Source organism: Streptomyces sp. ICC4 (assembly GCF_003287915.1).
In the GTDB taxonomy this organism is placed as follows: Bacteria; Actinomycetota; Actinomycetes; order Streptomycetales; family Streptomycetaceae; genus Streptomyces; species Streptomyces tritrimontium.
In genome coordinates this window covers 2,862,490-2,974,323 of sequence record NZ_CP030286.1, presented here as the reverse complement: position 1 = coordinate 2,974,323, position 111,834 = coordinate 2,862,490, and the positions used below count along the sequence as shown (strand labels likewise).

The 111,834-nt window shown below is 72.8% G+C and carries 105 protein-coding genes and 4 pseudogenes (2 of these 109 cut by a window edge); 42 read left to right on the top strand and 67 right to left on the bottom strand.

The window, feature by feature from the left end:
• Positions 1–3, bottom strand: the 5' end (the start) of a protein-coding gene (locus DRB89_RS13845; protein WP_112447672.1) for a TetR/AcrR family transcriptional regulator. The gene continues 558 nt to the left of window position 1, outside the view; 3 of the gene's 561 nt are visible here — the first part of the coding sequence; it begins with the start codon at positions 1–3; the stop codon falls past the left edge of the window.
• A 295-nt stretch (positions 4–298) separates the two neighbouring features.
• Positions 299–565, bottom strand: a complete 267-nt coding sequence (locus tag DRB89_RS13840; protein WP_112453266.1) for a DUF6158 family protein — start codon at positions 563–565, stop codon at positions 299–301.
• 192 nt (positions 566–757) lie between these two features.
• Between DRB89_RS13840 and DRB89_RS13835 the strand changes: the two are divergent.
• Positions 758–1,534, top strand: a pseudogene (locus DRB89_RS13835) (MFS transporter); the annotation flags it as partial.
• Positions 1,535–1,717: 183 nt separating this feature from the next.
• Here DRB89_RS13835 and DRB89_RS13830 read toward each other — a convergent pair.
• The 6 genes from DRB89_RS13830 to DRB89_RS42875 all read right to left on the bottom strand — a co-directional run bounded on the left by DRB89_RS13830 (position 1,718) and on the right by DRB89_RS42875 (position 10,107).
• Complete coding sequence (locus tag DRB89_RS13830) at positions 1,718–2,107, bottom strand: hypothetical protein (protein ID WP_112447670.1); 390 nt, start codon at positions 2,105–2,107, stop codon at positions 1,718–1,720.
• A 55-nt stretch (positions 2,108–2,162) separates the two neighbouring features.
• Positions 2,163–3,053 (bottom strand): aminoglycoside phosphotransferase family protein, encoded by an 891-nt coding sequence (locus DRB89_RS13825; RefSeq protein WP_112447669.1) that lies wholly within the window; start codon positions 3,051–3,053, stop codon positions 2,163–2,165.
• Between the two features lie 216 nt (positions 3,054–3,269).
• Positions 3,270–6,497 (bottom strand): TIM-barrel domain-containing protein, encoded by a 3,228-nt coding sequence (locus DRB89_RS13820; RefSeq protein ID WP_112447668.1) that lies wholly within the window; start codon positions 6,495–6,497, stop codon positions 3,270–3,272.
• A gap of 144 nt (positions 6,498–6,641) precedes the next feature.
• A complete protein-coding gene (locus DRB89_RS13815; RefSeq protein ID WP_112447667.1) occupies positions 6,642–8,123 on the bottom strand; it encodes a hypothetical protein in 1,482 nt (493 codons plus the stop codon).
• 71 nt (positions 8,124–8,194) lie between these two features.
• Positions 8,195–9,412, bottom strand: a complete 1,218-nt coding sequence (locus tag DRB89_RS13810) for a cytochrome P450 (protein ID WP_204357665.1) — start codon at positions 9,410–9,412, stop codon at positions 8,195–8,197.
• Between the two features lie 29 nt (positions 9,413–9,441).
• Positions 9,442–10,107 carry a TetR/AcrR family transcriptional regulator gene (locus DRB89_RS42875; RefSeq protein WP_162688570.1) on the bottom strand — a complete coding sequence of 222 codons (666 nt, stop codon included), beginning with the start codon at positions 10,105–10,107 and terminating at the stop codon, positions 9,442–9,444.
• A 431-nt stretch (positions 10,108–10,538) separates the two neighbouring features.
• Between DRB89_RS42875 and DRB89_RS13800 the strand changes: the two genes are divergently transcribed.
• The gene (locus DRB89_RS13800) at positions 10,539–10,913 is read left to right on the top strand and encodes a hypothetical protein (RefSeq protein ID WP_112447665.1); all 375 of its coding nucleotides are present in this window, start codon (positions 10,539–10,541) and stop codon (positions 10,911–10,913) included.
• Here DRB89_RS13800 and DRB89_RS13795 read toward each other — a convergent pair.
• The 5 genes and pseudogenes from DRB89_RS13795 to DRB89_RS44470 form a co-directional block, all read right to left on the bottom strand.
• A complete protein-coding gene (locus tag DRB89_RS13795; protein ID WP_112447664.1) occupies positions 10,885–11,190 on the bottom strand; it encodes a hypothetical protein in 306 nt (101 codons plus the stop codon). The two genes, DRB89_RS13800 and DRB89_RS13795, sit on opposite strands and share 29 nt — an antisense overlap.
• A gap of 228 nt (positions 11,191–11,418) precedes the next feature.
• Positions 11,419–13,224, bottom strand: a complete 1,806-nt coding sequence (locus DRB89_RS13790) for a glycine betaine ABC transporter substrate-binding protein (protein WP_112447663.1) — start codon at positions 13,222–13,224, stop codon at positions 11,419–11,421.
• On the bottom strand, positions 13,224–14,297 hold the full coding sequence (locus DRB89_RS13785) for a betaine/proline/choline family ABC transporter ATP-binding protein (RefSeq protein WP_112447662.1): 1,074 nt from the start codon (positions 14,295–14,297) through the stop codon (positions 13,224–13,226). Before DRB89_RS13785 ends, DRB89_RS13790 begins: the two co-directional genes overlap by 1 nt.
• Positions 14,298–14,479: 182 nt before the next feature.
• Positions 14,480–15,442 (bottom strand): SigB/SigF/SigG family RNA polymerase sigma factor, encoded by a 963-nt coding sequence (locus tag DRB89_RS13780; protein ID WP_239516781.1) that lies wholly within the window; start codon positions 15,440–15,442, stop codon positions 14,480–14,482.
• 189 nt (positions 15,443–15,631) lie between these two features.
• A pseudogene (locus DRB89_RS44470) lies at positions 15,632–16,040 on the bottom strand (hypothetical protein); the annotation flags it as partial.
• A 171-nt stretch (positions 16,041–16,211) separates the two neighbouring features.
• Between DRB89_RS44470 and DRB89_RS13770 the strand changes: the two are divergent.
• Positions 16,212–17,768 (top strand): S8 family peptidase, encoded by a 1,557-nt coding sequence (locus DRB89_RS13770; RefSeq protein ID WP_112453263.1) that lies wholly within the window; start codon positions 16,212–16,214, stop codon positions 17,766–17,768.
• An 87-nt stretch (positions 17,769–17,855) separates the two neighbouring features.
• On the opposite strand, the gene DRB89_RS13765 is transcribed toward DRB89_RS13770, so the two are convergent.
• The gene (locus tag DRB89_RS13765; RefSeq protein WP_162688989.1) at positions 17,856–19,286 is read right to left on the bottom strand and encodes a cellulose binding domain-containing protein; all 1,431 of its coding nucleotides are present in this window, start codon (positions 19,284–19,286) and stop codon (positions 17,856–17,858) included.
• Between the two features lie 16 nt (positions 19,287–19,302).
• Between DRB89_RS13765 and DRB89_RS44460 the strand changes: the two are divergent.
• The 4 genes and pseudogenes from DRB89_RS44460 to DRB89_RS45955 all read left to right on the top strand — a co-directional run.
• Positions 19,303–19,497 (top strand): annotated as a pseudogene (locus DRB89_RS44460) (coenzyme F420-0:L-glutamate ligase); the annotation flags it as partial.
• A 202-nt stretch (positions 19,498–19,699) separates the two neighbouring features.
• Entirely contained in the window at positions 19,700–20,572 is an 873-nt protein-coding gene (locus DRB89_RS13755) for an ABC transporter ATP-binding protein (protein ID WP_112452715.1), read from the top strand.
• A complete protein-coding gene (locus tag DRB89_RS13750; protein ID WP_112452716.1) occupies positions 20,569–22,878 on the top strand; it encodes an FtsX-like permease family protein in 2,310 nt (769 codons plus the stop codon). The genes DRB89_RS13755 and DRB89_RS13750 overlap by 4 nt, the downstream gene beginning before the upstream one ends.
• Before the next feature lie 111 nt (positions 22,879–22,989).
• A complete protein-coding gene (locus DRB89_RS45955) occupies positions 22,990–26,691 on the top strand; it encodes a hypothetical protein (RefSeq protein ID WP_112463292.1) in 3,702 nt (1,233 codons plus the stop codon).
• A 9-nt stretch (positions 26,692–26,700) separates the two neighbouring features.
• Here DRB89_RS45955 and DRB89_RS13740 read toward each other — a convergent pair whose 3' ends face one another.
• Positions 26,701–27,489 carry an ABC transporter ATP-binding protein gene (locus tag DRB89_RS13740; protein ID WP_112449260.1) on the bottom strand — a complete coding sequence of 263 codons (789 nt, stop codon included), beginning with the start codon at positions 27,487–27,489 and terminating at the stop codon, positions 26,701–26,703.
• A 200-nt stretch (positions 27,490–27,689) separates the two neighbouring features.
• On the opposite strand from DRB89_RS13740, the gene DRB89_RS13735 reads away from it, so the two are divergent.
• From DRB89_RS13735 to DRB89_RS13725, 3 genes are all read left to right on the top strand, one after another.
• Positions 27,690–31,103 carry an FtsX-like permease family protein gene (locus DRB89_RS13735; protein WP_112463291.1) on the top strand — a complete coding sequence of 1,138 codons (3,414 nt, stop codon included), beginning with the start codon at positions 27,690–27,692 and terminating at the stop codon, positions 31,101–31,103.
• On the top strand, positions 31,100–33,913 hold the full coding sequence (locus DRB89_RS13730) for a hypothetical protein (protein ID WP_112463290.1): 2,814 nt from the start codon (positions 31,100–31,102) through the stop codon (positions 33,911–33,913). Before DRB89_RS13735 ends, DRB89_RS13730 begins: the two co-directional genes overlap by 4 nt.
• Before the next feature lie 68 nt (positions 33,914–33,981).
• Positions 33,982–34,974: an ABC transporter ATP-binding protein gene (locus tag DRB89_RS13725; RefSeq protein ID WP_239516779.1), complete on the top strand. Its 993-nt coding sequence runs from the start codon at positions 33,982–33,984 to the stop codon at positions 34,972–34,974.
• Between the two features lie 32 nt (positions 34,975–35,006).
• Here DRB89_RS13725 and DRB89_RS13720 read toward each other — a convergent pair whose 3' ends face one another.
• The gene (locus DRB89_RS13720) at positions 35,007–35,759 is read right to left on the bottom strand and encodes a hypothetical protein (RefSeq protein ID WP_112463289.1); all 753 of its coding nucleotides are present in this window, start codon (positions 35,757–35,759) and stop codon (positions 35,007–35,009) included.
• 50 nt (positions 35,760–35,809) lie between these two features.
• On the opposite strand from DRB89_RS13720, the gene DRB89_RS13715 reads away from it, so the two are divergent.
• Both DRB89_RS13715 and DRB89_RS13710 read left to right on the top strand, forming a co-directional pair.
• Positions 35,810–36,223: a hypothetical protein gene (locus DRB89_RS13715; RefSeq protein ID WP_112449256.1), complete on the top strand. Its 414-nt coding sequence runs from the start codon at positions 35,810–35,812 to the stop codon at positions 36,221–36,223.
• A 167-nt stretch (positions 36,224–36,390) separates the two neighbouring features.
• Complete coding sequence (locus tag DRB89_RS13710) at positions 36,391–37,878, top strand: condensation domain-containing protein (protein ID WP_112449255.1); 1,488 nt, start codon at positions 36,391–36,393, stop codon at positions 37,876–37,878.
• 93 nt (positions 37,879–37,971) lie between these two features.
• Here DRB89_RS13710 and DRB89_RS13705 read toward each other — a convergent pair whose 3' ends face one another.
• From DRB89_RS13705 to DRB89_RS13695, 3 genes are all read right to left on the bottom strand, one after another.
• On the bottom strand, positions 37,972–38,481 hold the full coding sequence (locus tag DRB89_RS13705; RefSeq protein ID WP_275432075.1) for a TetR family transcriptional regulator: 510 nt from the start codon (positions 38,479–38,481) through the stop codon (positions 37,972–37,974).
• A gap of 99 nt (positions 38,482–38,580) precedes the next feature.
• Positions 38,581–39,810, bottom strand: coding sequence for an RNA polymerase sigma factor (locus DRB89_RS13700; RefSeq protein WP_112449253.1), 1,230 nt, complete (start codon positions 39,808–39,810; stop codon positions 38,581–38,583).
• 69 nt (positions 39,811–39,879) lie between these two features.
• Positions 39,880–40,239, bottom strand: coding sequence for a YciI family protein (locus DRB89_RS13695; protein ID WP_112449252.1), 360 nt, complete (start codon positions 40,237–40,239; stop codon positions 39,880–39,882).
• Between the two features lie 244 nt (positions 40,240–40,483).
• Between DRB89_RS13695 and DRB89_RS13690 the strand changes: the two genes are divergently transcribed.
• The gene (locus DRB89_RS13690; RefSeq protein ID WP_112449251.1) at positions 40,484–40,858 is read left to right on the top strand and encodes a hypothetical protein; all 375 of its coding nucleotides are present in this window, start codon (positions 40,484–40,486) and stop codon (positions 40,856–40,858) included.
• 141 nt (positions 40,859–40,999) lie between these two features.
• Here the strand turns inward: DRB89_RS13690 and DRB89_RS13685 are convergent, their stop codons facing one another.
• A complete protein-coding gene (locus tag DRB89_RS13685) occupies positions 41,000–41,269 on the bottom strand; it encodes a hypothetical protein (RefSeq protein ID WP_112449250.1) in 270 nt (89 codons plus the stop codon).
• 99 nt (positions 41,270–41,368) lie between these two features.
• Here DRB89_RS13685 and DRB89_RS13680 point away from each other — a divergent pair, with 99 nt between their 5' ends.
• The 3 genes from DRB89_RS13680 to DRB89_RS13670 all read left to right on the top strand — a co-directional run bounded on the left by DRB89_RS13680 (position 41,369) and on the right by DRB89_RS13670 (position 43,242).
• Entirely contained in the window at positions 41,369–41,707 is a 339-nt protein-coding gene (locus DRB89_RS13680; protein ID WP_112449249.1) for a thioredoxin family protein, read from the top strand.
• Between the two features lie 129 nt (positions 41,708–41,836).
• Positions 41,837–43,027: a cytochrome P450 gene (locus DRB89_RS13675; RefSeq protein WP_112449248.1), complete on the top strand. Its 1,191-nt coding sequence runs from the start codon at positions 41,837–41,839 to the stop codon at positions 43,025–43,027.
• Entirely contained in the window at positions 43,021–43,242 is a 222-nt protein-coding gene (locus tag DRB89_RS13670; RefSeq protein ID WP_239516121.1) for a ferredoxin, read from the top strand. The genes DRB89_RS13675 and DRB89_RS13670 overlap by 7 nt, the downstream gene beginning before the upstream one ends.
• A 120-nt stretch (positions 43,243–43,362) precedes the next feature.
• Here DRB89_RS13670 and DRB89_RS13665 read toward each other — a convergent pair whose 3' ends face one another.
• Complete coding sequence (locus DRB89_RS13665) at positions 43,363–45,108, bottom strand: cation:proton antiporter (protein ID WP_112449247.1); 1,746 nt, start codon at positions 45,106–45,108, stop codon at positions 43,363–43,365.
• Positions 45,109–45,239: 131 nt separating this feature from the next.
• Complete coding sequence (locus DRB89_RS13660) at positions 45,240–46,283, bottom strand: BtrH N-terminal domain-containing protein (RefSeq protein WP_162688569.1); 1,044 nt, start codon at positions 46,281–46,283, stop codon at positions 45,240–45,242.
• Positions 46,284–46,393: 110 nt separating this feature from the next.
• On the opposite strand from DRB89_RS13660, the gene DRB89_RS13655 reads away from it, so the two are divergent.
• Together DRB89_RS13655 and DRB89_RS13650 are read left to right on the top strand one after the other, a co-directional pair.
• The gene (locus tag DRB89_RS13655; RefSeq protein WP_112449245.1) at positions 46,394–46,747 is read left to right on the top strand and encodes a DUF1304 domain-containing protein; all 354 of its coding nucleotides are present in this window, start codon (positions 46,394–46,396) and stop codon (positions 46,745–46,747) included.
• A 143-nt stretch (positions 46,748–46,890) separates the two neighbouring features.
• Complete coding sequence (locus tag DRB89_RS13650) at positions 46,891–47,421, top strand: TetR family transcriptional regulator (RefSeq protein WP_239516778.1); 531 nt, start codon at positions 46,891–46,893, stop codon at positions 47,419–47,421.
• Between the two features lie 102 nt (positions 47,422–47,523).
• Here the strand turns inward: DRB89_RS13650 and DRB89_RS13645 are convergent, their stop codons facing one another.
• From DRB89_RS13645 to DRB89_RS13635, 3 genes are all read right to left on the bottom strand, one after another.
• Positions 47,524–48,060 (bottom strand): kinase, encoded by a 537-nt coding sequence (locus DRB89_RS13645; RefSeq protein WP_112453487.1) that lies wholly within the window; start codon positions 48,058–48,060, stop codon positions 47,524–47,526.
• A gap of 134 nt (positions 48,061–48,194) precedes the next feature.
• On the bottom strand, positions 48,195–48,401 hold the full coding sequence (locus tag DRB89_RS13640; protein WP_112449244.1) for a cold-shock protein: 207 nt from the start codon (positions 48,399–48,401) through the stop codon (positions 48,195–48,197).
• 169 nt (positions 48,402–48,570) lie between these two features.
• The gene (locus DRB89_RS13635) at positions 48,571–48,939 is read right to left on the bottom strand and encodes an HGxxPAAW family protein (RefSeq protein WP_112449243.1); all 369 of its coding nucleotides are present in this window, start codon (positions 48,937–48,939) and stop codon (positions 48,571–48,573) included.
• A gap of 98 nt (positions 48,940–49,037) precedes the next feature.
• Here DRB89_RS13635 and DRB89_RS13630 point away from each other — a divergent pair, with 98 nt between their 5' ends.
• The gene (locus tag DRB89_RS13630) at positions 49,038–49,532 is read left to right on the top strand and encodes a MarR family transcriptional regulator (protein WP_112449242.1); all 495 of its coding nucleotides are present in this window, start codon (positions 49,038–49,040) and stop codon (positions 49,530–49,532) included.
• 229 nt (positions 49,533–49,761) lie between these two features.
• Positions 49,762–51,141: a DEAD/DEAH box helicase gene (locus DRB89_RS13625; RefSeq protein ID WP_239516777.1), complete on the top strand. Its 1,380-nt coding sequence runs from the start codon at positions 49,762–49,764 to the stop codon at positions 51,139–51,141.
• Between the two features lie 78 nt (positions 51,142–51,219).
• Here DRB89_RS13625 and DRB89_RS13620 read toward each other — a convergent pair whose 3' ends face one another.
• The 3 genes from DRB89_RS13620 to DRB89_RS13610 form a co-directional block, all read right to left on the bottom strand.
• Positions 51,220–51,705, bottom strand: a complete 486-nt coding sequence (locus tag DRB89_RS13620; protein WP_112449240.1) for a hypothetical protein — start codon at positions 51,703–51,705, stop codon at positions 51,220–51,222.
• Positions 51,706–51,835: 130 nt separating this feature from the next.
• Positions 51,836–52,372, bottom strand: coding sequence for an SRPBCC family protein (locus tag DRB89_RS13615; RefSeq protein ID WP_204357752.1), 537 nt, complete (start codon positions 52,370–52,372; stop codon positions 51,836–51,838).
• A gap of 288 nt (positions 52,373–52,660) precedes the next feature.
• Positions 52,661–53,467, bottom strand: coding sequence for an HAD family hydrolase (locus tag DRB89_RS13610; protein WP_112449182.1), 807 nt, complete (start codon positions 53,465–53,467; stop codon positions 52,661–52,663).
• 141 nt (positions 53,468–53,608) lie between these two features.
• Here DRB89_RS13610 and fahA point away from each other — a divergent pair, with 141 nt between their 5' ends.
• From fahA to DRB89_RS13590, 3 genes are all read left to right on the top strand, one after another.
• On the top strand, positions 53,609–54,835 hold the full coding sequence (gene fahA / locus DRB89_RS13605) for a fumarylacetoacetase (protein ID WP_112449181.1): 1,227 nt from the start codon (positions 53,609–53,611) through the stop codon (positions 54,833–54,835).
• Positions 54,836–55,226: 391 nt separating this feature from the next.
• Positions 55,227–55,760 (top strand): hypothetical protein, encoded by a 534-nt coding sequence (locus DRB89_RS13595; protein WP_112463288.1) that lies wholly within the window; start codon positions 55,227–55,229, stop codon positions 55,758–55,760.
• A 98-nt stretch (positions 55,761–55,858) separates the two neighbouring features.
• Positions 55,859–56,473, top strand: coding sequence for a hypothetical protein (locus DRB89_RS13590; protein WP_112449179.1), 615 nt, complete (start codon positions 55,859–55,861; stop codon positions 56,471–56,473).
• 75 nt (positions 56,474–56,548) lie between these two features.
• Here DRB89_RS13590 and nuoN read toward each other — a convergent pair whose 3' ends face one another.
• The 14 genes from nuoN to DRB89_RS13520 are packed head-to-tail and all read right to left on the bottom strand — an operon-like array spanning position 56,549 to position 72,470.
• Positions 56,549–58,168, bottom strand: a complete 1,620-nt coding sequence (gene nuoN, locus DRB89_RS13585; protein ID WP_112453478.1) for an NADH-quinone oxidoreductase subunit NuoN — start codon at positions 58,166–58,168, stop codon at positions 56,549–56,551.
• 35 nt (positions 58,169–58,203) lie between these two features.
• Positions 58,204–59,841, bottom strand: coding sequence for an NADH-quinone oxidoreductase subunit M (locus DRB89_RS13580; protein WP_112449178.1), 1,638 nt, complete (start codon positions 59,839–59,841; stop codon positions 58,204–58,206).
• A 1-nt stretch (position 59,842) separates the two neighbouring features.
• Positions 59,843–61,738, bottom strand: a complete 1,896-nt coding sequence (gene nuoL, locus DRB89_RS13575) for an NADH-quinone oxidoreductase subunit L (RefSeq protein WP_112449177.1) — start codon at positions 61,736–61,738, stop codon at positions 59,843–59,845.
• A gap of 9 nt (positions 61,739–61,747) precedes the next feature.
• Positions 61,748–62,047 (bottom strand): NADH-quinone oxidoreductase subunit NuoK, encoded by a 300-nt coding sequence (gene nuoK / locus DRB89_RS13570; protein WP_112449176.1) that lies wholly within the window; start codon positions 62,045–62,047, stop codon positions 61,748–61,750.
• Positions 62,044–62,856: an NADH-quinone oxidoreductase subunit J gene (locus tag DRB89_RS13565; RefSeq protein WP_112449175.1), complete on the bottom strand. Its 813-nt coding sequence runs from the start codon at positions 62,854–62,856 to the stop codon at positions 62,044–62,046. Before DRB89_RS13565 ends, nuoK begins: the two co-directional genes overlap by 4 nt.
• Positions 62,853–63,482: an NADH-quinone oxidoreductase subunit NuoI gene (nuoI, locus tag DRB89_RS13560; RefSeq protein ID WP_112449174.1), complete on the bottom strand. Its 630-nt coding sequence runs from the start codon at positions 63,480–63,482 to the stop codon at positions 62,853–62,855. Before nuoI ends, DRB89_RS13565 begins: the two co-directional genes overlap by 4 nt.
• A complete protein-coding gene (gene nuoH / locus DRB89_RS13555; protein ID WP_112449173.1) occupies positions 63,475–64,845 on the bottom strand; it encodes an NADH-quinone oxidoreductase subunit NuoH in 1,371 nt (456 codons plus the stop codon). The genes nuoI and nuoH overlap by 8 nt, the downstream gene beginning before the upstream one ends.
• Positions 64,842–67,355, bottom strand: a complete 2,514-nt coding sequence (locus tag DRB89_RS13550; RefSeq protein WP_112449172.1) for an NADH-quinone oxidoreductase subunit G — start codon at positions 67,353–67,355, stop codon at positions 64,842–64,844. The genes nuoH and DRB89_RS13550 overlap by 4 nt, the downstream gene beginning before the upstream one ends.
• On the bottom strand, positions 67,352–68,716 hold the full coding sequence (gene nuoF / locus DRB89_RS13545) for an NADH-quinone oxidoreductase subunit NuoF (protein ID WP_112449171.1): 1,365 nt from the start codon (positions 68,714–68,716) through the stop codon (positions 67,352–67,354). The genes DRB89_RS13550 and nuoF overlap by 4 nt, the downstream gene beginning before the upstream one ends.
• Positions 68,716–69,474: an NADH-quinone oxidoreductase subunit NuoE gene (gene nuoE, locus DRB89_RS13540; RefSeq protein ID WP_112449170.1), complete on the bottom strand. Its 759-nt coding sequence runs from the start codon at positions 69,472–69,474 to the stop codon at positions 68,716–68,718. Before nuoE ends, nuoF begins: the two co-directional genes overlap by 1 nt.
• A complete protein-coding gene (locus tag DRB89_RS13535; protein WP_112449169.1) occupies positions 69,471–70,805 on the bottom strand; it encodes an NADH-quinone oxidoreductase subunit D in 1,335 nt (444 codons plus the stop codon). Before DRB89_RS13535 ends, nuoE begins: the two co-directional genes overlap by 4 nt.
• On the bottom strand, positions 70,805–71,527 hold the full coding sequence (locus tag DRB89_RS13530; RefSeq protein WP_204358042.1) for an NADH-quinone oxidoreductase subunit C: 723 nt from the start codon (positions 71,525–71,527) through the stop codon (positions 70,805–70,807). The genes DRB89_RS13535 and DRB89_RS13530 overlap by 1 nt, the downstream gene beginning before the upstream one ends.
• Positions 71,528–71,541: 14 nt before the next feature.
• Complete coding sequence (locus tag DRB89_RS13525; RefSeq protein WP_112449167.1) at positions 71,542–72,096, bottom strand: NADH-quinone oxidoreductase subunit B; 555 nt, start codon at positions 72,094–72,096, stop codon at positions 71,542–71,544.
• 14 nt (positions 72,097–72,110) lie between these two features.
• Complete coding sequence (locus DRB89_RS13520; protein ID WP_030010013.1) at positions 72,111–72,470, bottom strand: NADH-quinone oxidoreductase subunit A; 360 nt, start codon at positions 72,468–72,470, stop codon at positions 72,111–72,113.
• 913 nt (positions 72,471–73,383) lie between these two features.
• Between DRB89_RS13520 and DRB89_RS13515 the strand changes: the two genes are divergently transcribed.
• The gene (locus DRB89_RS13515; protein WP_112449166.1) at positions 73,384–74,229 is read left to right on the top strand and encodes a C40 family peptidase; all 846 of its coding nucleotides are present in this window, start codon (positions 73,384–73,386) and stop codon (positions 74,227–74,229) included.
• Between the two features lie 178 nt (positions 74,230–74,407).
• On the opposite strand, the gene DRB89_RS13510 is transcribed toward DRB89_RS13515, so the two are convergent.
• Positions 74,408–75,370 carry a hypothetical protein gene (locus DRB89_RS13510; RefSeq protein WP_112449165.1) on the bottom strand — a complete coding sequence of 321 codons (963 nt, stop codon included), beginning with the start codon at positions 75,368–75,370 and terminating at the stop codon, positions 74,408–74,410.
• Positions 75,371–75,400: 30 nt separating this feature from the next.
• Positions 75,401–75,814, bottom strand: a complete 414-nt coding sequence (locus tag DRB89_RS13505; protein WP_112449164.1) for a hypothetical protein — start codon at positions 75,812–75,814, stop codon at positions 75,401–75,403.
• 260 nt (positions 75,815–76,074) lie between these two features.
• Between DRB89_RS13505 and DRB89_RS13500 the strand changes: the two genes are divergently transcribed.
• The 4 genes from DRB89_RS13500 to DRB89_RS13485 all read left to right on the top strand — a co-directional run bounded on the left by DRB89_RS13500 (position 76,075) and on the right by DRB89_RS13485 (position 77,842).
• Complete coding sequence (locus DRB89_RS13500) at positions 76,075–76,527, top strand: hypothetical protein (RefSeq protein WP_162688568.1); 453 nt, start codon at positions 76,075–76,077, stop codon at positions 76,525–76,527.
• Positions 76,528–76,697: 170 nt separating this feature from the next.
• A complete protein-coding gene (locus DRB89_RS42870; RefSeq protein WP_162688567.1) occupies positions 76,698–77,060 on the top strand; it encodes a hypothetical protein in 363 nt (120 codons plus the stop codon).
• Between the two features lie 96 nt (positions 77,061–77,156).
• Positions 77,157–77,399: a hypothetical protein gene (locus DRB89_RS13490; protein ID WP_112449162.1), complete on the top strand. Its 243-nt coding sequence runs from the start codon at positions 77,157–77,159 to the stop codon at positions 77,397–77,399.
• Positions 77,396–77,842 (top strand): DNA-binding protein, encoded by a 447-nt coding sequence (locus DRB89_RS13485; protein ID WP_204357748.1) that lies wholly within the window; start codon positions 77,396–77,398, stop codon positions 77,840–77,842. The genes DRB89_RS13490 and DRB89_RS13485 overlap by 4 nt, the downstream gene beginning before the upstream one ends.
• A gap of 62 nt (positions 77,843–77,904) precedes the next feature.
• Here the strand turns inward: DRB89_RS13485 and DRB89_RS13480 are convergent, their stop codons facing one another.
• The gene (locus DRB89_RS13480; protein WP_112449161.1) at positions 77,905–79,188 is read right to left on the bottom strand and encodes a geranylgeranyl reductase family protein; all 1,284 of its coding nucleotides are present in this window, start codon (positions 79,186–79,188) and stop codon (positions 77,905–77,907) included.
• 97 nt (positions 79,189–79,285) lie between these two features.
• On the opposite strand from DRB89_RS13480, the gene DRB89_RS13475 reads away from it, so the two are divergent.
• Positions 79,286–79,816, top strand: a complete 531-nt coding sequence (locus DRB89_RS13475) for a GNAT family N-acetyltransferase (RefSeq protein WP_112449160.1) — start codon at positions 79,286–79,288, stop codon at positions 79,814–79,816.
• Between the two features lie 60 nt (positions 79,817–79,876).
• Here DRB89_RS13475 and DRB89_RS13470 read toward each other — a convergent pair whose 3' ends face one another.
• Positions 79,877–80,788, bottom strand: coding sequence for a glutaminase (locus DRB89_RS13470; protein WP_112449159.1), 912 nt, complete (start codon positions 80,786–80,788; stop codon positions 79,877–79,879).
• A 6-nt stretch (positions 80,789–80,794) separates the two neighbouring features.
• Positions 80,795–81,487, bottom strand: coding sequence for a demethylmenaquinone methyltransferase (locus DRB89_RS13465; protein ID WP_112449158.1), 693 nt, complete (start codon positions 81,485–81,487; stop codon positions 80,795–80,797).
• 186 nt (positions 81,488–81,673) lie between these two features.
• On the opposite strand from DRB89_RS13465, the gene DRB89_RS42865 reads away from it, so the two are divergent.
• Together DRB89_RS42865 and DRB89_RS13460 are read left to right on the top strand one after the other, a co-directional pair.
• Positions 81,674–81,898 (top strand): hypothetical protein, encoded by a 225-nt coding sequence (locus DRB89_RS42865; RefSeq protein ID WP_162688566.1) that lies wholly within the window; start codon positions 81,674–81,676, stop codon positions 81,896–81,898.
• Positions 81,895–82,809: a DUF3152 domain-containing protein gene (locus tag DRB89_RS13460; RefSeq protein ID WP_112463287.1), complete on the top strand. Its 915-nt coding sequence runs from the start codon at positions 81,895–81,897 to the stop codon at positions 82,807–82,809. The genes DRB89_RS42865 and DRB89_RS13460 overlap by 4 nt, the downstream gene beginning before the upstream one ends.
• A 2-nt stretch (positions 82,810–82,811) precedes the next feature.
• Here DRB89_RS13460 and DRB89_RS13455 read toward each other — a convergent pair whose 3' ends face one another.
• The 3 genes and pseudogenes from DRB89_RS13455 to DRB89_RS13445 all read right to left on the bottom strand — a co-directional run.
• On the bottom strand, positions 82,812–83,465 hold the full coding sequence (locus DRB89_RS13455; RefSeq protein WP_112452979.1) for a hypothetical protein: 654 nt from the start codon (positions 83,463–83,465) through the stop codon (positions 82,812–82,814).
• A 7-nt stretch (positions 83,466–83,472) separates the two neighbouring features.
• Positions 83,473–84,672: a cyclic dehypoxanthinyl futalosine synthase gene (gene mqnC / locus DRB89_RS13450; protein WP_112452978.1), complete on the bottom strand. Its 1,200-nt coding sequence runs from the start codon at positions 84,670–84,672 to the stop codon at positions 83,473–83,475.
• A 130-nt stretch (positions 84,673–84,802) separates the two neighbouring features.
• Positions 84,803–85,360 (bottom strand): annotated as a pseudogene (locus DRB89_RS13445) (A24 family peptidase); the annotation flags it as partial.
• Between the two features lie 190 nt (positions 85,361–85,550).
• Here DRB89_RS13445 and DRB89_RS13440 point away from each other — a divergent pair.
• On the top strand, positions 85,551–86,672 hold the full coding sequence (locus DRB89_RS13440; RefSeq protein ID WP_162688565.1) for an insulinase family protein: 1,122 nt from the start codon (positions 85,551–85,553) through the stop codon (positions 86,670–86,672).
• Positions 86,673–86,742: 70 nt separating this feature from the next.
• Here the strand turns inward: DRB89_RS13440 and DRB89_RS13435 are convergent, their stop codons facing one another.
• The 4 genes from DRB89_RS13435 to DRB89_RS13420 form a co-directional block, all read right to left on the bottom strand.
• The gene (locus tag DRB89_RS13435) at positions 86,743–87,867 is read right to left on the bottom strand and encodes a GuaB3 family IMP dehydrogenase-related protein (RefSeq protein WP_112447865.1); all 1,125 of its coding nucleotides are present in this window, start codon (positions 87,865–87,867) and stop codon (positions 86,743–86,745) included.
• Positions 87,868–88,049: 182 nt separating this feature from the next.
• Positions 88,050–89,555, bottom strand: coding sequence for an IMP dehydrogenase (gene guaB / locus DRB89_RS13430; protein WP_112447864.1), 1,506 nt, complete (start codon positions 89,553–89,555; stop codon positions 88,050–88,052).
• A gap of 183 nt (positions 89,556–89,738) precedes the next feature.
• The gene (locus tag DRB89_RS13425) at positions 89,739–90,368 is read right to left on the bottom strand and encodes a sigma-70 family RNA polymerase sigma factor (protein ID WP_112447863.1); all 630 of its coding nucleotides are present in this window, start codon (positions 90,366–90,368) and stop codon (positions 89,739–89,741) included.
• A gap of 341 nt (positions 90,369–90,709) precedes the next feature.
• Entirely contained in the window at positions 90,710–91,321 is a 612-nt protein-coding gene (locus DRB89_RS13420) for a response regulator transcription factor (RefSeq protein WP_003948568.1), read from the bottom strand.
• A gap of 379 nt (positions 91,322–91,700) precedes the next feature.
• Between DRB89_RS13420 and DRB89_RS13415 the strand changes: the two genes are divergently transcribed.
• Complete coding sequence (locus DRB89_RS13415; RefSeq protein ID WP_112447862.1) at positions 91,701–92,027, top strand: WhiB family transcriptional regulator; 327 nt, start codon at positions 91,701–91,703, stop codon at positions 92,025–92,027.
• 251 nt (positions 92,028–92,278) lie between these two features.
• Here DRB89_RS13415 and DRB89_RS13410 read toward each other — a convergent pair whose 3' ends face one another.
• Positions 92,279–93,178, bottom strand: a complete 900-nt coding sequence (locus DRB89_RS13410; RefSeq protein WP_112463284.1) for a LysR family transcriptional regulator — start codon at positions 93,176–93,178, stop codon at positions 92,279–92,281.
• A gap of 79 nt (positions 93,179–93,257) precedes the next feature.
• Between DRB89_RS13410 and DRB89_RS13405 the strand changes: the two genes are divergently transcribed.
• The 3 genes from DRB89_RS13405 to DRB89_RS13395 all read left to right on the top strand — a co-directional run bounded on the left by DRB89_RS13405 (position 93,258) and on the right by DRB89_RS13395 (position 95,558).
• A complete protein-coding gene (locus DRB89_RS13405; RefSeq protein WP_112447860.1) occupies positions 93,258–93,947 on the top strand; it encodes an MOSC domain-containing protein in 690 nt (229 codons plus the stop codon).
• Between the two features lie 49 nt (positions 93,948–93,996).
• The gene (locus tag DRB89_RS13400; RefSeq protein ID WP_112447859.1) at positions 93,997–94,770 is read left to right on the top strand and encodes an SDR family NAD(P)-dependent oxidoreductase; all 774 of its coding nucleotides are present in this window, start codon (positions 93,997–93,999) and stop codon (positions 94,768–94,770) included.
• 89 nt (positions 94,771–94,859) lie between these two features.
• Complete coding sequence (locus tag DRB89_RS13395) at positions 94,860–95,558, top strand: ester cyclase (protein ID WP_112447858.1); 699 nt, start codon at positions 94,860–94,862, stop codon at positions 95,556–95,558.
• Positions 95,559–95,634: 76 nt separating this feature from the next.
• On the opposite strand, the gene groL is transcribed toward DRB89_RS13395, so the two are convergent.
• Together groL and groES are read right to left on the bottom strand one after the other, a co-directional pair.
• Positions 95,635–97,263, bottom strand: coding sequence for a chaperonin GroEL (gene groL / locus DRB89_RS13390; RefSeq protein WP_112447857.1), 1,629 nt, complete (start codon positions 97,261–97,263; stop codon positions 95,635–95,637).
• Between the two features lie 138 nt (positions 97,264–97,401).
• Positions 97,402–97,710 carry a co-chaperone GroES gene (groES, locus tag DRB89_RS13385; RefSeq protein WP_008739621.1) on the bottom strand — a complete coding sequence of 103 codons (309 nt, stop codon included), beginning with the start codon at positions 97,708–97,710 and terminating at the stop codon, positions 97,402–97,404.
• A gap of 541 nt (positions 97,711–98,251) precedes the next feature.
• Here groES and DRB89_RS13380 point away from each other — a divergent pair.
• The 4 genes from DRB89_RS13380 to DRB89_RS13365 all read left to right on the top strand — a co-directional run bounded on the left by DRB89_RS13380 (position 98,252) and on the right by DRB89_RS13365 (position 103,413).
• Positions 98,252–98,932 carry a response regulator transcription factor gene (locus tag DRB89_RS13380; RefSeq protein ID WP_112447856.1) on the top strand — a complete coding sequence of 227 codons (681 nt, stop codon included), beginning with the start codon at positions 98,252–98,254 and terminating at the stop codon, positions 98,930–98,932.
• Positions 98,933–99,220: 288 nt separating this feature from the next.
• Entirely contained in the window at positions 99,221–100,654 is a 1,434-nt protein-coding gene (locus tag DRB89_RS13375; protein WP_112447855.1) for a HAMP domain-containing sensor histidine kinase, read from the top strand.
• Positions 100,655–100,711: 57 nt separating this feature from the next.
• Entirely contained in the window at positions 100,712–102,022 is a 1,311-nt protein-coding gene (locus DRB89_RS13370; RefSeq protein WP_112447854.1) for an LCP family protein, read from the top strand.
• Complete coding sequence (locus DRB89_RS13365) at positions 102,010–103,413, top strand: FtsW/RodA/SpoVE family cell cycle protein (protein WP_112447853.1); 1,404 nt, start codon at positions 102,010–102,012, stop codon at positions 103,411–103,413. Before DRB89_RS13370 ends, DRB89_RS13365 begins: the two co-directional genes overlap by 13 nt.
• Positions 103,414–103,493: 80 nt before the next feature.
• On the opposite strand, the gene DRB89_RS13360 is transcribed toward DRB89_RS13365, so the two are convergent.
• Positions 103,494–104,372 carry a polysaccharide deacetylase family protein gene (locus DRB89_RS13360; protein ID WP_112463283.1) on the bottom strand — a complete coding sequence of 293 codons (879 nt, stop codon included), beginning with the start codon at positions 104,370–104,372 and terminating at the stop codon, positions 103,494–103,496.
• Between the two features lie 14 nt (positions 104,373–104,386).
• On the bottom strand, positions 104,387–105,259 hold the full coding sequence (locus DRB89_RS13355) for a polysaccharide deacetylase family protein (RefSeq protein WP_343234509.1): 873 nt from the start codon (positions 105,257–105,259) through the stop codon (positions 104,387–104,389).
• A gap of 179 nt (positions 105,260–105,438) precedes the next feature.
• Between DRB89_RS13355 and DRB89_RS13350 the strand changes: the two genes are divergently transcribed.
• A complete protein-coding gene (locus DRB89_RS13350) occupies positions 105,439–106,680 on the top strand; it encodes a methyltransferase domain-containing protein (protein WP_112447850.1) in 1,242 nt (413 codons plus the stop codon).
• On the opposite strand, the gene DRB89_RS13345 is transcribed toward DRB89_RS13350, so the two are convergent.
• The 5 genes from DRB89_RS13345 to tsaB are packed head-to-tail and all read right to left on the bottom strand — an operon-like array spanning position 106,647 to position 109,995.
• On the bottom strand, positions 106,647–107,291 hold the full coding sequence (locus DRB89_RS13345) for a hypothetical protein (RefSeq protein ID WP_239516119.1): 645 nt from the start codon (positions 107,289–107,291) through the stop codon (positions 106,647–106,649). The two genes, DRB89_RS13350 and DRB89_RS13345, sit on opposite strands and share 34 nt — an antisense overlap.
• Before the next feature lie 53 nt (positions 107,292–107,344).
• Positions 107,345–107,626 (bottom strand): hypothetical protein, encoded by a 282-nt coding sequence (locus DRB89_RS13340; RefSeq protein ID WP_239516118.1) that lies wholly within the window; start codon positions 107,624–107,626, stop codon positions 107,345–107,347.
• Positions 107,623–108,774: a tRNA (adenosine(37)-N6)-threonylcarbamoyltransferase complex transferase subunit TsaD gene (gene tsaD / locus DRB89_RS13335; RefSeq protein WP_112447849.1), complete on the bottom strand. Its 1,152-nt coding sequence runs from the start codon at positions 108,772–108,774 to the stop codon at positions 107,623–107,625. Before tsaD ends, DRB89_RS13340 begins: the two co-directional genes overlap by 4 nt.
• Positions 108,767–109,264, bottom strand: a complete 498-nt coding sequence (gene rimI, locus DRB89_RS13330) for a ribosomal protein S18-alanine N-acetyltransferase (protein ID WP_204358001.1) — start codon at positions 109,262–109,264, stop codon at positions 108,767–108,769. Before rimI ends, tsaD begins: the two co-directional genes overlap by 8 nt.
• A gap of 53 nt (positions 109,265–109,317) precedes the next feature.
• Positions 109,318–109,995 (bottom strand): tRNA (adenosine(37)-N6)-threonylcarbamoyltransferase complex dimerization subunit type 1 TsaB, encoded by a 678-nt coding sequence (gene tsaB, locus DRB89_RS13325; RefSeq protein WP_112447847.1) that lies wholly within the window; start codon positions 109,993–109,995, stop codon positions 109,318–109,320.
• A 179-nt stretch (positions 109,996–110,174) separates the two neighbouring features.
• Here tsaB and DRB89_RS13320 point away from each other — a divergent pair, with 179 nt between their 5' ends.
• The gene (locus DRB89_RS13320) at positions 110,175–110,735 is read left to right on the top strand and encodes a hypothetical protein (protein WP_112447846.1); all 561 of its coding nucleotides are present in this window, start codon (positions 110,175–110,177) and stop codon (positions 110,733–110,735) included.
• A 51-nt stretch (positions 110,736–110,786) separates the two neighbouring features.
• On the opposite strand, the gene DRB89_RS42860 is transcribed toward DRB89_RS13320, so the two are convergent.
• From DRB89_RS42860 to DRB89_RS13310, 3 genes are all read right to left on the bottom strand, one after another.
• Positions 110,787–110,975, bottom strand: coding sequence for a hypothetical protein (locus DRB89_RS42860; protein WP_162688564.1), 189 nt, complete (start codon positions 110,973–110,975; stop codon positions 110,787–110,789).
• A gap of 128 nt (positions 110,976–111,103) precedes the next feature.
• Positions 111,104–111,634, bottom strand: coding sequence for a tRNA (adenosine(37)-N6)-threonylcarbamoyltransferase complex ATPase subunit type 1 TsaE (gene tsaE / locus DRB89_RS13315; RefSeq protein ID WP_112447845.1), 531 nt, complete (start codon positions 111,632–111,634; stop codon positions 111,104–111,106).
• Positions 111,609–111,834 carry the 3' portion of an alpha/beta hydrolase gene (locus DRB89_RS13310; RefSeq protein WP_239516117.1) on the bottom strand. The gene runs 929 nt beyond the window's last position, so only the last 226 of its 1,155 coding nucleotides appear in the window; its start codon lies off the right edge, out of view; it ends in the stop codon at positions 111,609–111,611. The genes tsaE and DRB89_RS13310 overlap by 26 nt, the downstream gene beginning before the upstream one ends.

Below are 111,834 nucleotides of genomic sequence, written 5' to 3'. Positions count from 1 at the left end.
CATGCGATCCTCCTTCGTATCAAACGATACAAATTTGTCTCACATGAAGCAAATCTGCGCCGCGGCGCGCTCGACGCTGAGGCATGATCGGCGACGCTGATCGAACTGATCGACTGGGGGCGCAGCGCCGAGGAGGACGGCGTCCTCGCGTTTCGGCTCGGTGGCAGCCTCGTTCTGCTGGAGTCGGCCGGGCCGCTGCCGGCGGGTGTCGTTCCCGGATGGGTGCGGGTGTGGTTCGAGCGGGAGCGGGTCGAGCTCCATCCGTACGACGTCTGACCGCCGGCCCGAGCCGGGCGGGTCAGTCCTGGGGTTCGGGTTCCGCGCCCGTGCGGGCGCGGGCGCCGGAGCGGGTGCGGCCGGGGGTCTGGGCCCGCTCCGGGTGGCGGCGGACGTACTCGCGCTCCAGCTCGCCCATCCGCTGGGTGTGGGTGACCAGCGCTTCTTCCGACCCGTGCAGCAGGGTTTCGTGGCGCGTGCGGTGAATGGCCTCGAGCTCCTTCATCAGGCGGCCCTCTTCCAGCCCGCTCGCCGACGGGCCGGCCTCGCGCGGCGCGTGCTCCGCCATGGCGGTCACCTCCTCCTCGGCCGGGCCGGGCCCCTCGCCCGGCCGTGCTCACTCCATCATCCCGAAAGGACGGGGAGCGGCCAGTCGGTAGACAGTGTCTACGCCCGGCCGCTAGATGTATTGACCCGCAGGGTTGTTGACTCGGCTGATGGGCGGGTGTCCGCCCAGTGCGGTGTGGCAGCGGTGGTGGTGGCCGTGGCGGCGGCCGTGCACGCGCTGGCCGGCGTACCGGCACACGGCTGGGCAGGGCGGCGGACGCTGGCCTGGCTGGCCGGGGCGGCGGCGCTCACGGCGCTGGCCGTGCGCTCCGAGCGGCGCTCGGCGCACCCGCTGGTGCCGCTGCCGGTGGCCCGCTCCCGTTCGGTGACGGCGTCGATGGCACTGCTGGCCCTGGTCTCCGGCGCGATGTTCGGGGCCCTCTTCTCGGCGAGCTTCGCGCTCCAGGGCGCGGGCGGCCTCGATCCGCTGGCGACCGGGCTGCGGGTGCTGCCCATGACCGCCGCCATGGTCGCCGGGTCGCCGCTGGCGGGGGCGGCGCTGCGCCGGTTCGGGGCGCGGGCGACGGCGGTCGCCGGAACGGGGCTCGTGGCGCTCGGGATCTCGGGCCTCGGTCCGGGGTGGGGTTTCGGCGTGCTCGGAGCGGGCTTCGCCGCGGTGATGGTGACGGCCACCGGGACGGTGGTCGGGGACGCGCCCGCCGGGCATGCCGGGGTGGTGGGCGGGCTCAAGCCGACGGCGATGAACGTGGGGCCGGCCTTCGGCATCGCGGTGGCCGCGGGGACCGCCGGGGCCTCGACCGCGGCGCTGGCCGCGCTGGCCGCGCTGGCCGCCGTGGGGCTGCTGCCGGCGTCGCGGCTGCCGGGCCGCGGCCGCGGGCGGCGTCCCGTCCCCGTCATCGCGGGGACGGGAACGGGTGCCGACCCGTCGGCGCCGCATCCCCACGGACAGGCGGCCCGGTCACAGCACTAGTGCTGTGGCCGGGAAGGTTTGCCGGGTCGCGGTGTTCGGTGCGGTGCCTCTCCCCCAGCTACCGCCGGGAGGGGCCCCCGGGCGGAGGACCACGCCTCGTACTGGACGTACCGGTGTGGTCCGACAACGCGGCGAGGTGCCGTGCCGGGCGCCGCGACCCGGTGAACCCTTCCGGTCACAGCACTAGCGTGCGTCGAGCTTGGCGATCACCTGGTCGCGCAGGATCTCGTACTCGGTGCGCAGGCGGCGCATCTCGCTCTCCGGAGGGCGGGGGACGACGACGCCCTCGGTGATCTTCTCCTCCGGGCCGAACTGATCGCGGGTGAGGTCGATCTCGATGCCCAGGCCCAGGCGGTTCCACCAGTGGTAGTCCACGCGCTCGCCGTCGACGAGGACCTCGCCGCGGACCAGCTCGCCGCCCAGCAGGTCGTGGAGGACGAGGGCGGTCACCCCGCACTGGTCACGGGCCGGGTTCTCCCGGGTCCAGCGGTCGCGGTACTCGGGGGTGCACGTCTGCGCGCTCCAGCTGCTGCGGACGGCCCGGTCTATGTCGGTCAGGAGTAAAGGTGTCATGGCGCCCATCCTCGCAACCGGCACCGACAAAGATCCATCCCCCGGCCGGCCCGGTTCAGCCGGACTCCGGCCCGGCGGCGAGGAGTTCGCCGATGACGTGGCGGGCGTTGCCCGCCATGACCGGGTTGGTCTCGCGGTAGTAGGCCAGTTCGGCGAGCGAGACCGACAGGGCCCAGCCGCGCCCGCGCGTCCAGGTCGCGCCGTCGGCGGCGAGGGCGGTCCGGAAGGCGGGCCGGGCGGTCGCGGGGAGCACGTACCAGGCCGCGAGGAGGTCGACGGCGGGGTCGCCGAGGCCCGCGCAGCCGAAGTCGATCACGGCGGCGAGGCGGTCGTCGGCCAGCAGCATGTTGCCCGGCTGCAGGTCCGCGTGGATCCAGACCGGCGGGCCGGGAGGCAGCGGGGCCCGCAGGGCCTCCTCCCACAGGGCGGTCGCCGCCGCGGCGTCGACGTCTCCGCTCGCGCCCAGGGCCGCGATCGAGGCGCGGGTGTCGGCGTCGCGTTCCGCCAGGGTCTCGCTGCGGTAGGAGGCCGGCGCGTCCACCGGGTCGGCGCGGTGCAGGGCCGTGACGAACTCCGCGAGGTCCGCTGCCAGCAGGTCCGGTGCGGCGATCTTCCCGGCCACCGGGATCTCGCCGGGGAGCCAGCCGTAGACGGACCAGGGCCACGGGTAGCCCTCGGCGGGCCGGCCCGCGCCCAGCGGGACGGGGACGGCGGCCGGAAGCACCGGGGCGAGCCGCCGCAGCCAGATCCGCTCCGCGCGGACATCGGCGGCGGAGCCCGTCGTGCGCGGGAGGCGTACGACCATGTCCTCGCCCAGCCGGTACATGGCGTTCGAGGTGCCGGCCGAGTCGACCCGCTCGACGGGAAGCGACGCCCACCGCGGGAACTGCCCGGCGATCAGGCGGATCACGAGGGACGTGTCGATGTCCGGTTCGTCGGCGTGCATCTTCCGGGGTACGGGCGCCTGCGGTGTCGGCGTCCGGGATGTCGGCGTCCGGGATGTCGGTGTGCCTGCGGGCATGGGCGGGTTCCCTGGGGTCTGAGGGGCGAGGTCTCCAAAGTATCCGCTGGTCACGGGCGTTGGGGAGGGGCGAGCCCGGCCCGGAGGGATGCCGGGCCGGGCTCGGTGGGGGGTGTCGGGCGGTGCGAGGGTGTCGGGGTGTCAGGGGGTGAAGGTCCAGCGCTGGGCCGCGGTGGCGGCGCAGGCGACGCGGGTCAGCTTGGTGCCGTTGGCGGAGGCGGAGCCGGCCGGGGTCAGGCACTGGCCGGCGTTGCGCAGGCTGCCGTCCGGACCGGTCTGCCAGCTCTGGCCGGAGCTGCCGTCGCAGGTCCGGACGGCGACGGCCGAGGCGGTCGCGGCGTCCAGGCAGACTCCGCTCAGCCCGGTCAGGCGGCCGTCGCCCTGCAGGGTCCAGCGCTGGTTCGGGCCGCCGTGGCAGCTGTAGAGGGTGGGCTGGGTGCCCGGGGTGGTGGCGCTTCCCGGGAGGTCCAGGCAGGTGGCCGAGGCCCCGTTGACCAGGGTCGCGGCGGCCGGGAGCGGGGTGGGGCGGCCGGTGAGGGTGATCTCGGCGGCACTGGTCCACGGGCCGCGGCCGCCCGCCTCGGTCAGTGACTTGAGCCGGAGGTAGCGGCCCGTCTTCGCCGCCAGGGAGACGGACTTGAGAGCCGAGCTGTCGGCGAAGGCGCCGGTCGCCACCGGGGACCCCCAGTCGGTGGTGGTGTCCGAGACGTACACCTCGTAGCCGCCGATCCGGCCGTTGGCCCCGCCGTCCTGGCGGGGCAGGTAGCCGAGGCCGTCCACCGTGTAGCGGGCGCCGAGGTCGATCTGGATCTCGTGCGGCAGGGCCGCCGGGGTCCCCGCCGACCAGGCGGTGTGCCAGATGGTTCCCGTGTTGCCGTCGAAGGCGTTGCGGGCGGCGCCGTTCTCCCCGCCGGTCTCCTGGCTGTCGGCGGAGACCACGGTCCAGCCCGACTGCGGGACGGGGCTGGAGGTGGCCGGGACGGGATCGGCCGCCGGGACGGAGGTGCCGGTGGCCGAGACGCTGAACGCGCCCGCCTTCGTACCCGTCTTGGTCCACAGGATGCCGCCGCGGTCGGCCGCGTCGAAGAACCAGCCCGTCGCCGCCGCATCGTAGGCGGCCTTGCTGGTCAGCCGGGTGAGCGCCGTGCCGTCCACCGTGAGCGCGCCGGGGGCGGTGGCCACGTGGAGGGTGAACTCGTAGCCGCGCGAGGCGGGTTTGCCGGCGTAGCTGCCGGTCGGGGCGGAAACGGACACGGTGACGTCGCCGGAGCCGGAGGCGGGCGCGGTGACGTCGACCTGCTGGCGGGCGAAGGCGCCCGACTGGTGGGCGCGGGTGATGCCGTCGTCCTCGTAGAGGCTGAAGGAGGAGTTGGCGCGCGGGTGGATGTCGTAGGTGAGGGTGGAGACGGACTTCTCCCCCGTGTAGTTCATCTGCGGCCACATCGGGACGATCGCGCCGCCCTTGACGAAGAGGGGCAGGGTGTCGAGGGGCGCCTGGTAGCCGTTGAGCCAGCCCGGTCCGGCGTACGTCTTGCCGGTCCAGTAGTCCGTCCAGGTGCCGGCGGGCAGGTAGATGCCGTCCCGTACGGAGGTGTCGGAGACGACGGGCGCGACGAGGAGGGAATCGCCTGCCATGAACTGGCCGCTGGTCAGGTTGGAGCGGGCCACCGGGTCACCGGGGTACTCCAGGACCATCGCGCGGGTGCTCGGGACGCCGGTCTCGTGCGCGGTCCGGCTCATCGTGTACAGGTACGGCATCAGCCGCATCTTCAGCTGGAGGTACTTGCGGTTGATGGAGAGGTACGGCTCCGCGAACCGCCAGGGCTGCTTGTCCTGGTAGCCGGCCGTCGGGCCGGTCGCGCCCCAGCCCGACATGGTCATGAAGGCCGGGGTGAAGGCCTTCCACTGGAGGTCGCGGACGTAGGTCTTCGGACTGCCGGCGAAGATGCCGTCGATGTCGCCGGAGGCGTAGTTGAGGCCGGAGAGGCCGGCCCCCGTGATGGCCGGGACGTGCCAGCGCATGTCGTCCCAGGTGCCGTTGGTGTCGCCGGTCCAGACGACGGCGTTGCGCTGGGTGCCGGCCCAGCCGTCGACGGTCCAGACGTAGCGGCGGGCGTCGGAGTTCTTCTCGATGCCGTCGACGGCCTGCTGCACTCCGTTGAACGCCGTCTTGTAGCCGCCGCCGATCCAGGCCACGTCGGTCTTCACCCCTCGGGACCCGGCGGTGCCCACCTCCTCGTTGATCGAGCCGAGGCCCGTCGAGGTCCACAGTCCGGTCTGGAAGCCCTTGGCCTTGAGCGCGTCGACCGTGGACTTCAGGGGCGCCGTGTAGCCGCAGCCGTAGCCGTCGTTGGGCAGGAACCAGCCCGAGGGCATGTCGGCGGCGCGGGCGTCGGTGGCGTAGCCGACGACGTCCGGGGTGGTCTGGTGGCGGAGCCGGTTGTGGTCGCCCTGGTAGTCCGGGTTGGAGGCGTTGAAGCAGTCGGCGTTGCCCAGCTCGAAGCCCCACGCCGGGGCCATGAAGGGTTTGCCGCTGACGTCGGTGTAGGCGTCGAGGACGGACTTCAGGGAGTCGCCGGTGAAGTACCAGGCGTCGAAGCGGTTCTCGTTGTGGGTGAGGGTGGCCGGCGCGTTGAACCCGTACGAGCCCGGGGCCCAGGTGTTGCGCATCACGCCGTAGCCGTTGGTGGACATGTAGAAGGGCGCGGGGCTGGCGTTGTTGTTCTCGCGCCACTTGTTGTCCACGGCGATCGGGACGGTCTTGCCGCGCAGCGCCCATTCGCCCAGGCGCAGGCCGGTTCCGTAGAACTGCTCGTCGGCGCCGCGCGCGAGGTACTGGGTGGTCTGGCCGCCGGTCCAGGAGGTGGGCTGGGCCTCCTGCCAGACGGGGGTGGAGTTGTCGGCCCGGTAGACGGAGAACTGCAGCGGTGTCTTGTTGACCCGGATGGACAGGGATCCGGTGGTGATCCGGTAGTAGGCGCCCGCGTCGGTCCAACCGGTGCTCACGGAGCCGAAGTCGGTGGTGGTGGCGAGGTCCTTGCCGGCCGGGTCGTTGGTGAAGGCGCCGTCGGGCGAGAGCCAGAGCCGGAAGATGTCGGCGCGGGCGACGACGACGCGGGCCTTGGCGCCGCTGGACGTGGTGGCGGTGAAGGTGTTCCCGGACTGGGTGAAGCCGGTGACGTTGCCCGCGGTGGACGCGGCGGCGGCGCCCGTGCCGGTGGCCGTGCCGGTGGCCGTGCCGGCGGCCGCGGCCGGTGAGGCGATCGGTCCGGCGGCGGCCAGGCCGGCCGCGGCGAGGGCGGCGGCGAGCAGCGCGGCCGCCGGGCCGCGCCGCCGCCGTGGGCTCCTGCGGATGCTGATGAGTCTCATGGGGGCGGCTCCTCGTGCGGTCCGGATCGCGGACACACCTTTTGGCATGCACCGGGCAACATAGCGCCCTGGAGGCCCCGTTTGAAGGAAGTTGCTCGAAATGGCTTGTCAACAAGCATCTTTGAACATCCATCAGCGGGCGGATCAGCAGGCGGAGTCGACGAGCGCCTCCATGACGGACGGGTCCAGCGCCGGGTTCGCCGCCGCGTACCGGGCCAGCTCCGTGTCCTCCAGCAGCTCCGCGATCCGGCGCGCGGGCAGGTTCGGATGCCGCGCCAGAGCGGCGCGGACCGCCGGATCCGGATCGCGGGTGAGCCGCTCGACGAGATCCGGGTCCGCCTCGGGATCCCGCGCCGCCAGGGCCCGTACGGCCGGGTCCTCGTGCCCGGCGTGGGCGGCCAGGCCCGCGGTCGGGAAGCGCGGGCGGGTGAGCAGGTCGGCGCGGTCGGAGCCGGTGTACTCCAGGAAGCAGGCCAGCAGCAGGGCGGCGGGCGCCTCGGGATGGTTCTGCGCGAGGCTCACCCGTACGGCGAGGTCCGGGTCGGCGGCGAGCAGCGCGACGAGGTCCGGCGGCAGGTGGTGCTCGGACGCCGCGCGGCGGCGCAGCACGGGGTGGCCGGAGAGGGCGTTGCGGCGGACGGCGGCGAGGTCCCTCGGCTCGGGCGGCGCGGGCCAGAAGCCGAACGAGTCGCCTTCGGGCACGGTGTAGTCGATCGCCGCGCGCTCGGCCTCGGTGAGCGCGGGGTGGACGGACACGGCGAGGCGGACCTCGGGATCGGGGTCCGCGGCCAGCGCCGCCCGCTCGGCGGGACCGAGGGCGGGGTGGCGGGCGATGCGCTCGCGGACGTGCGGGTCCGGATCGCCGGCCAGCAGGACCACCACGTCGGGCGGCAGGCCGGGGTTGGACGCGATCATGGCCCGGTCGTCCTTGCCCACCGGGGCGGTGAGGACGGAGTCGATGACGGCGCGGCTCAGGGCACGGTTCATGAGCAGGTGGCTGCGGCCGTGGCACGAGCGGTCCGGGAGCTCCCGCTCGACCCAGCCCGGGTCCCTGTGCGACACCTCGAGGAGGGCGCTCTCGCGCACCTGCGGGTCGGGGTCGTCGAGCAGCGCGGCCCGTACCTCGTCCGACAGTACGGACCACGAGCCCACACCGACCCCGCGAAGCACGGCCTCCGGGTGGGTCGGCATGCTGCGGCGGAGCCCTCTGGACGACTGCCGGTAGAGGCCCCCCAGGAGGTCGTTCTCGTACGTGGTGAACATGTGGACGACGGTCTCGTCCGGCAGGGGCCTGGGCCATCGCTCCACATGGGGGGCGGGCCCCTCGGCGAGGTGCGCCCGCACCAGCCACTCGGGGTCGTCCACCAGCCGGGCCCGCTGCGCGGGATCGGCGTGCGGGCTGGAGGCGAAGACGGCGCGCGCCCGTCGGTCGGGGTGGGAGACCAGCGCGTCGACGACCGGTTCCGGCAGGTCCCGGTCGCCGCACAGCGCCATGCGCGCGGCCGGCGGCCCGTCGGCGAGGATCCGCAGCAGCAGGCGGTCCGGCAGGGCCGGGTTCACCGCCAGGCCCGCCAGCCGCAGCTCCGCCGGGGTCGCTTCGTTCCAGATCTTGTCGCGTATCCACATCCGGCCGAGGCTACGCGGTGGGTGGTGGGCAGCGGACGGTGGGCCGCGGGCGGTGGGCCGCGGCCGGTGCCTCAGCCGAAGCGGACCGGGAGGTACTTGACGCCGTTGATGAAGTCCGAGCGCAGCCGCCGGACTTCGCCGGTGAGGGTGACGTCCGGGTGGCGGCGCAGGAGCTCGCGGACGAGGGCCTTGATCTGGGTGCGGGCGAGGCCGGCGCCGAGGCAGAAGTGGGGGCCGCCGCCGCCGAAGGTGACGTGGTCGTTCGGGGTGCGGCGGATGTCGAAGGCGAAGGGGTCGGCGAAGACCTCCTCGTCGCGGTTGGCGGAGGTGTAGTAGGTGACCACCTTCTGGCCCGCGGCGATGGGCTGTCCGCGCAGGACGGTGTCGCGCGTCGCGGTGCGCCGGAAGTTGTGGATCGAGCCGCCCCAGCGCAGGAACTCCTCGGTCGCCGAGGTCCACAGGGCCTCGTCCCCGGGGGCCGCGGCCAGTTCCGCGCGGGCGGCCGGGTGCTCGATCAGGGCGAGCAGGGTGTGGGAGAGCAGGTTGCGGGTGGTCTCGTTGCCCGCGACGCACAGCAGGACGAAGAACATGTTGATCTCGTCCTCCGTCAGCCGTTCCCCGCCGACCTCGGCGTGGACCAGCGCCGAGAGGATGTCCTCGCGGGGGCGGGCCCTCCGCTCGGCGGCCAGCGCGTCGCAGTAGGCGTAGATCTCGGCGGCCGCGAGGTCGCTGTCGTGCTTGCCCGCCGAGAGCTCCGGGTCCTGGCTGCCGGCCATCCGGTTGCTCCACTCGAAGATCAGCCGCTCGTCGCCCTCCGGTACGCCGACCATCTCGCAGATCGTCTGGATCGGCAGCCAGGAGGCGACCTCGTCGACGAAGTCCATGTCCTTGCCCGGGGCGACCGCGCTCTCCACCAGGGCCACCGCCCGCTCCTGGATCCGGGCCGCGAGCCTTCGTACGACCCGGGGCGTGAATCCCGCGCTGACCAGGTTCCGGTACCGGGAGTGCCGCGGTGCGTCCATGCCGAGCAGGACCAGGCGCAGGGTCTCCAGGGATTCGGGGGCCTGGTCGCGGATCATGAACGAGCCCAGTTCGGTGGACCACAGCTCGGGGTCGCGGCTGACGGCCTTGACGTCGGCGTGGCGGGTGACGGCGAAGAAGCCGTCGTGGCGGCCCGGCACCTCGTGCCAGTGCACGGGATCCTCGCGGCGCAGCCGGGTGAACTGCGCGTGCGGGACCTCGCGGGCCCAGGTGTCCTCGAGCAGGTCTGTCTCACCATGGATGGGCACGGAACGGTTCCCTTCGTTCGAGGTTCGAGTCAGCCGAGTCCGAGGAGGGTGGCGAGCGCTTCGACGACGAGGGCGTCGGGTACGCCCCCGGGTTCGAGGCGGTGCTGCATGGACAGCCCGAGCAGGAGGCCGAGGACCAGGGCGCCGGTCTCCTGCGGCGGGCGGGTGAGGGGTGTGCCGGTGGCCTCGGCCCAGTCGGCGAGCCCCTCGCCGAGCTGGGCCCGGATCTCGGCGTAGCGCTGCGCGAGGCGGCCGCCGATGAGCGGGCCGCGGGCGGCGTGCAGCCACAGCTCCGTCTCCAGCAGCAGCCAGGAGTCGCCGTGTTCGGGGTGCGGGCGGGTCAGACTCCCCCACATCGCCGAGAAGTGCACGGCGGGATCGGCGGGGTCGCCCGCCGCGATCTCGGCGGCCAGCTCCCGCGCGGTGCGCTCCTTCCAGACCTCGAGCAGCGCGAGCAGCAGCCCCTCCTTGCCCCCGAAGTGGCTGTACAGGGCGCCCGTGGTGCGGCCGGCCGCCTCGGCGACGGCCTCGGCGGACACCGCGTGGAACCCCTTGCGGGCGAAGAGCGCGGCGGCCGCGTCGATGAGCCGCGAGCGGGTCTCGGACTTGCGCTGCGCCTGGGGGGTGCGGGATGCCTGCGGAGTGCGGGATGCCTGCGGAGTGCCGGGGAGGTGCGGGGTGCGCTCGGGTGTCACCGGGCCTCCGGAGCTCCTGGACGTTATATCGGGGTGCCGATATAACGTGCGCCTCCGCTGACGAACTGTCAATCGTCGTGCACCGGTCCGGTCGGCGGATCCACACGACCTGCCGTTTGCCCTTTTCGTACCCTTTAGTGGTGAACCGCGCCTTTCCGTACGCGCTCTTCCCCGCCGGCGGGCCGAACCGGCCGCCTCGGACCAGAGCTCGGGAGTCTGCACGATGAACCACGGAACGCGCCGCAAGCCGTCCCGGCGGAGGTGGATCGGGGGCGTGGTCGCGCTGGTGGCCGCCGCGGCGGTGGCGGCGGGGGCTCTGACGTACTTCGACGTATTCTCGGACACCGGCGACACCGGCGACACCGTGCACCTCGACGAGCCGCGCGCCCTGCCGCGGGACGGGGGCGGCGGCCGGGGTCGGGCTCAAGTCGGTGCTCCAGAAGCCCGACGCGTTCCGCGCCGTGATCGCCGGCGGGCCGGACATCCGGCCCGACTCACGGCTGTGGAACGGCCACCCGCAGGAGAAGGCGCAGAACAGCCCGCCCGAGCTCGCGCAGAAGCTGATCGACCGGAAGGGTCCCGAGGTCGACCTCGCCTTCCAGGTCGGCACCAAGGGCAGCGACGTCCAGAACCGGCCGCCGATCGAGAAGTTCGTCAAGGACTACACCAAGGGCCCCGTCAAGACGATGCTCCACATCGACGAGGGCGGCGGCCACGACGCCTACACCTACGTCCCGGGCATGTACGACGGCGGGCTCATCCAGTGGATCAGCAAGCTCATGCGCGGACCCGTCCCGAGCCCCTGAGCACCTGGACGCCGGCGGGCACCGCGGAAGCCGCACGGGCTGCGGAAGCCGCACGGGCCGCACGGGCCGGGGGCGCGGTGACCGCCAGGACGGGCGCCGCCGGGGAGGTGTGCCGGTGGCCGCAGGGGTCGAAGACCAGGTCCACCGGCTCCCCCGGGCGCTGACGCCAGGAGATGCGCTCCGGGGCCGCTTCGCACACCGGGCAGCGGGGCAGCGGGCTCGGCTCCGGCAGGTGCTCGGGGGCGGCCGCCAGCTGCGTGGAGTGCGGATCGCGCATGGAGACTCCCTGGTCGTACGGTTGGGCTGATCGCACTGTGCCATGGACAGGCCCCTGTCCGCACGGGTGAATCCTCCAGTGTTCTGGCTGGTCAGAGGTGTATGCCCAAAAACTTCCCCCCTCTCACCCCGGACCTTCGGCCCGACGCGCCGGTGCGCGAAGGCCCATGACGGATCCTTCGCGCACCGGCGCCCGCACACCTGCGGACGCGACGACCGGCTCGGCGGCTCACGCCAGCTTGTCCACCTCGGGGTGGTCCGCCAGCCAGGCCCGCACGGCCTCCTGCTCCTTGCCCTTGCCGGCCTCCTGGATCTTGGCCTCCAGTCCGGTCAGCTGGGCCTCGGTCATCTTGAACGAGCGCAGCCACTGGGCGATCTTCGGCTCGTCGGCGGCGAAGCCCTTGCGGGCGATGCTGTGGATGCCGTCGCCCGTGCCCCACGCGCCCTCGGGGTCCGCCAGCTTCGTCAGCTCGTAGGAGGCGTACGCCCAGTGCGGCGACCAGAGCACGACGGCGACGGGCTCCTTCTTCTCGTAGGCGCGCTTGAGCTCGGCGAGCATGCCCGGGGTCGAGCCGTCGACGACCTTGTACTCGCCGTCGAGCCCGTACTGCGGCAGCACCTTGTCCTTGAGCAGGCCCATCGCGCCCGCGCTGGGCTCGATGCCGATGATTCGGCCCTTGAACTGCGAGCCCTTGCCCTTCAGGTCCGCGAGGGTCTTGACGTCCTTCACGTAGGAGGGGACCGCCAGCTCGATGGAGGTGGGCCCGTACCAGGAGCCGAGGTCGTCGAGCTTGTTCCCGTACTTCTTCCAGTACTCGGCCTGCGTGACGGGCAGCCAGGAGTCGGTCTGGAAGTCGATCTGGCCGCCCGCGAGCCCGGTGAAGAGCGCGCCGAGCTCCAGCTGGCGGGCGTCGACCTTGTAGCCGCGGCGCTCCAGGAGCTCCTTCCACAGGTAGGTCGAGGCGATGCCCTCGTCCCACGGGATGTAGCCGATGCTGACCTGGCGGCCCTTGCCGATGTTCTTGACCCCGGCCCCGCCGGAGGCGTTGACCTCGGACTTCCCCGCGTCGCCGAAGACGCCGAGGCCGCCCGCGACCAGGGAAAGCACGACGGCCGCGGCGACCGCAAAGACGGGCTGCGGCCGGTGGCCCCACACCTTGGCCCTGCCGGTGGCCGCGGAGCGCGCCTTGGCGAGGGCGCGGCGGCCCAGCGGGGAGACCTGGCGGCCGAGCGCCCCGGTCATCCGGTCCAGGTACATGGCGAGGATGACGATGGAGATGCCCGCCTCGAAGCCGAGGCCGATGTCGACGCTGCCGATGGCGCGGTAGACGGCGCCGCCGAGGCCGCCGCCGCCGACCATGCCGGCGATGACGACCATGGACAGGCCGAGCATGATGACCTGGTTGACGCCCGCCATGATGGTGGGCAGGGCCAGCGGGAGCTGGACCCGTACGAGGGTGTCGCGCGGGGTGGTGCCGAAGGCGTCGGCGGCTTCGACGAGTTCGGCGTCGACCTGGCGGATGCCGAGCTCGGTCATCCGCACGCCGGGGGCCAGCGAGAAGATGATGGTGGCGATGATGCCGGGCACCACGCCCACCCCGAAGAAGATGATGCCGGGGATGAGGTAGACCATCGCCGGCATGGTCTGCATGAAGTCCAGGACGGGCTTGAGGACCGCGCTGACCCGGTCGGAGCGCGAGGCCCAGATTCCCAGCGGGATCGCGATGACCAGGGTGACCAGGGTGGCGACCACGACCAGTGCGAGCGTGGACATGGCGTCGGGCCACAGGCCGACGGAGTCGACGAGCGCGAAGCCCGCGAAGGCGAGCAGCGCGGCGAGCAGGCCGCGCAGCCACCACGCGGCGACGGCGAGGACGCCTGCCAGCAGCAGCGGGTTCGGCGCGGACAGGACGGCTTCGATGCCGTCGTACAGCCCGGTGACGACGGAGCTGATGGCGTCGAACAGCCAGGACAGGTGGCTCTGCAGGAAGTCGACACCGCTGTCGACCCAGGCGCCGAGGTGCAGGCGGGGCATCACGCGGCCACCTCCGCGCAGCGCAGCGGTGCGCGTCGCTCGTCGCCGATGAAGGCGACGAGGCGACCCTGATCGACGGAGCCGACGACGGCGCCGGCCGCGTCGGTGACGGCGACGGGGTGCGGGACGCGGGCGCTGACGGCGCACAGGTCGGCGAGCGGGGTGTCGGCGGCGACGGTCGGGCAGTCGCAGGCCGCCAGGTCCGCGGCGGCGTCCGTCATGACGGCGTCGGCGGTGAGCACGCGCGAGCGGTCCACGTCCTGGATGAAGGAGGCGACGTAGTCGTCGGCGGGGCGGGTGAGGATGTCCTCGGCCGTGCCCTGCTGGACGATGCGGCCGTCGCGCATGACGGCGATGGAGTCGCCGAGCCGCATGGCCTCGTTGAGGTCGTGCGTGATGAACACGATGGTCTTGCCGAGGCTCTGCTGGAGTTCGAGCAGCTGGTCCTGCATGTCGCGGCGGATCAGCGGGTCGAGCGCGCTGAACGACTCGTCCATCAGCAGCAGATCGGCGTCGGTGGCCAGCGCGCGGGCGAGGCCCACGCGCTGCTGCATGCCGCCGGAGAGCTCGTCGGGCCAGGAGTTCTCCCAGCCGCCGAGCCCGCACAGGGCGAGCGCCTCGGCGGCCCGCCGTTCGCGCTCGGCCCGGGGGACGCCCTGGACCTCCAGTCCGTATCCGGCGTTCTCCAGGACACTGCGGTGGGGGAACAGCGCGAAGTGCTGGAAGACCATGCTGATCTTGGTGGACCGCACGCGGCGCAGCTCGCGCGCGGAGAGCGCGGTGAGGTCCTCGCCGTCGAAGAGGATGCGTCCGGCGGTGGGCTCCAGGAGCCCGTTGAGCATGCGCAGCAGCGTGGACTTGCCGGAACCCGACAGGCCCATGACGACGAAGATCTGGCCGGGCTCGACGCGGAACGAGGCGTCGATGACCGCGGCCGTCGTCCCTTCCGCGCGCAGGGCCTCGCGGTCGGTGGCGCCGCTCTCCAGCTCGCGGACCGCCTTCGCGACGGCAGTGCCGTTCTCGGGTCCCCTGCCGAAGACCTTGTACACGTGCTCGGCTATGAGCGTGGACACATACACCTCACGGGTCGTACCGGGAACGGCCCACCGGCATGACTGCGACCGGCGGGCCGTGGAGCGCGACGGGATCCACCCGTCTCCCGCGCCCCGGCCGCTGTGGGCCGGCGGACGGGTCCGCTCCAGCAGCGCTACTGCCCCGCCTTAACCGGTGCAAACGGTGAAGTGAGTCATGTCACCTACGGTACGTCGGCGCCCGCGCCCTCGGCTGCGCCCTGCGCGGCGGGTTCCGCTTGCTGCGGGGCCACGGCTTCGCCCAGCTCCGGGTCGGCCAGCATGGAGGCGCGCAAATGCGCGAGCACCCGGGTCAGGAGGCGCGAGACCTGCATCTGCGAGATGCCGAGGGCGGTGCCGATCTGGGCCTGGGTGAGCTCCTCGCCGAAGCGCATCGACAGCATGCGGCGCTCGCGGTCGGTGAGCCGTTCCAGCAGCGGCGCCAGGGTCTGGATGTCCTCGACGTGCTCCAGTGCGGGCTCTTCGGCCCCCATGGTCTCGGCGAGGCTGTGGCCTTCGGTGCGGCCGTCCGCGCGCTCGGCCTGCGGGGCGTCGAGGGAGCCGCTGGTGTGGCCGTTGGCGGCGACGAGGCCCTCGATGACCTCTTCTTCCGTCAGGGAGAGGTGTGCGGCGAGGTCCGCGACCGTCGGCGGGCGGCCGACCAGGGCCGTCAGCTCCTCCTTGGCCTTGGCGAGGTCGATGCGCAGCTCCTGGAGCCGGCGCGGGACGCGGACCGCCCAAGTGGTGTCGCGGAAGTGCCGTTTGATCTCGCCGGTGATGTACGGCATGGCGAGGGAGGAGAACTCGATCTCGCGGGCCGGGTCGAACCGGTCGATGGCCTTGATCAGGCCGATGGTGCCGACCTGGACGAGGTCTTCGAGGTCGCCGCCGTCGCCGCGGCTGCGGAAGGGGCGGACGGCGAACTGGACGAGCGAGGCGTTCATCTCGACGAGCGTGTGACGTACGTAACGGTGTTCGGGGGTGCCTTCCGCGAGCTCGCGGAGCCGGCGGAAGAACAGTCTCGACAGCTCGCGTGCGTCCGCCGGGGCCACCTCGCGCGGTTCGGCGATCCGGGGCAGGGGGACGGCGGCGGCCGGGCAGGGCCGGGCCGAGACGGGGCCGGCGGTATGGGAGAACGGGGCGGGCATCGGCATGGGGTCGCTCCTTGGGCTGGTCGGCTTGCGGTGCGTGACCTTGATGGGCGTACACCTTAGCCGGTTCCGCATCCCCTTCCGCCAGCCCTCCGTCCGCACCCCGGCCGGCCCGGGCCCGGCCGCGCGGTGCGGCCGGGACCCGTTTCGTTTGCACATCGGACCTTCGATCAAAGGCCCGCGGCCGTGGGCGGTGAGCGCGTCGAGCCAGGGCCCGCCCTCCCGGTACGCGGCGATGTGCCCGGCGACGGAGAGCACCGCCGGGGAGGACAGACCGTCCGCGTCCTTGAGCCGCGTCAGATGGCGCGCGCAGGAGTCGGCGTCGCCGAAGATCCCGCAACTGCCGGTCAGCGCAGGGACGTTGAAGGACTTGGAGGCCGAGGTGACGATCGCCCAGCGGCCGGACTCTGTGCTCCAGGCGGCCGCGCAGGGCGGCGAGCACCTCGGAGGCGGTCTCGAAGTCCATGTCGGAGATGGTGAAGGGGAGCAGGCCGGGGACCCCGAAGCGGTCCTCGACGCAGTCCCACTGGGTGCACCAGGTGCCGTGCCGGTCGACGGGGGCGTCGAAGTCGCGGGCGGCGTGGGAGAGGTCCATCGCTCAGCCCACCGGGGTGAGCCCGGCGATGACCAGCTCGGCCTTGGGGGCACTGGTATCGGAGGCGGCGCCGTCCGGGCCGGGTTCCTCCCGTGCGGGCGCCCTTGTGCGGCGCTCCGGGGCGTCGCAGTCTTGGCGGACGACCCAGGGGGGGTACCGATTCCCATGATCATGCGATCACCGTTGTGGCGGCGGTACGGAGCCGCACTCGCACTGGCCTCGGCGCTCGCGCTCGGGGTGGACACCGGGGCCATCGCCGCGGCTCCGCCGGAGGGCCGCGTCCAGTACGCCGACGCACCCGGAGCCGTCGCCGACAGCTACCTCGTCCTGTTGGACCCGGCCCGCGCCGGCTCCCGTACGGACCGCGGCCGGGCCGTGGTCGAACGGTTCGGCGGCACGGTCCGCCGGACGTACGACTCGGCGGTCAACGGCTTCGCCGTCCGGATGACGGAGCGCCAGGCCCGCCGGCTCGCGGCCGATCCGGCCGTCGCACGCGTCGCGCAGAACCGCAGGATGCGGCTCGACGCCACCCAGCCGAACCCGCCCTCGTGGGGCGTGGACCGGATCGACCAGCGCCGACGGCCGCTGAACGAGGCCTACGCGTACCCGAACTCGGGCGGGCAGGGCGTGACCGCGTACGTCATCGACACCGGGATCAACATCACCCACCAGGACTTCGGCGGCCGCGCCTCCTACGGCTACGACGCGATCGAGGACGACTTCGAGGCCGACGACTCCCACGGGCACGGCACGCACGTCGCCGGGACCCTCGTGGGCACCACCTTCGGCACGGCCAAGAAGGCGAAGGTCGTGGCCGTCCGGGTGCTCGACTGGTACGGGGAGGGAACGACCGAGCAGGTGGTCGCCGGGATCGACTGGGTCACCCGCAACGCCGTGAAGCCGGCCGTCGCGAACATGAGCCTGGGCGGGGATCCCGACGACGTGCTGGACGCGGCCGTGCGGGGCTCCATCGCCTCCGGCATCACCTACGCGGTGGCCGCGGGCAACCAGAGCATGGACGCCTCCGGGCACTCGCCCGCCCGGGTCTCCCAGGCGCTGACGGTCGGGGCGGTGAGCGACCACGACGCGCGCTCCTCGTACTCCAACTTCGGGCGGCTGGTCGACCTGTTCGCACCCGGCGACTTCATCACCTCGGCCGTCTCCTGGGGTGACGACTGGAGCACCGTCATGTCCGGCACCTCGATGGCCACCCCGCACGTCGCGGGGGCGGCGGCGCTGTACCTCGCCGACCACCGCACGGCCACCCCGGCCCAGGTGGCCGGCGCCCTGACCGCTTCGGCCACCACCGGCGTGGTGCTCGACGCCGGCCCGGGCTCCCCCGACCGCGCCCTCTACGTGGGCGGCGCGCCGAACAAGGCGCCCGGCAAACGCTTCGCCAGCACCGCCGACCACCCGGTCGGGGACCTGGAGACCATCGAGTCCCCGATCACGGTCAGCGGTGTCCCGGGCCGCGCCCCCGCCCAGTTGGACGTGGAGGTCTACGTCAAACACCCGAACTCCGGGACCCTTCGGATCGACCTGATCGCGCCCGACGGGACGGCGTACCCGGTCAAGGACGAGTACACGGGCTGGGGCGAGGGCGACCTCGTCGCGCTGTACACGGTGGACGCCTCCTCGGAGACGGCCGGCGGGGTGTGGAGACTGCGCGTGTTCGACGCCTTCGCCGGGCACACCGGGTACCTCGACGGGTGGGCGCTGCGGTTCTGAGCGGGCCGCGCGGACGCGCTCCGGGGCGGCGGACCCCGGAGCGCGCCCGCGCGCCCGCGTGTGCGGCGGCGGGTCGGCGGTTCGGGGTCAGCCGTTCGGGACCTCGTCGACGAAGGCCGTGCCCGCGGTGCGGTAGGCGCCCACCTTGGCGGCGACCTGGGCCGGGGTGAGGACCTGGTCCTTGACGTGCAGGACGTAGTCGACCTTCTGGTCGTAGGCGCGGGGCGCGGAGCCCGGCTGGCCGTTCAGGTCGATCAGCCACTGGTTGAAGTTGATCGACATGGGCCGCTCGGGCAGGTACCTGGCGTCGTGGGTGCCGAAGACCTGGCCGTCGACGTAGTAGGTGATGGCGTTGTTGTCGATGGTGAGGACCAGGTCGTGCCAGCCCGCGTAGCTCGTCCGGGACTCGGTGTGCTGGTTGACGGCCTCCCACGGGTCGGGGCGGTAGGTCTCCCAGGACGTGGTGTAGAGGATGTTCGAGGGCTCGCCCCAGCCGCCGTTGGGCAGGTACTCGAAGTCGTACTCGGCGTAGTCGTCGGCCATCGGGGCCTTGAGGTCGTTGATGGGGAAGAAGGTCTGCACGAGGTGGTCGCCGTCCGGGCCGTACTTCGGCGCGTCGGAGAACTTCACCCGCGCCGCGTAGGTGCCGTTCTTGAACTTCATCGCCTTGGTGAGGATCTCGGTCTGCTTGGTGCTCTCGCCCGAGCCGGCCGTGGAGGTCTCCATGTTCATGATGGTGTTCCCGCCCTCGGCCGCGAAGGTCACGTTCTCGGGCGACCAGGCCGCCCCCGGGACGCCGGGGCCGCCGGAGTTGGAGCGCACGCTCCAGCCGTGGGCGGATATCGCCGGGTCCGCGGAGGAGGTGTAGGTGAAATCGTCGAAGAGGGCGGCGCCGGCCGGTCCGGGGTCGGTCGGGGTCGGCGTGGGGTTCGTCGGAGTCGGCGTCGGGTTGGTCGGCGTGGGCGTCGGGTCGGGGACGTTGCCGCCGGGCGCGGTGCCCCAGACGGTGGCGGAGCCCAGCCGGGCGGTCACCTTGTCCCAGTCCCCGTAGGCCGTGCGGGCCGCGTCGAAGGAGAAGTCGTCGGACTGGCGCAGGGTCTGCCAGTCGGCGCGGTGGAAGCGCAGCTGCATGTCGCCCGTGTCGGCGCCGGGGGCCAGGGTGCCCGCGCCCGCGGTGAAGGCGATCTCCAGGTAGCGGTCGGCGGTGGCCGTCGGGTTGGCCGGGGTGCCGAAGGTGCCGGTGATGTTGGCGCAGCCCTTGACCGCCCAGGAACAGGCGAACCGGTACTGGACGTCCGGGCCGTCGGCCTTGAAGTAGTAGCGGAAAGTGACCTGGTTCAGGGAGACGGCGGCGGAGCCGTTGTTGACCACCTTGAACCACGGCTCCGCCTGGTCGGCGGTGGCCCCGGTCGCGCTGGTGCGGTACTGGACCTTGACGGAGTCGGCCGCCGCGGTCGCGGGCAGGGCGGTCAGGGCCGCCGAGCCGAGTCCGGCGGTGAGGGTCAGGGCCAGGGCCAGGGCCGTACGGCGCCTGGCGTCGCGCGGGGTCCGGGCGGGGCGGGGGGGGCTGGTGTCGGGGGACGTGGGGGTGGTCGTGACGGCGACCTTCGGACGGCGGTGGGGCACCGGGCTGACGGCCGTGGCGATCGGCGCGGCGGGCGTCCGGGTCCTGGACGACCTGCGCGGCGGCACCGATGCCCACGGGAACCCGCTGAGCGCCACGATCGTGCGGCGGCACCGATGCCCACGGGAACCCGGCGACCTGCCGCCCCCCTTGTCCAAGATCACCGACACCGCAAGCTTCTCAGCTCCCCCGCGTAGTCCGCATCCCTCCCCCGGTTCTGCCCGCGTACATCCCCAGGATGACCCAACCGCCCTTTTACATCCCGGGGGTGACGCGGCGCCATCCGGCCGCCTCCTATGTTCATGCCATGACGAATCATCACGACACCGCAGGTCAGGCCATTGTCCGCCTGGACCGCGTCCACAAGGAGTACGGCGACGCGAAGGCGCTCGACGGACTCTGCCTGCAGATCCGCAAGGGCGAGGCGGTGGCCGTGATGGGACCTTCCGGCTGCGGCAAGTCCACGCTCCTCAACATGGTGGCCGGCCTGGACCGCCCGACCGCCGGCACGGTCGAAGTGCACGGCCAGGACCTCGGGAAGCTGAACGAGACCGGACTGGCGCTGTACCGGCGCCGCGACGTCGGCATGATCTTCCAGTTCTTCAACCTCATCGACGACCTGCCCGCACTCGACAACGTCGCGCTGGCCGCCCAGCTCACCGGCACCCCGGCCCGCCAGGCCCGCCGCCGCGCCCTCGAACTCCTCGAGGAGCTCGGCGTCGCCGACCGCCGCAACAACTACCCGTCCGCCCTCAGCGGCGGCGAGCGCCAACGCGTCGGCGTGGCACGCGCCCTGATGAACCGTCCGGCCCTGCTGCTGGCCGACGAGCCCACGGGCGCACTCGACAGCCGCTCGGGCGAGCAGGTCATGGACCTGCTGATCGACCTCAACCAGATAGGCCAGACCCTGCTGATCGTCACCCACGACCCGCACCTCGCCACCCGCTGCGCCGGCCGCCTCGTGGAGATGGCGGACGGCCGCGTCGCCGGTGAACGCGCCCTGGACGACGCCGCGCACGCCGCCGCCGCGGCCGAAGCCCCCACCACGCCCCGGGGCGGCATCCAGAACGGCACGACGAGCAGCACCACGAGCACCCTGACGAGCGGCACCACGAGCACCACGACGACCGGCACCACGACCGTCACCACACCCGTCGCCACTCCGGAGCGTTCCGCGTGAGCGCCGTGTGGCGGGCCGCCCGCGCCGCCGTCGCGCGCCGCAAGGTCCAGACGTTCGTCATCGGCCTCGTCGTCCTCCTCTCCACCACGACCGTCCTGCTCGCCCTCGGCCTCCTCGCCGCCGCCTCCGGCCCCTTCGACCGGGCGTACTCCGCGCAACGCGGCGCGCACACCGTGGCCACGTACGACGCCGCCGAGGTCTCCGACGCCCAGCTCGCGCGGACCGCGACCCGCCCCGGCGTGGCGGCCGCCGCCGGGCCGTTCCACCAGGCCGTCGTCGACGTGCCCACGGACTGGCTCTGGATGCCGCCCGGCCCGCTGACCGTGGTCGGCCGCGCGGATCCGGCGGGGGCCCCGGTGGACCGCGTCGACGTCCTGTTGGGCCGCTGGGTCCAGGCGCCCGGCGAGATCGTCGTCGACTGGGCCGTCGACGGCACTCCGTACGAGGACCTGCTCGGCACCACCCTGGAGGTGCCCGGCCAACCGAAGCTCACCGTCGTCGGGTTCGCCACCAGCATGAGCAAGTCGGCGGCCGCCTGGGTGACGCCCGAGCAGGCGGCGGCTCTGCACCCGGCGTCCCGGCAGATGCTCTACCGGTTCGCCGACTCGGCGACGGGCGCGCAGCTGCGCGACTCGCTCGCCGCGGCCAACGCCGAGCTGCCCCCGGACTCGCGCCTGGCCGCGCAGAACCACCTCACCCTCAAGAAGGCCTTCTCCTCCAGGGCCGACGCCTACCTGCCCTTCATGGCCGTCTTCGGCGTCCTCGGTCTGCTCGTCTCCGCCCTCATCGTCGCGAACGTGGTCAGCGGCGCGGTCGTCTCCGGCGGCCGGCACATCGGGGTGCTCAAGGCCATCGGCTTCACGCCGAACCAGGTCGTCGCCGTCTACTTGGCGATGGTCTCCGCGCCCGCCGCGGCCGGCTGCGTGCTCGGCACCCTGCTCGGCAATGCCCTGGCCGGTCCCATCCTGAAGATCGCCTTCTCCGGTGTCGAGACGGGCCTGGCGAGCCTGGGCCCGGTCTCCCCCTGGATCAGCGTGGCCTGCCTGGCCGGCATGCCCGTACTGGTCCTGCTGGCGGCGCTCGTACCGGCCCTGCGGGCGCACCGGCTGTCGGCCGCGCAGGCCATCACCGCCGGCGGCGCGCCGCGCACCGGCCGCGGGCTGCGCGTCCAGCGGGTGCTGGCCTCCACCCGGCTGCCGCGTCCGCTGAGCCTGGGGCTCGGCCAGCCGTTCGCCCGCCCCGGCCGGGCCCTCATGACCATGGCGGCCATCGTCCTCGGTGTCACCACGGCCACCCTGGCGACCGGTCTGACCAGCACCATGGTCGCGTACGCGGACGCCGGCCGCGGTACCGGCGGCCCGGTCGTCGACATCCTGGCGGGCACCGCCGGGAGCAGCCACCCGCAGCCCCGGCTGGACGACGCGCGGCTCGAGGAGTGGATGCGGTCGCTGGGCGCGCGGGAGATCCGGGCCCGCGGGCTGACGCAGGTCGGGCTGGTCGGCTACACGCAGCCCGCCTTCGGCAGCTTCTACCGGGGGAGCCTGTCCCCGGCCGGGGCCGCCTTCGTGGAGGGCCGGCCGCCCCGCGGCCCCGGTGAGATCGCGGCCGGTCCCGCCTTCCTCACCGAACGCGGACTCGCGGTGGGCGACAAGGTCATCCTGGAGGCGGGCGGCAAGCGGGTGCCCGGGACCATCGTCGGCGCGCTCATCGACAGCAACTCCCGCTCCCTGGAGTCCACATGGGAGACGCTGGAGCAACTCACACCGGGCACGCGGGCCGTCGACTACTCGGTGCGCCTCGCCCCGGGCGCGGACGCCCAGGCCTTCGCGGACGCCGTCAACGCGGCGGACCCCGGCCTGCGCGCGAACGTCGCGGGTTCGGTCAACGCCGCCACCACCACGGTCGTCGGGTTCTCCTCGGTGTTCACGATCCTGCTGACCCTGGTCTCCTCCATCGGCGTCTTCAACACCGTGCTCCTGAACACCCGTGAGCGCCGCCGCGACCTCGGCATGCTCAAATCGATCGGCATGACCCCCCGTCAAGTGGTGGCCATGACGGTGACTTCGGTGACCGGGATCGGCCTGGTCGGCGGACTCCTGGGGATCCCCCTCGGGATGGTCGCGCACCGGCTCGTCGTGGACCACGTCGGCATCGTCTCCTTCCCGGAGTCGATGAAGGACGTCTGGCACGCGCCGCAGCTCACCGCGATGCTGTGCGCGGGGGTGGCGATCGCCGTGGTGGGCGCGCTGGTCCCGGCCCGCTCGGCGGCCCGCATGACGATCTCCGCCGCCCTGCACACCGAGTAGGGGTCCCGCGTCCTTCTTCCACCGCCCCGCGGCGGGTCCGGCCTCGCGAGCGGCGTCCGGCTGCCGGGCTCCGTTCGCATCCGCCCCGCCCCGCGGCTACGTTCTTGCCCCATGCGACGACGGCCCCTCGCCCTGGTACTCGACATCCTGCTCATGCTGGTGGGCGCCCTCCTGGGCATCGCGACGAACTACGCGACGAGCGTGGAGGGCGATGTGCCGCTGCCCCTGCGGCTGCTGCGCGAGTGGTCGATACCGCTCGTGGGCCTGGCCCTGATCGCCCTGGTCGGCGGCCAGTTGTGGCTCCGCTGGCTGGAGCGGCGGCCGGCTGCCCCCGCCCCGGTGTGGACGGCCGGGCAGCCTCCGTACCCGGGTCTGGAGGCCTTCGGGGAGGAGGACGCGGCGGTGTTCTTCGGGCGGGAGCGGGAGACGGCGGAGCTGGTGGCCCGGCTGCACCCGGCGCTGCCGGACCGGGCGCAGCGGTTCGTGACCGTGGTCGGCCCGTCCGGTTCGGGGAAGTCCTCGCTGGTACGCGCGGGCGTGCTGCCGGCGCTGGCGGGACGGCGGTCCCGGTGGAACACGGGCGCCGCCCTCACTCCGGGGACCGATCCCGTCGGGACCCTGCGCCGGGCGGTGGCCGCGGCCGGCGACGCCAGGCCCCTGGTGCTGGTGGTGGACCAGCTGGAGGAGCTCCTGACCCTGTCGGGGCCGCGCGAGCGGACGGCCTTCGCGGAGGCGGTACGCGAACTCCTGCGCGCGGAACCCCGGTTGTGGCTGCTGGCGACCCTGAGGTCGGACTTCCTCACCGGGTTCCTGGAGGCGGACCTGGCCGACCTGGTCCGCGAACCGGTGGTGGTCGGCGCGCTCGGCCGCGACGCCCTGCACGAAGTGGTGGCCCGGCCGGCCGCCGCGGCCGGGGTGGAGTTCGAGGCCGGGCTGGTCTCCCGCATCGTGGAGGACTGCGGCGGCGGCGACGCGCTGCCGCTCCTGGCCTACACCTTGCAGGAGTTGTACCGGCGGGCCGGCGGCGCGGGCTCCACCGTGACGCACGCGCTGTACCGCGAGGTCGGCGGGGTCGCGGGCGCCCTGATCGGGCAGGCCGACCGGATCCACGCGGCGCTGTCGGCGCCCGGCGCGCCGCTCGGCGGTGCGGACCCGGTGGTGGCGATGCTGCTCCGGCTGGTCACCGTGGAGCGTGACGAGCCGACCCGCCGCCGGGTGGCCCGCAGCGAACTGAGCGCCGCCGAGGGGGAGATGGCCGACGCCTTCGTCGCGGGACGGCTGCTGACCTCCGACGCGGGGATGCTGGACGTCGCGCACGAGGCCCTGCTGCGCCAGTGGCGGCCGCTGCGCCTGGCCATCGCCGACCGGCTGGAGCAGCTGCGCAGGCGGGCCGAGTTGGAGCGCTGGGCGCAGGAGTGGGAGTTCGCCGGGCGGACCGGGGCCTACCTGCTGACCGGCGAGCGGCTGCGCGCGGTCCGGTCCTGGACGGCGACCGAAGCCTCGGCCCCGCTGTCCTCCCCCTCGCCATCCTCCTCCTCCGAGGCCCCCTCCCCCTCCACCACGGCGGTTCCGGCCGGCCCGCCGGTGTCGGCCGGCCCGCCGGTGTCGGCGCTGGCGGCCGAGTTCACCGAGGCCTCCGCCCGCGACGACGGCGCCGCACGCGCCCGCGCCGCGGACGCGGTGGCCGCGCGGGTCCTGGAGGCCGTCGACCGCGAGCCCGAGACCGCGGTCGCCACCGCCCGGGCCGCGGTGGCCGAGTACGCGGCGACCCCGGCCGCTCTGCAGGCCCTGCGGACCGCGCTCGACGCCTCCCGGCTCCGGGCTGCCCACCGCGGCTTCGAGCGCTCGGTGACCGATGCCGCCTGGTCTCCCGACGGCTCCCGGCTCGCGGCCTGCTCGGGGGACGGCCGGGTGTACGTCTGGCCCGCGCCCGCCGAGGACACCGTCCCACCCGGACCCGGAGCGCCCGGACCCGGAGCGCCCGGAACCTCAGCACCCGTACCCGGAGCGCCCCGAACCTCAGCGCCCGACCCCTCGGCGACCGGCCCCGGAGCACCCGTCACCCTGGACGTCCCCGGCGAGTGGCCCCGCGCGCTGGACTGGTCCCCCGACGGCAGCCGCCTCGTCTGCGCGACCAGGGACGCGCGCCTCACGGTCTGGGACACCGCGGACTGGCGGCGGGTGACCACGCTGCACCAGCCCGGCGCGGAGATCGGGCAGTCCGCCCCCGGACTCGCGGTGGCGGCGTTCTCCCCGGACGGCCGGTTCCTCGTCTCGGGCGGCCGGGACCGGGTCCTCCAGCTGTGGGACGCCCGGGACTTCACACCCGCCGGAACCTTGAGCGGCCATGCGGACATGCTGTGGACAGCGGCCTGGTCCCCGGACTCCACCCTGCTGGCAGCTGCCGGAGCGGCCGGCTGCGTGTACCTCTGGCAGGTGGGCGAGGGCCACGGAGCCACGGCGCCAAGGGTGCTGAGCACTCATCAGGAATCGGTGAACGCGCTCGCCTGGGACCCGGACGGGACCCGGCTGGCCTCCGGCTCCTCGGACCGTACGGTCGCGCTCTGGGACGCGCGCACCGGTGGGCTCGTACACCGGCTGCAAAGCCTGGACGGCATCAACTGCCTGGCCTGGTCCCCGGACGGGAGCCGGCTCGCCGCGGGCGACTTCGACCGCAACGCCCGCGTCTGGGACCTGAACACGACGGACTTCGAGGAGCGGACCCTGTGGCTGACGGGCCACGCGGACACGGTGTACGCCATCGCCTGGTCACCGGACGGGACCCGGCTGGCCACCGCCTCGCGGGACCGCACCCTGGCCGTGTGGGACACCCGCGCGCAGGCCCGGGTGGGGAGCGGGCACACCGAGTCCGTGTGGCAGGTCGCCTGGTCTCCGGACGGCTCGCGGATCGCGAGCGCCTCACAGGACGGCACGGTGGGTCTGTGGCGCGCGGCCGACCTGGCGATGGCGGACCGGATGCCGTTCGGCGAGTGCGGAGACCTTGCCTGGTCACCGGACGGGACGCGGATCGCGGTGGGCCGCCGCGACGGGACGGCGGCCGTCCATCTGCTGGACGGCACCGTGCCGTTGCTCCTCGAAGGGCACGGGGACGAGCTGTCGGCCGTGTGCTGGTCACCGGACGGAGCCAGGATCGCGACCGCCTCGCGCGACCGCACCGTACGGATCTGGGACGCGGACGGCGGGCACACGGTACGGGTGCTGACCGGCCACGCCGACTGGGTGACCGGGGCGGCCTGGTCGCCCGACGGCCGGAGGCTCGCGACCTGCGGCACCGATGAGACGGTGATCGTCTGGGACGCGGTGGACGGCCGCGCGCTGACGACCCTGCGCGGGCACGACGACCACGTCCTGAAGGTCGACTGGTCGCCGGACGGGCGCCGGCTCGCCACCTGTTCGCGCGACCGGACCCTGCGAGTGTGGGACGTGGACGCGTCCGGGTCGGCGGCCTGCCGCGCCGTGCTGACCGGCCACGACGACCGGGTCCAGGGCCTCGCCTGGTCCCCGGACGGGGGGCTGCTCGCGTCGGTGTCCCGGGACCGGACGCTGCGCCTGTGGGATCCCGTGCGCGGCACGGCGCTGGCGGTCGTCGGGATGCACTCCGACTGGGTCAACGGGCTGTGCTGGTCCCCCGACGGGACCCGGATCGCCACGGCCTCGCGCGACCGCACCGTACGCCTGTGGACCCCGGCGGGAACGGATCCCGAGCTGCTGCTGCGGCTGGCGGCGGGCCGGGAGCTGCACCCGCCGACGCCGGAGGAGCGGCGGGCGCACCAGTTGCCGGACCGGCCCTGACCGCGGCCGCTACGCGGGGCCGCCCTTGAGCTGCGGCTCCGCCTCGGCGACGGCCTCCCCGGCCCCCGCCCCGGCCTCCTCCGGGGCCGCCTCCACGATGCGCCCGTCCCGCAGTTCCACCACCCGGTCCGCGAGCTCTATCAGGGCCGGGTCGTGGGTCGCGACCAGCGCCGTGACACCCTCGCTGCGCACCACCGCGCGCAGCAGCCGCATGATCTGCCGGCCGGTGTCCGAGTCGAGCTGGCCGGTCGGTTCGTCCGCGATGATCAGGTCGGGCTCGTTCGCGAGGGCGCGGGCGACGGCGACCCGCTGCTGCTGGCCGCCGGAGAGTTCGCCGGGCCGCTGCTCGGTGTGGTCCGCGAGGCCGACGAGGGCGAGCAGGGTGCGGGCCCGCTCCTCGCGCTGCTTGGCCGGGATCTTGCGCAACCGCATGGGGACGCCGACGTTCTCGGCGGCGGTCAGGGCCGGGATCAGGCCGAAGGACTGGAAGACGAAGCCGATCCGGTCGCGGCGCAGCGCGAGCCTGCCCTCCTCGTCGAGGGCGGCCAGGTCGGTGCCGTCGAGGGCGACGCTGCCGCCGGTCGGGGTGTCGAGTCCGCCGACCAGGTTGAGCAGGGTGGTCTTGCCGGAGCCGGACCGTCCCTTGAGTGCGGTGAGTTCGCCGCGGCGCACCTCGAAGGAGACCCCGCGCAGCGCGTGTACGGCCTGCGGACCGGTGCCGAAGCTGCGTCGCACGTCGTCCACGACCACCATCGGCGCCCCCGCGGCGTCGGTCCCCGGCTCCTGCTGCTGCGTCATGTCTACGACTCCCCCTGGCATCCGATCCGGCCACCGGCGGCCACCGGAAGTTGTCTCGATCGGCGTTCTTGACGTACCCGCACGGTCGATTTGTTCATTCGATGCACCATTCACGCAAGTCCCTTCCGCTATCTGTTCGAATCTGGCAACATCGTCCGCTATCCGGGATCACCAGTCCGGTGCGGGGGAGGAACAGACACATGCTCGGCTTCGTCATGCGCCGGCTGCGCGGGCGATTGCCGCTCGCCGCCGCCGTGTTGCTGACCGTCCTGATCACCACGACGGTGCTCACCGCGCTCTTCGCCTTCACCCGCGGCGTGGGCGAGGCCGGCCTGCGCCAGGCCCTCCAGGGCCCCGGCCATGCGCGCAGCACCGTACTGATCACCGCGGGCCACGCGACGGCCGACCGCGGCAAGGACGACGAAGCGGTACGGGGCTTCGCGCGCGAGCTGTTCGGCCCGCTGCCGGCCGCCGCCGAGGTTGTGGCGCGCAGCCGCTCGTACGGGCTGCCCGGTGCGCCGGCCGTCCCGGGCCAGGACGCCGCCGCCCCGGGCAAGAACGCCGACCTGACGCTGCTGGCCGCCTTCGACCAGCGGCGCGTGAAACTGCTCGCGGGCGCCTGGCCGCGGCCCGTCGCCGGACCGGTGTCCGCGCCGGGTTCCCGGGTCCCCGTGGCCGTGCCGAAGGCGGCGCTGGCCCGGCTGGGGCTGGCCGAGGGCGCGCTGCCCGCCGACGTGCGCCTCGACGACCGGTACGGCGGCTCCCCGCTGACCGTGACGGTGACCGGCGTCTACCAGGCCGCCGACCCGGAGGCCCCGTACTGGCGGCTCGATCCGCTCGGTGCCCGCGGACTGCAGGTCGCCGGCTTCGCCACCTACGGCCCGCTGCTGGTGGACGACTCCGCCTTCACCGCGGGCGGGCTGACCCAGGACAGCCGGGCGGTCCTGCTCACTCCCGACTTCTCCACCGTCGACGCCGCCTCGGCCGAGGCGGTGCGGGCGCGGGCGGCCAAGGCCGCCGAAGCCCTTCAGCGCACCGTCGGCCTCCGGGTCGAGAGCGAGCTCCCGGTGCTGCTCGGCGAGGCGCGCTCCGGTCTGACCGTCGCCCGATCCACCCTGCTGGTCGGCGCCCTGCAGCTCGCGGTCCTGGCCGGGGCCGCGCTGCTGCTCGTCTCCCACCTGCTGACGGAGCGCCAGGAGGCCGAGCGGGCCCTGCTCACCGCGCGCGGCGCCTCCCGCGGCCGGCTCGGCCTGCTCACCGCGGTCCAGTCGCTGCTGCTCGCGCTGCCCGCCGCCGTGCTCGCGCCCCTGCTGACCCCGCCGCTGCTGCGCCTGCTCGGCCGTCACGGCTCGCTGGCGCACGTGCCCTTCGACGTCTCGCCGGGCCTGGCGCTCTGGCCCGTCGCGGCGGGCTGCGCCCTCGGGTGCGTGGCGCTGACCACCCTGCCCGTCGTACTGCGCGGCGCGGCCGCCGCCGCCCTGCACCGCACCGGCCGCCGGCAGGCCCTCGTCGCCGGGGCGGCCCGCTCCGGCGCGGACCTGGCCCTGGTGGCGCTGGCCGTGCTCGCCTACGAGCAGCTCGCCAGGTACGGCGGCGGCAACGGCCCCGATCCGGCCGCGCGGTCCCCGATCAGCCAGTCCGAGGGCCTGTTCGGCGTGGACCCGGTGCTGGTCGCCGCGCCGACGCTCGCGCTGTGCGCGGGCACCCTGCTGGTCCTTCGGCTGCTGCCGTTCGCGGCGCGGCTCGGCGCCCGGATCGCCGCCCGGGGCCGGGGTCTGGGTCCGGCGCTGGTCGGCTGGCAGCTCGCCCGCCGGCCCGGGCGCGCCACCGGGCCGGTGCTGCTGCTCGTCCTCGCCGTCTCCAGCGGGGTCCTCGCCCTCGGCCAGCACACCGCGTGGTCCGAGTCCCAGCGCGACCAGGCCGGCTTCGCCACCGCCGGGGGCCTTCGGATCACCGGCAGCGACCTGCCCCCGATGGGCCGGGGCGGCCGGTTCGCGGCGCTGCCCGGCGGTGAGCGGGTGCTGCCGGTGGTCCGTACGGACCAGGACCTGCCGGGCGGCCGGACCGGTCAGGTGCTGGCCCTGGACGCGGCGGCGGTCGCCGAACGGGTGCCGCTGCGGGCCGACCTGCGCGACGGACGCACGATGCGGGAGCTGTTCGCCCCACTGGCGCTCGCTCCGGGAACCACGGGAACCACGGGAACCACAGGAACCCCGGGAACCCAGGCCGAGGCCGGCATCCCCCTGCCCGGCCGGCTCCAGCGCATCGACCTGACCGTCACCGTCCGCTCCGCCGGCGCAGGCGGCCGCCCCAGCCTGGGCCTGCTCCTGCGCGACCGGTTCGGCCTCACCTACCGCATCCCGATGGTCCAGCTCCCCGAGGACGGCGACGCCACCGTGTCGGTGGACGTCGGCGCCCAGTTCGGGGCGCCGCTCGGGTCGGCCGCGGCGCCGCTGAGCGTGGCCGGGCTGGTGTTCTCGTACGACCGGGAGGGCCCGCTGCCCGGCTCCGGCCCCGAAGCGGGACCCGACGGCGACCCCGGCAGCCCGGACGACCTGGCGAAGGTCCACAACGAGCTGACCCTGCGGGGCCTCGCGGTCTCCGATACCCGGGACGGCGCGGCCGCCCCGGTCGCCACCGCCGCTCCCGCCTGGACGTTGACGGCGCCGCCGCTCAGGACCGGCGCCCCGTCGGCCGAGCTGGCCCCCGGCGACGGCGCGGCGCCGGGCGGCCCGGCCCTGCTCCGGCTGCGCTACCGCGACGGCTCCGCCGAGATCGGCGGCGCGCAGGTCTCCCTGGCGGCGGGCCCCGCCCCGGCCGCCGAGGTCCCCGGGATCGCCACGGGGAACTACCTGTCCGCGGTCGGCGCGAAGGTCGGCGACCTGGTGCCCGTACCGCTGGGCGGCGCCACCGTTCCCGTGCGGATCACCGCTTCGGTCGGCTCGCTGCCCGTCGTGGGCGACACCGCGCTCGCCGTCGACCTGGCCACCGCCGGCCGGGTGCTCGCCGCGGCCGGCGGCCGGGAACTGCCGCTGCCCGCCGAGTGGTGGCTGCCGGCCCGCTCCGACGCGGACCCCGACCCGGCCCGCGCCGCCGCCGAACTGCGCTCCGGCGCCAGCACCCAGCAGGTGCGGCTGCGCGAGGACGTGGCCGCGGCGCTGCTCGACGATCCGCTCAGCGCGGGCCCGCAGGGGGCGCTCGCCGCGCTCGCGGTGGCCTGCGCGGTACTGGCGGCGATCGGCTTCGCGGCCTCCGCCACGGCGGCCGCCCGCGAGCGGGCCCGGGAGTCCTCGGTCCTGCTGGCACTGGGGGCCCGGCGCCGGGACCTGGCGCGCACGGCCACGGCCGAGAGCTGCGTCCTGGTCGGCATCGGCACCGCCGTCGGGCTGGGGCTGGGCGTCGTCATCGTCCATCTGGTGGTGCCGCTGGTGGTGTTGACGCCGGCCGCGGGCCGCCCGGTCCCCGAGGTCCTGGTGGACCTGCCCGCGGCGCGCACGCTGCTGCTGGCCGCCGCCATCGCCGCGGTACCCCTGCTGTCGGCCGTCTTCGGCGGCCGGCGCGGGCGGACCGCATCGAACACAGCCGACCGGCTGCGGAACGTGGAGGAGATATGACCGGGCCGGCCGCGACCGACGCCGACCGGCGGACGCCCGACGGGACGGCCCCGCGGGGGACGGCCCCGGTGGGCGGAACGCCGCACGGGACGACGCCCCGGCCCGCGCCCTGGGTGCGGACCCGGCTGCGCGCGGCCCCGCTCACCACCCTGCTCGGCGCGGTCCTGGCCTTCGTCGCCGTCCTGCTGGCCGCCGCCCTGCCGCGCGCCGCGGACCGGGGCGCGGACCAGGCCCTGCGCTCCTTCCTGGAGTCCCGCGGACCGGGCCCGACCAGCCTGGTGGCCACCGCGCAGCCCCGGTACGGGGAGCAGACCCCCGAGGACCTGGACGCCGTACTGGCCGGCCTGGTGGCGGCCACGGGCCCGGGGTTCACCCTCGATCCGAGCGGCCCCGTCCACGGCAGCACCGCCATGACCGGGCGCGACCTCGCCAACCGCGAGCTGCCCCGCCCCGACGGCGTGGACCCCAAGCTGGGCCTCCTGCACCTGCGCGCAGCGGCCGACCACGTGAAGCTGGTCGCGGGGCACTGGCCGGGCGCGCCCGCGCCCGACGGACCGGTGCCCGTCGCGCTGTCGGAGGGCGCGGCGCAGTCCATGGGGTTCCGGCTCGGGACGGTGCTGGAGACCCGCCCCGGAAAGTACCTGGGCCCGCTCAGGGCGGAGGTCGTCGGCATCTACACGGCCAACGACCAGGACGACCCCTTCTGGGCCGACATGCCCGGCCTGCCCTGCCCCCTCCGCGGCTGCCTCTCGCAGACCACGACCCAGCCGCCCCTGGCGTACTGGCAGACCGCGGGCCTGGTCGGCCCGGAAGCGCTGGAGCGGCTCGGCGAATGGGGTGACGGCGACGGCCAGGACTTCTGGCGGCTCCCGGTCGACACCACGCGCCTGCGTGTCGACCAGCTGCCCGTCACGGCGAAGCAGATCGGGTCCTACGTGGCCGGCCCGACCGCGGCACGCCTGCCGAAGGAGACCCACCGCGACGGTCTGCGCGTCTCCTCCCGCCTTCCCGACCTGTTCAAGCAGGCGGAGGCCCGGCGGCAGGCGGCCGCGCCGCTCGCCGCGATCGGACCGGCCGGGGTGGCCGGCGTGGCCTTCGTCGTGTTCTGCCTGGCGGCCGGGCTCACCGGGGACCGGCGGGAGGCCGAACTGCGGCTGCTGCTGGCCCGCGGCGGTTCGCGCTCCGGGATCGTGCGCAGGCTGCTCGCGGAGAACGCCGTGACGGTGCTGCCCGCCGCCGCGCTCGCCACCTGGCTCGCCGTCGTCCTGCTGCCGACCCCGCGCACGGCGGGCACCGCGCTGGCCGCCGGCGCCGCCACGCTCCTGGCGCTGCTGGCCGTGCCCGTACGGGCGGCCGTGCTGCTGTCGCCGGCGCGCGGGCCGAGCCCCCGGCGGCGCCTCGTCGCCGAACTGCTCGTCCTGGCCGCCACCGCGGCCGCCGTGTTCGAGGTCCGCTCGCGCGGGGTCGCGCCGGCCGGCGCCGGAGTGGATCCGCTGCTCGTGGCCGCCCCGCTGCTCCTCGCGCTCTGCGGCGCCCTGCTGCTCGCCCGCGTCCAGCCCGCCCTGGTCGGGGCACTGGCCCGGGCGACCGGCCGGGGCCCCGGGCTGATCGGTTTCCTCGGGCTGGCGCGCGCCGCCCGGGGCACCGGGGGCCGGGCGCGACCGTCCGTACTGCCGCTGATCGCGATGCTGCTGGCCGTCACCACGGGCGGCTTCGGCGCCACGGTGCTGACGGGCGTGGCCGATGCCCGGGCCCAGGTGGCCCGGCAAACCGTGGGCGGCGACGCCGCGTTGACCTCGCCGAACAGCACGCTCCCGGAGTCCCTCACCGACGCGGCGGCCGCGCTGCCCGGCGTACGGTCGGCCGTGAAGGTGTGGAGCGACGACAACGCCTTCCTGGCGGGCACCGCGCGGGGCACCACCCAGGTGACCGTGATCGTCGCGGACCCCGTCGCGTACGCGGAACTGTCCAGGACCGTCGGGCTCGGACGCTTCGACGCGGCCGTCCTGGCCGGTGGCTCCGGGGGCCCGGGCGCGCCGGTGCCGGCGCTGGTCAGCGGTGACCTCGCGGGCGAGAGCACCGGCTCCTACCAACTGCGCCTCGGCAACGGCGGGGAGCTGGTGCTGAAGGTCGCCGGGGTGATCGACGGCACGCCCGCCCGGGCGGGCGCCAAGTCCGCGATGGTGGTGCTGCCCGCCGGGCCGGTGCTGGCCGCCGTGCCCAAGATGGGGCTGCCCAACCGGTGGTTCGCGCTGGGCCCCGTCGACCAGCACCGGCTCGAGGAGCTGGTGCGCACCCAGGACCCGAAGGCGGCCGAGGAGCGCTATCGCGTCCGCACCAGCTCCGCCGTGGCCGGCGAGCTGGGCTCCGACCCCCTCCAGCGCTCGGCCGAGCGGCTGTTCTGGGCCTCCCTGGCCGGCGCCGCGGGCTTCGCGCTGCTGGCGGTCCTGCTGACCCTGGTCCGGGCCGCCCCGGACCGCGCGGCGCTGCTCGCGCGGCTGCGCACGATGGGCCTGCGCCCCCGGCAGGGCGTGCTGCTGATCCTGACGGAGTCGGTGCCGCTGGCCCTGGCCGCCGCGTTCGGCGGCGCCCTGGTGGCGGCCGGCACCGTCGTCCTCCTGGGGCCGACCGTGGACCTGTCGACGCTGGTGGGCTCCAAGGTGGGGGTCGGGCTGCCGTTCCTCGTACGGCCCGTGCTGGTCCAGGCGCTGGGCCTGGCGGCCCTCGTGGTGGGCGCGGTGCTCGCGGAGGCGGCGGTATCCGGCAGGCGACAGATCACGACCGAGTTGAGAGCGGGAGACCAGCGGTGAACCGAGCATCGAACGGCGACCGGCCGACAGAGCGCCAGCCGACCTACGAGGAGCTCCGGCTCCAGGCCCTGGCCGCGGCCGCGCCCCGCGCACACGGAGCGGGAACGGCCATCGCCTGCGACCGTCTGGTGCGGATCTTCAGCACGGACGGTGTCGAGGTGCAGGCCCTTCAGGGTCTGGAACTGACCGTGGCGCAGGGCGATCTGATGGCCCTGGTCGGCGCGTCCGGCAGCGGCAAGTCCACGCTGCTCAACATCCTGGCGGGCCTGGACGTGCCCACGGCCGGCACCGCCAGCGTCGGCGGCTACGACCTGCTGGAGATGTCCGCACGGGACCGGCTGCGCTACCGCCGCGAGGCGGTCGGCTTCGTCTGGCAGCAGACGGCCCGCAATCTGCTCCCCTTCCTGACGGCGGCGCAGAACGTCTCCCTGCCGATGCAGCTCAAGGGCGGCCGGCGCGGCGCCGCCAAACGCCACGCGGCCCGGACCGGGGAGCTCCTCGAAGCCCTGGAGATCGGCGAACTGGCCGGCCGCCGGCCCGCCGAACTGTCCGGCGGCCAGCAGCAGCGGGTGGCCATCGCGGTGGCGATGGCGAACGACCCGTCGGTCCTGCTCGCCGACGAGCCGACCGGCGAGCTGGACTCCGAGACGGGCGCCGCGATCTTCGAGGCCTTCCGCACCGTCAACCGGGAACTGGGCGCCACCGTGGTCATCGTGACCCACGACCCGCTCGTCGCGGGCGAGGTGCGCCGCACGGTGGCCATGCGCGACGGGCGCACGAGCAGCGAGGTGCTGCGCCGCACGGTCACCGACGAGCACGGCGCCGAGTCGGTGAGCGAGCGCGAGTACGTGATGCTCGACCGCACGGGCCGGGTCCAGCTGCCGCAGAAGTTCCTGGAGGCGCTGGGGATGGAGCACCGGGTGGCGGTGGACCTCGCCCCGGACCACATCGAGCTGCGCCCCGACGACGCGTCCGCCACCGGGCAGGACTCCACGGCGCAGGACTCCACCGCGCAGGACCCCACGGCGGCGAACGGCGCGCCGGAGGCGGTCGCGGGCTGAGCACCTCCCGGGAGACCTCCCGGGAGCCGTGCTCAGCCGGTGCGCGGTGCCCGGGCCGCCTCGTCCGCCTCTTCCCGGATGTAGCCGAACACCTGGCGCAGCGGCTCCCCGGGGAAGGCCTCGCGGGCGGCGTCGTAGTCCCGGAGCCGGAAGGGCGCGGGGGTGATCGGGGTGAGCATGAGGAGCAGGGGCTGGATGCCGGCCTGGTGGTAGGCCGCCAGTTTGTGGTGGCCGTCGAGGAGGTAGGCGGCCATGGACTCCTCGTCGGGGCGCAGGGCCACCAGCGCGGGCCGCGCACCGTCCCTGATCCGCCGCGCGTAGCCGCGTACGGCCGCCGCGTCGGGCGGGGGCCAGCGGTCGGTGGTGAGCAGGGCGAGTTCCTCGTCGGGATACCAGTGCTCGATGTGCCCGGGGCGCGGGTGGACCAGCCGCAGCAGGTGCGGGGCCGGGGGCGCGGTCATCGCGTAGCGGCCGGGGGCGAGCAGGGAGAGCAGGGGCCGCAGCCGTTCCGGGTCCGGCGGCAGGACGTGCCCGGTGAGCGGGTCCACGGCGAGCTCCGGGGCGGCCAGCCATGCGGTGAGCGCCTTGACGTCGGCGGTGCCGGGCGCGTCCCGGCCGATGGCGCGCGAGGCCAGCCAGCCGACGCTGCCGTAGCCGTCGCAGCCCTCCAGCAGCACGGGCCGGCCCTTGAGGAGGAGCAGGCTGGCGCCGTCGTTCCCGGTGGCCTCGATGATGCCGAGGCCGTCGGGGACCTCGCACACGACGGCAACGGGGTTGGTGGGCACCGGCCCAGTCTGCCAGAGTGCGGAGCCGGGAGAGGAAGGGAGTCGCGGCGATGACCGAGGCGTGGGTGACCGGACTGGTCGACGGCATTCTGTACAACGCGATGTATCACAGCGACTGTTCGGAGCTCGACGACGAGCTGGCCCGGCACTATGCGCACGCCATGCGGGTGCAGCCCCTCAGCCGGGAGCCACTGCCCCGCCAGGCGGCGGGCCTGCGCGCGGTGGTCGCCTCCGACGAGGCGCTGGCGTCGAGGTTCGAGCCGTATCCGGGACGGCGCCCGTTCGGCGAGGCCGAGCTCCGCGACTTCCTGACCCGCATCGCGGACGAAGTCGACCGGGGCCACGTCCAAGGCGAACCGGAGGCGGACCGCCTCCCGGACGAACCCGGCCCGAACCGCATCCCGGACGGGCCCGGAGCCGAGCGCCCGAGGGGCCTGCGCGCGCTCCTTCGCCGCCGGGGGTGAACCCGGCCCCGGCCTGTGGCCGCGGCCCCGTCCCCCGCGTCGGGCGCCGGGCGCGTGCTCCGGCCCGCACGGTGCGTCGACCGGCGACACCCCTGGCGCGCGTCACTTCCGTGGCCCGGGTGTCGTTAGGCGCTCGGGGTTGACTCGGGGGTCGAAGGGATGACGGAATGCGGCAGTTTCCTCTGGAGATGCACGACATGGCGCCCGGACGGGTCGTCGAGTGGCGGTTGCGGTCCACGGCGGCACAGGCCGCTGCTCCGGGCGGCCCGGCGGCGGACAGGAGGGCTTCCTTCAACCAGGACAAGCACTTCACCGTCGCCGAGGAGAGCCGTGCGGCCGACGATCCCACCGCGTCGTGGATCGCGGTCACCTTCGAGGTGTCGGGCCCGCTGGACGAGGAGGCCCTGACCGGGTCGCTGCTGGCGTTCACGGGCCGGCACGAGGTGCTGCGCTGCGAGTTCCGGCGGCTGGCGGGCGAGTTGGCGTGCGCGCCGATCCCCGCCGACGAACTGGCCCTGGACACCGTGCGGGTGGCGGACTTCGACCGGACCGAGGAGCTCACCGGCTTCCTCGTCGAGCGGTTCAAGCGCAGCATCGACACCCTGTCCTGGCCCCTGTTCACGATGGGCGCGGTGCTCCGCGAGGACTCGGCCACGGTCTACCTCGCCTTCGACCACATCGTCTGCGACGGCATGTCGATGCCGATCGTGGTCCAGGAGGTGCAGAGCGGCTACGAGGCCCTGCGCCGCGGCGAGCGCCTCGACGCGGCGCCCGCGCCGAGCTATCTCGACTTCGCCGAGGAGCAGCGCGGCCGCTACCTGTCCATCGACGCCGAGGACGAACGCCTCGGCTATTGGAAGGAGTTCATGGCGCGCGGTGGGGGCGAGTTCTTCCCGCGGTTCCCGCTCGAACTGGGTGTGGAGCCGGGCCGCATGTACTCGATCGTCAACGAGGCCTCTCCGCTGCTGGACGCCGGCGAGGCCGAGGTGTTCGAGAAGGCGTGCCTGGCGGTCGACGGCAAGCCGTTCATGGGCGTGCTGGCCGCCGTCGCCGTCTGTCTGCGCGAGGCCGGCGGGCCGGGCGTCTACCGGGGGTTCATGCCGGTGAGCGAGCGCGGCCGCGCCGCGTGGACGAACTCGGTGGGCTGGTTCGTCAACACCATGCCCATCGAGTTCGACGCCTCGCCCGGCCGGGACTTCGAACAGGTCATGGCATCCGTGCGGGCCGGTTTCGGCGAGATGATCGGCCACGTCGACGTGCCCTTCGTGCGGGCCTGGGAGCTGCTGGCGCCCCGCGAGTTCGCCGCCCGCTCGTGGCCGTACCCGGTGAACTTCTTCTCGTACATCGACATGCGCAAGTGCCCGGGTGCCGAGCGCCACGAGGACTGGCGCCCCACCTCCCACGTGTGGTCGGCCCAGGCCAACGGCGCCTGTTCCTGGTTCCAGCGGGACGCGGACGGGCTGCACATGAACTCGATCTACTCGGACACCCCCGATGCCCGCCGGACCATGGACGGGTTCCTGGAGGCGCTGCGCGAGACGGTCCGGGAGATCGCCCGCCACGGCTCCTTCCGCCGGCCCATCGCGCTGACCCCGCCGCGCCGTCCGGTGGCGCGGACCCCGCTGGACGTGGCGGTGTTCGGCCGCCGCGGCTGAACGGGGGCTACGCGGCCCGGCAGCGCGCCTTCGGGGCGGCCCGGAGCAGGGCGACCCCGACGGCCGGGGCCCAGTAGACGAGCAGGGCGGCCGTCAGCGCGGTGGGGTATGGTCACGGCGGCGAGCGCGCCCGCCGCGATGCCGCTCCGCGAGGACCCGCCCGTAGGCGGCGGCCGCATCCGGGTCGAGCTCGGTGGCCGGCCGGGCCAGGTCGCGCACGGCGCCCGAGATGAAGGTGGCGAGCGCGATCAGCTCCCCGCGGTCCGCCCCCGGGCGGGCGAGCGGGCTCAGCAGGGCCTCGAACCAGGCGAGTTCGTTCGGTCCGACCGGGGCGCTGACCGTCGCGACCCGCACCATCCGGGGATGGCGGGCGTACGTCGACCAGAGCGCGTCGACCCAGGCTTCGACCTCGGCCCGCCACCCCGCCCCGGATGCTGCGGGCGGCCGGCCCGTGGCGGTGTCCACCATGGCCGCCACGAGCTGTCCGCGCCCGGGGACGTGCCGGTACAGGGCCATCGCGGTGCAGCCGAGTTCGCCGGCGACCCGCTGCATGGACAGGGCGTCCAGCCCCTCCGCGTCCACGACCGCGACGGCCGTGTCGATGATCCGGCGCGGGGTGAGGCGGGCGGGGCGGCCGGATTCCGGGCCGGCGGCAAGGGCAAGAGCGGTGCACCGCGCCGGGGGGCTGCTCGGGGGCGCTCCTCAGAGGCGGGCGGCTCGCTCGCGCAGGAGGGCCTGTTCGCGGGCGTTGCGGGTGAGCGAGGCGGCGCGTTCGAACTCCGCGCGGGCCTCCTGCGGGCGGCCGAGGCGTTCCAGCAGGTCGCCCCGTACGCTCGGCAGCAAGTGGTAGGCGCGCAGGGCCGGTTCCGCCGCCAGGGCGTCCACCAGCGGGAGCGCCGCCGCCGGGCCCTCGGCCATGGAGACCGCGACGGCCCGGTTGAGCTCGATCACCGGCGACGGCACCAGCAGGACGAGCCGTCCGTAGAGGGCGGCGATCGTCGCCCAGTCGGTGTCCTCGTACCGGACCGCGTCGGCGTGACAGCCGGCGATGGCGGCCTGGAGGGAGTAGGGTCCGGCGCCCGCGCGGTGCAGGGCTTCGACGCCGCGCCGGATCAGCAGACGGTTCCACTTGGACCGGTTCTGGTCGGCGAGCAGCACCGGCTCGCCGCCCGGTCCGGTGCGGGCGGCGATCCGGGAGGCCTGGAACTCCAGCAGCGCCGCCAGCCCGTGCACCTCGGGCTCCTTGGGCATCAGGCCGGCCAGCACGCGGGCCAGGCGCAGGGCGTCCTCGCACAGGGCGGGGCGGACGAGGTCGTCGCCCGCGGTGGCCGAGTACCCCTCGTTGAAGACGAGGTAGATGACCTCCAGCACGGAGGCGAGCCGCGCTTCGCGGTCGGCGCCGTACGGGACCTCGAAGGGCACGCCCGCCTTGGCGAGGGCCCGCTTCGCCCGGTCGATCCGCTGGGCGACCGTCGGCTCGGTGGAGAGGAAGGCGCGGGCGATCTCCTGGGTCGTCAGGCCGCCCATCAGGCGCAGGGTGAGCGCGATCCGGGCGTCCGTGGCCAGGACCGGGTGGCACGCGGTGAAGATCAGCCGCAGCAGGTCGTCATCGATGGACTCGGGGTCCGCGAGGCCGGCCCCGTCCTCCGGCGGCGGGACGTCCTCCAGGGTGCGGCCCACCTCCGCCAGCTTGCGCGCGTAGGTCTCCTTGCGGCGCACGAGATCGATGGCCCGGTGCTTGGCGGTCGCCGTCAGCCAGGCGCCCGGCTTGTCCGGGACGCCCGACACCGGCCACTGCTCCAGCGCCGCGACCAGCGCGTCCTGGGCGATCTCCTCGGCGATGCCGACGTCGCGCACGATGCGCGCGACGCTCGCGATGATCCGCGCCGACTCGATCCTGAACACCGCTTCGACCGCTCGGGTCGCATTCACTGCCGTCACGGCCACCCATCAGAGCAGCCGTGACGAGGCAGGGCAAACGGCGCGACCGGGCGCGGGGCGTCAGCTTCCGTCGAGCTGGCGGACCTCGGCTCCGACCGTCCAGTTCTCGGGGTGGGTCTCCAGGAAGCGCTTGGTCCACTCCAGCGCCTCGTCCTTGTCCTTGCACTGCATGAGGGCGTACCCGCCGATGACCTCCTTGGTCTCGGTGAAGGGGCCGTCCGTGTAGCTGAGCTTGCCGCCGGACCAGGTGACCCGGGTCCCCTCGGAGGTGGGGAGCAGTCCGGCGGTGTCGAGCATGACCCCGGCCTTGGTGATCTCCTCCATCAGTGCGCCCATGCGCTGCTCGAAGTCGGCGGGGAAGGGGGTGTCGGGCGTGAGGCTCTGCTCGTCGATGCGGATGAGCGAAAGGAAGCGCGGCATGGTGACTCCTCGGTCGGGGAGGGCGGTGGGGACTGTTTCCCCCCGCCTCTCACCCTTGCGTCGAACAGGAGGCGCCCGGATCGACAGCTCCCCGGAAAATTCTTCAAAGAATCTTCCGGGGCCGCCACCGGAGCAGTCGCGGACTTCCCCACGGGCTTCCCCACGGCTTCCCCACGGCTTCCCCGCGGGGTGCTACTGGCGAGTAGGATCGCCAGGCCCAGGCCCCTCCGAGAGGATCCTCCCCATGCCGCGCACCCCTTCCTCACCCCTGCTGCTCGCCGGCCTGCTGGCCGGTGCCGCGGTGGCGCACGCGGTCGCCCCGAAGCCCTTCGACGCGACCGTGCCGCGCTCGCTGCCCGGCAGCCCGCGCCAGTGGACGTACGCGAGCGGCGTGGCGGAGCTCGCGCTCGCCGCCGGGATCGCCCACCCGCGCACCCGGCGGGTCGCGGCGCTGGCGACGGCGGCGTTCTTCGTCGGCGTGTTCCCGGCGAACGTCAAGATGGCCAAGGACGCCCGCCGCCGCTCCCCCGTCGTACGGGCCGTGGCGCTCGCCCGGCTGCCGCTCCAGGTCCCGCTGGTGCTCTGGGCGCGCGAGGTCAGCCGGAACGCCGCGGGCTGATCTCCCGCCCGTCCGGTGCATCCGATCCGACGCACGCACCGGAAGAGCCGTTCAGAGCCCCCGGTCACACGTCGGCGGACCGGGGGCTCGGCCGTGTCGCGCCGCGCCGAGCGGTGCTCACGCGGGCCCGTCCGCCCGTGCTCAGCGGCTGTCGCCGGTCCAGTCCCAGTGGCCGGGGTCGGCCGCCCGCCGGCGGTAGTGGGCCCGGCCGCCCGCCCCGTAGCGCCCTATCTCCGTCGGGAGCCGGGCCTCCTCGCCGAGCTGCGCGGCGCTCCAGCCCGTGACGTCGAGCAGAAGCCCGTCGAGGGGGCCGCCGACGAGCTCGCCGTAGGCGTGCCCCGGAAGCGGCCCCGGATCGGGGTCGTCGTGGTCGGCGCCGTAGACCCGGCGCCGGAGCATCCTGTCGTCCATGCCGCCAGCTTCACAGACGCCACTGACAACGCCTTCCGGCGAGCGGCGATGATGGGGGACCACCTTCCGGACCACAGCACACGAAGCGGAGCACCACCCATGGCACGTCGGGTACACCAGCCACTGGAGGACCAGGAGTTCGACTTCATCCTCGGCATGACGGACGGGCCCGTGCTCGCCTACTTCTGCGGGACCTGGCCCAAGGCCCTCGACGCCTGCCGCTCGATGGACGCCGTGGTGGCCGAGCTGGCGCAGGAGTACGGGACGCGGCTGACGGCGGTGCGCGTGGACATCACCCGCTGTCCCGCGCAGACCAAGCGGTTCGAGGTGACGGGCGCCCCGACCGCCGTCCTCATCGCGGACGGAGCCGCGCTGGCGACCCAGGCCGGGCCGATGACCGCGGCCGAGCTCCGGTCGTTCCTGGACGCCCGCCTCTGACCCTTCGGCCCCGCCGTTGCGCCGTCCAGGCGAACGCGAGCAATCTGGCCGAAAGTCACATGGATCGGATAGGTGCCTGAGGCATGTAATGGTTCCGGCGAAACGGAACCATCGCGTGCGAGGTGCTGTATGTCCGAGAAGACCGTTGCCTTCCCCCAGGACCGGACCTGCCCCTACCACCCCCCGGCGGCCTACGAGCCCCTGCGGGCGGGCCGGCCGCTCTCCCGCGTCACCCTCTTCGACGGCCGCTCCGTGTGGGTGGTCTCCGGGCACGCCGAGGCGCGCGCCCTGCTCTCCGACGGACGGCTCTCCGCCGACCGGCAGAACGGCTCCTTCCCCACCCCCAACAAGCGGTTCAAGGGGCTCCAGAACCGCCGTACCGCGCTCATCGGCGTCGACGACCCCGTCCACAACACGCAGCGCCGGATGCTGATCCCGAGCTTCTCGCTGGGACGGACCGCCGCGCTGCGCCCCCGGATCCAGGAGACCGTGGACCGGCTGATCGACGCGATGGTCGCGGCGGGCCCGCGCGCCGAACTGGTCGGCGCCTTCGCGCTGCCGGTGCCGTCGATGGTGATCTGCGCGCTGCTCGGAGTCCCGTACGAGGACCACGAGTTCTTCGAGAACCAGTCGCGGCGGCTGCTGCGCGGGCCCGAGCTCGCCGACGTGGAGGACGCCCGCGAACAGCTGAACGGCTACCTGCGCGAACTCATCGGGCACAAGCGCCGGACCCAGGGCGAGGGACTGCTGGACGAGCTGGTCGCCCGGCGCCTGGAGACCGGCGAGACCGATGTCGAGGAGCTGGTCTCGCTGGCCGCGATCCTGCTGATCGCGGGGCACGAGACCACGGCCAACATGATCTCGCTCGGCACCTTCACCCTGCTCCGCCACCCCGAGCAGCTGGCCGAGCTGCGCGCCGAGCCGGCCCTGATGCCGTCGGCCGTGGAGGAGCTGATGCGGTTCCTGTCGATCGCGGACGGCATGCTCCGGGTGGCGACGCAGGACATCGAGATCGGCGGGGTGACCGTCCGCGCCGACGACGGGGTGATCTTCTCCACCTCCGTCATCAACCGCGACGAGGCCGTCTTCGAGCGGCCCGACGCCCTGGACTGGCGCCGGACCTCCCGGCACCACCTGGGCTTCGGCTTCGGCATCCACCAGTGTCTGGGCCAGAACCTGGCCCGCGCCGAGATGGAGATCGCGCTCGGCACCCTCTTCGACCGGCTGCCCGGACTGCGCCTCGCGGCGGATCCGGACACGATCCCCTTCAAACCCGGGGACACCATCCAGGGCATGGTCGAACTGCCCGTGGCGTGGTGAGCCCGGTGGCCCCGCGCGTCTCCATCGCCACGGACGTCTGCATCGGGGCCGGCCAGTGCGCCCTGACCGCGCCGGGCGTGTTCACCCAGGACGAGGACGGGCTGGGCGCCGTGCTCCCGGGCCGCGAGGACGGCGGCGGCAGCCCGCTGCTGCGGGAGGCGGCCCGGGCGTGCCCGGTGTCGGCGGTCACCGTCGAGGAGGGCGGGGGCGCCTGACCCACGGGCAGTGGGCAGTGGGCAGTGGGCAGCGGGCAGCGGGCAGCGGGCAGCGGGCAGCGGGCAGCGGGCAGCGGGCAGCGGGCAGCGGGCAGCGGGCAGCGGGCAGCGGGCAGCGGCTCAGTGTCCGGCGCCGCCCGAGTCGCCGAGGCGCTGGAGGCGGGCCTCGTCCAGGTCCAGTGCGTGCTGGGTGCGGTTGATGGTCTGCGATCCGTAGACGCCGGTCGAGCGGGCGGCCAGTACGGCGTCCCGCGCGGCCGCGATGACACCGAGCCGCAGGTCGACGTACTGCTCCCGCTCCCGCTCCCGCTCGCCGGCGCGCGCGGGAGCGGTCCCGGCCCGGTCCAGGCGGGCGTCCTCGCGGACCTTGGCGACGACGGCAGGCGCGTACGGGCTGCCGTCGGCCCGCGCGAGGCCGGGATCCTCCAGGACGGCCCGCCCGGCGGCGGAGACCTCGTCGAGCAGCCGCCGCTGCTCGTCCCGCAGCCGCTCCGGATCGTCGCCGGGGACCTTCACCGTCCGGATGACGGCGGGCAGGGTCAGCCCCTGGAGCAGCAGGGTGCCGGTGGCGACGACGAAGGCGATGAGCAGCAGTTGGGGGCGGTACGGGGTGTCCTCGGGCAGGGTCTGGGCGGCGGCGACGGTGATCGCTCCGCGCATGCCGGCCCAGGCGAGGGCCACTCCGCTGCGCCAGCCGAGGCTCTCGTTCACCTTGAAGTCCGCGTCGGCGGAGGCCCGGGTGACCCGGTCCTTCATCTGCTGGACGCGGCGGGGCGTCAGGGGCCCGCGCCCCCGAGACCTCTCCTCGGCCTCGGGGGCGCCGAGCCGGTCCATCAGCCAGTCGAGCCGCGGCTTCTTCTCGGCGGCCCGCCGTGCGTCCTTGCGCACGAAGGCGATGAGCGGGGCGACGAACACCATGCGCGCCACGATGACCAGGGCGGCGGCCGCGAGGCCGATGAGCAGGGCCCGCATGGCGCTGAGGCCATCGGCGGCGACGGCGTCGAGGAGGCTCTTGAGGCCGAGGCCCATCAGGAGAAAGATCGCGCTCTCGAGCAGGAAGGCGAGCGTGCGCCAGTTCATGGCTTCGGTCAGCCGGTCCTGCGCGCTGAGGAAGCGCGGGCTCTGATGGCCGGTGACCAGGCCCGCGACGACGACCGCGAGCACGCCGGAGGCGTGGAACTCCTCGGCGGGCAGAAAGGCGACGAAGGGCACGACGAAGGAGATCGCCGTGTTCAGCAGGCTGTCCCTCAGCATGGCCCGCACCCTGACGTTGACGAGGCCGACGCCGAGTCCGACCGCGCCCGCCACGGCCACGGAGAAGAGGAAGTTCCCGGCGACCCCGGCCAGGGACACGGTTCCGGCCATCGCCGCGATCGCGGAGCGCAACAGCACCAGCGCGGAGGCGTCGTTGACGAGGCCCTCGCCCTCCAGCATGGTCAGCAGCCGTGACGGCAGCCCGAGCTGCTTGCCCATGGAGGTGGCGGCGACCGCGTCGGTGGGGCTGACGACGGCGCCGAGGGCGAAGGCGGCGGGCCAGCCGAGCCCCGGCATGAGCCAGTGGAAGAGCCAGCCCGCGCCGAGGGTGGTGACGGCGACGAGCAGGACCGCGAGGCCGGTGATGGCGCCGAGGTTGCGGCGGAAGTCGGAGGCGGGCATGTTGACCGCCGCCGAGTAGAGCAGCGGAGGCAGCACGCCGGCGAGGACCCACTCCGGCTGGATGGCGAGCACCGGCACGCCCGGGACGAAGCTGAGGGCGATGCCGACGACCACCAGGCTCAGCGGGGCGGCGAGCCCGAGCCGCTTCGAGAAGGCGGCGACGGCGACGATGCTGATGACGCCGACGATCAGGACGAGGGTCGTTTCCATACGCGGTGCAGGCCCTTAGCGGTGTTCGGGGACGATTTGTCCACCGTACGCCCGCAGGTTGTACCGAGGCAAAAATTGAGCGATTCCACTTTTGACGGAACCGACCCCCGGCCGGCTGCCCGCCCGACCGACTACCCGGCGGGGGCCTCGGCGGGGGCCTCGGCGGGCGCCGGCAGCGAGGTGACCGCCTCGCGCTCCAGCGCCAGCGCGCCGTCCACCAGCTCCGCGCAGGCGTCGAAGAGCGCCCGCCGCCCGGCGGCGTCCGCTTCCGGGTCGGCCGTACGGGCCAGTTCGGCGAGCCCCGACCACTGCCGGCCGGACTCCCGGAAGAGGCCCGCCGCCTCCGCGTGGCCGGCCAGGTCGAGGAAGTCCGCGTACAGCGGCCGGGTGGCGCCCGGGGCGGTCCACTCCTCCTCCAGGCAGGAGTGCAGCCGCCCGGCGCCCACCGCGAAGGCCTCGGGGGTGGCGAACCGCCGCTCCCAGCCCGTCTTGGTCGTGGTGTCGCGCAGCTGCGCGGCGAACTTCTCCATGCCGGAGAAGCCGAAGTTGACGTCGAAGTGGTTGCCGAGCACGGGCCCGGTGAGCCGGGAGACCGTCGCGGCGATCGCCGCGTCGAGGTCCGGCTCGGCGGCGGGCTTGCCGGTGGTCACCACCATCTGGTGGCGGCCCTTCTTGTGCCCGGACCAGGCGGCGCCGAACTCCTCCCGGCCGATCGCGTACGGCGTCTCGGCCCCGTCCGCGCCGTCCTCGACGTAGTAGGTGTCCCCGTCGTAGCCGACGACGACGACCACGTACGGATCGGCGGCGGCCAGCTCCGCCATCGGGGCGGGACGGTGCCAGGGCAGACCCGACCGGTCGACCGTGCAGAACACCGGGGCGCCCGCGTCGAGCGCGGCCTCGACCCGGTTCCAGCGCGGCTTGGCGCTGCGGGTGGCCTCATACGGGATGTTCAGGCGGCCGAGGGCGACCTGGACCCAGGGGTCGGGGTGGGCCTGGGCGACGATCGTCGGCATCGGCGGGCGGCCGGCGTACTCGAACACGAAGTACATGAAGCCGATGCCGCCCGCCAGGCCCGCGACCAGGGCCTCATCGTGCACGCTGCCGAGCGCGTGCCGGATCAGCGTGGCCTCGCGGTGGCGTCCGGGGGCGAAGTCTTCATATACGAGCGCAGTCATGCGGTCAGCGTAGCCGCGCCGCGGACCGCCGGCCGCGACGGAACTTCCTGTACAGTTGTCCAGGAAGTCGGACGGACCGGCCTCGCTCGCCCCCACCCAGGGAGGTGGCCGTGCACACGGTCGCATCGATCCTCATCGGCCTCGTCGCCGCGCTCCACGCGTACTTCCTGGTCCTGGAGATGTTCCTGTGGCAGCGTCCGCCCGGCCGGGCGCTGTCCGGCTTCGACGCCGACACCGCCCGCCTGACCGCCCCGCTCGCCGCCAACCAGGGCCTGTACAACGGCTTCCTCGCCGCCGGCCTGGTCTGGTCGCTCGTCATCGACTCGCTCGCCACGCAGATCTTCTTCCTCGTCTGCGTGATCGTCGCCGGGGTGTACGGGGCCGCGACGGCCAACCGCCGGATCCTGATCGCCCAGGCCCTGCCCGGCGCCCTCGCCCTGGGCGCGGCGCTGCTCGCCGCGTGACGCCCGGCCGGCCGGACGCGGAGCCGGCGGCCATCGCGGAGCCTGCACCCGACGCGCATCCGGCATCCGCCGCGGCGGCCGCACCCTCCGCCGCGGCCGCCGTCCCGCGCACCGATCCCCGGACCGCCCGCACCAAGGCGCGGCTGCGCGAGAGCCTCCTCGCGGAGTGCGCGGAGCGGCCGCTCGGCGAGGTGGGCGTCTCGGCGGTGGTCCGCCGGGCGGGCGTCGGCCGCGCCACCTTCTACCTCCACTACGAGGACCTCACCGCGCTCGCGGTGGACGCGTGCGCCGAGGTCGTGCACGCGGCCGTGGACGCCCTGCACGCCTGGCAGGACGACCCCGCCGCGCTCCCGCCGGCCCGGCCGCCGCGCGCGCTCGCCGACTTCCTCGCGGGCGCGGCCGAGCGCTCCCCGCTCTACCGCACGCTGCTCCTGCCGGGCGGCGGGGGCCCGCTCGGCGAGCGCCTGTACCGGGAACTGCGCGCCCGCAGCCGCGCCGAACGCGCGGCGGTGGGAGCGCCCCGCCCCGACCTGGTCGCCTCGGCGGTGGCCGCCACCTTCACCGCCGTCCTCGCGGACTGGCTGCACGGCGGCCTCCCGGCGGACCTGGCGGACCCGGCCGAACTGGCGGAGCGGATCTGGCCGCTCCTCGGCGCCCTGCACCGGGCCGGGTAGTGCCGTGGCCGGCGCACCTTGCCGGCCACGGCACCAGCGGGGGCGCCCGCGCCCGGTCGCCCGCCTCGGGCTCGGCGCCCGCTCAGGCCTTCCGCTGGCCGCTCAGGCCTTCCCGTGGCCACTGAGGTCGCTCAGGCCGGTCTCCTCCATGACCCGGGCGACGGTGCCCTCCAGCGAGTCCGCGGCGCCGACGACCGTTTCCCAGTCCCCGGGCAGCAGGTCGAGCGGCCGGTACCACTCCCGCATCTCCGCCTCGCCGTACTCCCCCGCCCCGGGCTTGCCCGCGTGGCGGCGAAGGGTCTCCTCGAAGGGCACGTCGAGGTAGTAGAAGTGCGTCCGCCCCCGGTGGGCCCGGCGCAGGGCGTCGAGCATGGGGCCGTAGCGGTCCGCGTGGAGGATCCCCTCGACGACCACGTGGAAGCCGTGGTCCAGCCCGTAGCGGGCCACGCTGCCGATGAGCCCGATGTTCGCCGCGCCGGGCGCGTCCCGCTCGCGCAGGACCACCCGCCGCAGATTGTCCTGGCCCACGAGGGCGACGCCCCGGCCGTGGCGGTCGCGGATCGCCTCCGCGACGGAGGACTTGCCCGAGGCGGAGTTGCCGCGCAGCACGATCAGCCGGGTGTCCGGCGTGCCCGTCATCATCGGGCCCACGCTACCTGCCGGTCCGGACGTGCGTGGGCCCCGCCGGCGCGGCCGGCGGGGCCCACGGTCACGGACCGGGCTCGTGAAGTGGCGGCAGTGCTGTGACCCGGTGAGCCTTTCCGGTCACAGCACTAGCCGATGGCGACCACCTGCTCCGCCTGGGGTCCCTTCGGCCCCTGCGTCACGTCGTACTCGACCTTCGCGCCCTCCGCCAGCTCCTTGAAGCCGGTCGTCTGGATTGCGGAGAAGTGCACGAACACGTCGGGGCCACCGTCGTCCTGCTGGATGAAGCCGAACCCCTTCTCGGAGTTGAACCACTTCACGATGCCAGTTGCCATCTGTACTGATCCTTCACAACGTTCCACCGGCCGCACACGCGGCCGGACCCGATCCTGCCCATTGATCGGCCCGAGCACACGCCAAGCGCGGCCAACCGGGGTGCTTCCGGATATTCGAACTTTTCTCCGCCCCGTCCGTGAAAAGGGGGAGCGGCCTCCGTACGGGCCTTCAGGCGCCGCTGTCCGCGGCGGGCAACGACGCGGCGGACCGGGACCGAGGGGTTGCCGCGAGGGCCCGGCGCGCCCCGCTGACCCGGCAGCCGAGGCAGTCGGCATGGCCGCCGTGCGCGACGGTGTCGCGGACCCGCCAGTCCCACTGGTCCTCCGGGCGGGGGCCGCTCGGCTTTCCCCAGCCGGCGAGGTGGAGCAGCCAGGTGGCGAGCCCCGCGACCGCGACGATCCCGAGGCCGATCCAGATGCCGGGGGCCCAGGACGCACACAGGGCCGCGCCGGCCGCCGTACAGCCCACGAGGGCGATCGCCGTACCGGTCCAGCCGGCCAGGGTGTGGCCGAGGTCTACATGGCCGTGAGCGCTCATCGTTCTCCCCTGCGTTCAGTAGGCTCGCAAGGCGTTCTCTCACGGAGAAAGCCATTTATCTCACGAGCTAAGTAATTTAGATGCTAAGGAGTATCCGCGTGCAGGGCAAGCCCCGCCCCGCGGCCACGGTCCAGGAGGCGCTCTCGCGCATGGACCGGTACGTCGCCCTCGGCATCATCGGCCAGCAGGAGGTGGCGCAGCTGCTGGGGCTGAACGTCACGGACCTCACCTGCCTGGGCCACATCCTTGGCGCCGGGGAGAGCCCTCTCGGCGCGGGCGACCTCGCCGAGCTCACGAACCTCACCACCGGAGCCGTGACCGGGGTCCTCAACCGCCTGGAGCGCGCCGGGTACGCGAGCCGGCAGCCCGACCCCGCCGACCGGCGCCGGGTGCGGGTCGTCGCCGACCCGGCCGCCGCCGCCCGGGTCTTCGCCGTCTACGAGCCCTTCTACGCACGGCTCGGCGCGGTGTTCGCCGAGTACTCCCCCGATGAGGTCGCCGTCATCGCGGACTGGTTCGGGAGGGCGACGGCCGAGGTCACCGCCCATCTGGACCGCGTGCGGGCCGGCGAACTCGGGCCCGTCACCCCTTAGACCCGATGGTAAAATTTGCCTTTTCGCGATTTTCGCGACGTTCACGTCGCATTCTCGAACGTTTTGTACGTCTTATACGTCTTGCACGTCTCACGGAAGGTTCTGCATGAAGAACCCGTCAGCTCATGGGCGCTTCGGCATCAAGGCCGGAGCCAAGGCAGGCTCGAAGGGCGGTGCGAAGGGCGGCGGCAAGACCCCCCGGACCCTCGGCCCCCAGGGCGAGTACTCCATGCCCCGGACGACCACGCCGGCGCTGCCGCCGGTCGAGGCCTTCTCGGAGCTCGGCCTGCCCCCTGAGCTGGTGACGACGATGGCCGACCAGGGAGTGGCGGAGCCCTTCCCCATCCAGGCGGCGACCCTCCCCAACTCCCTCGCGGGCCGCGACATCCTGGGCCGCGGCCGCACCGGCTCGGGCAAGACGCTCGCCTTCGGCCTGGCCATGCTCGCCCGCACGGCGGGCCAGCAGGCAGATCCGAAGCGGCCGCTCGCCCTGGTCCTCGTACCGACGCGCGAACTGGCGCAGCAGGTGACCGAGGCCCTGGCCCCGTACGCGCAGGCCCTCAAGCTGCGCATGGCCACGGTCGTCGGCGGCCTGTCGATCGGCAAGCAGACGGGCGCGCTGCGCACCGGCGCGGAGATCGTGGTGGCCACCCCCGGGCGGCTCAGCGACCTGATCGGGCGGCGCGACGTCCACCTCGAGCGCGTGAAGATCGTGGTCCTCGACGAGGCCGACCAGATGTGCGACATGGGGTTCATGCCGCAGGTCACCGAGATCCTCGACCAGGTGCACCACGCCGGCCAGCGGATGCTATTCTCCGCCACCCTGGACCGCAACGTGGACCAGCTGGTCCAGCGGTACCTGAAGGACCCCGTCGGGCACTCCGTGGACCCGCAGTCCGCTTCGGTGTCCACGATGGACCACCACGTGCTGCACATCCACGCGGCCGACAAGGTCTCGGCCGCGACCGAGATCGCGGCGCGCGAGGGCCGGGTGCTGATGTTCCTGGACACCAAGCACGGCGTCGACCAGTTCGTGAAGCACCTGCGGGCCATGGGCGTACGGGCCGAGGGGCTGCACAGCGGGAAGTCGCAGCCGCAGCGCACCCGGACGCTCGGGCAGTTCAAGGACGGCCTGCTGAACGTCCTGGTCGCGACCAACGTCGCCGCGCGCGGCATCCACATCGAGGACCTCGACCTCGTGGTCAACGTGGACCCGCCGGCCGACAGCAAGGACTACCTGCACCGGGGCGGCCGCACGGCGCGGGCCGGCGAGTCCGGCAAGGTCGTCACCCTGGTCACCCCGAACCAGCGCCGCGACATCGTCCGGCTGATGGCCGACGCCAAGATCCGGCCGACCATCACCCAGGTCCGCTCCGGCGAGGCGGCCCTGAGCCGGATCACCGGGGCGAAGGCCCCGTCCGGGGTCCCGCTGGCCGGCGCCGCCGCGACCGACGCCAAGGGCCGGCCTTCGGGCACGGACCTCGGCTTCCGCGGGATCGGCACCCGGCCCGGGCGGCCCGGGAAGGGCAAGGAGTCCCGCAAGACCATCGAGGCGAGGCAGGCCGCGGAGGCCCGCGCGGCGGCCCGGGTGCGGCGCGGCACGAAGTAGCGGACCCCGGTCCGCGACCGTGACCCCGGGGTGCGCAGACCGCACCCCGGGGTCACAGCACTAGGTACGGTCACGGCGCTAGGTGACGGAGGCCCGCCGCAGCAGCCGTTGGGCCGCCGCGTTGCGGACGCGGCGGGTACGGCCTTCGGCAGCGAGCAGCCGCAGGGCCTCTTCCACGTGCAGGGACTGGGATGCCGTGCGTTGACACCAGTCAGAGGACTCCAGGAGCTCCTCCCGGGACCAGGGCTCGCCCCGCGTGACCGCCTTCAGCAGGGTCCACTCCCGCAGCCGGCGGGCCGCGAAGGTGCGGCCGCCGAGGGCCGCGCCCATGGCCTGCGCCCAGGCGGGGAAGGAATCGTCGGCCAGCAGCCGCACCGCCCGCCGGTCCAGGTGGGTGACGACCGCGCTCTCGGCCATCACCGGATCCGGGTCGCGCAGGACCGCGGCCACGACTTCGGCCTCCTCCGGCTCGCCGGAGGCGGCGGCCAGCGATTCCAGGTGCCGGGCGTAGCGCCAGTGCTCGGACGGCACGTCCTCCTCGGACGTGTCCTCGGCCTCGTTCACCGGGCTGCCTCCTGAGGTATCCGGTAGTCGTCTCTCCCCATGCGGCCATTCCACACGACCCCGGTGAACGGTCGGCGGTCAGGGTGGCACCGAAGCGTGAGGGTGGCACCGGAGCATCAGCCGTCCGCCGTCAGCCCTGCGCGTCGTGGGATTCGTAGCCGCCGGAGCCCTGTTCGCTCGTGTGGCCCTGTTCCGGCAGCGGAGCACCGGTCTCCAGGAGGGTCTTGAGGCTGGACGCGAGCATCGGCCAGGCCCGGCTGCACATGCCCAGGAGCGTGCCGCCCGGTTCGAAGTTCTCGTGGAGGACGGTCAGCCGCGCGAGCGTGTCGCCGACCGGCTCGATCTCGTACGTCACCTTCGTGCGCCGCTCGCCCGCCAGTCGGGCGCGCAGTTCCTCGGAGATGCCGGCGGACGCCGCCCACTGCGGGGTGAAGGTGTGCCAGGTGTAGGAGAGCCGCCGGTGCGGCACGCACTCCAGGACCACCTGCTCCGGATCGCTGGTCCGAGCCCCGCGCTCGACCCAGTCCATGGTCGATCCCACCCGCCAGTCCGTCTCGAACCCGAGCCCCCAGTAGCGGCGGGTGAACGCGGGCTCGGTCAGGGCCTGCCACACCCGGGCGGGGTCGGCCTGGACGTACAGGGTGTAGGTGAACTCAGTCTCGCTCATCCCTCCATGCTGCGGGACCGCGGCCCGCGGATCCGGGATTGAGCCGCACCGTGCCCGGCGGCCGCGGTACGCCGGCGGCCCCCGGGGCGGCCGCCGCGGAGGCGGCCGGCCAGGGAGTCACCAGCGGCAGCCCTCCGGGGGGAGTTCCGTGGGCGCCCCGACCCACCCCGCCACGTACACACAAACGCCCGCGCCGGCCACATCCAGCCCGCCCGGGGGCCCCTCCCAGCGGTAGCTGGGGGAGTTTGAGGCGCAGGGGTCCGGGGACTGGTCCCCGGCAGCCGACCCTCAGGCGAAGACCCGCTCCAGCACCACCGCGACACCATCCGCCTCGTTCGAGAGCGTGACCTCATCCGCGACGGCCAACAGCTCCCGGTGCGCCCCCGCCATCGCCACACCATGGCCCGCCCACGCGAACATCGGGATGTCGTTCGGCATGTCGCCGAAGGCGATGGTCGACGACCCGGTGACGTCCAAAAGCGACGCCGCCACCGCCAGCCCGCTCGCCTTGTCGATGCCCGGCGGCTGGAGCTCGACCGTGTGCTCCCCGGCCATCGTGACGTTGACCAGGTCCCCGACGACCGAACGGGCCACCGCCGTCAGCTCGTCGTCCGACAGCCGCGGGTGCTGGAGCAGCACCTTGTTGATCGGCGAAGCCCAGAGGTCGGACCGCCGCGCCACCCGCACCGTCGGCAGGTGCGGGTGCCACATCCGGTAGCCCGGCCCTATCAGCATCTCCGCGTCGAGGCCTTCCTGGTTGACCGCCGCGTAGACCTCCCCGACCTCCGCCTCGATCTTCCCGAGCGCGACCTCGGCCAGCTCCCGGTCCATGGCCACGGAGTGCAGCAGCAGCCCGGCCGCCGCGTCGTAGACCTGCGCGCCCTGCCCGCACACCGCGAGCCCCGTGTAGCCGAGGCCGTCCAGGACGTGGCGGACCTGCGGGACGGGGCGGCCTGTCACGATGATGTGCCGGGCGCCGGCCGCACGGGCGGCGGCGAGAGCGGTGTGGGAGCGGGCCGAGACGGTGTCTCCGGCGCGCAGCAGAGTCCCGTCCAGGTCGGTGGCCACGAGTGCATAGGGGAGGGCGGAAGTCACGGGTTCAAGGATACGGACCCGCTCGGACAAGTCCTACAAATAGTGCCCGAATCCGGCCTCCCGCACGCCCCACCAGCCCCGTAACGTGTCAACAAGCTCCCGGGACACCCCCGGACCGCGTCGAAAGCGAGGCAGTACCCCATGCCCCAGCAGAGCCCCCTCGATGTTCCCGAGGGCGACCCGTTCGGGCCGCACAACCTCCCCTACGGCGTGTTCTCCACCGCCGGTGAGGCCCGGCGCCGGATCGGCGTCCGCATCGGCGGCCACGTGCTCGACGCGGGGGCGGCCGCCGCCGCGCTCGGGTCCCCGTACACCGGACTGCTCGGACAGCCCACGCTCAACCCGCTGCTCGCCGCGGGCCGCACCGCCTGGCACGACGTGCGCCGCGCGCTGACCGCCTGGGTCACCGACCCCGGCCACCGGCCCGCCGTGGAGCCGCACCTGCTGCCGCTGGACGAGGTCGTGCTGCACCTCCCGTACGAGGTCGCCGACTACGTCGACTTCTACGCGAGCGAGCACCACGCCACCAACGTCGGGCAGATGTTCCGCCCGGACGGCGACGCGCTGACCCCCAACTGGAAGCACCTGCCGATCGGTTACCACGGCCGCGCCGGGACGATCGTCGTCTCCGGCACCGATGTCGTACGCCCCTCCGGGCAGCGCAAGGCGCCCGCCGACCCGGCGCCCGTCTTCGGGCCGTCCGTCAAGCTCGACATCGAGGCCGAGGTCGGCTTCGTCGTCGGCACCCCCTCCGAGCTGGGCAGCCCGGTGGCCCTGGGCGACTTCGAGGACCACGTCTTCGGCCTGTTCCTGCTCAACGACTGGTCCGCGCGCGACATCCAGGCCTGGGAGTACGTGCCGCTCGGCCCCTTCCTCGGCAAGTCCTTCGCCACCTCCGTCTCCGCCTGGGTCACCCCGCTGGAGGCCCTGGACGGGGCCCGTGTCACCCCGCCCGCCCGCGACTTCCCGCTCCTGCCCTACCTGGACGACGCCGCCGCCGAGCGCCCCGGCGGCTTCGACCTGCACATCACCGTCTCCATCAACGGGCAGGAGGTGGCGCACCCGCCGTTCGCGTCGATGTACTGGACCGCCGCCCAGCAGCTCGCCCACATGACCGTCAACGGCGCCTCCCTGCGCACCGGCGACGTCTACGGCTCGGGCACCGTCAGCGGCCCGGAGACCGGCCAGCGCGGCTCGCTGCTGGAGCTCACCTGGAACGGCCGCGACGCCATCGAGCTCACGGACGGCAAGCGCACCTTCCTGGAGGACGGGGACACCGTCACCCTCACCGCCTGGGCGCCGGGCGCCCACGGCACCCGTGTGGGCCTCGGCGAGGTCACCGGCCGCATCGTGGGCGCCGCGCAGTGATGTGACGCCGCGTCCACACCTCTGGACGACCGGAAACGGCGGGGTGGCGGATCTTCCCCCCACCCCACCGTTTCCACCAGATCCTGGCGGGCGGCTACCCCAGCGGCGTCCTCCCCCTGGAGGACGCCCTCGCCGCCGACTACGGCGCCGGCCGCAACAGCGGCGCCGCGCACGACCACCGGGCTTCCGCTGCGCGGGGCTCGTCCCCTACCCACCCTTCCACCGTTCCCCGGGCCGGCCCGGACCCGCGCCTCCAACGCCGGCGGGGCTGGGAGGGGCCGGGAGGGGCTCCGGGCGCGCCGGCGGGGCTGCACCGGCCCGACCCGGTTGGGGGGCGGCTCGTCGGGTCAGTCGTCTGGCAGGGGCGGCAGCCGGAGCGCAGGCTGCGGGGATGATCCCTGTTGCCGGCCTCCTGGCCCTGGCCGCCCTGGCCCTGGCCGGCGCCGCCCCCGCCCTCGCGCCGCAGGCACCGGCACCGGCACCGGCACCGGCCGATTCCCTCCAGCTCGCCGCCGCGTACCGCGCGACCGCCAAGTACCAGCACACCCGTACCGCCACCGCCGCCGGCTACGTGCCCGACACCTACTGCGTCCCCGGCAAGCCCGGGGCCGGGGGGCTCGGTTACCCCCACTTCAACCACGCCCACGACGACTCCCGCGACCCCTCGAAGCCCACCGCCCTGATCTACGAGGACGACGTCCGGGGCAGCCGCAGGCTCGTCGCCCTGGAGTGGACCTCCACCGGTCCGAACCGCCCCGCGAACCTCTTCGGGGCCGCGTTCAACGGGCCGATCCCCGGAAAGTTCCCGGGCCAGCCCGCCCACTACACCCTGCGCGTCTGGCTGTGGAAGGAGAACCCGAGCGGCCGGTTCGCGCTCTACAACCCGGACGTGCGCTGCCGCCCGGGAACCACCCGTCCGGCCTGACCGGCCCGCCCCCGGACCCCCGTTCGGAGGCACGCCGCATGCGGGCCCGCCGCGGCGCCGGGATGGTGGACCAAAGTCCCCGAACGGCAGGAGCCCCGATGTCCCTCCGCCCCCGCAAGGCCTTCCTGACCTGCGCGGCCGCCATATCGCTCGGCCTGTCCGCCGTCGCCCCGGCCCACGGGGTCGACGGGCCCGCGCCCGACCCGCGCAACCGCCAGGCCATGCGGGACATGGCGACGGCGATGGCGGTGACCGCCAAGTACGTCGACGAGCGGGCGGCGATCAAGGACGGCTACCTTCCGCACGGCCAGGAGTGCATGACCAACCCGTTCGGGGTGGGCACCATGGGCTACCACTACGTCAAGGAAGCCAACTGGGGTTCGACGGACCCGGCCAAACCGGCCGCGCTCCTCTACAGCACCGCGAAGGACCGCCACGGCCGCCGCAAGCTCCAGACGGTGGAGTGGATGTCCACCGACCGGGACCAGGACCTGAAGACCACCGACGACCGGCCGAGCATGTTCGGGCTGCCGTTCGACGGCCCCATGCCCGGCCACTGGGCGGGCATGCCCAAGCACTACGACCTCCACCTGTGGGCGTACGAGGACAATCCGGCCGGCCGCTTCCACAACTGGAACCCGGCCCTGACCTGCCCCGCCAAGCCCGGTACCCCGGAGAAGCCCGCCGCCGAGCACGACCACGGCGGCCACTAGGACGACCAGGCCCGCACGCCGAAGGGCCCGGCCCCCTCCACGGGGGGGCCGGGCCCTTCGGCGTGCTCGGTACGGTCAGCGGACGAACGTGCTCGCGCTGCCCGCCAGTTCCAGGAAGTACTGCGGGGCCACGCCCAGGACCAGCGTCACCGCCACGCCCACCGCGATCGTCGTCATCGTCAGCGGGGAGGGGACGGCCACCGTCGGGCCGTCCGCCTTCGGCTCGCTGAAGAACATCAGGACGATCACCCGGATGTAGAAGAACGCGGCGATCGCGGACGAGATGACACCGACCACGACCAGCGCTCCCGCGCCGCCCTCCGCCGCCGCCTTGAACACGGCGAACTTGCCGGAGAAGCCCGACGTCAGCGGGATGCCGGCGAAGGCGAGCAGGAAGACCGCGAAGACCGCCGCCGTCAGCGGCGAACGACGGCCGAGGCCCGCCCACTTCGACAGGTGCGTCGCCTCGCCGCCCGCGTCGCGGACCAGGGTGACCACCGCGAACGCGCCGATCGTCACGAAGGAGTACGCGCCCAGGTAGAAGAGGACGGACTTGACGCCCTCCGCCGAGGTGGCGATCACACCGGCCAGGATGAAACCGGCGTGCGCGATCGAGGAGTAGGCCAGGAGCCGCTTGACGTCGGTCTGGGTCACGGCGATCACCGCGCCCGCGAGCATCGTGACGATCGCGACGCCCCACATGACCGGCCGCCAGTCCCACCGCAGGCCCGGCAGCACCACGTACAGCAGGCGCAGGAGGGCGCCGAAGGCGGCCACCTTCGTCGCCGCCGCCATGAAGCCGGTGACCGGCGTCGGAGCGCCCTGGTAGACGTCCGGGGTCCACATGTGGAAGGGGACCGCGCCGACCTTGAAGAGCAGGCCCATCAGGATGAGCGCGCCGCCGATCAGCAGCAGCGCGTCGTTGCCCATGGTGCCGGCGAGCGCCGGATCGACGTTCGCGACGGTGCCGTCGACGACCTCCGCGATGACCGCGTACGAGACGGAGCCCGCGTAGCCGTACAGGAGCGCGATGCCGAAGAGGAGGAAGGCGGAGGAGAACGCGCCGAGCAGGAAGTACTTGACGGCGGCCTCCTGCGACATCAGCCGCTGGCGGCGGGCGACGGCGCAGAGCAGGTACAGCGGGAGGGAGAAGACCTCCAGGGCCACGAACAGCGTCAGCAGGTCGTTGGCCGCGGGGAAGATCAGCATTCCGGCGACCGCGAACAGGGCGAGCGGGAAGACCTCGGTGGTGGTGAAGCCCGCCTTGACGGCTTCCTTCTCGCTGTCGCTGCCCGGTACGGACGCCGCCTGGGCGGCGAAGGAGTCCACCCGGTTGCCGTGGGCGGCCGGGTCCAGGCGCCGCTCGGCGAAGGTGAAGATCGCCACGATCGAGGCCAGCACGATGGTGCCCTGCAGGAAGAGCGCCGGGCCGTCGACGGCCACGGCCCCCATGGCCGCGATGTGCGCCTTGGTGGATCCGTACCCGCCGGCGGCGAGCCCCACCACCGCCGCGAAGGCCGAGGCCAGCGCGGCGACGGCGAGGAACACCTGCGTGTAGTAGCGCGCCTTGCGCGGGACGAAGGCCTCGACGAGGACTCCGATGATCGCCGCTCCCAGCACGATGAGCGTGGGCGAGAGCTGGGCGTACTCGATGTGCGGCGCCGGGATCTTGTCGATCGGCGCCGCTGCCGCCAGTGTCGGCAGCAGGTTCTGGGCAGCAGTCACGGTGCTCACTTCGCCGCCTCCCCCTTCTTGGCGTGCTCGGCGTGCTCGGCCACGACGCCCACCTCGGGCTTCGGGTCCGTCTGCTTCACGTCCGACATGGTGTGCTCCACCGCCGGGTTGACGATCTCGGTCAGCGGCTTCGGGTAGACGCCCAGCCCGATCAGCAGGGCGATCAGCGGGGCGACGACCAGGACCTCGCGCAGGCGCAGGTCCGGCATGGTGCGGAGCTCCTCCTTCAGCGGGCCGGTCATGGTGCGCTGGTAGAGGACCAGCGTGTAGAGGGCGGCCAGCACGATGCCGAAGGTGGCGATGATGCCGGCGACCGGGTAGCGGGCGAACGTGCCGACCAGGACCAGGAACTCGCTGACGAACGGGGCGAGCCCCGGCAGCGACAGGGTGGCCAGCCCGCCGATCAGGAAGGTGCCGGCGAGGACCGGGGCCACCTTCTGCACGCCGCCGTAGTCGGCGATGAGGCGCGAGCCGCGCCGCGAGATCAGGAAGCCGGCCACCAGCATCAGCGCCGCCGTCGAGATCCCGTGGTTGACCATGTAGAGCGTCGCGCCCGACTGGCCCTGGGAGGTCATCGCGAAGATGCCGAGGACGATGAAGCCGAAGTGCGAGATCGAGGCGTAGGCGATCAGCCGCTTGATGTCGCGCTGCCCGACCGCGACCAGCGCGCCGTAGACGATGCTGATCAGGGCCAGGACCAGGATCACCGGAGTGGCCCACTTGCTGGCCTCGGGGAAGAGCCCGAGGCAGAAGCGGAGCATCGCGAAGGTGCCGACCTTGTCGACGACCGCGGTGATCAGGACGGCGACCGGGGCGGTGGACTCCCCCATCGCGTTCGGCAGCCAGGTGTGCAGCGGCCACAGCGGGGCCTTCACCGCGAAGGCGAAGAAGAAGCCGAGGAACAGCCACCGCTCGGTGTTGGTCGCCATGTCGAGCGTGCCCGCGGCGCGGGCGGCGGCGATCTCCTGGAGCGAGAAGTTCCCTGCGACCACGTACAGCCCGATGACCGCGGCCAGCATGATCAGGCCGCCGGCCAGGTTGTAGAGGAGGAACTTGACCGCCGCGTACGAGCGCTGCGCGGCCGCGTTCTCATCGGACCCGCCCGCCGCGGCAGTGGCTGACTGGGAGGAAGTAGCCCGGTCCCCGAAGCCGCCGATGAGGAAGTACATCGGGATGAGCATGGCTTCGAAGAAGATGTAGAAGAGGAAGACGTCGGTGGCCTCGAAGGAGATGATCACCATCGCCTCGACCAGCAGGATCAGGGCGAAGAAGCCCTGGGTCGGCCGCCAGCGCTGGCTCTTGTTCTCCAACGGGTCGGCGTCATGCCACCCAGCCAGAATGATGAACGGCATCAACACGGCGGTGAGCGCGATGAGCGCCACCCCGATGCCGTCGACGCCCAGTTCGTAGCGGAGCCCGAAGTCGGGGATCCAGGCGTGGGACTCGGTGAGCTGGTAGCGGTCGCCACCGGGCTCGAAGCGGACGGCGACGAGCACGGCCAGGGCCAGGGTCGCCAGCGAGAAGAACAGGGCGAGCCATTTGGCCGCGGTCCGGCGGGCGGCCGGGACGGCCGCCGTCAGGATCGCGCCGACCGCGGGTACCGCGGCCGTCACCGTCAGAAGCGGGAAACTCATCTCACACCGCCCTCATCAGCAGGGTCGCGGCGATCAGGATCGCCGTGCCCCCGAACATCGAGACCGCGTAGCTGCGGGCGTAGCCGTTCTGCAGCTTGCGCAGCCGGCCCGAGAGCCCGCCGACTCCGGCGGCCGTCCCGTTGACCACTCCGTCGACCAGGCTGTGGTCGACGTAGACGAGGGAGCGGGTCAGGTGCTCCCCGCCGCGCACCAGGACGACGTGGTTGAAGTCGTCCTGGTAGAGGTCCCGCCGGGCCGCCCGGGTGAGGAGCGAGCCGCGCGGGGCGATGACCGGGACGGGCTTCCTGCCGTACATCGCCCAGGCGATGGCGACCCCGATGACGAGGACGACCATCGTGGCCAGGGTCACCGTCAGGGCGCTGACCGGCGGGTGGCCGTGCTCGTGCCCGGTGACGGGCTCGAGCCACTTCAGGAACCGGTCGCCGATGCCGAAGAAGCCGCCCGCGAAGACCGAGCCGAAGGCCAGGACGATCATCGGGATGGTCATGGACTTCGGGGACTCGTGCGGGTGCGGCGCGTGTCCGTTCGCGTCGGGCTGCCAGCGCTTCTCGCCGAAGAAGGTGAGGAGCATGACCCGGGTCATGTAGAAGGCGGTGATCGCCGCGCCGAGGAGGGTCACTCCGCCGAGGATCCAGCCCTGGGTGCCGCCCCTCGCGAAGGCGGCCTCGATGATCATGTCCTTGGAGAAGAAGCCCGACAGGCCCGGGAACCCGATGATGGCGAGGTAGCCGAGGCCGAAGGTCACGAAGGTGACGGGCATGTACGTGCGCAGCCCGCCGTACTTGCGCATGTCGACCTCGTCGTTCATGCCGTGCATGACCGAACCCGCGCCGAGGAAGAGCCCGGCCTTGAAGAAGCCGTGCGTGACCAGGTGCATGATCGCGAAGACGTATCCGATGGGGCCGAGGCCCGCCGCCAGGATCATGTAGCCGATCTGCGACATCGTCGAGCCGGCGAGGGCCTTCTTGATGTCGTCCTTCGCGCAACCGACGATCGCACCGAAGAGCAGCGTGACGGCGCCGACCACGACGACCGCGGTCTGCGCGTCCGGCGCGCCGTTGAAGATGGCGCCCGAGCGGACGATCAGGTAGACGCCGGCGGTGACCATGGTCGCCGCGTGGATGAGGGCCGAGACCGGGGTCGGGCCCTCCATCGCGTCGCCGAGCCAGGACTGCAGCGGCACCTGAGCCGACTTGCCGCAGGCGGCGAGCAGCAGCATCAGGGCGATGGCCGTCAGCTTGCCCTCGCCGGCCTCGGAGACCGAGCCGAGGACCGGGCCGAAGGCGAAGGTTCCGAAGGTGGTGAACATCAGCATGATGGCGATCGAAAGGCCCATGTCGCCGACCCGGTTGACCAGGAAGGCCTTCTTCGCGGCGGTGGCCGCGCTGGGCTTGTGCTGCCAGAAGCCGATGAGGAGGTACGAGGCGAGGCCCACGCCCTCCCAGCCGACGTACAGCAGGAGGTAGTTGTCGGCGATGACCAGGAGCAGCATCGCGGCGACGAAGAGGTTGAGGTAGCCGAAGAAGCGGCGGCGGCGCTCGTCGTGCTCCATGTACCCGATGGAGTACACGTGGATGAGCGTGCCCACCCCGGAGATCAGCAGGACGAAGGTCATCGACAGCTGGTCGAGCTGGAAGCCGATGTCGGCCTGGAAGCCCTCCACCGGAATCCAGCTGAACAGCCGCTGGTGGAAGGTCCGGTCCTCGGCGCCCTTGCCGAGCATGTCGGCGAAGAGGGTGAGGCCGATGCCGAAGGAGGCGGCGGCGAGCAGGGTGCCGATCCAGTGGCCGGCCTTGTCGAGGCGGCGGCCGCCGCAGAGCAGCACCACCGCTCCGAGCAGGGGCGCTGCTACCAGCAGCGCGATCATGTTCTCCACAGCGACCCCTTACAGCTTCATCAGGCTGGCGTCGTCGACCGAGGCCGAGTGGCGGGTACGGAACAGCGACACGATGATCGCGAGGCCCACCACGACCTCCGCGGCGGCGACGACCATCGTGAAGAACGCGATGATCTGGCCGTCGAGGTTGCCGTGCATCCGGGAGAAGGTGACGAAGGCGAGGTTGCAGGCGTTGAGCATGAGCTCGACGCACATGAACAGCACGATCGCGTTCTTGCGGATGAGGACTCCGGCCGCCCCGATGGTGAACAGCAGCGCCGACAGGTACAGGTAGTTGACCGGATTCACTTCGAGGCCTCCTCACGGCCGAGCCGCTCGGACGACCGCTGCTCCAGCGCCTTCAGGTCGTCCAGCGCCTGGCTGGAGACGTCCCTGATCTGGCCGCGGGCGCGCAGCGTCTGGTTGACGGTGAGCTCGGAGGGGGTGCCGTCCGGCAGCAGGCCCGCGACGTCCACGGCGTTGTGCCGGGCGTAGACGCCGGGTGCGGGCAGCGGCGGGAGCTGCACGCCCTCGCGGACGCGGCGCTCGGCGAGCTCGCGCTGGGTGGCGGCGCGCTCGGTGCGCTCGCGGTGGGTGAGCACCATCGCGCCGACGGCCGCCGTGATCAGCAGGGCGCCGGTGAGCTCGAAGGCGAACACGTACTTGGTGAAGATGAGCGTGGCCAGGCCTTCGACGTGCCCGCCGGAGTTGATCCGGCCCAGTCCGTTGAACTGGGTGAGCCGGGCGTGGGCGATGCCGGAGATCAGCAGGACGCCGAAGCCCAGTCCGCACAGGACGGCCAGCCAGCGCTGCCCCTTGATGGTCTCGCTCAGGGAGTCCGCGGCGGTGACGCCGACGAGCATGACGACGAAGAGGAACAGCATCATGATCGCGCCGGTGTAGACGACGACCTGGACGATGCCGAGGAAGTACGCGCCGTTGGCGAGGTAGAAGACCGCCAGGATGATCATCGTGCCGGCCAGGCTCAGGGCGCTGTGCACGGCCTTCTTCATCAGGATCGTGGACAGCGCGCCGATGACGGCGACCGTGGCGAGGACCCAGAACTGCACTGCCTCACCGGTGGAGGTGGCCGAGGCGGCCGCGGCGATGGCGCTCACGCCCCCACCCCCTCGGGAGCGCTTTCGGATGTCGCGGTCTCGGAGGCGGACTCGCCCTTCGACACGGCGACCTGGCGGACCGTGCCGGGAGCCGCCCCGGTCACCAGCCCGCGGTAGTAGTCCGTGTCATCGGTGCCCGGGAAGATCGAGTGCGGAGCCTCGACCATGCCCTCGGTCAGCCCGGAGAGCAGCTGCTCCTTGGTGTAGATGAGCGCTTCGCGGCTGGAGTCGGCCAGTTCGAACTCGTTCGTCATGGTCAGGGCCCTGGTCGGGCACGCCTCGACGCACAGCCCGCACAGGATGCAGCGGGCGTAGTTGATCTGGTAGACCGCGCCGTACCGCTCACCCGGGGAGTAGCGCTCCTCCTCGGTGTTGTCCGCGCCCTCGACGTAGATCGCGTCGGCGGGACAGGCCCAGGCGCACAGCTCGCACCCGATGCACTTCTCCAGACCGTCCGGGTGGCGGTTGAGCTGGTGCCGCCCGTGGAAGCGGGGTGCGGTGGTCTTTTCCTGCTCCGGGTACTGCTCGGTGAGGCGCTTCTTGAACATGGCCTTGAAGGTCACGCCGAAGCCGGCCACCGGGTTCTGCCACTTCTCGCCCTGGTCGGCGTCAGACTTGTCAGACATTCTCAGCACCCTCCTCTCGGTCACTGTCAGTATTCGCCGCGCCACTGACAATGAGCTCCCGCTCGCTGCGGGGCCTCCTGCGCGGTACGGGTGCCAGGTGCTGGCCGGGCTTGGGCGGTACGGGGAATCCGCCCGCGAGCGGGTCGAAGGGTGCGTCGGCCGCGGCCTGTTCGGCGTCCGCGAGGACCGCCTTCTCCTTCTTGTCGCGGAAGAGGTCCACGACGAAGGACAGCAGCAGGAGCGCGATGACCGCGCCGCCGACGTAGAGCACGATCTCCTGGAAGTCGTAGTTCTCGTTGCGCAGCGCCCGGACGGTGGCGACCAGCATCAGCCAGACCACGGAGACCGGGATCAGCACCTTCCAGCCGAGCTTCATCAGCTGGTCGTAGCGCACGCGCGGGAGCGTGCCGCGCAGCCAGATGAAGAAGAACAGCAGCAGCTGGACCTTGAGGACGAACCAGAGCATCGGCCACCAGCCGTGGTTGGCGCCCTCCCAGTACGTGGAGATCGGCGCCGGGGCCCGCCAGCCGCCCAGGAACAGGGTGACCGAGACCGCGGAGACGGTGACCATGTTGACGTACTCCGCCAGCATGAACAGCGCGAACTTGATGGAGGAGTACTCGGTGTTGAAGCCGCCGACGAGGTCGCCCTCGGACTCCGGCATGTCGAAGGGGGCGCGGTTCGTCTCGCCGACCATCGTGATGACGTAGATGATGAAGGAGACCGGCAGCAGGATGATGTACCAGCGGTCCGCCTGGGCTTCGACGATCGCCGAGGTCGACATCGACCCGGAGTAGAGGAAGACCGAAGCGAAGGCCGCGCCCATCGCGATCTCGTAGGAGATCATCTGCGCGCAGGAGCGCAGGCCGCCGAGGAGCGGGTACGTGGAGCCCGAGGACCAGCCCGCGAGCACGATGCCGTAGATGCCGACCGAGGCGACCGCGAGGATGTAGAGCATCGCGATCGGCAGGTCGGTCAGCTGCATCGTGGTGCGCTGGCCGAAGATGGAGACCTCGTTGCCCGCGGGGCCGAAGGGGATCACCGCGATGGCCATGAAGGCCGGGATCGCCGCGATGATCGGGGCGAGGACGTAGACGACCTTGTCCGCCCGCTTGACGATGAGGTCTTCTTTCAGCATGAGCTTCACGCCGTCGGCGAGCGACTGGAGCATGCCCCAGGGGCCGTGCCGGTTGGGGCCGATGCGCAGCTGCATCCAGGCGACGACCTTGCGCTCCCACACGATGGAGAAGAGCACGGTCACCATCAGGAAGGCGAAGCAGAACACCGCCTTGACGACGACGAGCCACCAGACGTCCCTGCCGAACAGGGAGAGGTCTTCGGCGGCGATCTGAACGGTGTTCACGCGCCCACCTCCGCGGGGGAGTCGCTGGTGTCGGCCGGGGTGGCCGGGCCGATGCGGACCAGGGCCCCGGGGCGGGCTCCGGTGTCGGCGAGGACCCCGGAGCCGGTGGAGTTCAGCGGGAGCCAGACCACGCGGTCGGGCATCTCGGTGACGCGCAGCGGCAGTTCCACGGAGCCGGCCAGGCCGGTCACCGCGAGGAGGTCGCCGTTCTTGACGCCGGTCTCGGCGGCCGTGGCGGCCGACAGGCGGGCGCTGGCCTCGTGCCGGGTGCCGGCCAGGGCCTCGTCGCCGTCCTGGAGGAGGCCCTGGTCGAGGAGGAGCCGGTGGCCCGCGAGGACCGCTTCGCCGGCACCGGGGCGGGGCAGCGGCGCGGTGTCCGCGGACTGTTCGGCGGCGCGCTCCCCGGCCCACTGGCCGAGCGCGTCGAGCTCGCGGCGCACGGCGTGTACGTCGGGCAGCGCGATGGGCCGGTCGGCCGCGTCGGCCAGCATGTGCAGCACGCGGGAGTCGGCGGGGGCGAGCCGGCGGGTCATCTGCTCGGGCTTGAGCGCGGCCTCGAACGGCCGGACCCTGCCCTCCCAGTTGATGAACGCGCCGGACTTCTCGGCGGCGGCCGCGACGGGCAGGACCACGTCCGCGTGGTCGGTGACCTCGCTGGGCCGCAGTTCCAGCGAGACCACGAAGGCCTCCTGGAGCGCGGCCTTGGCGCGGGCCGGGTCCGGCAGGTCGGCGAGCTCGACGCCCGCGACCAGCAGGGCGGAGAGTTCCCGGGTCGCCGCGGCCTCGACGATCTGGCCGGTGTCGCGGCCGTAGCGGTGCGGCAGCTCGTCCAGGCCCCACGCGGTGGCGACCTCGTCGCGGGCGCGCGGGTCGGTGGCCGGGCGGGCGCCCGGCAGCAGGGACGGCAGCGCGCCCGCTTCGAGGGCGGCCCGCTCACCGGCCCGGCGCGGGATCCACACCAGGTGGGCGCCGGTCGCGGCGGCGGCCCGTACGGCGGCGGTCAGCGCGCCGGGGACGCCCGCGAGGCGCTCCCCCACGACGATGACCGCGCCGGGCAGCCGCAGCGCTTCGGCGGCGGCGTGGCCGCCCTCCTCCAGGCCCGTCCCGGAGGCCAGGGCGTCGAGCCACTCGGGCTCGGTGCCGGGGGCGGCGGCCAGCAGGGTGCCGCCCGCCTTGTCCAGGCCGCGCGTGGCGAACGGGGCGAGGGAGAAGGTCCGCTGCTTGCGCTTGCGGTGGGCCTTGCGCAGCCGCAGGAAGACGCCGGGGGCCTCTTCCTCGGCCTCGATGCCGACGAGGAGGACGGCCGGGGCCGCCTCCAGCGAGCTGTTGGTGACGACCCTGTCACCGCCGCCGAGGTCCTTGCCGATGCCCGCGACGGAGGACGCCAGGAACTCGGCCTCCTCGGCGCTGTGCACCCGGGCCCGGAAGTCGATGTCGTTCGTGTCGAGCACGACCCGGGCGAACTTGGCGTAGGCGTAGGCGTCCTCGACGGTGAGGCGGCCGCCGGTCAGCACGCCGGCCCGGCCGCGCGCGGCGGCGAGTCCGGCGGCGGCGGCCTCCAGGGCCTCGGGCCAGCTCGCCGGGGCGAGGATCCCGTCGGTGCCGCGCACCAGCGGGGTGGTGAGCCGGTCGGGGCGCTGCGCGTAGCGGAACCCGAAGCGGCCCTTGTCGCAGATCCACTCCTCGTTGACCTCGGGGTCCTCCGCGGCGAGGCGGCGCAGCACCTTGCCGCGGCGGTGGTCGGTGCGGGTCGCGCAGCCGCCCGCGCAGTGCTCGCACACGCTCGGGGAGGAGACGAGGTCGAAGGGGCGGGAGCGGAAGCGGTAGGCGGCCGAGGTGAGGGCGCCGACCGGGCAGATCTGGATGGTGTTGCCGGAGAAGTACGACTCGAAGGGGTCGTCCTCGCCGGTGCCGACCTGCTGGAGCGCGCCGCGCTCCAGGAGTTCGATCATCGGGTCGCCGGCGATCTCGTTGGAGAAGCGGGTGCAGCGCGCGCACAGCACGCACCGCTCGCGGTCCAGCAGCACCTGGGTGGAGATCGGGACCGGCTTCTCGTACGTGCGCTTCTTGCCCTCGAAGCGGGATTCGGCGTTGCCGTGCGACATCGCCTGGTTCTGCAGCGGGCACTCGCCGCCCTTGTCGCAGACCGGGCAGTCCAGCGGGTGGTTGATGAGCAGCAGCTCCATCACCCCGCGCTGGGCCTTGTCCGCGACCTCGGAGGTGAGCTGGGTCTTGACGACCATGCCGTCGGTGCAGGTGATGGTGCAGGAGGCCATCGGCTTGCGCTGGCCCTCGACCTCGACGATGCACTGGCGGCAGGCGCCGACCGGCGAGAGGAGGGGGTGGTCGCAGAACCGGGGGATCTCGATGCCGAGCTGTTCGGCGGCCCGGATGACCAGGGTCCCCTTGGGCACCGACAGTTCGATGCCGTCGATGGTCAGGGACACCGTGTTCTCGGGCGGCACCGCGGCCTGGCCGCCACCGGCGGGGGCGTTCGTGGTGACGGTCATGCGTTCACCTCGGAGTTCTTCTTGGGACCGTCAGCCCAGAGGGTCGACTTCTTGGGGTCGAAGGGGCAGCCCTTGCCCGTGATGTGCTGCTCGTACTCCTCGCGGAAGTACTTGAGCGAGGAGAAGATGGGGCTGGCGGCGCCGTCTCCGAGCGCGCAGAACGACTTGCCGTTGATGTTGTCGGCGATGTCGTTCAGCTTGTCGAGGTCGGACATGACGCCCTTGCCGGCCTCGATGTCGCGCAGCAGCTGGACCAGCCAGTACGTGCCTTCGCGGCAGGGGGTGCACTTGCCGCAGGACTCGTGGGCGTAGAACTCGGTCCAGCGAGTGACCGCCCGCACCACGCAGGTCGTCTCGTCGAAGCACTGCAGGGCCTTGGTGCCGAGCATGGATCCGGCCGCGCCGACGCCCTCGTAGTCCAGCGGGACGTCGAGGTGCTCGTCCGTGAACATGGGGGTGGAGGATCCGCCGGGGGTCCAGAACTTCAGCCGGTGCCCGGGGCGGATGCCGCCGCTCATGTCGAGCAGCTGGCGCAGGGTGATGCCGAGGGGGGCCTCGTACTGGCCGGGGCCGACGACGTGTCCCGAGAGCGAGTACAGCGTGAAGCCGGGGGACTTCTCGGTCCCCATCGACTTGAACCAGTCCTTGCCCTTGTTCAGGATCGCGGGAACCGAGGCGATGGACTCCACGTTGTTCACGACGGTGGGGCAGGCGTAGAGCCCCTCGACGGCAGGGAAGGGGGGACGCAGCCGGGGCTGTCCGCGCCGGCCTTCGAGGGAGTCCAGGAGGGCCGTTTCCTCGCCGCAGATGTATGCGCCCGCTCCCGCGTGCACGGTGATGTCGAGGTTGAGCCCGCTCCCGAGGATGTCCTTGCCGAGGTAGCCCGCCTCGTACGCCTCGCGCACCGCCTCGTGCAGGCGCCGCAGTACCGGCACGACCTCGCCGCGCAGGTAGATGAAGGCGTGCTCCGACCGGATCGCGTAGCAGGCGATGATCATTCCCTCGATGAGGGAGTGCGGGTTGGCGAAGAGGAGGGGGATGTCCTTGCAGGTTCCCGGCTCCGACTCGTCCGCGTTCACGACGAGGTAGTGCGGCTTTCCGTCGCCCTGCGGGATGAACTGCCACTTCATCCCGGTGGGGAAGCCGGCGCCGCCGCGTCCGCGAAGGCCCGAGTCCTTCACGTAGGCGATGAGGTCGTCCGGGGTCATCGCGAGCGCCTTGCGCAGGCCCTCGTAGCCCTCGTGGCGCCGGTAGGTCTCCAGCGTCCACGAGTTCGGCTCGTCCCAGAACGCCGACAGCACGGGTGCCAGCAGCTTCTCCGGGCTGGTTCCGTTCTCGTGCATCTCAGCGGTCACCGTCATCACTCCCCCTCCTCGGTCGTGGTCTCGGCACGCTGGTGCACGACCTTGCCGAGCTGCGGGGATTCTCCGCGCGCGATGCGCAGGCCGATCAGGGAGGCGGCGCCGGCGCCGCCGGTCGCCTCGACCGCGCCCGCGCGCTCGTCCGGGAAGCCCGCCAGGATCCGGGCGGTCTCCTTGTAGGTGCACAGCGGGGCGCCGCGGGTCGGCTCGACCGGGCGGCCGGCCAGCAGGTCGTCCACCATGTCCTTGGCGGACTCGGGGGTCTGGTTGTCGAAGAACTCCCAGTTGACCATCACCACGGGGGCGTAGTCGCAGGCCGCGTTGCACTCGATGTGCTCGAGGGTGACCTTGCCGTCGGGGGTGGTCTCGTTGTTGCCGACCCCGAGGTGCTCCTTGAGTTCCTCGAAGATGGCGTCGCCGCCCATGACCGCGCACAGGGTGTTCGTGCAGACCCCGACCTGGTAGTCGCCGGAGGCCTTGCGCCGGTACATCGTGTAGAAGGTGGCCACCGCCGTGACCTCGGCGGTCGTCAGGCCCAGCACCTCGGCGCAGAACCGGATGCCGGTGCGCGAGACGTAGCCCTCCTCCGACTGCATGAGGTGGAGCAGCGGCAGCAGCGCGGAGCGGCTGTCGGGGTAGCGCGCGATGACCTCGGCGGCGTCGGCCGCCAGCCGCTCGCGCACTTCGGCCGGGTATCCCGGGGCCGGCAGCTGGGGCATGCCCAGGCTCACCCCTTGACTTGCCGGGTTGGCTGTCATCGGTCGACGCCTCCCATCACGGGGTCGATGGAGGCGACGGCCACGATGACGTCGGCGATCTGGCCGCCCTCGCACATCGCCGCCATGGCCTGCAGGTTGGTGAAGGACGGGTCGCGGAAGTGGACCCGGTAGGGGCGGGTGCCGCCGTCGGAGACGACGTGGACGCCGAGTTCGCCCTTGGGGGACTCGACGGCCGCGTAGGCCTGCCCGGCCGGTACCCGGAAGCCCTCGGTCACCAGCTTGAAGTGGTGGATGAGGGCCTCCATGGAGGTGCCCATGATGTTCCTGATGTGGTCGAGCGAGTTGCCGAGGCCGTCCGGGCCCATCGCGAGCTGCGCGGGCCAGGCGATCTTCTTGTCGGCGACCATGACCGGGCCCGGCTCCAGGCGGTCCAGGCACTGCTCGACGATCCGCAGGGACTGGCGCATCTCCTCCAGGCGGATCAGGAAGCGCCCGTAGGAGTCGCAGGACTCGGTGGTCGGCACGTCGAACTCGTAGTTCTCGTAGCCGCAGTACGGGTCGGACTTGCGCAGGTCGTGCGGCAGGCCGGCGGAGCGCAGGACCGGGCCGGTGGCGCCGAGCGCCATGCAGCCGGTGAGGTCGAGGTATCCGACGTCCTGCATGCGTGCCTTGAAGATGGGGTTGCCGGTGGCGAGCTTGTCGTACTCCGGCAGGTTCTTCTTCATGGTCTTGACGAACTCGCGGAGCTGGTCGACCGCGCCCGGGGGCAGGTCCTGCGCGAGGCCGCCGGGGCGGACGAACGCGTGGTTCATGCGCAGTCCGGTGATGAGCTCGAACACGTCGAGGATCAGCTCGCGGTCGCGGAACCCGTAGATCATGATCGTGGTCGCGCCGAGCTCCATGCCGCCGGTGGCGATGCACACCAGGTGGGAGGAGAGCCGGTTGAGCTCCATCAGCAGGACGCGGATGGCGGTGGCGCGGTCCGGGATCTGATCGGTGATGCCGAGCAGCTTCTCGACGCCCAGGCAGTACGCCGTCTCGTTGAAGAACGGCGTCAGGTAGTCCATGCGCGTGACGAAGGTGGTGCCCTGCGTCCAGTTCCGGAATTCGAGGTTCTTCTCGATGCCGGTGTGGAGGTAGCCGATGCCGCAGCGGGCCTCGGTGACCGTCTCGCCGTCGATCTCCAGGATCAGGCGGAGCACTCCGTGGGTGGACGGGTGCTGCGGACCCATGTTGACGACGATCCGCTCGTCGTCGGCGCGGGCCGCGGACCGGACGATCTCGTCCCAGTCACCGCCGGTGACGGTGTAGACGGTGCCCTCGGTGGTCTCGCGTGCGGAGGCGTGGTTCGATTCCTTCTGGGTGTTCATCAGCTGTACGACCTCCGCTGGTCAGGAGCCGGGATCTGGGCGCCCTTGTACTCGATGGCGATGCCGCCGAGCGGGTAGTCCTTGCGCTGCGGGAAGCCCTGCCAGTCGTCCGGCATCATGATCCGGGTGAGCGCCGGGTGCCCGTCGAAGACCAGCCCGAAGAAGTCGTACGTCTCGCGCTCGTGCCAGTCGTTGGTCGGGTAGACCGAGACGATCGAGGGCACGTGCGGGTCGGCGTCCGGGGCGGACACCTCCAGGCGCAGGATCCGGCCGTGGGTGAGCGAGCGCAGGTGGTAGACGGCGTGCAGCTCGCGGCCCTTGTCTCCCGGGAAGTGCACCCCGCTGACGCCCGTGCAGAGCTCGAAGCGCAGGGCCGGGTCGTCGCGCAGGGTCCTCGCCACGAGGAGGAGGTGCTCGCGGGCGATGTGGAGGGTCAGCTCCGCCCGGTCGACGACGACCTTCTCGATCGCGTTGTCCGGGACCAGGTCCTGCTCCTCCAGCGCCCCTTCGAGCTCGTCGACGACCTCGTCGAAGTACGAGCCGTACGGGCGGGCGCTCGCGCCGGGCAGGGCCACGGTGCGCACGAGGCCGCCGTAGCCGCTGGTGTCGCCGCCGCTCTCGGCGCCGAACATGCCCTTGCGGACTCCGATCACCTCGGGGCCGGCGGTGCCGCGGGGGGCGGGCACGTTGGTGCCGTCGCCCGCATGGGGGCCGTTCTCCACGGCCGGGTCGTCGCTCACCGCAGGAGCCCCTTCATCTCGATCATGGGGAGCGCCTTGAGGGCCGCCTCCTCCGCCTCGCGGGCGGCCTCTTCCCGGTTCACGCCGAGCTTGGATCCCTGGATCTTCTGGTGGAGCTTGAGGATCGCGTCGATCAGCATCTCGGGGCGGGGCGGGCAGCCGGGCAGATAGATGTCCACCGGGACGATGTGGTCGACGCCCTGGACGATCGCGTAGTTGTTGAACATCCCGCCCGAAGAGGCGCAGACACCCATGGAGATGACCCACTTGGGAGCGGGCATCTGGTCATACACCTGCCGCAGCACCGGCGCCATCTTCTGGCTGACCCGGCCCGCCACGATCATCAGGTCGGCCTGCCGCGGGGATCCGCGGAAGACCTCCATGCCGAAGCGGGCCAGGTCGTACCGGCCCGCTCCGGTGGTCATCATCTCGATCGCGCAGCAGGCCAGGCCGAAGGTCGCGGGGAAGACGGATGACTTGCGCACCCATCCCGCGGCCTGTTCGACGGTGGTCAGCAGAAAGCCGCTCGGCAGCTTCTCTTCCAGTCCCATGGAAATTCAGCCCCTCAGTCCCATTCCAGGCCGCCGCGGCGCCACACGTAGGCGTAGGCGACGAAGACGGTGAGCACGAAGAGGAGCATCTCGACGAGCCCGAAGATCCCCAGCGAGTCGAAGGTGACCGCCCAGGGGTAGAGGAAGACAACCTCGATGTCGAAGACGATGAAGAGCATCGCCGTCAGGTAGTACTTGATGGGGAAGCGGCCGCCGCCGGCCGGCATGGGTGTGGGCTCGATGCCGCACTCATAAGCTTCAAGTTTTGCCCGGTTGTACCGTTTTGGGCCGATCAGCGTGGCCATGACCACGGAGAAGATCGCAAACCCTGCGCCGAGGGCGCCGAGCACGAGGATGGGCGCGTACGCATTCACGCTCCTCGCTCCTTCCAGTCGTCCTTGACCGTATGGACCGCTGTGCCGGCGCCGAGCGCCCCGCCCCGCGAAGACCGCGCCGTGATCGAGTTGATCGAGCGCTTGCATGTGAGGCAGTTCACAAGCCGGACTGGTGCGCATCTTATGCCTGCTCGTCTGTGATCTGCGACACGGGTTGCAACAACGAGTTTGTGATCTCCACCACCTGACGAACGATCATGAAGTCCGATGAGTGGTGATCTTCATACGCGAAGCATCCACATGATCACCAAAGGTGACATCCGCTCCTGTAGTCGCAGGTGGAAGGCCTGTCGCCCTATCAAACCGTGGTGGCTGCACGCAAATTGGCGAGGTGGTGCGCGTGGTGATAAAGGGATCGACGTCGCCCGGTCGGGGGATCCCCCGCGTACGGGAGTGGACGCGTGCGCGCGTTCACTAAGTCGGAACCGCCCGGCCGGCCCGCACGCCGACCGCCCGGCGGACCGGTTGGCTAACCGCCCCGCGAACCGGTCGGCGAACCGGTCGGCGGCCCACCCCTCGACGCGCCTCCCGACCCGCCCCTCGGCCCGCCCGCGACCCCCTCCGGCACCCGCCGGCCCGGCGGCGGGTTCACGGCCGGGTCACAGCCGGGTCACAGCGTCCGCATCGCGTGACACTCCTGTGACCTGCGCCACTCCGGATTCGCGGCAGCGAAAGGGGGCTTGGCCATCTGTGCGGGTGGATGGTAGGCCGAGGACCAATTCGGACTTATTTCGAAAACCCCATGATCACAGCCTTGCGGCGGGGTGTCCGATTGGCCCGTTACGGCGTCAATAAGGAGTCCGACGCGCCCGGTTAGCACCCTTCGCGCACAACTGTGGCGCAGACCACGTTTCTTGAAGGGAACCGCAACGCCCTGATAGCGGTTGTACCCATGTCCCTTACCGCTCACATACCCAGCCACCGGAAGCCCCGCCGCAGCGCCTCGAAGCTCGCGGTCCGCGCCGGAGTTGCCGGTGGCGTCCTCAGCACCCTGGCCATGGCCGGCACGGCGAGCGCCACCCCCTCCGCCGAGCCCGTGCACGAGACCACTCTCGAAATGCCGGTCCTCAACCTGGACCTGGCCGCCGAGGTCTCCTCGTCCGTCACCAAGGCCGCCGAGAACACCCGCGCCGCCGCCGTCGAGGGCGAGCTCAACGCCCTGGAGGAGACCGCCCGCACCGGCGCCGCCGCCGAGGCCAAGCAGGCCAAGGCCGACGCCCAGCAGAAGGCCGACACCGAGCAGAAGGCGAAGGAGGACGCGGACCGCAAGGCCGAGTCCGAGCGCGCCAACCGCAGCACCGCCCGCGCCTCGCTCCAGACCAAGCCCTCCTCCTCCGAGGGCTCCTCCGCGCAGGGCACGGGCACCGTCACCGCCCCGGCGACCGGTTCCGCCGCCGCCATCGTGAACTTCGCCCGCGCGCAGGTCGGCAAGGCCTACGTCATGGGCGGCACCGGCCCGTCCTCGTTCGACTGCTCGGGCCTCGTCCAGGCCGCGTACCGCCAGGCCGGCATCAGCCTGCCGCGCATGTCGCAGGCGCAGTCCTCGGCCGGCACCTCGGTGTCCCTGAACGCCCTTCAGCCGGGCGACATCCTGTACTGGGGCTCCAAGGGCAGCGCGTACCACGTCGCCGTCTACGTGGGCGGCGGCAAGTTCGTCGGCGCGCAGAACTCCAGCACGGGCATCGTCGAGCGCTCGCTGAGCTACGACAAGCCGACCGGCGCCGTCCGCGTCCTCTGATCCCCCACCGGGATCGTCCGCGTTCCGAGCCGCCCTCGGCGACGCGCTGAAGGCCGGTACTCCCCCGCCCGGGGTCGAGTACCGGCCTTCCTGCGGCTCCGGGGCCGTCCGGCCGCTTCCTGCGGCTCTGGGGGGCCTTCCGGGGGCGCTGAGCGCCGCCCCGGGCCCTGGCGGCCCCTCAGGCGACCTCGGCCGCCAGCCTGAAGCGGGCCTCGCGCTGCGCCTTGTACAGGGCGAGCGTCTGGGCGTGCTCCTCGGCCAGCCGCTCCTGGTAGGCCCGCTCGACCGCCGCCCAGATGCCGACGAGGTTCACCTCCTGCTTGCAGGCGACGTCGGCCTTGGCCGCGTTGACGGCCTTGGGGCCGCCCTGGTCTCCCTGCAGGCCGAGCTCCTCGATCACGTCGTACGGGGTCTTGATCCCGCTATAGCCCGATCCGCCCATGCACGCCGACCACTTCTCCAGCACGGCGAGCACGCGCGAGTCGTTCTTGGACCGGTCGTGCGCCTCCCCGGCCAGCCCGAACGTGAAGAGCAGGTCCACGCTGTCCTTCGTCGGCGCGTACAGCTTGCGGTAGGCCTCCCTGCCGCACCCGCCGGCCGGCACCTTGGCCCCGCCGGCCGTCAGGCCGCTGTCCACGCCCGCGGCCTCCTCCTCGTTCATGGCGTCGGGGGCCCGCCCGCCCGCCGCGCCCCGCGGCTCGCCGTTCATGACGGCGTACGCGCTGTCGGTCAGCTCGGGGGCGGCGGGCTTGGCGCGGGTCCCCGCGCCCGCGTTCGGGTCGTACCCGTAGGAGGCGGCGTAGGCGAGGTCGGCGGCCCCGAAGAGGGTGCGGTGCCGGTCCTCGGCTCCGCGCCCGCCGGCGGGCTCGGCCGACTTCAGCCCCTCGTACGCGAACCCGTACCGGGCCATGCACCGTGCGAGCAGGCGCTGCTGCACCTGCCCCATGCGGATCGACTCGGCCTCGGTGTCCGTGTACGCGTCCATCGGCAGGGCCAGCGCGGCCGTCGGCGGATTGACCTCGACCGGGCCGAGCTCCGGCTCACCGCCCGCGGCCCCGGCGGCGGCGCAGCCCGCCAGGAGCGCGGCCGCCGAGAGGGCGGCGAAGGCGGCGGGGGCGGTGGTGCGAAGGCGCTTGCGCATCGGGCGGAACTCCTTCGTCGGTGGCCGGGATCAGGGGTGGAGGGTGTACTTGGCCGAGCTGATCCGGTTCTTGAAGGTGGTGGAGGCGTTGCCCTCGTACTTCGAGGGGATCTCCCCGACGTTGCCGCCCAGGTCCTTGTCCGTGCCGACCTTCCAGGCGTAGACGTCGCGGTTCCGGTAGGACTCGGTGTTGTCGTTCACGCTCGCGCCGCTTCCGGAGCAGCCGCCCCGGAAGGTGTCGTCGGAGAAGTTCACGTCATTGGTGACCAGGTCGAAGACGCAGCCGGTCCGGCCCGCGTAGTAGAAGAGCCCGAATTCCTGGTCCTCGAGATTTCCGTCCCGGGCCGATGCGACCGAAGGTCCGGCCGCTCCCAGGAGAACGGCGCCGATGGAAAGGGTGGCGGTGGCGGCTCCGGCCACCAGCTTGAGAAGCGCCTTCTTCATCACGTATTCCTTGCCCTTCGGGTGAAATGCGGATGGTGCACCGGGCTCGGGCCGGAGAATTCGACCCGGCCGGAATTCAACAGTCCGTCACCGACCATGAGCAAGCAGTTTCTGGCCTGATGGGTCGTCAAAACAGTTGTCTCATAGCCAACTTGTTCACCTCTGGCACGGCTGCCTACGATCGCCCGACGGTCTCGCGGGCCCGCGCCCCGATCCGGACGCGCCAATTCCGTCGCCAACTCCACTAGGGAATCCCGCTCGTGCGCGCACTCCATTTCGCCCCTTTGCTCGCCCTTTCCCTTTCGATCACGGGGTGCGGGGACGGCAAGGGGGAACCGAAGTCCGAGGACAGTCCGCCCCCGAGTGCGGCCGAAATCGCTTACTACGACTGCCTGAAGCAGAACGGCCAGCCCGTCGTGGTCCGGGATTCCGGAATGCCGTACGAGGACAAGACCCGGCCGTGGAACGAGGCGGCGCACGAGGCCTGCGCGGCGAAGCGGCCGGCGCGGCCCGAGCCCGAGCGGATCGGCCCCGAGCGGCTGGCCGCGCTGCGGCGGGAGTCCACGTGCCTGCGGGCCGAGGGCCTGGCCTGGTACCCCGACCCGGACCCGGTCACGGGCGGGATCGACGACCGGGCCGCCACCGCCGAGCAGTGGGCCGACCTCAAGCGGAACCACGCCGCGGCGCTCGGGAAGTGCCGCGGGGCGGGCTGAGCCCGCGGGGTCCGGAGTGCGGGGTACGGGTGCGGGGTACGGGTGCGGGGTACGGGTGCGGGGCCCGCTGCGGTGTCCGTCTGCTGGGCGGGCGCCCGTACCGAACCGGCCGCACCCCTGCGAAGATGGCCGGGCGAGCACGCCCGAGTCAGCCCAGGAGGTGGTGATCCGTGATCACCAGGCCGTCCGACGAAACCCCCGGCCACGGCTCCGCCGCCCGGCCGCCCGCCGGCCACGCCGCGGCCCCGGCCGCCGACCCCACCGCCGTCCGGGCCGCCGGCGGGCTCGGCCTGCTGGCCCTGGGCGGCTGGCTGCTGACCACCGCCCGCCCGTGGCAGAAGCCCAACTCCCCGATCACCCTCGGCCTCGACTGGACGGCCTCCGGGGCGCTGCTGATCTGCGGCCTGGTCCTGCTGACGCGCTGCATCCGCACCGTCCACGCCGCGCCCGAAGCCCCGTACGAACCGGCCGCCGACACCCCCCACGACCAGCCGGTCCGCCCGGAAGACCTCCCCCCGGCCCAGCCCGCTTGACGGCTCCACCCCGGATCAGGCCTTGGGGGCCACCCTGGTTCCACCGGGGTAAGGATCGGACGGGAAATTTCCTACCAGCGGTGATACGTTTTAGATATGAGCAGCCACGTAGCCCCCCAGTCCGCCGAGCGGGCCGGCAAGAGATCGGTGTCGCTGGCGCAGTCGTTGATCAAGGAAGTCGAGGAGCGCACCGGCAAGAGCGGCTTCTCCTCCGTCGTGGCCGAAGCCCTGGAGGAATGGCTCGCCGCGCAGAAGCTACGCGAGGTCGTGGCGGCCGACCGCAAGGCTTTCGGCCCCGTCTCCGCCGAAGCGCGGCGGCAGGCGGAACAGGAGTGGTGAGCAAGCGCCTCAAGATCAAGGCCAAGAGCGAGGGCACGCTGGTCCTGGACGCCCAAGGGCTCTCGCTGCACGTCGACGGCGACGAGGGGATGCGTGCGCGCATCGAGATCGCTCAGCAGAGCGGCCGACGAGTGGCACTCTCTGCCCTGACGCCCTTGGAAGTACGCCGAAACGGGGAGGCCGTCGAGCGGCTCCAGTTCCTGCTGTCCCGGTTCGACGTGAAGCCGGTCACCGACGCGGTGACGGAAGCCGCGGCAAAGCTGCTGGACGTCTCGGGCCTCGACGGACACGAATGCCTCGTGGACGCACTCGTGGTCGCCACGGCCTCGCTCTGCACACCCCCGGTACTGCTCGTCACGTCCGACACGTCGCACATCCCGGCGCTGTGCAAGGCTGCCGAGGAACTTCCCGGCTCCCCTAGGGTGAAGATCGTCAACGTCTGAGAGAGCCCAGCCATGTACGCCCGGGTCGCGCGGCCTCGTGCCGTGCGACCCGGGCTGAACGGTCAGGCCTTCGGGGCCACCTTGGAGAGGCCGTTGATGACGCGGTCCATCGCGTCGCCGCCCGTCGGGTCGGTCAGGTTGGCCAGCATCTTCAGGGTGAACTTCATCAGCACCGGGTGGCTCAGGCCGCGCTGGGTGGCGATCTTCATGACCTTCGGGTTGCCGATGAGCTTCACGAACGCGCGGCCCAGCGTGTAGTAGCCGCCGTAGGTCTCCTTGAGGACCTTCGGGTAGCTGTGCAGGGTCAGTTCGCGCAGCGACGGGGTGGCGCGCGAGTGCGCCTGGACGATGACGTCGGCGGCGATCTGGCCCGACTCCATCGCGTAGGCGATGCCCTCGCCGTTGAACGGGTTGACGAGGCCGCCCGCGTCACCGACGAGCAGCAGGCCCTTGGTGTAGTGCGGCTGGCGGTTGAAGGCCATCGGCAGGGCCGCGCCGCGGATGGGCTGCGTCATGTTCTCGGGCGTGTAGCCCCAGTCCTCCGGCATGGACGCGCACCAGGCCTTGAGGACCTCGCGCCAGTCCAGCTCCTTGAAGGCGGAGGAGGAGTTGAGGATGCCGAGGCCGACGTTGGAGGTGCCGTCGCCCATGCCGAAGATCCAGCCGTAGCCGGGCAGCAGCCGGTCCTCGGCGCCGCGCCGGTCCCACAGCTCCAGCCAGGACTCCAGGTAGTCGTCGTCGTGCCGGGGCGAGGTGAAGTACGTGCGCACGGCCACGCCCATCGGGCGGTCGTCACGGCGGTGCAGACCCATCGCCAGCGACAGCCGCGAGGAGTTGCCGTCGGCCGCGACGACGAGCGGGGCGCTGAAGGTGACCGGGGTCTTCTCCTCGCCGAGCTTCGCCGTCACTCCGGTGATGTGGCCGGTACGGGGATCGCGTACGGGCTCGCCGACGTTGCAGCGCTCGTAGAGGCGGGCGCCCGCCTTCTGCGCCTGGCGGGCCAGCGTCTCGTCGAAGTCGTCGCGCTTGCGGACGAGTCCGTAGTCGGGGAAGGAGGCCAGCTCCGGCCAGTCCAGCTGGAGGCGCTGGCCGCCGCCGATGATCCGCAGGCCCTTGTTGCGGAGCCAGCCCGCCTCCTCGGAGACGTCGATGCCCATCGACACCAGCTGCTTGGTGGCGCGCGGGGTCAGACCGTCGCCGCACACCTTCTCGCGCGGGAACGCCGTCTTCTCCAGGAGCAGGACGTCGAGTCCGGCCTTGGCCAGGTAGTAGGCGGTGGTCGAGCCGGCGGGCCCGGCCCCGACGACGATCACGTCCGCGGAGTGTTCGGAGAGGGGCTCGGTCACTGCGGGGTCTCCCGAAGGCTCGATAAGGGGTGCCCAACGGCACAAGACACGTGCAGTCTATGCAGCGAGAGAGATCACGATCCGAAGGGCTGCCCTGATGACCACCTCGCCGACCCGGCCACTGCCCGCCGTACAGCTCCGCGTGCCCACCGACGAGGACGCGCGCGCGTGGCACGGCGTCTTCGACGACCCCGAGGTCATGGAGTTCCTCGGAGGTCCCGCCGAACTGTCGGCCTACGAGGAGTTCACCGCGCGCCAGCGCATGCACGACGCCCAGCTCGGCTACTGCCTGTGGACGCTGCTGGACGCGGAGGGCGGGGTCATCGGCTTCACCGGGGCCCAGCCGTGGCCCGCGGAGAAGGCGTGGGGGCCGGTCGGGGAGATCGAGATCGGGTGGCGGCTGGGACGCTCCGCTTGGGGCAAGGGGTACGCGTACGCGGCTGCGCTGGCGACGGTGGAGCGGGTGCGGGAGGCGGGTGTCCCGGAGGTGGTGGCGATGATCAGCGACGAGAACCTGCGGTCGATCGCGGTCGCGGAGCGGCTGGGGATGACCTTGGCGGAGCGGTTCCCGCTCCCCGGCGGCACCCGGTACGGCCGGCGCTACACGCTGACCCTGCGGGACGAGTAGCGCCACCGCCGCGCGGGGCCGGCCCGCCGCCGTCCTGGGGCTCGGGCCGGGCCCCGCGCGTCAGAAGACCGACAGGCCCGTCAACGTGGTGAAGCGGTCCAGGGCGGCGACGGCCGCCACCGAGTTGCCCTGGGGGTCCAGGCCCGGGCTCCACGCGGCCAGCGTGCACGCGCCGGGCACGACCGCCACGATGCCGCCGCCGACGCCGCTCTTGCCCGGCAGGCCGACGCGGTAGGCGAACTCCCCCGCCGCGTCGTAGGTTCCGCACGTCAGCATGACCGCGTTGATCTGCTTCGCCTCGCTGCGGGTCAGCAGCCGCGTGCCGTCCGCGCGCAGGCCGTGGCGGGCCAGGAAGCGCCCGGCGCGGGCCAGGTCCGCGCAGGACATCTCGATCGAGCACTGCCAGAAGTAGTGCTCCAGCAGGGCCGGCACCGGGTTGTCGAGGTTCCCGTAGCTCGCCATGAAGTGGGCGAGCGCCGCGTTGCGGTCACCGTGCTCGGACTCGGAGGCGGCGACCTCCGGGTCGAAGCCGAGGTCCTCGTTCTGGCTCTCCTCCCGCAGGAAGCGCAGCAGTTCGCTGCTCGCGTCGCCCGTCAGCGTCTGGAGCCGGTCGGTGACCACGAGCGCGCCCGCGTTGATGAACGGGTTGCGCGGGATGCCGTTCTCGTACTCCAGCTGCACCAGGGAGTTGAAGGGGTTGCCGGAGGGTTCCCGGCCGACCCGCTCCCACAGGCTGTCGCCGCCCTCGGCGAGCGCGAGGGCCAGCGCGAACACCTTGGTGATGGACTGGGCGGAGAACGGGGTGCGCCAGTCGCCCACCCCGAAGACGTTGCCGTCGAGGTCGGCGACGGCCATCCCGAACTGCCGGGGGTCCACGGACGCCAGCGCCGGGATGTACTCGGCGGGCGCCCCGCTGCCGACCAGCGGGGCGATGTCCTTCGCGACCTGCTCCAGCAGCGCCTGGTAGTCCACGGGAAACTACCCCTTGGTACCGCGGTGCAGGGCCACGATGCCGCCGCTCAGGTTGCGCCAGGCCACCTTGGACCAGCCGGCCTTCTGCAGCAGCGCGGCCAGCGCCGGCTGGTCGGGCCAGGCGCGGATGGAGTCGGCGAGGTAGACGTAGGCGTCCGGGTTGGAGGAGACGGCCCGGGCCACCGGCGGCATCGCGCGCATCAGGTACTCGGTGTACACGGTCCGGAAGGGCGCCCAGGTGGGCTGCGAGAACTCGCAGATCACGACCTGGCCGCCGGGCTTCGTGACCCGGTACAGCTCGCGCAGGGCCGCGTCGGTGTCCTGGACGTTGCGCAGGCCGAAGGAGATGGTCACCGAATCGAAGACCCCGTCCTTGAAGGGGAGCCTCGTCGCGTCGCCGGCGGTCAGCGGGAGCCAGGGGTTGCGCTTCTTGCCCTCGCGGAGCATGCCGAGGGAGAAGTCGCAGGGGACGACGTACGCGCCGGTCGCGGCGAAGGGCAGCGAGGACGTCGCCGTCCCGGCGGCCAGGTCCAGGACCAGGTGCCCGGGGCGCGCTCCGACCGCCTTGGCGACCTCCTTGCGCCACAGGCGGGCCTGCCCGAGGGAGAGGACGTCGTTGGTGAGGTCGTAGTTCGCCGCCACGTCGTCGAACATGGAGGCGACTTCGTGCGGCTGCTTGTCCAGGGAAGCGGTGGTCACTGGCGTTGGCCCCTCGGGTACGGGTACGGGTACTGCGGACCGCCGACCAGGCGGGCGGACGGGCGGTCCGGCGGGTGCACCGCCATTCTCGCAGGCCCGCCCTCCCCCGCGCCCGCCCGCCCCGGCCGCGCGTGGCCGCGCCGGGGCCGCGCCGGGGCCGCGCCGGGGCCGCGCCGGGGCCGCTTGGTGGCCGCGCCGGGGCCCCCGTGGTCCGTCACGGCCGCGCAACAAGATCCGGGCAGCAGGCAACGTTCCCGCCGCACGGACGTCTGGCAGGGCGTAGAAGTCGCCTACCGGAAAAGGCTGATCGAGCAGAACGCGGAGGTACTCACCCTCGCCGGGAACCAGCTGGAGGAGCGGATGCGGCTCGCCGCGCAGCTCCCTTCCGCGCGATCATGGAACCAGTCATGAAGAAACCTCACACCTCACACCCCACCGCCCGCACCACCACCACCACCCCCGCGCGGGGCGGCAACCGCCGAGGAGGCCGCCGGGGAGGCCGCCGCCGCGCCGGCCGCCGCCGGCCCGCACGGTTCGTGCTCCCGCTGCTGCTGTGCTCGGGCGCCGTCGTCGCGGTGGCCGTGGTGGCCGGGCTGCTGCCCCGGGACGCCGACCCGCGCACGGACCTGTCCGCCCCCTCCGTGCCGGAGTCCGGGTCGTCCGAACCCGCCGCGCCGGTGCCCGCGCCGTCGCCGCCGGCGTCACCGTCGCAGTCGCCCGCGGCGGCGTCCCCGCCCGCCCCGGGCCCCGCCGTGGTCCCCGAGACCGGGCCCGGCACCTTCAAAGCCTCGACCGTCTCGGGCCCCGTCCACGGTTCCGGCACCGTACGGCGCTACCGCGTCGAGGCCGAGGACGGCACGGGCATCGACCCGGACGAGGCCGCGCGCGCCGTCGACGCCGTCCTGGGCGACCGGCGCGGCTGGACCGCCGATCCCAAGGTCGCGTTCCGGCTGACGGAGTCCGGGCCGGTGGAGTTCACCGTACGGATAGCCACGCCGGCCACCACGGACCGGCTGTGCGCGGTGGTGACCGCGGAGCTGAAGGGGGAGACGAACTGCCGCGCCGGTCACGAGGTGGTGGTCAACCTCCGGCGGTGGCTGCTCGGTTCGCCGCAGTTCGACGGTCCGCCCGCCGAGTACCGGGCGCTGATCATCAATCACGAGGTGGGCCACGAACTGGGCCGCGGCCACGAGACCTGCCCCGGAGCGGGGTTGCCCGCGCCGGCGATGATGCAGCAGATCAAGGGCCTGCTGGGCTGCCGGTCCAACGCCTGGCCGTTCGACGCGCAAGGGAACTACGCGAAGGGGCCCGCCGTCCCCTGAGGTCAGCGGCGGCGGTGCAGCAGCCGCCCGCCGATGACGGTGGCCACGCAGGTGGTCGGGCCCTGCTCCAGGAGCTGGGCCGGGCCGGCCACCGCGAAGGCCGCGAACCGGGCCGGGGCGCCCGGTTCCAGGACCCCGTGGAAGGCCTGCTCGGCCGCGTCCCGGCCGGCGAAGGGGTCGAGGGCGGCCGGGCCCTCGTACGGAGCGGGCGGCAGGATCGCGAGTCCGGAGCGGGACACCGCGGTCCGCACCGACGGGACCGTGATCCGCCCGGCCAACGCGACCACGCCGCGCGCGAGGAGCTTCTGCGTGCCCCGCCGGGCGCTGTTGCCCCAGCGGGCCTCGGTCATCTTCAGGTCGGCGAGCGCCTCGGCGCCGGTGATCGGATCGGCCCCGAGCTCGGTGATCTCGTACGGGTCGTCCGGGTAGTACGTGCGCTCCAGCAGCTCGTCGCCGCCGCGCACCAGCAGCCCCGGGGTCAGCACCCCGGGCCAGTGGCGGGAGCGCGCGTGCGGATAGGCCGCGGCGAGCTCCTCGTACGGGCCCACGCGGGCGATGCGGTCGCCCTCGACCAGGACCGCGCCGCCGGGCAGCGGCGCGGACCCCGGACCGGTGGGACCGGTGACGAGGAGTTCTGCGGTGTGGATCGTCAGCACGGGCGCGTCAGTTCGTGGAGATGAGCTTCAGCTCGGGGTGGGCCGTGCCGCCTTCGATGGCGGTGGAGGAGATGTGCGAGACGACGCGGTCGTCGACCGGGTCGTTCGCCGGGTCCTCGTGCACGAGGAGGTGCTCGTACGTCGTCGCGCGCTGGGCCGGGACGCGGCCCGCCTTGCGGATCAGGTCGATGATCTCCATGCGGTTGGAGCGGTGCTTGGCACCGGCCGAGGAGACGACGTTCTCCTCGAGCATGATCGAGCCGAGGTCGTCGGCGCCGTAGTGCAGGGAGAGCTGGCCCGCCTCCTTGCCGACGGTGAGCCAGGAGCCCTGGATGTGGGCGATGTTGTCGAGGAACAGGCGCGCGATGGCGATCATGCGCAGGTACTCGAAGACGGTCGCCTGGGTGCGGCCCTTGAGGTGGTTGTTCTCGGGCTGGTACGTGTACGGGATGAAGGCGCGGAAGCCGCCCGTGCGGTCCTGGGTGTCCCGGATCATCGCGATGTGCTCGATGCGCTCGGCGTTGGTCTCGCCGGTGCCCATCAGCATGGTGGAGGTGGATTCCACGCCCAGCTTGTGGGCGATCTCCATGATCTCCAGCCAGCGTTCGCCGGACTCCTTCAGCGGGGCGATCGCCTTGCGCGGCCGCTCCGGGAGCAGTTCGGCGCCGGCGCCCGCGAAGGAGTCGAGGCCGGCCGCGTGGATCCGGCTGATGGCCTCCTCGGCGGAGACGCCGGAGATGCGGGCCATGTGCTCGACCTCGGACGCGCCGAGGGAGTGGATGACCAGCTGGGGGTAGGCCTTCTTGATGGCGGAGAAGTGCTCTTCGTAGTACTCGACGCCGTAGTCCGGGTGGTGGCCGCCCTGGAACATGATCTGCGTGCCGCCGAGCTCGACGGTCTCCGCGCAGCGGCGCAGGATGTCCTCGAGGTCGCGGGACCAGCCCTTCTTCGCGTCCTTGGGGGCCGCGTAGAAGGCGCAGAACTTGCACGCCGTCACACACACGTTGGTGTAGTTGATGTTGCGCTCGATGATGTACGTCGCGATGTGCTCGGTACCGGCGTAGCGCAGGCGCCGCGCGGCATCGGCGGCTTGGCCGAGCGCGTGCAGCGGCGCGTCGCGGTAGAGGTCGAGCGCCTCTTCCTTGGTGATCCGGCCCCCAGCGGCGGCTCGGTCGAGGACAGACTGGAGAGCGGCCTGGTCGGTCACCGGTGCGTCACCTTTCGGCTGTGTCGTTCGGCTGTGTCAAGGGTCCGGACCGATCCAGCCTACGCCAGCCGTTGCCCCGGCCGGGCGGGGCCACGGCCGGAGCCGGGGGCGCGGAGTTCGGGCAGCGGGCTCAGAGTCCGAGGCCCGCGCCGAGTCCGAGGCCCGCGTACATCACTCCCGCGAGGGCCCCGCCGGCCATGAACGGGCCGAAGGGGATCGGGCTCGTCCGGTCGGCCCGGCGCAGGGCGATCAGGGCGAGGCCGTGCACGGCGCCCGCGACGAACGCGGTGAAGGTGCCGGCGAACAGTACGGGCCAGCCGTACCAGCCGAGCACCTGGCCCACGGCGAGCGCGAGCTTGACGTCGCCGAAGCCCATGCCGCGCGGGTTGATGAGGAAGAGGAGGAAGTAGCAGCCGCCCAGGACGAGTCCGCCGAGCAGCGCGCGGGTCCAGGATCCGCCGGCGCCGCCGAAGAGGGAGGCGGCGCCGAGGGCGGCGGCGGTCAGCGCGGCGAGGGGCAGGGTCAGTACGTCGGGCAGCCGGTGCACGGCCCGGTCGACGAGGCAGAGCAGGACGGTGAGCGGTGCGAGGAGCAGCCAGACCGCCAGCTCGGGCCGGGCCCCGACCCCGGCGCCGAGGGCCAGGCAGGCCAGCACGGTGGCGAGGACGGCGGGCCCGGCGGGCGCGAACACGGGGTCCGGCGCGGGGTCCGGCGCGGGGTCCGGCGCGGGGTGCTGGGCGGGCGGGGCTGCGGCCGGCGGGAGGGGGGCGGGGAGGGTGGGCCGGGCGGGGGCGCGTCCGTCGGCGGTGCTTGGGGCGGTGCGCGGCCCGGCTCGCGTGAGCCTTCTCGGGACGCGTCAGTGTCCTACTGCCTGTCTCGTGGGCTCGGAGATGTGTATAACGGACAGGACGACCCCCGCGTACTTCCCCGGGGAGGACGGCGCGGTGGTCCTGACCGCCGTGCTGCCGCGCTCCACCGAAGCCGTCCTCTTCGCCGACCTGCTCGGCAAGGAGCTGTTCCGCTCGCTGCGGCTGAAGGGCGGCTACTCCTACACGGCGACGGCCGACTACACGACCCGCGACGGCGAGTGCGCCACGCTCACCGCCTTCGCCGACGCCCTGCCGCAGAAGCAGGACGCGGTGGCCGGCGGAATCGTCGACGTCCTCGCGGCCCTGCGGGCCGGCCGGATCTCCCAGGCCGACCTGGACTCCGTACGGGCCACCGCGCTCGCGCAGTTCGACCTGCCGGACGTGGCCGCCGCGATGCTGCCCGCGCACGCCCTGGACCTGCTCATGGGCCGCTGCGCGCCGACGGAGAAGGAGCTCCGGATCGAGATCGAGGCGGTCACCACCGGGGACCTGCGCCGGGTGGCCGAGGAGGTGTGGGCGGACGCGCTGGTGCAGGTGCCGCGCCGGGACCTGGACTGGGCGGGCCTGGCCCTCGCGCCGCAGGGTTCCGCCGAGCTCCTCGAAGGCCGCCGCTTCCCGATGCGCGGTGACGGCCTCGTCTCGCTCGTGGTCGCGCGGGAGGGGATCAGCCTGGCGGGCACGGACGGCCCGGTCACGATCCGCTACGAGGACTGCGTGCTGATGCGGGTCTTCCCCGACGGCGGACGCGCCCTCGTCGGAGACGACGGTTTCAGCCTCGCCGTCGAACCCACCCTCTTCAGGATCACGGAGGCCGATCTGGGCCCGCTGGACGCGGGGGTGCCCGCGGCGGCCGTGGTCCGGATGCCGCCGCGCGCCCCCGAGCAGATCCCGCGGCCCGCCGGAAAACGGGCCGAGCTCTCGTCGCTGGCCCCGCACATCGGGCTCTGGGTGGCGTTCTCCGTGGCCCTGGCCCTGTACGCCCTCTTCATCCTCCGGGTGGAACTCCAAGGCCACGGCCCCGCGGGCGCCGACTGGACGCTCGTCGGCGGCATCGGGGCGGTGGCGGCCGTGATCGGGGGCGTGACGCTCCGCGCCCTGCTCAGCATCCGCGCGGTCAGACGCCGGGGCTGAGCCCGGGCATGCCGGAGGGCCGGCACCCCGAGCGGGGCGCCGGCCCTCCGGCACGCGGTTGCGAGAGCGGTCAGCGGCGGTGCTGGGAGTCCGCGACGGTGACCTCGACCCGCTGGAACTCCTTGAGCTCGCTGTAGCCGGTGGTGGCCATCGAGCGGCGCAGCGCGCCGAAGATGTTCATCGAGCCGTCCGGGGAGTGCGACGGGCCGGTGAGGATCTCCTCGGTGGTGCCGACCGTGCCGAGGTCGACCTTCTTGCCGCGCGGCACGTCCTCGTGGACGGCCTCCATGCCCCAGTGGTTGCCCTTGCCGGGCGCGTCGGTGGCACGGGCCAGCGGGGAGCCGATCATCACGGCGTCGGCGCCGCAGGCGACGGCCTTCGGGACGTCGCCGGACCAGCCCACGCCGCCGTCGGCGATGACGTGCACGTAGCGGCCGCCGGACTCGTCCATGTAGTCGCGGCGGGCCGCGGCCACGTCGGCGACGGCGGTGGCCATCGGGACCTGGATGCCCAGCACGTTGCGCGTGGTGTGCGCGGCGCCGCCGCCGAAGCCGACCAGCACGCCGGCCGCGCCGGTGCGCATCAGGTGCAGGGCCGCGGTGTAGGTGGCGCAGCCGCCCACGATGACCGGGACGTCGAGCTCGTAGATGAACTGCTTGAGGTTCAGCGGCTCGGCGGCGCCGGAGACGTGCTCCGCCGACACGGTGGTGCCGCGGATCACGAAGATGTCCACGCCCGCGTCGACGACGACCTTGGAGAACTCGGCCGTGCGCTGCGGGGAGAGCGCGGCGGCGGTGACGACACCGGAGTCGCGCACCTCCTTGATCCGCCGGCGGATCAGGTCCGCCTGGATCGGAGCCGCGTAGATCTCCTGGAGACGGCGGGTGGCGGTCTCCTCGTCCAGCTCCGCGATCTCGTCGAGCAGCGGCTGCGGGTCCTCGTAGCGGGTCCACAGGCCCTCGAGGTTCAGCACGCCGAGGCCGCCGAGCTCCCCGATGCGGATGGCGGTCTGCGGGGAGACGACCGAGTCCATGGGAGCGGCCAGGAACGGGAGCTCGAAGCGGTAGGCGTCGATCTGCCAGGCGATCGAGACCTCCTTCGGGTCCCGGGTCCGGCGGCTGGGGACGATGGCGATGTCATCGAACGCGTACGCCCGGCGGCCGCGCTTGCCGCGCCCGATCTCGATCTCAGTCACGTGTGGTGGCCTTTCCTCTGGGTCTGCCCGTCCAGTATCCCCGAACCCCGGCGCCTCGCGTTCCGGTGACCGCTGTACGGACGACCTGAGCCCCGCTGTACGGACGACCGGAGCACCGCGCGGGGGCCGGGCACGCCGAAGGGGCGGGCCCGTGCGGGCCCGCCCCTCCACCGATGTCCGGATCAGCCCTTGCGGCTGTAGTTCGGAGCCTCGACCGTCATCTGGATGTCGTGCGGGTGGCTCTCCTTGAGGCCCGCGGACGTGATGCGGACGAAGCGGCCGCGGTCCTGGAGCTCGGGGACGGTGCGGCCGCCGACGTAGAACATCGACTGGCGCAGGCCGCCGACGAGCTGGTGCACGACCGCGGAGAGCGGGCCGCGGTAGGGGACCTGGCCCTCGATGCCCTCGGGGATGAGCTTGTCGTCGCCGCCCACGCCCTCCTGGAAGTAGCGGTCCTTGGAGAAGGACTTGCGGTCGCCGCGGGACTGCATCGCGCCGAGCGAGCCCATGCCGCGGTACGACTTGAACTGCTTGCCGTTGATGAAGAGCAGTTCGCCCGGGGACTCCTCGCAGCCCGCGAGCAGCGAGCCGAGCATCACCGTGTCGGCGCCCGCGACGAGCGCCTTGGCGATGTCGCCGGAGTACTGCAGGCCGCCGTCGCCGATGACCGGGACGCCTGCCGCCTTGGCGGCGAGCGCGGCCTCGTAGATCGCGGTGACCTGCGGGACGCCGATGCCGGCGACGACGCGGGTGGTGCAGATGGAGCCGGGGCCGACGCCGACCTTGATGCCGTCGCAGCCGGCGTCGATGAGCGCCTGGGCGCCGTCGCGGGTGGCGATGTTGCCGCCGATGACGTCGACCGACGAGTTGGACTTGATCTTGGAGACCATGTCGCCGACGAGGCGGGAGTGGCCGTGGGCGGTGTCGACGACGATGAAGTCGGCGCCCGCCTCGATCAGGGCCTGCGCCCGGTCGTACGCGTCGCCGGCGACGCCGACGGCCGCGCCGACGAGCAGCCGGCCGTCCTTGTCCTTGGCGGCGTTCGGGTACTTCTCGGCCTTGACGAAGTCCTTGACCGTGATGAGGCCCTTGAGGATGCCGGACTCGTCCACGAGCGGCAGCTTCTCGATCTTGTGGCGGCGCAGCAGCTCCATGGCGTCCACGCCGGTGATGCCGACCTTGCCCGTGACCAGCGGCATCGGGGTCATGACCTCGCGCACCTGGCGGCTGCGGTCCGACTCGAAGGCCATGTCGCGGTTGGTGACGATGCCGAGCAGCTTGCCGGCGGGGTCGGTGACCGGGACGCCGGAGATGCGGAACTTCGCGCAGAGCTCATCGGCCTCGCCCAGGGTCGCGTCCGGGTGCACCGTGATCGGATCGGTGACCATGCCGGACTCGGAGCGCTTGACCAGGTCGACCTGGTTGGCCTGGTCGGCGATGGAGAGGTTGCGGTGCAGGACGCCGACGCCGCCCTGGCGGGCCATCGCGATGGCCATGCGGGCCTCGGTGACCTTGTCCATGGCGGCGGAGAGCAGCGGGACGTTCACACGGACGTTGCGGGAGATGAGCGAGGACGTGTCGATCGCGTCCGGGGACATGTCCGACGATCCGGGAAGTAGCAGCACATCGTCATAAGTGAGGCCGAGTGTGGCGAATTTGTCGGGCACTCCGTCGGCGTTCACAGTCATGACACCTTCCAAGATGGTCTTGCTCAGCGCGGATGTCCATGCTAACGGGATCCCGACGCGTCTCATTCCACGACCAAGGTCCAGCCCAAGGTTCGTTGCTTCCTACGAAGAATGAACCCGGCGAACCCACGCGAAGGCGGCCGAACCGGTACACAGGGGTCCGGCCCGTCGCACCCGTCCGGCCTACTGCTCGGCGAGCGCGCGGAGCCGGCTGAGGGCGCGGTGCTGGGCCACCCGGACCGCCCCGGGGGACATGCCGAGCAGATGCCCGGTCTCTTCGGCGGTGAGCCCGACGGCGACGCGCAGCACGAGGAGCTCCCGCTGGTTCTCCGGGAGGTTGGCCAGCAGCTTCTTGGCCCAGGCGGCATCGCTGCTCAGCAGCGCGCGCTCCTCGGGGCCCAGGGAGTCGTCGGGCCGCTCCGGCATCTCGTCGGAGGGCACGGCCGTGCTGCCGGGGTGCCGCATGGCGGCCCGCTGCAGGTCGGCGACCTTGTGCGCGGCGATGGCGAAGACGAAGGCCTCGAAGGGGCGGCCGGTGTCGCGGTAGCGCGGCAGCGCCATCAGGACGGCGACACAGACTTCCTGTGCCAGGTCCTCGACGAAGTGACGAGCGTCACCCGGGAGCCGCGAGAGCCGGGTGCGGCAGTAGCGGATGGCGAGGGGGTGCACGAAGGCGAGCAGATCGTGCGTGGCCTGCTCGTCGCCCTCGACCGCACGGCGTACGAGCGCGCCGACGGTACCGTCGCCGCCACCTCGGGCGGTGCCGGTGGGGCCTGTGGCCGCGGGTGAACCCGGGGCCTCGTCTTCGCGCATCAATCCATGGTGCCCTGATGCCGGAGCATTCGCGGCACTGCGGTCCGTGTTGTGCGTCGAAGCGTTATGCGGGGTGGGTGCACCGGAACTCATGCTCTGGCCCCTCCCCTCCCGCTCGGCCGAATCGCCCCCGAGGCGACATCTCCAGGATGCGCCACACCCTCAAGCATGCGGCATGGCGCGCGAAGCGACACGTCCCCCGGATTGTGCACCGCCAATCCCCGGTCCGCACCACGGTGCGGGGGATCGGTCGGCGGGGCCGCCGGGACCCGCCGCGAGGACCCGTCCGGCCCGGGCCCGGCCGCGGCACCGCCGGCCGGTGAGGGCCGGCGGTCGTGCGGTCAGCGGACCAGACCCCAGCGGAATCCGAGGGCCACGGCGTGCGCCCGGTCCGAGGCGCCCAGCTTCTTGAACAGCCGGCGGGCGTGCGTCTTGACCGTGTCCTCGGAGAGGAAGAGCTCGCGCCCGATCTCCGCGTTGGACCGGCCGTGGCTCATGCCCTCCAGCACCTGGATCTCGCGCGCGGTGAGCGTGGGCGCGGCGCCCATCTCGGCCGAGCGGAGCCGGCGCGGGGCCAGCCTCCAGGTCGGGTCGGCGAGGGCCTGGGTGACCGTGGCCCGCAGTTCGGCGCGCGAGGCGTCCTTGTGCAGATAGCCCCGGGCGCCGGCGGCGACCGCGAGGGCCACGCCGTCCAGGTCTTCGGCGACCGTCAGCATGATGATGCGGGCGCCGGGATCGGCCGAGAGCAGCCGGCGAACCGTCTCCACACCGCCGAGCCCGGGCATCCGTACATCCATCAGAATCAGGTCGGAGCGGTCGGCACCCCAGCGGCGGAGGACTTCCTCGCCGTTGGCGGCCGTCGTCACACGCTCGACGCCGGGCACGGTGGCAACCGCGCGGCGGAGCGCCTCTCGGGCAAGCGGGGAGTCGTCGCAGACGAGGACGGATGTCATGACCGCCCTCCGCAGCTGCTGATGCGCGTCACCTTGAGCCTCCAGGCTGGTACGTATCGTCACCTGTGCGGTCGATGTCCCCGGACACCTGTCCGAGAACTTCTTGGTTCAACCGCCTTCGCACTCTCAACGATGGTCACTCGAAAGAGTTACGGGTCAGACGAACACCTTCGGCACTCTACGTGAGGAAGCGATCACGACGCGGGCGCCACTCGCCGCGTGTCCTCCATCTGGAGTTATGCCCTATTTGGCGGCTTTCCTTCCGTTTGGCGCATGTCTGAGGCTAGATTCCCAATGAGTCATATTTACATCTACTACGACAGTAGGTGTGGAGACATGGACCGTATCCGCCTCAGTACCGGCACCAAGAGGACTACCAATGGCAGATTTCTCCCGCCTCCCCGGACCGAACGCCGACCTCTGGGACTGGCAGCTGCTGGCTGCCTGCCGCGGGGTCGACAGCTCCCTCTTCTTCCACCCGGAAGGCGAGCGGGGCGCGGCCAGGAGCGCGCGCGAGGCCTCGGCTAAAGAGGTCTGCATGCGATGCCCGGTGCGTTCTGAATGCGCCGCGCACGCACTCGCCGTCCGCGAGCCCTACGGGGTGTGGGGCGGCCTCACCGAGGACGAACGCGAAGAACTGATGGGTCGCGCACGCCATCGCCTGATCCCCGCGACGACCGCCATCGGACCGATCGCTCCGCACTGAGCGGACTGGTCACGAGGAGTCGAAGGAACGTTTCTTCGATTCATCCGGCCCGCCCGCCGCTCCCCGCGGTGCGCACGGCGTGCCGATCACCGGCCCGGGACGCCACCCGACCGGCCGTACCGCCGTACGGTCCCTCGTGTGGCGGGCCGGCCCGACCCGCTGTACTGCGGCTCCCCACGGGGCTCCGTACGGGGCCCGCACACAGGGGTGCCCCCGTACGGAGTCCCGTACGGGGGCATCCCCGCGCGCGCTCAGCGCCTGGCCGCCCGCTCCAGCTCGGCCAGGGTCGCGGCCACCGCCGGCACCCGGGCCAGGTCGGGCAGGGTCAGCGCGACGACCTCCCGCTCCACGGCCGGCTCCACGACGAGCGTGCTCACGCCCTTGGCCCGTACGGACTCCACCGCGAGCTCCGGCAGCACCGCGACCCCGAGCCCCGCCCCGACCAGGCCGACCACGGCCGGGTAGTCGTCGGTGGCGAAATCGATGCGCGGGGTGAATCCGGCGCTCTCGCAGACCTCGACCAGATGGCGGCGGCAGCGCGGGCATCCCGCGATCCAGGGCTCGTCGGCCAGCTCGGCCATGCCCACCCGCTCCGCGCCCGCCAGCCGGTGCCCCTCGGGAACCAGCCCGACGAGCCGGTCGGTCAGCAGCGGCCGGACCACGAGGTCCTCCCACTCGGCGGACGGCGCCGAGCCCCCGCCGTAGCGGAAGGCCAGCGCGAGATCGCAGTCGCCCTCGCGCAGCATCTCCACCGAGCGCGGCGGCTCGGCCTCCACCAGCGAGATCCGGGTCCCCGGGTGCTCGGCGCGCATCGCCGCCAGCGCGGTGGGCACCAGCGTGGAGCTGCCGCTGGGGAAGGAGACGAGCCGGACCCGGCCCGCGCGCAGGCCCGCGATCGCCGCGACCTCCTCCTCGGCGGCGGTCAGCCCGGCGAGGATCCCGGCGGCATGCCGGACCAGCGCCTCACCGGCCTGGGTGAGGCGCATCTCGCGCCCGGTACGGATCAGCAGCGGAGTGCCGGCGGACTGTTCCAGCGCCTTCATCTGCTGGGAGACGGCCGGCTGGGTGCAGCCCAGCTCGCGGGCCGCGGCGGAGAAGGACCCGGTTCCGGCGACAGCGCGCAGAACTCGGAGATGACGTGCCTCGATCACCCTTCGAGCATAAGGGCTACTTTGATGGCGGCGCCAATAATCCCGTGCCGCTTTGAGACGGTTCGGTTAGCGTGGTGACATGCATCTGATCTCCGTGAACCTCGGCCGCGCGACGGCCGTCGCCTACACCGACGCGGAGGACGGGCTGACCGGCCACCACAAGCTCCCGGCGCACGGCCCCGTGCGCGTCTTCGCCCCGGGCCCCAAGGGCGTCGGGGCGAGCGGCGTCGAGGGGGATGACGTGTGCAGCCTGCGCCACCACGGCGGCGACGACCAGGCCGTGTACGCGTACGCCCGCGAGGACCTGGAGTGGTGGGAGGGCGAGCTGGAGCGCGAGCTGCCCGGCGGGGTCTTCGGCGAGAACTTCACCACCTCCGGGATCGACGTGAACGGCGCGAAGGTCGGCGAGCGCTGGCGGGTCGGCCCCGAGCTGGTCCTGGAGGTGGCCTCGGCGCGCATCCCGTGCCGGACCTTCCAGGGGGTGCTCGGCGAGAAGGCCTGGGTCAAGCGGTTCACCCGGGCCGCGCGGCCGGGCGCGTACCTGCGGGTGATCGAGGAGGGCCGGGTCTCGCCCGGCGACGCCATCGAGGTGCTGCACCGCCCCGACCACGAGGTGACCGTCGCGTTCTGGTTCCGCGCCTTCACCACCGAGCGGGAGCTGCTGCCGCGCACCCTGGCGGTCGGTGACGCGCTGGAGCCCGAGGCGCGGGACAAGGCGCTGGCCTACGTGGCGAAGTACGGGAAGGAGAGGTCCCCGCAAGGGGCCTGACGCACCGGCCGGTACGGGAGGCGGCGCCCCGGGCGGCTAGGTTGCGCGTATGACGACTGCGTTGATTACGGGATCCACGGCGGGCATCGGCGCCGCCTTCGCCCGGCGGCTCGCCGCCCAGGGGCACAACCTCGTCCTGGTGGCCCGGGACACCAGGAGGCTCGGCGAGCAGGCCACCGAACTGCACGACCGGCACGGCATCGAGGCCGAGGTGCTGGTCGCGGACCTCTCCACCGAGGACGGCATCACGGCGGTCGAGGAACGCCTCGGCGACCTCAAGCACCCGGTGGACCTGCTGGTCAACAACGCGGGGTTCGGCAACAAGGGCCGCTACCTCGAAGTCTCCATGGCCGACGAGCTGACCATGCTGAAGGTCCACGTCGAGGCCGTCCTGCGGCTGACCTCGGCGGCGACCGGGTCGATGCGCTCGCGCGGGCGCGGCGGCGTGATCAACGTGGCCTCGGTGGCCGCCTTCCTGCCGCGCGGCACCTACGGGGCGAGCAAGGCCTGGGTCGTGCAGTTCACCCAGGGCGCGGCGAAGGACCTGACCGGTTCGGGCGTACGCCTGATGGCGCTGTGCCCGGGCTTCGTGCGCACCGAGTTCCACGAGCGCGCCGGGATGGGCACGGACAACATCCCCGGCTGGATGTGGCTGGACGCCGACAAGCTGGTGGCCGCGGCCCTGGCGGACCTGGCGCGGGGCAAGACGGTGTCGATCCCGGACCCGCGCTACAAGGCGCTGATGGGCGTGGTGAAGCTGACGCCGCGCGGGCTGCTGGGCGGGGTCTCCTCGCGGACGGGGCGCAAGTACGGGCCGCAGTGACCGGTCTTTGGTGACCTGTGGGTAAACGCGGCATATGGGTGAAATCTCCCTAGACTGGATGTGTCCCATCCAGCGCGGGAGGCGACGCGATGACATTCGTACAAGTAATCGATTACGAGACGAAGCGGTTCGACGAGATGAACGCCCTCATCGACCGCTACGCCGAGCAGGCCGCGGGCAAGCGCACGGTCACGCACACACTCATCGGCAGGGACCGCGACGCCCAGACGCACTACGTGGACCTCGTCGAGTTCCCCTCGTACGAAGAGGCCATGAGGAACTCTCAACTCCCGGAGACCGACCGGATGTTCCAGGAGATGGTGGCCCTCTGCGACGGCATGCCCAAGTTCATGAACCTCGACGTGGTCCGCGACGAGTACCTCAACAAGCTCGTCGTGAACCGGATGTTCGAGGAGATCGCGGTCAAGGGCGACATGGCCGTCGTGGACGAGTGCATCGCGGCCGACTACATCAGCCACGACATCATGGAGAGCGACGGACAGGGCAACGGCCGGGAAGGCCTGCGCCGGACCATCGGCATGTGGCGGGACGCCTTCGAGTTCAACTTCGAGATGACGCGCCAGATCGCCGAAGGCGACTGCGTCACCACGCTCTGGGACTGGAAGGGCACCCACAAGGGCGAGTTCATGGGGGTCGCGCCGACCGGCAGGGAATTCTCCATGTCGGGCTGTACGACCAGCCGCATCGAGAACGGCCAGATCGCGGAAGACTGGTGGTACTACGACGCCCCGGCGCTCATGCGCCAGATGGGCATGATGCCCGGATAGCCAAGGGGAAAGCCCCGGTCACCACCGCTTGGCAGCGGTGACCGGGGCTTTGCCGTGACTGCGACTGCTGACGAGGTCAGTGGCTGTGGCCGTGGCCGTGGCCGTGACCGGCGTCGCCCTCGTCGTCGGCCGGCTTCTCGACGACCAGGGTCTCGGTCGTGAGCAGCAGGGACGCGATGGAAGCGGCGTTCTCCAGCGCGGAGCGGGTGACCTTGACCGGGTCGATGACGCCGGCCTTGACCAGGTCGCCGTACTCGCCGGTGGCGGCGTTGAAGCCCTGGCCCTTCTCGAGCTCGGCGACCTTCGCGGTGATGACGTAGCCCTCGAGGCCGGCGTTCTCCGCGATCCAGCGCAGCGGCTCGACGGCGGCGCGGCGCACGACCGCGACACCGGTGGCCTCGTCGCCCGACAGGCCGAGGTTGCCTTCGAGCACCTTCACGGCGTGGACGAGAGCGGAGCCACCGCCGGAGACGATGCCCTCCTCGACCGCGGCGCGGGTCGCCGAGATGGCGTCCTCGAGACGGTGCTTCTTCTCCTTGAGCTCCACCTCGGTGGCGGCGCCGACCTTGATGACGCAGACGCCGCCGGCGAGCTTCGCCAGGCGCTCCTGCAGCTTCTCGCGGTCCCAGTCCGAGTCGGTCGACTCGATCTCGGCCTTGATCTGGTTGACGCGGCCGAGGACCTCGGCCGAGCTGCCGCCACCGTCGACGATGGTGGTGCTGTCCTTGGAGATCGTGACGCGGCGGGCGGAGCCCAGTACGTCCAGACCGGCCTGGTCGAGCTTGAGGCCGACCTCCTCGGCGATGACGGTGGCACCGGTGAGGGTGGCCATGTCCTGCAGCATCGCCTTGCGGCGGTCACCGAAGCCGGGCGCCTTGACGGCGACGGCGTTGAAGGTGCCACGGATCTTGTTGACGACGAGGGTGGAGAGCGCCTCGCCCTCGACGTCCTCGGCGATGATCAGCAGCGGCTTGGAGGCGCCGGCCTGGATGACCTTCTCGAGCAGCGGCAGGAGGTCCTGGATGGAGGAGATCTTGCCCTGGTTGATCAGGATGTACGGGTCATCGAGGATGGCCTCCATACGCTCCTGGTCGGAGACCATGTACGGGGACAGGTAGCCCTTGTCGAAGGCCATGCCCTCGGTGAACTCGAGCTCCAGGCCGAAGGCGTTGGACTCCTCGACGGTGATGACACCGTCCTTGCCGACCTTGTCCATCGCCTCGGCGATGAGGTCGCCGACCTGCTGGTCCTGCGCGGAGAGCGCGGCCACGGCGGCGATGTCGGACTTGTCCTCGATCGGGCGGGCGGTCGCGAGGAGCTCCTCGGACACGGCCTTGACCGCGGCGTCGATGCCCTTCTTCAGGGCGGCCGGGGAAGCACCCGCGGCGACGTTGCGCAGACCCTCGCGGACCAGTGCCTGGGCCAGGACGGTGGCGGTGGTGGTGCCGTCACCCGCGACGTCGTTGGTCTTGGTCGCGACCTCCTTGACGAGCTGCGCGCCAAGGTTCTCGTACGGGTCGTCCAGCTCGACCTCGCGAGCGATGGTGACACCGTCGTTCGTGATGGTGGGCGCACCGAACTTCTTGTCGATCACGACGTTGCGGCCCTTGGGGCCGATCGTCACCTTGACCGTGTCGGCAAGCTTGTTGACGCCGCGCTCGAGGGCGCGACGGGCGTCCTCGTCAAACTTGAGAATCTTCGGCATGGGAGCGGTTCAGCCCTCTCGTTGCGATCCCCGGCCGCTCACCGCGACCGCCTGTGCAGAAACGAACTACGCCCCTCGCCGCCCGGCATCAGCAGGGGTGACCAGGGGCGTAGCTCAAAGCAAAACTGAAGAAGTGACTTACTTCTCGACGATCGCGAGCACGTCGCGGGCCGAGAGGACGAGGTACTCCTCGCCGTTGTACTTCACTTCGGTGCCGCCGTACTTGGAGTACAGGACGACGTCGCCGACGGTGACGTCCAGCGGAAGACGCTGGCCGTCCTCGAAGCGACCCGGGCCAACCGCGAGGACGACGCCCTCCTGGGGCTTCTCCTTCGCGGTGTCCGGGATGACCAGGCCAGAGGCTGTGGTCTGCTCGGCGTCGAGCGGCTGGACCACAATGCGGTCCTCGAGCGGCTTGATGGCAACCTTGGAGCTGGTGGTCGTCACGTTCCGACCTCCCCCTTCGGAGATCCGGGGTTAACTGTCTGAGGTGGCGACCAGGTCGATCCGTCGTCGCGGGAGCCGGACCTGCCTGTCGCTGTGTTGGCACTCACCAGGGGCGAGTGCCAGACGCGAGACTATTCCGGGGATTAGCACTCGGTCAAGCGGAGTGCCAATACGCGCCGCTCGTTTCGCCGCCCGGACCGCCCTGGAGGCGGCCCGGAACCCCACCCCGGGCCCGCGGCCCCGGACCCGCCGCCGGGTGCGGCACCGCTGCCGGGGCGGAGCCCCGGAAGGAGTCCGGGCGCAGCCCGGGGCTCGCCTTCTCAGCCCGTCCGGCGCTTGAGGACCGGGGTCCGGGCAGCGCCCGGGGAACGGTGGAAGGGCGGGTAGGGGACCTCCGCACCGCAGGGCAGCACCACCCGCACCCGCCCACCGGGGCCGGGACGCTCGGGCGGCAACCCCGCCCGGTCACCGGCGGACGGCGTCCCGCGCAGCGATGCGGGCCGCACATCAAGGGGGGTGCCCGGTATGTGAGGCTTGGGGCATGCGGATTCTGGTCGTCGAAGACGAAGTGGGGCTTGCCGAGACGTTGCGGCGCGGCCTCTCCGCCGACGGCCACTGGACCGACCTCGCCCACGACGGCCACCGCGGGCTGGAACTCGCCCTCTCCGGCGGCCCGTACGACGTGGTCCTGCTCGACCTGATGCTCCCCGGACCCTCGGGCTTCGAGATCTGCCGGCGCATGCGCGCCCACGGCGACCCCACCCCCGTCCTCATGCTGACCGCCAAGGACGGCGAGTACGACGAGGCCGAGGGCCTGGACTCCGGCGCCGACGACTACCTCACCAAGCCGTTCTCCTTCGTCGTCCTCGCCGCCCGGCTGCGCGCGCTCGCCCGCCGGGCCGCCGCCCCGCGCCCCAGCGTCCTGCAGGCCGGCGACCTCCTCCTCGACCCGCGCGGCCGCCGCTGCCGGCGCGGCCCGCACGAGATCGAGCTGACCGCCCGCGAGCTCGGCGTCCTGGCCTGCCTGATGGAGCAGCCCGGCCGGGCCGTCGCCAAGCAGGACATCCTCGACGAGGTCTGGGACACCCCGCACGGCATCGACCCGAACATCGTCGAGGTCTACGTCTCCTCGCTCCGCCGCAAGATCGACGCCCCCTTCGGCCGCCGCTCGATCCTCACCGTCCACGGCACCGGCTACCGGATGGCCCCGGACGGTGGCTAGTGCTGTGACCGGAAAGGTTTGCCGGGTCGCGGTGTTCGGTGCGGTGCATCGCAAGGCGGAGGACCACGCCTCGTACTGGACGTACCGGTGTGGTCCGACAACGCGGCGAGGTGCCGTGCCGGGCGCCGCGACCCGGTGAACCCTTCCGGTCACAGCACTAGCGCCCGGTCCCGACCCCGGCTCCGACCCCGGTCCGGGTCCGGGTCCGGGTCCCGGGGCCGGTCCGGCGCCCGGACACGCCGGCTCGGCAGCCTGCGGGCCCGCGCCGCCGCGGCCGCCGCCCTCGCGATGGCCGCCGTGCTCGCCACCGGCGGGCTGTGGCTCTACACCGTGCTGCGCGCCAACCTCATCGAGAACACCACCGGCCGCACCGAGCTCGCCGCCCGCAAGGTCGCCGCCCAGCTGGACACCGCGACCCTCCCGGCGGGCGGCCGACTGCCCGCGCCCGAGGGCGGCGTCGACCTGGTCCTCGTACGGGACGCGGCCGGCGCGACCGTCGCCACCAGCGGGGACCTCGAGGACACCCCCGAGCCCGCCGGGCCGGGCATCGCGCCCGGCGACGACTCCCGGTCGGCGGTCCTGGAGCCCGCGCGCCCCGGCGCGCAGCGGCGCGTCGTGGTCGCCGTCCAGGCCCCCGGCCCGCCGGGGGCGCACGCCCCGCACACCGTGTACGCCATGACCGTGCTCGGCGACGTCGACGACGCCAACCGGGCCGTCGCCTTCGGCCTGCTGGCCGGCGCGCCCCCGCTGATCGCCTTCTCGGCGCTCCTGGCCTGGTGGGTGACCGGGCACGCGCTGCGCCCCGTCACCGCGATCCGCACCGAGCTGGCGGCGGTCACCGCGAGCGAGCTGAACCGGCGGGTCCCGGACCCGGGCGGCGCCGACGAGATCGCGCGGCTGGCCCGGACCGTCAACGCCACCCTCGACCGGCTGGAGCGCAGCGACGCCCGGCAGCGGCAGTTCACCGCCGACGCCTCGCACGAGCTGCGCAACCCCCTAGCGGCCGTGCGGTCCCGGCTGGAGGTGGCGCTGCGGGACCCCGACCGGGAGTCCGTGGCGGCCGCGCTGGCCGATACCGAGCGGCTCCAGCGCATCGCGGCCGATCTGCTCCTGCTGGCCCGCCTCGACGGCGGACCCGCGCCGCGCACCGAGCCGGTGGACCTCGCGCTGCTGGCCGCCGAGGACGTGGCGCGGCGCCCGGAGCCCCGGGTCGCGCTGCGGCTGGACGCGCGGGCCCCCGTACCGGCCGCCGGGGATCCTGCGCGCCTGGAGCGGGCGCTGGCCAACCTGGTGGACAACGCCCTGCGGTACGCCCGCACCGAGGTCACCGTCAGGGCGGGCGCCGACGGCGACGGCTGGGCGGTGCTGGAGGTGGCCGACGACGGGCCGGGCATCCCGGAGGCGGACCGGGACCGGGTCTTCGAGCGGTTCGTACGGCTGGACGCGGACCGGGGCCGGACCAGCGGCGGCACCGGCCTGGGCCTGGCGATCGCCCGGGAGATCGCGCGGGCGCACGGCGGTGACGTCCGGGCGCTCCCCGCGCCCGCCGGCCGTGCCGGTGCGCGGCTGGTGCTGCGGGTGCCGGGGCGCGGGCCCGGGCGCGGGCCTGAAGGCGGCCCGGAGACCGGCCCAGCGATCGGCCCGGAGACCGGCCCAGCGATCGGCCCGGAGACCGGCCCGGAGATCGGCCCGGGAGGCGGGCCACCGCCCGCCCGTCCCTGAAGGCGGTTTCAGGACCCTCAGGATTCCTTCAGCCGCGCTCCCCCAGCATCGACAGGCATGAGCGCCCACCGCAGGAAGCCCCCGGAGCGGGAACGGCCGCCACAGGCCCCCGCGACCCGCCGCCGCAGGCCCTCGCGCCGGAGCCGGCTCGTCCGCACCCTGCTGGCGGCCGGCTGCGCGCTGGCGGTGATCGCCGGCGGCTCGGCCTGGTACCTGTACCGGGACCTGGTCTCCAGCATCGGCAGTTCCAAGGCCCTGGAGGGCGCCGAGAAGTCGAAGCACGGCGATGTGAACATCCTGCTGATGGGCCTGGACAGCCGCCGCGACCAGAACGGCGAGGACCTCCCGCCGGAGATCCTCGACAAACTGCACGCGGGCGCCAGCTCCGACGTCGGCGGCTACAACACCAACACCCTGATCCTGCTGCACGTCCCCGGCGACGGCGGCAAGGCGAAGGCCTTCTCGGTGCCGCGCGACGATTTCGTCGACCTGCGGGGCGTGCCCGGGTTCACCGGCAAGGCCAAGATCAAGGAGGCGTACGGGCGGGCGAAGGCCACGACCGAGGAGCAGCTCTCGGCCCGGGGGGTCACGGACAAGAGGCAGTTGGAGCGCGAGGGGCGCGAGGCGGGGCGCAAGGCGGAGATCGAGACGGTCCGCACCTTCCTCGGGGTCCCGATCGACCATTTCGCCGAGCTGAACCTGGCCGGCTTCTACCATCTGGCGGACGCGCTGGGCGGCGTACCGGTCTGCCTGAACCACGCCGTGAAGGACAAGAACTCCGGGGCCGACTTCTCGGCCGGGCGGCACGAGCTGGACGGCCGGCAGTCGCTGGCCTTCGTCCGGCAGCGGATGGGGCTGACCATGGGCGACCTGGACCGGACGAAGCGGCAGCAGGCCTTCCTCGCGGGGGCGACGTACAAGCTCAATCAGGCCGGGACCTTCACCGATCCGGTGAAACTGCTCAAGCTGATCGACACCGCGAAGCAGGACGTCGTCACCGATCAGGGGTGGGACCTGCTGTCGTTCGTGCAGCAGGCCAAGAGCCTGTCGGGGGGCAACGTGGAATTTGTGACCCTTCCCATCGAGCGCTTCGACAGGAACCATGGGTCCGACATAAACGTCGTAGACGATATGAAGATAAAGCGCCTCATTGCCGAGCAGATCGGTCCCAGGGCCTCTGCGAGTCCGAGCGCACCGGGCGCCGCTCCCTCACCGGCGGGCACTCCCGCACCGGCCGCGTCCGCGTCCGGCCCGGCGTCCGGCCCGGCGTCCGGCCCGGGCTCCGCGCCCGCACCGACCCCGTCGAAGTCGAAGGAAGACAACGGCATCCCCGCCATCGACGGCGGCGGCGTTCCGTGCGTGGACTGAAACCCCTGACGTCGGCGGGCGCGCGCCGCCGCACCGAAGCACTGCTGCTCGTCCTCGTCCTCGGCGTGACCATTTCCGGCCACATCAGCGCGGGCCTCGCGATGAACGACGCGCTGCCGGCCGGCCTCACCGGCTTCGTGATCAGCATGACGCTGCTCGCGCTGGTGGGGCACCTGGCCGTGCGCCGGTTCGCGGCGTACGCGGATCCGCTGATCTTCCCCATCGCCCTGCTGATGACCGGGCTGGGCCTGGTGCTGCTGCACCGGCTCGACCAGGGGTACCTGGAGCGGTACAACTCGCCGGCGACGGCGCCCGGCCAGCTGATGTGGTCGGTGGTCGGCGTCGCGGCCTGCATCGCGGTGCTGGGGCTGCTGCGCGACCACCGGCTGCTGCAGCGGTTCATCTACATCACGATGGCCGTCGCCCTGGTGGCGCTGATCGCGCCGGCGTTCTTCGGCGCGGACAAGTTCGGGGCGAAGCGCTGGATCACCGTCGGCTCGCTCTCGGTCCAGCCCGGCGAGTTCGTGAAGATCATGATCGCGATCTTCTTCGCGGGCTACCTGGTCATCCACCGCGACTCGCTGGCCCTGTCGGGCCGCAAGTTCCTCGGCATGCGGCTGCCCCCGATGCGCCAACTCGGACCGATCATCACGGTGTGGATCGTGTCGCTCCTCGTCCTCGTCTTCGAGCGCGACCTCGGCACCTCGCTGATCTTCTTCGGCGTCTTCGTGGTGATGCTCTACGTCGCCACCGAACGCACCAGCTGGACCATCTTCGGCCTGCTGATGTCCTGCGTGGGCGCCTTCGTCGTCGGCTCGGTCGAGCCGCACGTCAAGGGGCGCGTGGCCGCGTGGCTCAACCCGCTGTCCTACTACTCGAACCCCCGGCCGCCGGGCATCATCTCGGACCAGTCGGCGCAGGCGCTGTTCAGCTTCGGCACCGGCGGCGTCACGGGCACCGGGCTGGGCATGGGCCACCCGGAGCTGCTCGGCTTCGCCGGCCGCAGCGACTTCATCCTGACGACGGTGGGCGAGGAGCTGGGCCTGGTCGGCGTCATGGCCGTCCTCGCCCTGTACGGGCTCCTCGTGCAGCGGGGGCTGCGGATGTCGCTGGGCGCGCGCGACCCCTTCGGCAAGCTGCTGGCCGTGGGCCTGTCCTCGGCGCTGGCCCTGCAGGTCTTCGTGGTGGCGGGCGGCGTGACGGGCCTGATCCCCCTGACGGGCAAGGCGCTGCCCTTCCTGGCCAGCGGCGGCTCGTCCCTGCTGGCCAACTGGATCATGATCGCCCTGCTGCTGCGGATCTCCGACAGCGCGGAACGCCAGCGCGAGGCGGACAGCCGGGGACCGGTGGCAACGACGATCACACCGGCGCTGACCCCGCAGTCGGTCTGAGCGGGGCGGGGCGGGGCCAGTCGGCCGGCCCGGCCCGGTCTACCCGACCCGGCCCGGTCTGCCCGACCCGGCCCCCTCGGTCAGAGGTAGTCCTCCAGCCGACCGATCCGGTAGCCCTGCTCCTGTATCCGCTGGAGCATCCGCGTCGTCATCTCGGTCTCCGTCGTGCCCTTGAGCTCCGACGGGCCGCGGAAGTGGGCCAGGACGATGTCACCCGGCTTGAGCGCGGAGCCCTCGGCGTACTGGAAGTTGTTGATCTGCATCGACACGCGCCACAGGAGCAGCTGCGATATCCCGCACTCGTGCGCGGCCCTGAGGGTGTCGTCGTTGTAGTTGCCGTACGGCGGGCGGAACCGGGCCGGCTTCGTGCCGAAGCGCTTCTCCAGGCGTTCCTGCTGCCCGCATATCTCCTTCTTCTGCGCCTCGAAGGACAGGGTCCGCAGGTTCGGGTGCGTCAGCGTGTGGTTGTTTATCGTGCTGCCCGAGCCGTTGTCGCGGAGCGCCTCGAAGTGGCCGTAGTCCGACGAGGCGATGGCGTCCGTCAGGAACATGCTGATCGGCAGCTTCAGCTCGGCGGCCATCTTCAGGAACTCGGGGCTCTTCTCGGCGCCGTCGTCGAACGTCAGGAAGACGACCTTGTCGTCCGCCGGGACGGGTATTCGGTCCACGACCTGGACCCGGCCCGGCTGCGCCGGCGGGAGCTGCGCCCTGGCCGCGGGCTTGGGGGCGTACTGGAGGGGGGCGTTCAGGCCCCACTTCCGGTACGCCTCGTCCCCCGCGGAGCTCGGCCCCGGCGCCGTCCCCGCCCCCGTCCCGGACGGTGAGGACGTGGCCGGGGGCGGCGCGGACCGCCCCGCCTCCGTGGTCCCCGGACCCATCCGTCCGGTGGGGTCCGCGCTGCCCCCGCACCCCGTCAGGGACAGCGCGAGCGCGCCGGCCGCCAGCGTTCCGGCTGTCAACCGGCGCGCGTACCTCACAAGTAATCCTCCAGGCGAGCCACGGCGTACCCCTTGTCCGTGACGGTCTTCATGACATGACGGATCATGTCAGTCATGCTGCCCTTCCAGTCTTCCTTGCCCCGGAAGTGCGTGAGGATGATGTCACCGGGGTGCAGGTCCTTGTCCCACTCCCGCCAGTCCATCCGGTTCGGGAAGGCTTCCTCGTTCCACAGCGGAACGGCCTTGACCCCGCAGGACTTGGCCGCGCGCAGCGTGTCCTCGTTGTAGTTCCCGTACGGCGGGCGGAACAGCGTGGGCCGCTTGCCGAACTGCTTCTCGATCGTGTCCTGCTGCCCGCAGATCTCCTGCCGCTGCTTCTCGTAGGAGAGCGCCGGCATGTAGCGGTGGTTGAGCGTGTGGTTGTTGAGCGTGACGCCCGCCGCCTGCATCTCCTTGAAGTACGGGTAGTTGTCCCGCACCAGGTAGTCGCTCAGGAACGCGGTGTACGGGAGCTTCAGCTCCTGCATCATCTTCAGGAACTCGGGATCCTTCTCCGCGCCGTCGTCGATCGTCAGGAAGACGACCTTCTCCTCCGTGGGGACGGTGGTGAAGACCGGGGGCAGGTTCTCCTGGTCCTCCACCTCGAAGCCGTCCCGAGTGGTGATCTCGGGCTTCGTCTTGGGCGCGGCCGGGGCCATGAGCGGCGGTTTGACCAGGCCCCACTTCTTCGCGGCGACCACCCGCGCCTGCTGGGCGGCCTTCAGCTTCTCGGCGTAGTTGCCGAGCGCGCCGGCCGCGCCGGCCGGCTCGGCGCCGGCGGCGGCCTTCGCCTTCGCGGCCTTGTCCGGCGACCCGGGCTCCGCGGATCCGCACCCGGTCGCCACTGCGGCGACCAGCAGTGCGGCCATCGCGGCCATCCCCAACCGGCCTCGCGCTGCTGCCGCGATCCGGTGACCCTGTTGCGTCTTATGTTCCTTTTGTCGGACTAGCTGCATAGCTGAGCATCCTGGCATCCGCCCGGCCCGCGCCCCGGCCGACACCGCGAGCGGAATTCGACCTTCCTCCGACTGGCCCACCGTGGCCGACAATGGATCCCGTGACCCCCGAAGACTTCGCCGCGCTCCTCGCCCCCGAGGGCCACGCCCTCCTCGACTCGCTCCGGGACTACGACCCCGCCCAGGAGCTCGCCGTCGCCACCCGGCTGCGCCGCGAGCACCCCGCCGCGCTGGTCTCCGCCGCCCTCGGGCAGGCCCGGCTGCGCCAGCGCGCGGTGGCGAAGTTCGGGGCCGAGGACGCGGGCCGGATGTACTTCACCCCCGGCGGCGGGGAGATGGCCACGCGCGCGTCCGTGGCCTCGTACCGCGCCGAGCGGCTCGCCGCCCTCGGCGTACGCAGCCTCGCGGACCTGTGCTGCGGCATCGGCGGCGACGCCCTGGCCCTGGCCCGGCTCGGCATCCGCGTGCTCGCGGTGGACCACGACCCGCTGACCGTCGCCGTCGCCCGCGCCAACGCCGAGGCGCTGGGGCTGGCCGACCTGATCGAGGTCCTGGAGGCGGACGTGACGGAGGTGGACACCGCCGGGTACGACGCCGTCTTCATCGACCCGGCCCGCCGGGGCGGCCGCGGCCGGATCTTCGATCCGGAGTCCTACTCCCCGCCGCTCTCGTGGGCCGTGGAGACCGCGCGCGCCGCGAAGTTCGCCGCCATCAAGGTCGCGCCCGGGATCCCGCACGAGGCGGTCCCGGCGGAGGCCTGCGCGGAGTGGATCTCCGACCAGGGGGACGTGAAGGAGGCCGTCCTGTGGTTCGGGACCGCCCCGGGCGAGATCCGCGCCACGCTGCTGCCCGGGCCGCGCGCGCTGGTGACCGCCGATCCGCTGCCCGACCCCGAGGCCGGGCCCGTCGGCCGCTACCTCTACGAGCCCGACGGCGCCGTGATCCGGGCCCACTTGGTCGCGGAGGTCGCCGAGCAGCTGGACGGCAGGCTGATCGACCCGACCATCGCGTACATCACCGCGGACGAGCTGCGCGCGACCCCGTACGCGACCGCGTACGAGATCACCGACGTGCTGCCCTTCGGGCTGAAGAAGCTCAAGGCCCTGCTGCGCGAGCGCGGGGTCGGCATCCTGACGGTGAAGAAGCGCGGCTCGGCGGTCGAGCCGGAGGAGCTGCGCAAGAAGGTCAAGCCGCAGGGGCCGAACTCCGCGACCGTGTTCCTGACCCGGGTCGCCGGGGCGCCCTCGATGCTGATCGGCTCACCGGCGACCGCGGACGGGGGCGCGGGCGCGGCACGGGTTCACGCGGCCCCGGGGTCCCCGAAAGACCTCTGAGAGACGGCCTGGAAGCGGATCGCCCACCGGTAGTGCGCGCCCGCCTTGCCCAGGCCCAGCAGGGCGGTGATCCACAGGATCATGCCGAGGCCCATGGTGTAGGCGACCTCGCCGTACGTGTCCGCGCCCGGCCGGGCCGCCGCCGCCGACCCGAAGGTCACCCAGAGCCCGAGCGCGCCCAGGGCGAAGGAGGCGAGCAGCCAGGTCAGGCTGCGCCCCGGCGCGCGCATCGCGCGGTCGGCGGCCGGGTCCGGCTCCAGTTCCGCCCACGCGCACATCAGCCTGCGTACCTGCCGGTCCCGCTTGGCGCCCCAGGCGAACCAGAATCCGGCCGGGATCAGCACGCCCACCCCGAGCACGGCGAAGATCAGGCCGAAGAGGTACGAGAGCGGATCGTGCGTCTCGAAGGCCATCAGCGCCATGCCGACGAAGGACCAGCCCAGGGCGAAGACCGCCGAGACCGCCCAGAGCAGCAGCAGCCGCCCGAAGCCCAGACTGCGCCGCCCGAGCTCGCTCAGGAACCGGGCGCGGTCGGCCCGCACGGTGTGCTCGTCGAGCCAGGCGCGCAGGTGCGCGGGAGGGGGCGGCGGAGGCAGGTCACAGCGGGGCATGCGCATGACCATAGCGGCAGGTCGCGGGGCCCGGCGGGCCCCCGCCCGGAGGCTCAGCTTCCGCCGGGCCCCTCCGCCCCGACCGACTCGAAGCGCCAGCGGTGCACCGCCCGCGTGATCAAGTCGGCTTCCGGTTCGGGCAGTTCGGGCAGGTCGTCGGAGACTCCCCCGGGCGTCTCCCACCAGGTGATGACGAGCACCCGGCCCTGCGGGGCGCGGAACACCTCCCGGCGCACCGGCTCTTGGGCCAGCACCCGCGAACGGGCCCACTCCAGCAGCTCGTTGCCCCGCCCGGGCACGGCCCGGGCCTCCCACATCAGCGCGACGGTGCTCACGAGTACAGGTTGTCCTTGCTCAGCTCGTGCACGTGGTCGTGATCGTGCCCGTGGCCGTGGCCGTGGCCGTGATCGTGGCCGTCCCCGTGGGAAGGGCCGTGCGAGCGGCCGGGAACGTGCGGGTCGGTCACCGGGAGCGAGGAGTCCGCCGACAGGTCCCAGTCCGAGGCCGGCCGGTTGCGCTTGACCATCTCCGCGCCGAGCGCCGCCACCATCGCGCCGTTGTCCGTGCACAGCCCCGGCCGCGGCACCCGCAGGATGATCCCCGCGGCTTCGCACCGCTCCTGCGCGAGGGCGCGCAGCCGGGAGTTGGCCGCGACGCCGCCGCCGATCATCAGGTGGTCGACGCCCTCGTCCTTGCACGCGCGGACCGCCTTGCGCGTCAGCACGTCCACCACGGCCTCCTGGAAGGACGCCGCCACGTCGCGCACCGGCACGTCCTCGCCCGCCTTGCGCTTCGCCTCGATCCAGCGGGCGACCGAGGTCTTGAGCCCGGAGAAGGAGAAGTCGTACGCCGCGTCGCGCGGCCCGGTCAGCCCGCGCGGGAAGTTGATGGCCTTCGGGTCGCCCTCGCGCGCGAGCCGGTCGATGACCGGTCCGCCGGGGAAGCCCAGCTGCAGCACGCGCGCGATCTTGTCGAAGGCCTCGCCCGCCGCGTCGTCGATGGTCGCGCCCAGCGGCCGCACGTCGGAGGTGATGTCGGGAGCCAGCAGCAGCGAGGAGTGCCCGCCGGAGACCAGCAGCGCCATCGTCGGCTCGGGCAGCGGCCCGTGCTCCAGCTGGTCGACGCAGATGTGCGAGGCCAGGTGGTTCACCCCGTACAGCGGCTTGCCCAGCGCGTAGGCGTAGGCCTTCGCGGCCGAGACGCCCACCAGCAGGGCTCCCGCGAGGCCCGGACCCGCGGTGACGGCGATCCCGTCGAGGTCGCGGGCGCTGACCCCGGCCTCCTTCAGGGCGCGCTCGATGGTGGGGACCATCGCCTCCAGGTGCGCGCGCGAGGCCACCTCGGGCACGACGCCGCCGAAGCGGGCGTGCTCGTCGACGCTGGAGGCGATGGCGTCCGCGAGCAGGGTCGTGCCCCGGACGACGCCGACGCCGGTCTCGTCGCAGGAGGTCTCGATGCCGAGGACGAGCGGTTCGTCAGCCATGGGTCTCACTTCTTACGGCGTCTTGGAAGGTCGGGGGCAGGGAGGTGGCGGGATCGGAGAGGCGCATCACGAGCGCGTCCACGTTGCCGGGCTGGTAGTAGCCGCGCCGGAAGCCGATCGCCTCGAAGCCGAAGCGCTCGTACAGCTTCTGGGCGCGGGTGTTGTCCACCCGCACCTCCAGCAGCACCTCGGCGCACTCGAACGCGGTGGCGGCGCGCAGCAGGTCGGTGAGCAGCCGGGCGCCGAGCCCGGTGCCCCACTGGTCGCGCGCGGCCGCGATGGTCTGTACGTCGCCCAGGTCCCCGGCGGCGGCCAGCCCGGCGTAGCCGACCAGGCGGCCGTCCGGGGCTTCGGCGACGACGTAGCGGCGGGTGGCCCGCGGGCCGCGGGCGCGGGCGAGTTCGGACCAGAACATCCCGGCGGACCAGGCGTCCTCGGGGAAGAGCTCGTGCTCCAGTTCCAGCACGGGTCCGATGTCCCACCAGCGCATCTCGCGCAGCAGCGCGGCCGGGGCGGCCGGGGCGGCGGGGGCGGCGGGGCCGGTCACTGCGGGGTGACCACCTTGTAGTTCTTGGGCACCTGGGCGTCGGGCCGGCGCAGGTAGAGCGGGGCCGGGGGCGCGCCCTCGACGTTCTCGAACGCCGTGCCGGCGGCGAGCCGCCGCGCCGCCAGGGCCGCGAGGGCGCCGGCCGACTGGTGCTCGGGGTCGCGGGCGTCGGTGAACACCTCGGGGTAGAGCCGCGCGCCCTGCCCGACGGCGGGCAGTCCGGCGACCCGCTCGGCGATGTCGGCCGGCCGGTCCACCGCCGGGTCCCCGACCCGGGTGAGCGGGTCCTCGTAGCGGGCCCAGTAGACCTCCTTGCGCCGTGCGTCGGTGGCCACGGTGAAGGGGCCCTCGATCCCGGCGGCGCCGGCCGCGTAGGCCAGCCCGTCGAGGGTGCACAGCCCGTACACGGGCACGCCGAGGACGGAGGCGAAGGTGGAGGCGGTGACGAGGCCGACCCGCAGTCCGGTGTAGGGGCCGGGGCCGACGCCGACGACGATGCCGGTGACGGCTTCGAGCGTGAGCCCCGCCTCGGCGAGGACCTTGTCGACGGAGGGCAGCAGGAGCTCCCCGTGGCGGCGGGCGTCGACCTGGTTCGACTCGGCGAGTACGGACTCGCCGTCGTGCAGGGCGACGGTGACGGCGGGCGTGGCGGTATCTACAGCGAGCAAGAGCACGCGAACAGCCTACGACTCCGGGGCCCCGGGCCCTTGCGGCCGGTCTACGGGCACCCCGGCTGCTACCTTCGACCCAGGTCTCGGGGCTCGACCGTTCGACGACGCGTACAGCTGATCGTTCGACGGGCGACGGAGCCGGCCGTTCGACGACATCGGACCATGCGGAGAGGTGGAGCAAGGTGGCACGCAGCAGCTCGGGAATCGTGGCCGGGCTCACCGCCGGGGCGCTCGCCGTCATCGGCTTCCTCGGCTACCAGGCACACGCCACCGCCCCCGCCCTTCCGCCGAAGGCCGCCGCGCAGACCCCCGTGCCCGCTCCGAGCGAGTCCGGTGCCGCCAAGGTCGACCCGGGGAAGCCGGTGGCCCTGCCGGCCGGTTCGGGATCCGGGGTGCGCGTCGTCTACTCCGTGGGCTCCAAGCGCGTGTGGCTGGTCGCCGCCGAAGGGCAGGAGCCGAAGTCGTTCGCGGTGGTGCCGAGCACGGTCAATCCGGCTCCGGGCAAGTACACGGTGGACTCCCGCGCGGGCACGGTGACCGGCTCGGACGGGGTTCCGATCGAGCACGTGGTCCGGTTCGCCAGCGCGCAGGGGGTCGTGGTCGGCTTCAGCGCCCGGGTGGACAACACCCTGCCGACGCCCGACCCGGCCAAGAAGACCGGCGGCGTGCGCATGACGCGCGCGGACGGCGACGCGATGTGGGCCTTCGCGACGATCGGCTCGAAGGTCGTCGTCGTTCCCTGACCGGGCCGCGACACACTGGCTTCACTCGTACGGGGGACCCCGGTCTCCGCCTCAGGCCGCTTCGGACTCCGGAGCGGCCTGTTCCGCGTCCCCGGCCCCTCCACACAGCGGAACCGGGTCCTGCGCGTGCTCGCGCGCGGGCGGCGTGGACACGGCGCTGGCGGCGGCGCCCGCGGCGAGCAGGGCCCCCATGGTCACGCCGGACGTACGGGGGACGCGCGCTGCTCCTGCTGTCGACATGGCTGCCTCCTGGCCGGGGCCAGCCCGTACTTAGGTACGCCTAACCAGCCCTCGGTACCATGTGACCACGGGGGCTGCCACCTGCGCAATATTTTGCCGACGCGTTGTCGGAACGATTGCCCCGGGCGTCACTCCGAGAGGACGCCCGCGAGGCTCTCCAGACCGGCTCCGGCGGACCAGCGCGCCCCGACCCCGCGGACCGCGACCTCGCGCACGTCGTCGAGGACCTCCTCGTGGCCGACCGCCCGGCGGATCACCACGTGCAGCCGGTCGTCGGACAGCTCCTCGACCTTGCCGTCGCCCCACTCCACGACGACCACGGATTCGGGCAGCGAGACGTCGAGGTCCAGGTCCTCCATCTCGTCCAGCCCGCCGCCCAGCCGGTACGCGTCCACGTGCACCAGCGCCGGACCGCCGGTCAGCGAGGGGTGGACCCGGGCGATCACGAAGGTCGGCGAGGTCACCGCCCCGCGCACGCCGAGGCCCTCGCCGAGGCCCCGGGTCAGGGTGGTCTTGCCCGCGCCGAGCTCCCCGGTCAGCAGGACGAGGTCGCCGGGGCGCAGCAGCGCGGCGATCCGGCGCCCGAGGTCCTGCATGGCGTCGGGCGAGCCGACGGTGACGTGCGCTTCGGTGTCAGGCGTCTGCGGTGCTTCTTCCATGCCCGCCAACGTTAGCCGCTGCCGGCACCACCCCGGTGCGCGCCAGCAGCTCGGTGAGCAGCCGGGTCACGGTCTCCGGGTGTTCGAGCATCATCAGGTGCCCGGCGGACTCCAGCACCACCAGCTCGGCGGAGGGCAGTGCCTCCTTGATGGCCCGGCTGTGGTCGGGCGGTGTGACCATGTCCCGGTCCCCGGCGATG

Coding starts and splice junctions, on each gene's coding strand:
- DRB89_RS13595 (WP_112463288.1), top strand. CDS start 55,227: ATGATCCCTGTTGCCGGCCTCCTGGCCCTGGCCGCCCTGGCCCTGGCC.
- DRB89_RS13525 (WP_112449167.1), bottom strand. CDS start 72,096: ATGGGACTGGAAGAGAAGCTGCCGAGCGGCTTTCTGCTGACCACCGTC.
- nuoE (WP_112449170.1), bottom strand. CDS start 69,474: ATGACAGCCAACCCGGCAAGTCAAGGGGTGAGCCTGGGCATGCCCCAG.
- DRB89_RS13635 (WP_112449243.1), bottom strand. CDS start 48,939: ATGAGCGCTCACGGCCATGTAGACCTCGGCCACACCCTGGCCGGCTGG.
- DRB89_RS13590 (WP_112449179.1), top strand. CDS start 55,859: ATGTCCCTCCGCCCCCGCAAGGCCTTCCTGACCTGCGCGGCCGCCATA.
- DRB89_RS13615 (WP_204357752.1), bottom strand. CDS start 52,372: ATGAGCGAGACTGAGTTCACCTACACCCTGTACGTCCAGGCCGACCCC.
- DRB89_RS13815 (WP_112447667.1), bottom strand. CDS start 8,123: ATGTGGATACGCGACAAGATCTGGAACGAAGCGACCCCGGCGGAGCTG.
- DRB89_RS13490 (WP_112449162.1), top strand. CDS start 77,157: ATGAGCAGCCACGTAGCCCCCCAGTCCGCCGAGCGGGCCGGCAAGAGA.
- DRB89_RS13715 (WP_112449256.1), top strand. CDS start 35,810: ATGACCGAGGCGTGGGTGACCGGACTGGTCGACGGCATTCTGTACAAC.
- DRB89_RS13665 (WP_112449247.1), bottom strand. CDS start 45,108: ATGGAAACGACCCTCGTCCTGATCGTCGGCGTCATCAGCATCGTCGCC.
- DRB89_RS42860 (WP_162688564.1), bottom strand. CDS start 110,975: ATGTCGACAGCAGGAGCAGCGCGCGTCCCCCGTACGTCCGGCGTGACC.
- DRB89_RS13690 (WP_112449251.1), top strand. CDS start 40,484: ATGCCGCGCACCCCTTCCTCACCCCTGCTGCTCGCCGGCCTGCTGGCC.
- DRB89_RS13475 (WP_112449160.1), top strand. CDS start 79,286: ATGACCACCTCGCCGACCCGGCCACTGCCCGCCGTACAGCTCCGCGTG.
- DRB89_RS13840 (WP_112453266.1), bottom strand. CDS start 565: ATGGCGGAGCACGCGCCGCGCGAGGCCGGCCCGTCGGCGAGCGGGCTG.
- DRB89_RS13345 (WP_239516119.1), bottom strand. CDS start 107,291: ATGCCCCGCTGTGACCTGCCTCCGCCGCCCCCTCCCGCGCACCTGCGC.
- DRB89_RS13740 (WP_112449260.1), bottom strand. CDS start 27,489: ATGACGCAGCAGCAGGAGCCGGGGACCGACGCCGCGGGGGCGCCGATG.
- rimI (WP_204358001.1), bottom strand. CDS start 109,264: ATGCGCTGGTGGGACATCGGACCCGTGCTGGAACTGGAGCACGAGCTC.
- DRB89_RS13660 (WP_162688569.1), bottom strand. CDS start 46,283: ATGACTGCGCTCGTATATGAAGACTTCGCCCCCGGACGCCACCGCGAG.
- tsaE (WP_112447845.1), bottom strand. CDS start 111,634: ATGGAAGAAGCACCGCAGACGCCTGACACCGAAGCGCACGTCACCGTC.
- DRB89_RS13675 (WP_112449248.1), top strand. CDS start 41,837: ATGTCCGAGAAGACCGTTGCCTTCCCCCAGGACCGGACCTGCCCCTAC.
- DRB89_RS13830 (WP_112447670.1), bottom strand. CDS start 2,107: ATGACACCTTTACTCCTGACCGACATAGACCGGGCCGTCCGCAGCAGC.
- DRB89_RS13370 (WP_112447854.1), top strand. CDS start 100,712: ATGAGCGCCCACCGCAGGAAGCCCCCGGAGCGGGAACGGCCGCCACAG.
- DRB89_RS13780 (WP_239516781.1), bottom strand. CDS start 15,442: ATGCCCGCCCCGTTCTCCCATACCGCCGGCCCCGTCTCGGCCCGGCCC.
- DRB89_RS13730 (WP_112463290.1), top strand. CDS start 31,100: ATGACCGGGCCGGCCGCGACCGACGCCGACCGGCGGACGCCCGACGGG.
- nuoF (WP_112449171.1), bottom strand. CDS start 68,716: ATGACGGTGACCGCTGAGATGCACGAGAACGGAACCAGCCCGGAGAAG.
- DRB89_RS45955 (WP_112463292.1), top strand. CDS start 22,990: ATGCGACGACGGCCCCTCGCCCTGGTACTCGACATCCTGCTCATGCTG.
- DRB89_RS13580 (WP_112449178.1), bottom strand. CDS start 59,841: ATGAGTTTCCCGCTTCTGACGGTGACGGCCGCGGTACCCGCGGTCGGC.
- DRB89_RS13795 (WP_112447664.1), bottom strand. CDS start 11,190: ATGCGCGATCCGCACTCCACGCAGCTGGCGGCCGCCCCCGAGCACCTG.
- DRB89_RS13380 (WP_112447856.1), top strand. CDS start 98,252: ATGCGGATTCTGGTCGTCGAAGACGAAGTGGGGCTTGCCGAGACGTTG.
- DRB89_RS13695 (WP_112449252.1), bottom strand. CDS start 40,239: ATGCCGCGCTTCCTTTCGCTCATCCGCATCGACGAGCAGAGCCTCACG.
- DRB89_RS13735 (WP_112463291.1), top strand. CDS start 27,690: ATGCTCGGCTTCGTCATGCGCCGGCTGCGCGGGCGATTGCCGCTCGCC.
- fahA (WP_112449181.1), top strand. CDS start 53,609: ATGCCCCAGCAGAGCCCCCTCGATGTTCCCGAGGGCGACCCGTTCGGG.
- DRB89_RS13535 (WP_112449169.1), bottom strand. CDS start 70,805: ATGAACACCCAGAAGGAATCGAACCACGCCTCCGCACGCGAGACCACC.
- DRB89_RS13515 (WP_112449166.1), top strand. CDS start 73,384: ATGTCCCTTACCGCTCACATACCCAGCCACCGGAAGCCCCGCCGCAGC.
- DRB89_RS13550 (WP_112449172.1), bottom strand. CDS start 67,355: ATGACCGTCACCACGAACGCCCCCGCCGGTGGCGGCCAGGCCGCGGTG.
- DRB89_RS13460 (WP_112463287.1), top strand. CDS start 81,895: ATGAAGAAACCTCACACCTCACACCCCACCGCCCGCACCACCACCACC.
- DRB89_RS13755 (WP_112452715.1), top strand. CDS start 19,700: ATGACGAATCATCACGACACCGCAGGTCAGGCCATTGTCCGCCTGGAC.
- DRB89_RS13375 (WP_112447855.1), top strand. CDS start 99,221: ATGGCCGCCGTGCTCGCCACCGGCGGGCTGTGGCTCTACACCGTGCTG.
- DRB89_RS13680 (WP_112449249.1), top strand. CDS start 41,369: ATGGCACGTCGGGTACACCAGCCACTGGAGGACCAGGAGTTCGACTTC.
- nuoI (WP_112449174.1), bottom strand. CDS start 63,482: ATGTCTGACAAGTCTGACGCCGACCAGGGCGAGAAGTGGCAGAACCCG.
- DRB89_RS13790 (WP_112447663.1), bottom strand. CDS start 13,224: ATGCCCCGCCTGCACCTCGGCGCCTGGGTCGACAGCGGTGTCGACTTC.
- DRB89_RS13505 (WP_112449164.1), bottom strand. CDS start 75,814: ATGAAGAAGGCGCTTCTCAAGCTGGTGGCCGGAGCCGCCACCGCCACC.
- DRB89_RS13510 (WP_112449165.1), bottom strand. CDS start 75,370: ATGCGCAAGCGCCTTCGCACCACCGCCCCCGCCGCCTTCGCCGCCCTC.
- DRB89_RS13415 (WP_112447862.1), top strand. CDS start 91,701: ATGGCAGATTTCTCCCGCCTCCCCGGACCGAACGCCGACCTCTGGGAC.
- DRB89_RS13350 (WP_112447850.1), top strand. CDS start 105,439: ATGGATCCCGTGACCCCCGAAGACTTCGCCGCGCTCCTCGCCCCCGAG.
- groL (WP_112447857.1), bottom strand. CDS start 97,263: ATGCCGAAGATTCTCAAGTTTGACGAGGACGCCCGTCGCGCCCTCGAG.
- DRB89_RS13640 (WP_112449244.1), bottom strand. CDS start 48,401: ATGGCAACTGGCATCGTGAAGTGGTTCAACTCCGAGAAGGGGTTCGGC.
- DRB89_RS13645 (WP_112453487.1), bottom strand. CDS start 48,060: ATGACGGGCACGCCGGACACCCGGCTGATCGTGCTGCGCGGCAACTCC.
- guaB (WP_112447864.1), bottom strand. CDS start 89,555: ATGACTGTGAACGCCGACGGAGTGCCCGACAAATTCGCCACACTCGGC.
- DRB89_RS13820 (WP_112447668.1), bottom strand. CDS start 6,497: ATGAGACTCATCAGCATCCGCAGGAGCCCACGGCGGCGGCGCGGCCCG.
- DRB89_RS13710 (WP_112449255.1), top strand. CDS start 36,391: ATGCGGCAGTTTCCTCTGGAGATGCACGACATGGCGCCCGGACGGGTC.
- DRB89_RS13420 (WP_003948568.1), bottom strand. CDS start 91,321: ATGACATCCGTCCTCGTCTGCGACGACTCCCCGCTTGCCCGAGAGGCG.
- DRB89_RS13425 (WP_112447863.1), bottom strand. CDS start 90,368: ATGCGCGAAGACGAGGCCCCGGGTTCACCCGCGGCCACAGGCCCCACC.
- DRB89_RS13770 (WP_112453263.1), top strand. CDS start 16,212: ATGCGATCACCGTTGTGGCGGCGGTACGGAGCCGCACTCGCACTGGCC.
- tsaD (WP_112447849.1), bottom strand. CDS start 108,774: ATGGCTGACGAACCGCTCGTCCTCGGCATCGAGACCTCCTGCGACGAG.
- DRB89_RS13685 (WP_112449250.1), bottom strand. CDS start 41,269: ATGGACGACAGGATGCTCCGGCGCCGGGTCTACGGCGCCGACCACGAC.
- DRB89_RS13625 (WP_239516777.1), top strand. CDS start 49,762: ATGCCCCGGACGACCACGCCGGCGCTGCCGCCGGTCGAGGCCTTCTCG.
- DRB89_RS13405 (WP_112447860.1), top strand. CDS start 93,258: ATGCATCTGATCTCCGTGAACCTCGGCCGCGCGACGGCCGTCGCCTAC.
- DRB89_RS13355 (WP_343234509.1), bottom strand. CDS start 105,259: ATGGCCGCACTGCTGGTCGCCGCAGTGGCGACCGGGTGCGGATCCGCG.
- DRB89_RS13825 (WP_112447669.1), bottom strand. CDS start 3,053: ATGCACGCCGACGAACCGGACATCGACACGTCCCTCGTGATCCGCCTG.
- DRB89_RS13400 (WP_112447859.1), top strand. CDS start 93,997: ATGACGACTGCGTTGATTACGGGATCCACGGCGGGCATCGGCGCCGCC.
- DRB89_RS13395 (WP_112447858.1), top strand. CDS start 94,860: ATGACATTCGTACAAGTAATCGATTACGAGACGAAGCGGTTCGACGAG.